Genomic DNA, 115,343 nt, shown 5'->3' on the forward strand with positions numbered 1-115,343 from the left:
CCCCAAAAAAACCAGTAAAACAATAAACCCTATCTCAATGAACCAAACAAAACAACTATCCCGTTTTGCGGGTGCAAACATAACACCCTTTTTTGGATAAACCACAACAAATAAATGTTTTTTTCAATTAAAAAATAAAAAGCGCTGATTTTTAAAAAGATAGAAAACTAAGATACTAATTTTTTTCAAAAAAAGAATGCTACTTTAAAAAAAGTAATAAAATTATTATTGCTTTTCTCTAATTTGTGGTTTAGACCACTTATAGTTTAAATCGTAGTAACTAAAATCTAATGCGGTTTCTTGTTCTTCAAGTATATTAGCCTGAAAACTGCGTTGTAAAATATCTTCGATCCAGTAATCTTCTTCAATATTTACCGGATCATATTCTTCTTTGAGTGAAATACTAAACAAACTTGCTGTACTATTATACCAGAAAGCACGCCAGCCACTGCGGTACTCTTTAATCAACTCGTACATTGTAATTCCAGTTTGGCGATGAATAAGCTTAACCAGTATTTGACCTTCTGTTCTGGTCATTTTTTTTAGCTCTGCTGTAAACTCATCTTCCATATAGCGCTGCAGCATGCGGATGTACCTCCTTTTCTTTCGCTTAGAATCAATCTGTTTTAGTCGATTATTGAGCTCGGTTAGCCGCTCTGAGGCCATCTTAGCATAGGGATATACCTTTCTAGTCTTTCGTCTAAGGATAAGGTACTTTCTCCTTTCTAGTTTATTATCAAATCGTAACCTTTTAAAAATAACAACCTCTTCTAATCCTATAGCATCTATGGGGATAGTGTCTCCTTCTATAATATAATACTGCACATATCGATCAACATCGACAGCGGTAGTATCTTCTTGTTGTGCATTCAACAAAAGGATATTACAACATAATATACCAAACCACCACAATTTTATATTCATGTACTTCTCCTTACGACTGTTGTAAATTTAAACAAATGTATTTCTATTTAAACGATAACAAAAAACTATATTCCAAAACTATTCCAAATTTAATAATTAAGTGTTGCAAAGTATAAAATCAGCCTTAATATTATTATTTTCGCAATAAAACAACCCAAAAAAATGTCAAAAAAAGATATACTTACTAAAAAATCCATTTCATTCTTAGAAAAATATCTGAACAATCCTTCTCCGACAGGTTATGAATGGGAAGGTCAAAAACTATGGATGAATTACCTGAAGCCCTACGTGGATGAGTTTATCACCGATACTTATGGTACTGCTGTTGGGGTTATCAATCCTGAAGCAAAATATAAAGTCGTTATTGAAGGACACGCGGACGAAATTTCTTGGTATGTAAATTATATCACAGATGATGGGTTAATCTATGTGATCCGTAATGGAGGAAGTGATCATCAAATTGCTGCTTCTAAACGCGTAAATATACATACTAGAAAAGGTATCGTACAAGGGGTATTTGGATGGCCGGCTATACACACCAGAGACAAATCCAATGAAACACCTCCTAAACTAGATAATATCTGCATTGATGTTGGCTGTAAGTCGAAAAAGGAAGTTTTAAAACTCGGTGTACATGTAGGCTGTGTGATCACATACCCTGATGAATTTTTTATTTTAAATAAAAACAAATTTGTATCCAGAGCTATAGATAACAGAATTGGTGGGTTTATGATTGCTGAAGTTGCTCGGTTGCTAAAAGAAAATAAAAAAGAATTACCTTTTGGTTTATATATTACAAATTCAGTACAAGAAGAAATCGGTTTGCGAGGTGCGGAGATGATCACCCACACGATTAAACCTAATGTTGCTATTGTTACCGATGTATGCCACGATACCACCACCCCAATGATCGAAAAGAAAACTGAAGGGGAAACTAAAATTGGAGATGGCCCCGTTATTTCATACGCTCCAGCGGTACAGAACAGATTGCGCGAATTGTTGATCGATACTGCTGAAAAAAATAAGATTCCTTTTCAACGTATGGCAGCAAGTAGGATGACTGGAACCGACACCGACGCTTTTGCTTACAGTAATGGCGGAGTTGCCTCTGCACTAATATCATTGCCGCTTCGCTATATGCACACCACTGTAGAGATGGTTCATAAAAATGATGTGGAAAATGTGATTAAATTGATTTACGAAAGTCTTTTAACAATAAAGGAAGGAGAGTCCTTTAGTTATTTTGAATAACATCAACCAACCCTGCTTAATGGCAGGGTTTTTTATACTACTTATGGCAGATGAATTTATTGACATACTAAACAAAGATGGAACGCCAACGCAAACAACAGCCTTAAAGTCTGAAGCACACAAACTGGGTCTCTTTCATAAGAGCGTTCATCTATGGATTGCAACCCCCAAGAAAGAACTGATTATCCAAAAAAGAGCAGCCAATAAAGACACCTTCCCCGATCTCTGGGATGTTTCTGTAGCAGGTCATATTGGAGCCGGTGAAGAAGCACAGCAAGCCCTAATCCGAGAAACTAAAGAAGAGATCGGTATTGTGGTCACCAAAGAGTCACTTCGCTTTATAGGTGTTAGATGTTCTCAAAAGAAACCTACCCTATCTATTATTGATAATGAATACCAATACCTGTATATAGCTTTACTAAATTTAGAAGTCGAGAATTGCAAACTTCAAAGAGAAGAAGTAGCCGAACTGAAAGCTATATCTATCCCTTCTTTTGAACAAAAAATAACTAAAGGAAATCTTACCGAATTTGTACCACACGGAAAGGACTATTACACGTTAATTTTGGCTCATATTAACGCTCTTTTTGGGAGCTAAGTTAAAATTATACTAAACGCAAACTTCTGTTATCGCATCCAAAAAATCTGTTGTAATTTATAACTTTTAAGATACTATATACGTATTTTATAATCGAGTATTGTTTCAAAAAATCAAAATAAAGAATGAACTATTTAAATTTTAATGAGGAGAAAACAACTGAAACCGTAAAACAGTTAAATAACCTCTTAGCAGATTATCATTTATACTATCAAAAATTACGCAATTTTCACTGGAACATCTTAGGGCAAAACTTTTTTGATCTTCACAATCAATTTGAGTTGATGTATGATGATGCAAGAATGAAGATTGATGAGATCGCCGAACGTATCCTAACACTACGATACCAACCGGTGAGTAACTACTCTGAGTATTTGAAAAATTCTAACCTTACAGAATCAAAATCGAACATTACCGATAAGGAAATGGTCACTCAGCTGCTCGAGGATCACGGAAAAATTCTAAAGCAGATGACCAAAGTTGTCCAAGCAGCAGATGAAGCCGGTGATGAAGGTACTATAGACTTAGTGGGCGCATACATAAGAGAGCTTGAAAAAACGAGTTGGATGCTAGATGCCTGGCGAATGAAGACAGGAGATTCCTTAAAGTCTAGCAAATAAATGTTTAAAACGCTGTACTTTTATAGCTTAGCCTTATTATTAAGCATCTCTGTGCAATGCCAAAGCACCGTGGATACTCCACTCCAAAAGATAAATATATTATCTAAACTATTAAAAGAAGCTTCCGGAATTACTTATAATCCTGAAGCTTCTGCTTTGTATGTAATTAATGACTCTGGTAATGATGCAGAAATTTTTCAGCTCGACTTAAAAGGAAATATTATTCAGGTTATTGATTTACCCAGTATTGAAAATGTAGACTGGGAAGATTTAACCTATGACAACAATGGAAATATTTATATAGGAGATTTTGGTAATAATGATAATGACCGCAGGGATCTAGCTATTTATAAAATAAAATTAATCAATACTAAAGCTCAAATACTAAGTAAAATATCCTTTGCCTTAGAGGATCAAAAAGCGTTTCCGCCAAAAAAGAAAAATCGAAATTTTGATATTGAAGCCTTTGTTTACCACAACCATCATTTTTATTTATTTTCTAAAAACAGGTCTTCCAATTTTAATGGTACGAGCAAGGTCTATGAACTACGAGATGATAAACCTCAGCAAAAAGCTAAGCTTATTGCTACTTTAGATATCTGTAAAGACGAAAAGGATTGTTTTGTTACAAGTGCAGCCCTAAATCACAAGGGTAACCAACTAGTGTTATTGACCTACAACAAGATTTTTGTAGCTGATCAATTTAGTGCAGATTTTTCAGCGCTTCAATTAAAGAAAATAAAGTTAGAGCACTACTCCCAGAAAGAGGGTATTTGTTTTATAAACGACTCTACTTTATATATTGTTGCCGAAGGCAGAGGTAATAGTCAAGCTTCGATATATGAATTTAAATTAACTGATTGACATAACTATAAATTAAATCCAAAGCCAAAAGAAAATCTAAAACCATCATCACTATAAAATAAGCCTGCTTGACCTGCAATAGCATCTACTGCATTTATCCAAAAACCACCACCGTAGTTGTCGTGCCAAATTTCTGAATCTTCATTATCAAACCATACACGTCCAATATCATATCCCCCAAAAATCCCGAGCTGTAATGGCAGGAGTCCTGTTTTAAATTTACCAAAACTGTACCTTAAATCATTAGTGAAAGCTAATGCTCTATCTCCTGTAAAGCGCTCCGTTCTGTAACCTCTTAAACCGTTGTTACCCCCCAAGTGAGGTGCTTGATAAAACTCAAAACCATCACCTATGATAACTCCTCCCAGTATTTCATTTTTTAAAACCAGCTTTCTACTTCGTGTTAATGCATTAAAAAATTCGATCTTTGGATTTATATATACAAAAGTATTACTGGTATTTTCAACATTCATTTTTACACCCGTATTTAAAGCAAACCCCATACCTTTGCTGGGGTTCACCAAATTGTCATAACTGCCATAGTTATAGGAGACATCAATAAACGTAAACTTTTTTCGATCAAAAAACTCTGGATCTGAAGTTCCCAAACCAGATGCAGCAGTTATAAATCTATCTGCAGAATTTTCTACCTCAACACTTTCAAAACCTGTTTTCATCTCTACTTCTGCCCCATAATATCCCATTTTTTTTACCCCGATAGCAAATGAGATGATACCCGTTTTTGTTCTATTGTAATCAAAACCTAAATCATCATCTGGATTTTCAGTTGTATTACCAAAACCAAAAAAGTTCTGAGCAAAATTTTCGCTCGTATACAAGCCATTGATCAACAAATTCCAATTTCCAATCATATTCGTAAATTCTCCTTGATACGATAAGTCATACCCATTTGTCGCCAAGTAATAGGCTGCCTTAAGGGTATGCTTGTTATGAAATGGTTCTTTGTAAAATCCGCTTTTGGTATAAGTGTCGGTTACATTTATATTTAATCCGTCGTCGGGATTGAATCCTACTAACGGGGTTATGGTATTGGTGTAGTCGATGTATTTTCCTGGGTCATATAAGTTTTGATTGTAATTATCGGATAGTTGAACATATGCACCGCTTTTTTTCTTAATCGTATTTGGTTTAGTTTTGTGATCATAAACTTTAATTTTTCTACCATTTTCTATGGTATAAACATCATTATTTTGGCCACCAATTATTCTTATTTTAATAGGCTTCCTCCCTTTTCCTTTGACCACAAATTGATCATCATCGTCTAATCCATAAATCCAAATTTCATTGGTTAGCGATGTCTTAATTTCTTTACTAAAAAATTGCTTCTTTACCTCTCCTTTTATAATTCGAGATACCTTAATTTCTGTCATCTTATCCTTTCGAATAATTTCAAAATAGTCATCCTTATCGGTACCGGTGATGACGACATGTCTTGCTAAATAGTCGTGATATTTAGAGGCTATTTTTGTCAGTTGATTTCTTCTTAATTTTAGATTTTTCTTAATTCGCTGCGCTATAGAATCCTGTATTTCTTCAGGAAAATAATTAAATGCCTCATCAATTTTACGATCAGTGAGGTTCGATTTTATATAATTCGCCTCAGCGATCCATTGTGTCTCAGAGGCCTCTGAAACCAAAGCTCGGTCTAATTTAATACCTGATTCATTTATCCAGCGCACATTAGTTAGCTCTTCATCGTACACTTCAAACTTTCTCGTTTGAGGAAGAATTAGTTTTACGAAATTAGTTAAAGCTCCATCGTAGTTACAAAAGGCCTGATCCCTATCTCTGGGTATCGGTCTGTAAACTCTTTTTCCATTGCTATCAAATCTTGCCCATCGCCATTGATCGGTATGTCTGTCCCAGTCACCAATCAGCATATCAAATAACCGAGCTCTGATATAAGCACTTTGATCCATTTGGTACTTTTCATCCTTTCGTAATTTATTAAGCATATCATCGGTGCTTTCGATATCATCTGGTTCACCAAAAGATGGCACATCAATAAACTCTTTACCCGGTCGCTCTTCTAACACATACAGCTCATCTCCATAGGATTCATTATAATTTTCTAATCTAGGGTGTTTTGGAATGTAGTATAATGTGGGGTTCGTATGATATACACCAATAGCCTCTGCCAAAGGACCTACAATAAATGTTGCATACGGATGACTTGCGGTATAGAAATCGGCTAATAATTCTTCTGTAAAAGTATCGTCAAAATTATCATCAAGGTAGGTGTTTACAAAGGCGCCTTTCTGTAAAAATTGAGTTGCGCTTTTGCGTACTGCTCTTAAGCTATATCGCCTTCCTAACGTATCTAACAGTCGTAAAGATCTGGTTTGCTGACCTCCTCCACTCCTATCCACAGTGAGCCCGCCCATCAAAGTGTCTAAAGTAACGACAGGTACTTTTAATTTTGTACCATAAATATACCGATAATGGTCACCCCAGATAAACCGAAATGCTTTAGATCTTATCACCTCTTCTTTTTGATATACAGAAGCTTTTTTAAAAGCCGGGAACTTCTTTGAAAATAAAGTGGTATCCAAGGGTTTAAAACGATCATAAATCGGAGCAGTGTAAAGTGGAGTGACAACCCTTTCTTTTGTTCCATAAAATGAAACCTGAGATCCTCCATTCTTTTGTATATCAACTACAGAAAAACCTATACCGGAATGGGCAAATTTCCCTGTTTTACCAAGTGTTGTAGCAGTTGCTGTAGCTCCTGACCCCGCAATGATTTGATGTAAACCGTTGTCTACTATATACTGTAAGGAATTTTCGTGTGCTGATACAATAATTACTTTTTCTGTATCCCGTACCATAACACTCAAGCGATCCATAAAATCATTATAGCGTTTATTTAAGATATCTTGAGATGAAATACCTCCCTGGGATTTTATTTCGGTAATGAAAGTACCTAAAATTGGTAAGGGTATCTTTTTACCTAACGGAAACAAATGACTTCTTAGACTATATTTACCACCATAGGGACCGTTGGAATATACAGGGTGATGCATCGCTAAAATAATGGTTTTATCTTTATTTTTCTTTAGCTCATTTTGCAGCTCCGTTAAGAACTTATCCCTAGTTTTAATTTCGCATTCATCATTAATAGTTGGGTTTTTGTCCCAGTTGGCGATATACCATTGACTGTCCACTATCAGCAAATGAACGTCATCATCAATATCATAGCTTTTAAGCGGGCAACCATCTTTTGGTAAAAAAGCCTTTTTATCGTCTAAGAATTTTTTGACAAACTTCTCTTCTCTTTTAACCCCTTTTACTCCAGTTTTTCTCCAATCACGATCGCCTGGAATAACTATCATTTTTCCCTTAAACCCTTTTAAGAAATTTAATTGTTGCTTTAATTGATCTTCCTTGGCTGTTCGATTACCTTCATCCTTTGAAGGCATACCACCAGGATATAAATTATCTCCAAGCACAAGTAAATAATCCTTTGTAGTAGCTGTACTATCAAAATAAGCCTGCATTGCGGACAATGTCTTTTGAGCATTATCCCTATCATAGCCCAAATTGCCAACCAGATAAAATTTACTATGTGTTGATTTGTGATTAGAGTTCTTCTCTATAATGGGCTTTTCTTCAGCATATTTTGTGGTATAGGTAGCACAAGCAGTAAACAAAAGAAAAATAAATATTAAAAATATCTTGATATTAACAACCTTCTTATATATCATTAATTTTTTTTAATTACTTTGGAAAAAGAAATTTAGCACTTGTATGTCCGAATTGGTAGAAAAAACTGAAAATTTTGTAGAAGATCTTTTTCAAAATGAACTTCCAAAAACCTGTATTTATCATAACCACGCTCATACAAGAAGGGTGTTTAAAAGTACAAAAGAAATTGCTGATAATGTAAGTATTTCTGATGAAGATAAAGAGCTCTTATTACTCACGGCATTATTACACGACACTGGGTATACGAAAAGCTTTGAAAATCACGAGGAATACAGTGTTAATATTGCGAAAGAGTTTTTAAAAAGTAATCATGTTGCGCCAAATAAAATTCAAGAAGTTTCGCGATTGATTATGGCAACAAAAATGACTCATACCCCGCAAGATCTATTAGAACAGATCATAAGAGATGCTGATGCTTCTCATTTTGCCAAGGAATATTACAATGAAACTAGCGAGTTACTCCGAGAAGAGTTTAAAATACACGGGATCAATGATTTCGATTCATCTGGTTGGTTAAAATCCAATATTGAATTATTCCAAAATCACCACTCCTACTATACTGATTATGCTAAAACAAAATGGAAGCCTAAAAAGGAAGAGAACTTAGCCAAAATGTTACAAGAACAGAAAAGACAAAAAAAGGCAGAAAAAGTAAAAAAGGCGGAATTAAAGAAATTATTAAAGGAAGAAAGCCCTGAAAAAGGAGTTCAAACAGCATTTCGGGTAACACTTCGAAACCACCTTAAATTAAGTGATATTGCAGATACCAAAGCGAACATCCTTTTATCGGTTAATGCAATTATTATTTCGCTAGCTTTATCGAACTTAATCCCTAAGCTAGATAACCCTTCAAACACCTACTTGATATATCCCACACTAATCTTTCTGGTTTTTAGCATCGCCTCTATGATATTATCTGTATTGGCAACTCGGCCAAATGTGACCAGTGGAGAGTTTACACGAAAAGAAATTGAAGAAAAAAAAGTAAATCTCTTATTTTTTGGAAATTTTCATAAGATGCCTTTAGATGAATACCGATGGGCTATGAATGAATTAATGAAGGACAAAGAATACATTTATGATACTATGATTAAGGACTTATACTTTTTGGGCAAAGTATTGCACCGAAAATATAAAATCTTAAGAATAACCTATACGGTATTTATTATTGGAATTACTGTTTCTGTACTTTCCTTTATCATAGCATTTAATACACTTCAATAAAATCCGATTCTTACTTATTGCTCCAATTCTTTCATCAGATCGTCGTAGGTATAGAGCGTTTGGTCATCTTCATTTTTATGGTAAAGTATATTTACTCGTAGTGCTTTAAGCCCTGTGATTCCTTGAAGATCTTCTAACTCTACAATCTCTATCTCTTCTTCTAAATAATTTTTGGATTGCAAAAACTTAATGTATTTAAGGTACTCTCTTTCATCTGAGCTTTGAGAATATACGATAACCATTTTACCTTTTTCAGTAACACGTTCCTGAGTACCTTTGATGAAAGCTTTATCCACTCTCTTTTTTACAACCTCATATCGAGCGTTATAGGTCCCATCCACATCAAAGCGTTTTTCATCCATTCTAAATCGTACAGATAAAGAACTATGAAACACCAATATCATTGAAGCTACATCCAACGCTACCGGAAGCTCTTTTTTCTTCTGATAATACTCATTCTCCATTTCGCACATTACCTGTAACTGCCACAACCTTAGATTTTGAAGATATACTTTATTAAAGCTTTTCTTTTTAGTAATAGATTCACCTATATACAAATTATGTTCAACGCCATCGGATTTAAAGCGCTCAAAATAATGGGGATACATGGCTTGTGCTTCTATTTGTTTTTTATCCAATATACCCGCCAGGTGCTTATTAATAATAGTAACCGAGTCATCAAAGGCTTTTCTATGTTTATAGACTGATTTGATATCCTGATCTAGCATTTCATTATATGCAGAGATATAATTTTTAAGCTCCTTATGCTTTTTTGCCAAATGCTTAAATATCGGGTTTATTTCTTTTTTTATGTACGCTAATATTTTTGACTCACTATTGACCTGTAAGCCTTGGTTGATCAAGGTGTCAATATATTCGTGCACCTGAAACCTAATTTGATCGTATATAGGTAAAGTTTCAATTTCTAAAATTTTGGCAAGTACCTTATCTACGGCTTTAAGCTGTACCATAAGGTCTTTGAGAACGGCTTCATTACGGGTTTGGGAAGAAGACTTTACATCAATCTGACCGTATAAAGGATAAACATCTTCAAAAACAATTTCTCTAAAAGCTAAGGAATTTCCATTATGATTTGCCTTTAAAAAACGTTTTGCTTCTTGCTTGAATTTCCAATAAACGCTAGGATGAATGGAAGTACATTCTTGCTGGATGATTAAATCTAATTGATTATCCATTTTAGCTTTATCCTGCGCCACCTTATCTACCAGATATGGCATTAAATCCTGAAGCTTATTAGCGTTAATACTATTAAGTTCGTATTTGTTTGGGGACACCAATTCTATTATCCCTAAAAATTGACCATTATCTATAATCGGAGCTATAATTGCACTATTTATCCCTTGGTCTAACAAATTTTGATACATCGCTTCATCAGGTGTAGACTTTTGAAATTTCTCTACATCTGAAATGGCAAAATAAGTTCCTTTCTCGAACAGAAAATGATTTGTTCCTTTACACAATGCGTGCTTACAACTATCCGCATCTTTTTCGTTTAAAATATAACTATGAAACTCCTCGGTGGGTACCACTTCAAAAGCTTTATCTTCTTCTATATAGCTTGCATACCCTATTTTGAGCTGCGGGAGGTTGAAAATTGCTCTAAATATTTTCTCGAATTCCTCTATAAAATGTGAATCTCCCTTTTCATATTTCAATAGATTGGTTTTGAACTCTGAAATAGAAAAATCAGCAGTAACGTCAAAGAGATTAGCAATAACAATTCCTTTGAAGGTATAGCTCTTGGGCGGGAACTTCTCTTTCCATAGCTCTATATTGTCAAAATTATCTAATAATTCCGCTACATCGCTATCATTAATATCGGGTGCCTGATCAGTTTTATTTATATCAATAAAATCACCATTATACAAAATACGATAGTGTCTTATAATACCATTGGTGTCTGGAATGTCATAAAAAAATGGTCTTCTAAAATCTATATCATAACCGTAATATCGACTTAATATGATACTACAACCCATGATGTAATAATTATCTTCATCTAGGTTTTTGATATTAGGTTCAAAATCTTCACCTGCAGCTTTAATAATTTTATGATATCGATCTGAAGCTTTCAGCACAAAATTATTAAAAGGTATAGAAGCTATTTTTATTTCATTCTCCTGTAAAATTTGAGCAAAAGAATCTTCTAGAATGAGGTCAATCTGTGGTTTTAAGTGCGCAACTTCTTCCGTTTTAATTCCTTGAACCAATTGAGGATATTGCTCAGCAATAGCCATAATTTTCCTAGACCTTTCTTTTAAAAGTTCATTAGTACTATCTGAATACTTTTTATATTTTTCAAAAAATTTAGAAAAGCTAATCCAGATATCTAGTGGAAAATCTTGTTCGTTTATCATCATAACCCCTTATATAGTCTTAAAGTTAGCAAAAATACCCCAAAAACAAGGGGCTCCAGGTTATATTAACAATTAATTACAATCCTGCCCCCTATTTATTTTAGTGATCTATTATGCATGATCTAACCAAATATCAGACCACTTTACGAAATGAGTCACCTTTTTATAGTAATTGTTACCCAAATGCTTCAATTTATTTTTGCTTTACACGTGTTTAACATTATGAAAAGTTAATTTTTACGCTATTTTATATACATTACTTATTTTAGTCGCTAAAAATAATTTTACATGACACGATTTATTATTACACTATTTACTTTAACCTTATTTGTTAGTTGCCAAAAAGAAAAAAAAGGCTACTTCATAACAGCTGACACCAATGGTTTTGAAGATGGAACAATGGTGTATGTCAATGCAATGAGTCAATCCAACCGTCCATTTGTTATAGATTCAGTAACCATAAATGATGGTAAATTTGAACTAGCACTACCAACCCCTGAAACCAATGATTTTAATTACCTTACTTTCCAAAATACAGGAGGTAACGTACTCTATATAGCAGAAAACAATCCCATTCGCATGGAGATCTTTAAGGACAGTTTACGTTCTTCAGTCGTAAAAGGAGGAGAAGATAATCAAGTATTTTTTGAATACTTAGCAAAATTAAAAGCTTTTGCCAATGAAAAAGTTGCAACCAATAATGAAATTCATATTGCTACCAAATTGAAAGAATTTGATAAGGTCAAACAACTCCGTTTAACTATAAATGACATCAACCAAAAAGAATTAGATTACCGCAAGGAACTTGCAGAAAAATATCCTAATTCTTTAGTTTCAGTTATGGCACTAACTGATCTTATCCGACTAAATGCTATCAAAGCAAACGAAGCACAACAACTATATACATCCATCAGTGCTCCACTAAAAAACACTCGATTAGGCAAACAATTAGATCGCTTAGTAACCAATGCTATCACTTTGTCTAAGCAAAAGAAAATTGACGTAGGTGATAAAGCCGAAGATTTTAGCGCACCAACCCCAACAGGAAATGAATTGTCGCTTACTGAAGCTATGGGTAAAGTAACTATCATCGATTTTTGGGCTTCTTGGTGCAAGCCTTGTCGCATGGAGAATCCTAACGTAGTGAATGTTTACAATAAATACCACGACAAAGGATTAAATATTATTGGAGTATCTTTAGATAAAAAGAAAGAGTCTTGGATCAAAGCAATCCAAGATGATAACCTTCAATGGAACCACGTATCAAACCTACAGTTTTGGCAAGAACCTATAGCAAAAGCATATGGTGTGCGTTCCATCCCTGCGACATTTATTGTTAATGAAGAGGGTAAAGTAATTGCCAAAAACTTAAGAGGTCCTGCCCTAGAAGAGAAGATTGCTGAATTACTAGGGGCAGATATGATGTAACAAAAATTTACAATGATATATAAAAGATCGGCCTTAGCCGATCTTTTTTTTATGAGGTAAAACGTATTTTACAACTTTCCGATGCGTTGTAAAACAAATAAAATAATGATAGGAATTGCCAATAAACCTACCATAAGTGTATTTTGTTCAAATAATGCGGGCGCAAAAAGTAAGGTAACTAAATACCCTCCTACGGCTCCACCAAAATGCGCATCGTGACCAATATTACCAACCCTACTTCGCATTCCATATATAGAATATAATAAATATAAAATACCAAAAATATAGGCTGGTATAGGAATTGGTAAAATCAGTAAAGCAAGCTTCATTTGAGGTTGAAATAAAATAGCGGAAAACAATACTCCTGATACCGCTCCACTTGCTCCTACCGCGCTATAATGATACTCATCTTTATGAAAATACAGGGAAAATAAATTTCCGATCAGCAAGCTTGCAAAATAAATAACTAAGAATTTTAAGGAGCCTGTATAGGTCACCACCACTGGAGCAAAAAAATAAAGCGTAAACATATTGAAAAACAAATGCATAAAATCTACGTGTAGAAATCCAGAAGTTACCATCCTTAGCTGTTCTCCTCTTCGAATACCACCAACATTAAACTTATAGCGTTCAAAGAAACCAAAATCGTTAAATCCTTTTAACGAAACCAAAACATTAGCTCCGATGATAAAAAGTACTACTAAATTGATATTCATACCGTCATTTTTGCCCAAATATACTATATATTTTAAGCTCATTAAACCGTTTTACAACTCACTTTATATCATTATTATATTAAGGTCATAACTACTGGATCAAAAAACCTATCTTTGACAGCTTAAATCAAAAATTTAATGCAACTAGCAGTATACTGTTTGGTCTATCCTTTTTTATGGATAATCTCTAAACTTCCCTGGCGTATCTTCTATACCTTATCCACTGGTGTTTATATAATTACCTATTACCTTATTGGGTACCGTAAAAAAACGGTAACTACTAATTTAAAATTAGCCTTTCCCAACAAGACTGATAGAGAGCTAAAAAAAATTCGCAAAGCTGCTTACAAGCATATGTGCGATATGTTTTTAGAAATGATACGATCATTATCCATAAGTAAAAATGAAATGATCAATCGGTTTCGTGTTACCAACATAGAAAAGATACAGGAACTCGAAGCAAAAGGCGACAGTATTATAGTAATGATGGGACATTACAATAGTTATGAGTGGACTAATGCTATTGACTTAATAAGTGATTTTAAATGTGTAGGTATTTACAAACCCATTAAGAATAAGTATTTTGATAGGTTAGCTCACAGGATCAGAGGTAGATTTGATGCTCGATTGATACCTAGCGCTAAAGTTTTTAGAGAGATGACTAAAGACCAAAGAAAAGAAAATCCTGAGCTTAGTTTATACGGCCTGATTTCAGACCAATCTCCTAAACTCAATCACGGTATGTTTTGGACTAGCTTTATGGGGATTACTGTTCCTACTTTTATGGGTGGAGAAGTACTTTCAAAACGATTGGGCCTCAGTATATTTTATCTCCATGTACAAAAAGTGAAACGGGGTTATTATGAGGCTACTTTGATCCCTATTTCTGAAGACCCAAAATCTGAAGAGGATTACACGATTACAAAAACATTTACAAAACTTCTTGAAACACAAATAAAACAAAAACCTGAAAATTACCTATGGACACATAAACGATGGAAACATCGCAATGCTGAGCCACCTAAAAATGCAGTTATAGCATAATATCACACTATAATTTATCCCTTTTCTAGTTTTATGAGACAACGAATAATTTTATATTTGAAGGCTTAATTTAAAACAATGCAATTAGTACTATATCGATTGGTGTATCCAGTATTATGGATAATATCTAAACTCCCCTGGAAGCTGTTTTATGGGTTCTCTACCTTTGTATTCTTTTGGGTATATCATGTATTTGGTTACCGTAAAAAAACGGTTACTGAAAATTTAAGACTTGTTTTTCCCGAGAAAACAGACGCTGAGATAAAACGTATCCGTAAAAAGTTTTACCAACATATGTGTGATATGTTTTTAGAGATGATTAAATCTATGGATATCTCTAATGAAGAAATGAAAAACCGGTTTAAGGTAAAAAACATAGAGTTACTTCACGAACTGGAGCAAAAAAATGAAAATATCATTATCCTTATGGCACATTACGGTAGTTATGAATGGTCAAATGTAGTCGACATTCAAACCAATTTTCAGGCTGTAGGCATTTATAAAAAAATAGGAAATGAATATTTTGATCGCCTAGTCAGACGCATACGTGCTCGCTTTGGTTCCCGTGTGGTTACTACAAAAAATGCCACGAAGGAGATAACCCTTGACCAGCAAAAAGATGGGCTATACATGTATGGGCTCGTATCTGATCAAACACCAAAACTACATAAAGCTAAATACTGGACTGATTTTATGGGTATCAAAGTACCTACTTTTGTTGGTGGGGTGGTTTTAGCAAAACGTTTAGATCTTAATGTATATTACCTAAAAGTGGAAAAGGTGAAAAGAGGATTTTATGAAGCTACCTTTGTGCCGCTTTGCGAAAACCCAGCAGCCCGAGAAGAAGGTGATTTTTCGATAACAAAGCAATACCTTCGCATTTTAGAAAGCCAGATTACTGCCAATCCTGAATATTATTTATGGACACATAAACGCTGGAAACATCGTAATGCCAACATTCCTCAAGATGCCACAGTAGATTAAAAAACCAGCCCAAAAGATTGAACTGGCTTATTATCATTACATACCGAATTTAAAAACTTATATTCCAGCAATTTCCTTGAGGGTCGCTATCGTTTGTTCCGCTAGTTGATCGGCTTCATTCTGACTTTTTGCCTCAGTGTATATCCTAATAATAGGTTCCGTATTACTTTTTCTAAGATGTACCCACGATGCTTCAAAATCTACTTTTACACCATCAATTATATTGACCTCTTCATTTTTATGTTTGTTATGAAAACCTTCCAATATTTGATCCACATCCAAATCTGGTGTAAGCTGAATTTTATTTTTGCTCATATAATAAGATGGATAAGTCGCTCTCAACTCACTTACCTTCATGTTTTTCTCTGCTAAATGGGTCAAAAATAATGCTATTCCTACTAAGGAATCTCTTCCATAATGCAATTGAGGATAAATGATTCCCCCATTACCCTCCCCTCCAATAATTGCATCGGTTTCTTTCATCTTTTCAACTACATTAACTTCGCCAACGGCACTCGCCTGATAACTCCCCTTATGATGGTTTGTGACATCACGCAGCGCTCTGCTCGAAGAAAGGTTAGAAACCGTATTCCCTCCTTTTTTTGATAAAACATAATCCGCACAAGCCACCAAGGTATATTCTTCTCCAAACATTTCCCCATCTTCAGAGATAAACGCTAATCGATCCACATCCGGATCAACAGTTATTCCCAAATCCGCTTTTTCCTGAACTACCAGGGCTGATAAATCTGTTAAGTGTTCTTTCAAAGGCTCAGGATTATGCGGAAAATGTCCATTAGGTTCACAATACAATTCTACAACTTCAACCCCTAAAGCCCTAAGTAATGCTGGTACCGCAATACCGCCTGTAGAATTTACTGCATCTACCACTACTTTAAATTTAGCCTGTTGTATAATATCTTTATCCACCAAAGGAAGCTTTAATACTTCGGCAATATGGATATCAATATAGCCATCATTACGAAAGATTGCTCCAAGATCATCTACTTCTGAAAATGTATATTCATCTCTTTCTGCGATATCTAGTATCTTTTTACCATCTTCAGCATTTAAAAATTCTCCTTTATTATTGAGCAATTTTAGCGCATTCCATTGTTTAGGATTATGACTTGCTGTGAGAATGATTCCTCCATCTGCATGTTCTAAAGGTACTGCTACCTCTACGGTCGGTGTGGTCGATAAACCTAAGTCTATCACCTTAATACCTAAACCGACCAAACTATTCATCACCAACTCCTGAACCATTTTTCCTGAGATTCGAGCATCTCTACCTACCACTACAATAGGTTTTTCCTTTTTTGATTCTTTTTTTAACCAACTCCCATAGGCAGATGCAAATTTAACCGCGTCCACTGGGGTAAGATTCTCTCCTACTTTACCGCCTATGGTCCCTCTTATTCCTGAAATTGATTTTATTAAGGTCATTTATTATCGATTAAGTGTATAAATAAAACACAAAGTTACAAGTCTACACCAAGACAGACAGCATATAAGTTCAAAAGTTTCCTTAAAACCAATACTAACTTTTGTAAAAGTTGTAAATTGCCTCAATGAATTTCTTAGCCCATATCTATTTATCTGGTGATGATGATCACTTAAAAATAGGAAATTTTATCGCTGATTCTGTAAAAGGAAAAAAATACGAGACTTACCCAAAAAACATCCAAAAAGGCATTCTATTACATCGAAAAATCGATCGATTCACTGACACTCATTTTATTGTTAGAGAGAGTGTAGCGAGGCTATTTCCGAAATATGGACATTACAGCAGGGTAATAATTGATATTATCTACGACCATTTTTTAGCGGCGGATTGGAACAACTATAGTTCTGTTCCATTAGAACAATATGTAGCTGAATTTTACACCTTGTTGCAAGATAATTATTCCGTACTACCTAAGCGTATACAAAATTTTCTACCATATATGATCGCGGATAATTGGTTATTGAGCTATGCCACGATCCCTGGTATTGGTAAGATCCTTTACCAAATGAATCAGAGAACTAAAAATCGTTCTAAGATGAATTTGGCGGTTAACGAACTAGAAACTTATTACTCCGATTTTAATAACGAATTCGTATCTTTTTTTAAAGAATTACAAACGTACACACAACATGAAATTAAAAAACTCTAATCCATCTTTTAATTTTTATTCCTTCAGCATACTTATTTCTTTATTGCTATTTTTTTCCTGTAAAGAAAAAACCAACAGTTCGGAAGCTCCCCACCCTATCAGAGGGCTAATTACAGAAAAAGCTATGGTTGTTTCTGCCAGAAAAGAAGCCTCTGAGATTGGTACAGCCATATTAAAACAAGGAGGAAACGCTTTTGACGCTATGGTTGCGACAGAAATGGCTTTAGCAGTAACCTACCCCTATGCGGGTAATTTAGGTGGTGGTGGTTTTATGGTATACCGCCTATCGGATGGAGAACTAGGAGCACTTGACTATCGAGAAAAAGCGCCATTAGCTGCCTCAAAGAATATGTTCTTAGACGAAGAAGGAAATCCTATTCCCGAAAAAAGTCAAGTAGGCCCCTTAGCTGTGGGAGTCCCTGGCTCCATTGCCGGGATTTTTGAAGCTCATAAAAAATTTGGAACCCTTCCCATTACAGAATTATTAAAACCTGTAATAGCCTTAGCTAATAAAGGTTATGTAGTTACTAAAAAACAAGAAAAAAGACTTCAACGTTTTACGGATATTTTTATTGAAACGAATCAAGATACTATTCTTTATGCAAAATCGTATCAACAAGGTGACACTATTAAAAATAAAGCACTTGCAAATACCTTACAGCGAATAGCAGATCACGGCAGAGATGAATTTTATAAAGGAGCTACAGCTGATTCTTTGGTAGCATTTATACAGCGTCATAATGGCATTATTACTAAAGAAGATTTAGCGAAATATGAAGCAAAATGGAGAAAACCTGTAGTTTTTGACTACAAAGGACTTAAAGTGATCTCTATGTCCCCCCCTTCGAGTGGTGGCGTTTGCCTGGCACAAATTATGAAAATGATAGAACCTTACGAATTGTCAGCCTTTGGTCACAACAATTTAAAAACGATACAAGTGATCACCGAAGCAGAGCGAAGAGCCTATGCGGATAGAGGTTATTATTTGGGAGATCCTGATTTTGTACAAATACCGATCGATACGCTGATCAGTGAAGACTACCTTGATGAGCGAATGGATGGTTTTACTTTTCAAAAAGCGACAAAATCATCGGATTTAAATTATGGAAGTGTTCCGGGCTACGAAAGTTCTGAAACTACACACTATTCTATTGTAGATCAGTTTGGGAATGCCATATCTGTTACCACAACACTTAATGGAGCTTATGGTTCTAAACTTTATGTTGATTCCTTAGGATTTTTTCTTAATAATGAAATGGATGATTTTAGTGTAAAACCAGGAACTCCAAATATGTTTGGTTTAATTGGAGCTGAAGCCAATGCTATTGCTCCAGAAAAACGAATGCTTAGCTCAATGACACCAACGATTGTAGAAAAAGATGGTAAATTATGGATGTCGGTAGGTACACCTGGTGGATCTACAATCATCACTTCTGTATTACAAACCATTCTTAATGTATATGAATTTGATATGACCATGCAAGAAGCAGTCAACGCCCCAAGATTCCATCATCAATGGCTGCCCGATGAGATTGTTTTTGAACCCAATAGTTTTAGCCCTAAACTATTAGATAGTTTACGAAGTAAAGGCTACACCACGGATGAAAAAGAATCAACCGTCATAGGTAAAGTGGATGCTATACTGGTGTTGCCTGATGGTACCTTAGAAGGTGGTGCTGATCGACGGGGTGATGATACTGCTGTTGGATTTTAATAGGGTCAATTAAAAAATAGGAAAGGACGGCAAAAGCCGTCCTTTCCTATTTTTATATTAGTAACGTTAAATTACTTTACTTCTTCGAAGTCTACGTCTTCAACATCACTTGCTGAGGAGTCATCACTACTACCACCCTGTGGCTGTCCGTTACCGGCATCAGGTCCTGGTTGTCCTCCTTGTGCCTCTGCCTGAGCTTTATACATCTCTTCGCTAGCAGCTTTCCAAGCTTCATTTATCTTATCAAGTGCTGGCTGGATCTGATCAATTTCCTTGGTTTCATATGCTTTCTTAAGCTCCTCTAAAGCATCTTCGATTGGTTTTTTCTTATCATCAGATAATTTTTCACCAAATTCTTTCAATTGCTTTTCGGTTTGGAAAATCATTCCATCAGCCTCATTCAGCTTATCCGCTTTTTCTTTGGCTTGTTTGTCAGCTTCTGCATTGGCTTCAGCTTCTTTCTTCATTTTTTCGATCTCCTCTTCAGTAAGACCTGATGAAGCTTCAATTCTGATGTCTTGAGACTTACCAGTAGCCTTATCCGTTGCAGAAACCTTAATGATACCATTAGCATCAATATCAAAAGTTACCTCAATTTGTGGTACTCCACGCTGTGCTGGTGGTATTCCATCTAAATGGAATCTACCAATGGTTTTATTATCCGCCGCCATAGGACGCTCTCCTTGTAGTACGTGTATCTCCACAGAAGGCTGATTATCCGCAGCAGTAGAGAATACCTGAGACTTCTTCGTTGGGATCGTAGTATTAGCTTCAATTAGCTTAGTCATTACGTTACCCATAGTTTCAATACCAAGAGATAGTGGAGTTACATCTAATAGTAATACATCCTTAACATCTCCCGTTAATACTCCACCTTGAATTGCAGCACCAATAGCTACCACCTCATCTGGATTTACTCCTTTACTTGGCGCTTTTCCAAAATATTCTTTCACTGCATTTTGTACTGCTGGAATACGTGTAGATCCACCTACCAAGATAATCTCATCGATATCACTTGTTGATAATCCAGCACTTTTCAATGCGCTCTTACAAGGCTCAATAGTTTTCTTTACTAAATCGTCAATTAATTGATCAAATTTTGACCTAGTCAATGTTCTCACTAAGTGTTTTGGTCCACTAGGTGTAGCAGTAACATAAGGTAAATTGATCTCTGTCTGAGCTGAAGATGATAATTCTATCTTCGCCTTTTCAGCAGCTTCCTTCAAACGCTGAAGAGCCATAGGATCCTTACGCAGGTCCATATCCTCATCTGCTTTAAACTCTTCTGCTAACCAATCAATTATCTTTTGGTCTACATCATCACCACCTAAGTGAGTATCTCCATCCGTAGATAGTACTTCAAATACACCGTCCCCTAATTCAAGGATAGACACATCGTGTGTACCACCACCAAAGTCAAAAACAACAATTTTTTGATCCGTACCTTTTTTATCTAATCCATAAGCTAGTGCCGCAGCAGTAGGCTCATTTATTATTCTTTCTACTTTAAGACCTGCAATCTCTCCCGCTTCTTTGGTTGCCTGACGCTGAGAATCATTAAAATACGCAGGCACTGTAATTACCGCTCTCGATACATCCTGTCCTAAATAATCCTCTGCTGTTTTCTTCATTTTTTGAAGAATCATAGCAGACAATTCTTGAGGCGTGTATAAACGACCATCTACATCTACTCTTGGAGTATCATTATCTCCTTTAACCACATTGTAAGCAGCTCGCTCCGCTTCCTTTGCAGATTCAGAAAATTTATTACCCATAAAACGCTTGATCGAAGATATCGTTTTGGTTGGGTTAGTTACCGCCTGACGCTTTGCAGGGTCTCCAACTTTTATTTCGCCTCCTTCAACAAATGCGATTACAGAAGGCGTAGTTCTTTTTCCTTCAGCATTAGGAATTACCACTGGTTCGTTACCTTCCATAACAGAAACACATGAGTTGGTTGTTCCTAAGTCTATTCCTATTATTTTACTCATAGTATTTTTATTATAATTTTTAAGTGTTGTTCAAAATAATTTCACTTTCCTAAGGTCAATCATTATGCCAGTCAAATTTATATGACAGGATGTCATTATTTTAAAATTTAAATACTACTACAAATGCCAACAAAATATCTCACTAAGAATATTGCAAAAAAACACTTCAAATTTTATCAAAAACCTATATTTGACGCATAATTCTAAGAGTTGATTTCGATATGGAATGTATCAGTATTTTTGACATGTTAAAGATTGGAGTAGGCCCTTCAAGTTCACACACATTAGGCCCTTGGAGAGCTGCCAGACGATGGATCGCTGAATTAAAGCAGAAAGGCAATTTTAATGAAGTCACTGCAATTAAAGTAGATTTATATGGGTCGCTTTCATTGACTGGTGTTGGCCATGCGACTGACACTGCAGTACTTATGGGACTTTGCGGTTTTGATCCTCAAACCGTCGAAATTGCACGTATTCCTGAAGAGGTAAAAAATATTACTGAAACTAAAATACTAAACCTTAATCAAGAGAAGGCCATTTCATTTGACCCAAAAGTTGAGATTGTTTTCAATAAAAAATTCAAACCATTTCATCCTAATGCCATAACGTTTAGAGCCGTCTTAGCGAATGGTAAAAAAAGTTTTTCTTCCTTCTATTCCATTGGTGGTGGATTTGTTGTAAAAGAAGAGCGAAAGAGAAAGCAAAAAAAGATTGCTGAGTTTCAGCAATTTCCTTTTCCAGTTCAAAAAGCAACTGATTTACTGGCGTATTGTAATACACATCAAAAAAAGGTCTCTGATATTGTATTACAAAATGAATTGTCCCTGAGAACTCTACCAGAAATTGATGAAAGAATACAAGAAATATGGAATGTCATGCTTGACTCTATGTATACAGGGTGTCATACAGAAGGGGTGCTTCCTGGTGGATTAAATGTAAGACGCAGAGCCTTTGACTCTCATAAAAAATTAATTAAAGACCATCAATACGATAATCCAGAGCAATGGATTGAAGCCATTCGCAATACAGAAGTGAAATTTAGAGAAATCCTAAAATGGGTGTCTTGTTTTGCATTAGCGGTGAATGAAGTGAATGCCTCTTTAGGAAGAGTGGTTACTGCTCCTACGAATGGCAGTGCTGGTGTGATCCCTGCCGTAATGATGTATTATATGGTCATTGAAAATCACGATGCTAATTTTGAAGATATCAAACAATTTATGCTAGTGGCCGGAGAAATTGGCAGTCTTTTCAAAAAAGGAGCAACGATCTCGGCCGCGATGGGTGGATGCCAGGCTGAGATCGGCGTATCTTCTGCGATGGCCGCAGGAGCTCTCACCGAACTTATGGGGGGTACACCTGAGCAAGTAATGATGGCCAGCGAAATAGCTATGGAACATCATCTAGGTCTTACTTGTGATCCTATAGCTGGACTGGTACAAATTCCTTGTATTGAGCGAAATGCTATGGGTGCCATAAAAGCTATCAATGCTTGTGAAATGGCACTAGATGGAGATGCTACATTAGCTAAAGTTCCGCTAGACAAAGTCATCGAAACCATGTGGGAAACGGCAAAAGATATGAACACCAAGTATAAAGAAACGAGTGAAGGTGGGCTTGCGGTTAAGGTCAGTTTAAGTGATTGCTAGTTTGCATATAAAACTAAAAACTCAAATAACTTAACATCGCTAACCTTTATTGCATCCTTCTTTTTTACGAGTATCTGCTATCGCTATTATTCGCCAATTAGTTCCGTCATTAAATAATTGAAACACATTTACCCCACAATGGCTAAAATTATCATTGACCGAAAATTCGTAAGGTGTCCAAGCAGTAGCAATTATTGAATCTGCATTAATAGTAAAGGAGAGTAATTTTTCATTCCAGTGCTGACCTTCCGGTTTGGCACCTATTGAATTTAAGAATCCTTGAAAAGGTGTTTTAAATACTTTTCTTCCTCCATTTTTGTCCGAATAAATAGTTTGAAGCACTAAATTTTCTCCAATAACCTCTTTAATAGCAACAGTGTCACCTTTATGAAAAGCATTAAAGAATGACAAAATAGTTTGTTTTACCTCATCTTGATATGAGTTTAAATCACTTACCGATAAATCTTCCTGTGCGTGAACATCAAGAAACAATAGTAAACTAAGCAAAAATAGAAATCTCATGAAATTTTTTAAATTTATTGAATATAAGTCTTATGTTTATATTTTTAATACTAGTTCAATAGTAATCTTCCCAAAATATTAAAAAGTTTTGAACTATAAACTGAAAAGTTTTAAAATATTTAAATGTGCTAAACATCATAGTTAATTAGTAAATAAAAGATAATGGGTAGATTTTATCATTATAAACTGGACTATTGCGAAATTTTTGTTTTAGAAAATGTACTCGTAAAACAAATAGAAGAAGGTGAAATAATTTCCGCTGACCACGTTGATGAATTGATACGTATAATCGACAAGCATTTTAAAGATAAGCCCGTTGTATATTTATCCAATAGAACTTTTTCGTATAGTGTAGATCCTTTAGTATATAAGGAAGCATCAAAAATCAAGCAACTTATTGGTATAGGTATTATCGTTAGTGAAGAACAGAACGTCAACACTGCCCATTTTGAGGGTAAATTTTATGATAGAGACTTTAATGTCTTTAGAAATTTTGATGATGCTATGATCTGGTCCAATTCCTTGCTCCAAAAAAATAGATAAACCAATCGAAGATCTCTGAGATGGGTAACTCATCATTTGAATGACTAGGGTAATAACTATCCTATTTCTAATAAGACTTGTTGTGATGATATCTCGAATTGATTACTTTTACAACCACATAAAAACTACAACACCATGTCAACCGCTAAAAAAGATTACAAAAGAGTAACGGTAAAATCTCTCATAGATATGAAAGCAAATGGAGAAAAGATCTCTATGCTTACTGGATATGATTACACCATGGCCAAGATTATCGATGGCGCCGGTGTCGATGTGATTTTAGTTGGAGACAGTGCCTCAAACGTAATGGCGGGACATGAGACAACGCTACCTATTACGTTAGATCAAATGATTTATCATGCCTCATCCGTAATTAGAGCAATTGACAGGGCCTTAGTTGTTGTAGATCTTCCTTTTGGGAGTTATCAAAGTGATCCTAAAGAGGCTTTGCGTAGTGCTATCAGAATAATGAAAGAGTCCGGTGCGCATGCAGTAAAAATGGAGGGCGGAAAAGAAATAAAAGAGTCTATTAAAAGAATTCTACACGCTGGCATACCTGTAATGGGACATCTTGGTCTAACGCCACAATCCATCTATAAATTCGGGACTTATACCGTAAGAGCCAGAGAGGAAGCAGAAGCTGCCAAGCTCAAAGAAGACGCCAAAATGCTTGAAAAAATAGGCTGTTTCGCCTTAGTACTAGAAAAAGTTCCCGCAGATCTAGCCAAAGAAGTTGCTGAAAGCTTAACCATACCTGTAATTGGTATAGGAGCTGGTAACGGTGTTGACGGACAAGTTTTAGTTACTCACGACATGCTAGGAATGACGCACGAATTCAATCCTCGATTTTTGAGACGCTATTTGGATTTACACACGGAAATGACTACTGCATTTCAAGAGTATGTCAAAGATGTAAAGGCACTTAGGTTTCCAAGTGAAGACGAACAGTATTAAGCGTAATACTAACTTAAATTCTTTGCTTTCACCTAAATTCTTATAGCTTTTCATGTCAAAAACTTTATCTCATAAAGATAATTTACAGGTACTATATGAAGACAACCACATCATTGTAGTCAATAAACGACCTGGTGATATTGTACAGGGTGACAAAACAGGTGATAAACCCCTTAGTGAAGTTGTCAAAGAATATATCGCTGAAAAATATAACAAAACGGGGAATGTATACTTAGGTGTTGTGCATCGTCTAGATCGTCCTACCAGTGGTATTGTTTTATTTGCTCGTACTAGTAAAGCACTACCACGGTTAAACAAGTTATTTGCGGCCAAAGAAGCTCAAAAAAAATATTGGGCAATAGTTAAACAGGTACCACCAAAGCAAAACGATGAGCTAACACATTGGTTAAAACGTAACCCAAAACAAAATAAATCTTACGCGCATAACAAAGAAGTCGAAGGTAGCAAAAAAGCAAAATTGGCGTATACTTTGCTCAAACAATTGACTAATTATTACCTTTTAGAAATTGATTTATTTACGGGGCGACATCATCAAATACGATCACAATTGTCAGCCATCGGTTCTGTGATCAAAGGAGACCTAAAATACGGTGCGGATCGAAGTAATAAAGATGGAAGCATTCATCTACACGCAAGAGTCCTGCAATTCATTCATCCCGTTAAAAAAACAGAAATTACAATCACAGCTCCACCGCCCGATGATCCGATTTGGAATGACTGCATTTAATTAAGTGTTACTTATACGTTCTGACACTTTCAATTACCACTGCTGTTAAAATTAAAGCCCCTCCGATAATAGTAGATAAAGAGGGAATTTCGTTTAAAAAAACAACGCCAATTAAGATCCCATAAATAGGCTGTACACTGCCTAAAATACTTGCGGTGGTAATAGAAAACTTTTTAAAACTTAAAACATATAAGGTATGTCCTATCGCTGTAGTGAGTAATGCCAAGGTAACCACAGGTAACCATTGACCGGAAATTCCTGAGCTATCCAAAACAAAAAGCAACGGAAGTAAACCAATAGAGATAACCACTAATTGATACCACATTAATGTAGAACCGTGATAGCTCTTAACCTTAGTTTTTGTGATCAAATTTCGAATCGCATAGCACAATGCTGAAAAAACTCCAAAACATACTGCTTTGGTGTACGAATTATCCAAATCAAAATCAGGCACTAAAAAGTAAATCCCCAACAAAACTAACAGCGCTAGTAACAAATGCATTTTTTGAAATCTGGTTTTTAAAATCAAGGGTTCTAAAAAAGCAGTCAGAATGGGATAGGTAAATATGGACAGCATACCAATAGCGACATTGGATAATTTTAAGGCATAGAAATAAGTAATCCAATGTGCTCCCATAAGAATCCCACTCAATACTATTCCTGTTCTATCCTTTGGAGCAATGCTAATTGAGATGTTCTTCCACCTACAATAGGCATACAAAAAAAACGCTGCAAATAACGCTCTAAAACCTATTATCACAGGGACCGGCATGTCTATATATCTTCCTAATGCTCCTGATGTACTAATGAAAAACATCGCTAGATTTATTTCTAGCAAATTGGTAAAGTGCGTTTTTTGTTGCATTTATGTTATCTAATCGATTGTTTTGCTTTTTCTTTGATAATATCTGAAACAGGTCTGCCCTGAATGTTACTTTCAAGCCAAGATAGAATATCTAAATATAAAAAGGCACGTTTTTCATAGGGATGATTTTCATACTTTTTCAAAGTCGAATGTAATTTTCTAAATTCATCCTTGATTTGTTGTGGATAGATATCTCCCAAATTTCGTAAGAATTTTATCATTTCTTTTTGAACTTCGTGCAAATCATCCATTTTGATCAAAAATCGATAGGTTTCTTTGAGTTGTGTTTCTAAATGATAATCCCGTCCTGATTCATAATGTGCTACCAAAGACAGCACCCGAGAAAAACACATTAAATCTTCGCGCATTTGCAGCGATTTATTCTCTATAATCTTTTTGAGATATTCAATACATTTTTTGTGGTTACCCATCCCAAAATACAAACAACCTATTTTATAATAAAACACCATGATGTGGTGATCATCCAACTTATTACTATAGTTAGCAATACCATCTTCAATTTCGCTTACCAGATACTCACCTTCGGCAAAGGTTCCTTCTAAAAAGTGACTATTGAGTTTATTATTATACAAAAACTGAAAAGATAGCACCTCAATGTTATCATCCTTTGGAAAATCTTTGTCTTGGATTACTTTTTCAAAATTTAGTAATGTTTGTTGCAATTGACTTTGATCTTTGATAAGGTATAAAGACTCCATCAAATAATGATACCCCCTTAAAAAAAACACCGGGTTTAACGAAATCATTTGTGGGTATTCATAAAAAAGATCTACCCATTTTTTAGAGTATTTGTAACAGGATAAAAAATCCTGAATCATAAAACTATACCACAAATGCGCATTATACAACCACAACTTTTCTCTAAACCCAAGTAGATTCCAGTCATATTTGGGTAGTTTGCTATGAAAATAATTCGAAATAATATTGTGCTCTTTGTCGTTCCTCACATATCCACTTTTGAGCATTAAACCATAAAGCTGTAGCGACAGATTTGATAAACGGCTGGTAAGCACGTTTTTCATACTTAGCATTTTCGCTTCTTCTGTTAGCTCATCCGCTCTGGTGTTAATACTTCTGGTAATGTATTGTGTTTCTATAATCTTTTCGAGCTCTACTATTTCATAAGCACTATTATTCTCTTCATTTTCAATAGCAATAGATTTAGCTTTATCTAAGATTTTTAAACTCTGCTTATACAAACCTTTATGGTATAAAATTGAAGCAAAATCTAATTGCTCTCGTATTTGCGAACGAATATTTTGATGTACCGGACTCAGCCTAAGACTAATCAAAATTTGTTTGTATAAATGGGCCTTCAAGTTGGATAATTGCTGCTTGGTGACGATTCCTTTTTTGACGATCAACTCTTCGTCTATCTTATCACTTTTATCTAAATGATTAAATAGCGCTAAAAACTTAGAATCTGTATTGACCCCTAATCTTCCTACATAAACTTTAAACTGTCTCTTTTCAGATTTAGAAAGAGATTTCACCAAAATAAACAACGGATCTTTTTGGTCACTAGTCATTGTAAGAGAATTGTTTTTAACTTGTTGATTTAAAGATATTTAAATTTAAAAAAAGAAAGTTTAGCATTGTAAACCAAAGCAGATAAACCCGTTTTTCTCATAGCCAAAATATAAATTCGTAGGAGAATTAGGAAACAACTAAGAGAGAAACTTCAAAAATTGAAGACTCTTCAAAAAAACTAACTCAAAAACTAGAAATTCGTATGAGTAAAGACAAAGTTCAAATTTTTGATACCACACTAAGAGATGGAGAACAAGTTCCAGGATGTAAATTAAATACTGAGCAAAAACTAGTGATTGCCAGGCAACTCGACTACTTAGGCGTGGATATCATTGAAGCCGGTTTTCCTGTCTCAAGTCCAGGGGACTTTACTTCTGTAGAAGCAATTTCTAAAGTCGTCAAAAATGCAACTGTTTGTGGATTAACACGAGCTGTGGAAAATGATATACGTGTAGCGGCAGATGCGCTTAAATATGCTAAAAGACCAAGAATACACACAGGTATAGGTACCTCAGACTCTCATATCAAATATAAGTTCAATTCTACAAGAGAAAAAGTGATCGAGCGTGGGATTGCCGCCGTCAAATTAGCCAAATCCTTTGTGGAAGATGTAGAGTTTTATGCCGAAGATGCCGGAAGAACAGAAAACGAATACCTGGCACGCGTATGCGAAGCGATGATCAAAGCAGGTGCTACTGTTCTTAATATTCCGGATACTACCGGTTATTGTTTACCTGAAGAATACGGTGAAAAAATAAAATACTTGAAAGAAAATGTGAAAGGTATTGATAAGGTTATTATTTCTTGCCACTGCCATAATGATTTAGGGTTAGCCACTGCCAATTCCATTGCAGGAGCAATAAATGGAGCAAGACAGATAGAATGTACAATCAATGGTATAGGAGAGCGCGCAGGTAATACTTCATTAGAAGAAGTAGTTATGATCTTAAGACAACATCCTTATCTTAATCTCAATACTGATATCAACACCCGTCTATTATATGAAACGAGTTTGATGGTATCAGAAAAAATGGGTATGGTGGTGCAGCCTAATAAAGCTATTGTAGGCGCTAATGCTTTTGCCCACAGCTCAGGGATACACCAGGATGGAGTAATCAAAAATCGCGAAACCTATGAAATCATCGATCCTGAAGAAGTTGGAGTTACCGAATCTGCTATTGTACTTACCGCCAGAAGCGGTAGAGCAGCACTAGCCTACAGAGCTAAAAAAGTGGGTTATGAATTAACCAAGCTTCAGTTGGATGCAGTCTATCAAGAATTTTTAAAGTTTGCGGATCGCAAAAAAGAAGTGGTTGATGAAGATATCCACCATATTATGAAAAATGTAGATGTAGCTGTTGCTATCGCAGTATAAATTTATAAAAAAAGTAAAGGCGAGTCTGATGAAATACTTCAGGCTCGTTCTGGTATAAAAAATGAACATGAAAAAAACATTATTTGATAAAGTATGGGATGCCCACGTCGTTAAAGAAATAGAAGATGGTCCCCAAATACTATATATCGATAAACATTTAATACACGAGGTCACAAGCCCTCAAGCTTTTAGTGAGTTAGAGCGACGTAATATTCCGATCTTTAGACCGGATCAAATCGTGGCTACGGCAGATCATAATACCCCAACCATGGATCAACATCTGCCAATTAAAGATGTACTATCAAGAAACCAGCTAGAGCAACTGACAAAAAATTGCGAAAAATATGGTATTACGCTGTATGGATTAGGACACGAATACAATGGAATTGTCCACGTTATGGCACCTGAGCTTGGTATTACTCAACCCGGAATGACAATGGTATGTGGGGACAGCCACACCTCTACGCACGGAGCCTTCGGCTCCATTGCTTTTGGAATCGGCACCAGTCAGGTGGCACAAGTATTTGCAAGTCAATGCTTACTGCTACAAAAACCAAAAAGTCTAAGGGTTAATGTTAACGGTAAACTTAAACCAGGTGTTTTGCCAAAAGATGTGATATTATACATCATTGCACAGCTTGGCACCAATGCAGGAACCGGGTACTTTTGTGAGTATGCCGGCAATGTATTTGAAGAAATGTCTATGGAAGGACGAATGACCGTATGCAATATGAGCATTGAAATGGGTGCTCGCGGTGGCATGATTGCTCCGGATGAGACCACATTTGAGTATGTAAGAGGTCGCGAATTTGCTCCTAAAGGTGAAGAGCTTACGCAAAAGATTGCGTATTGGAAAACCTTACCAACCGATGAAGGTGCTGTATTTGACAAAGAATATCATTTTGATGCTGCGGATATTGAGCCTATGATTACCTATGGCACCAACCCAGGGATGGGCATTAAAATATCCGCCTCCATACCAAACTCAACCAGTGCTTCTTTTGAAAAGTCATTGAAATATATGAATTTCAAAAAAGGACAATCGCTGGTTAATCAGCCAATTAACTACGTATTTATCGGAAGCTGTACCAATAGCAGGATCGAAGATTTTAGAATTGCAGCCAGTTATATTAAAGGAAAGCAAAAAGCAGAAAATGTAACGGCCTGGTTCGTTCCTGGCTCACAACAAGTTGCCAAACAGATTGAACAAGAAGGGTTAAGGGAAGTATTTGAGTCCGCAGGATTTCAGCTGCGCCAACCTGGATGCTCTGCCTGCCTGGCGATGAATGATGATAAAATTCCAGAAGGCGAATATTGCGTCTCCACCTCGAATAGAAATTTTGAAGGAAGACAGGGACAAGGAGCAAGAACCATACTAGCCAGTCCCCTAGTTGCGGCAGCTACAGCTGTCGAGGGAAAGATTATTGATATTACTAAACATTTAAATTAATATATGGATAAGTTCGTAAAGCTTACCGATACCGCTATACCGTTACCTATAGAAAATGTAGATACGGATCAAATTATACCCGCACGTTTTTTAAAAGCGACTAGTAGAGAAGGGTTTGGAGAAAATCTTTTTAGAGATTGGCGATATACTAAAGCGGGTAGCCCTAATGAAGACTTTGTACTGAACAACCCTACCTACACGGGCCAAATTTTGGTTGCCGGAGATAATTTTGGTTGTGGATCCAGCAGAGAACACGCGGCATGGGCCTTACACGATTATGGGTTTAAAGTAGTGGTTTCGAGTTTTTTTGCAGATATTTTCAAAGGTAATGCCTTAAATAATGGGGTGCTTCCTGTACAGGTTAGTGCTAACTTCTTAACTGAGTTATTATACACCATTGAGCAAGATCCTAAAACCGAAATCGAAGTCGATTTAGAACATCAAAAAATCACCATAAAAAATACAGGTAGCAGTGAGGATTTTGAAATCAATAGCTACAAAAAAACATGTTTGATTAATGGTTATGATGACATCGACTTTTTATTCAGTAATACAAAAGAAATTGAGCAGTTTGAAAAGAATGCAAAACTGTCAGCAGTAAATAATTAAAATCTATATACGCTAATGAAATTAGATATAGCTGTATTATCAGGTGATGGTATAGGACCTGAGGTAACCGCTCAGGCGATCAAGGCCTTAGAAGCCATAGGACATGCTTTTGACCACACCTTTATTTTTAAAGAAGCTTTGGTAGGTGCCACTGCAATTGACAAAACCGGAGATCCATTACCTGAAGAAACACTTCAACTATGTGTGGATACCGATGCGGTACTGTTTGGGGCCATTGGAGACCCTAAATATGATAATGATCCCTCTGCGCCAGTTCGCCCGGAACAAGGCTTATTAAAATTACGAAAAGAATTAGGGCTCTATGCCAACATTAGACCCGTTAAAGCTTATCCTACCCAATTGGATAAATCACCGCTTAAACGTGAGATAATTGAGGGTACCGATATTTCTATCTATAGAGAATTGACCGGAGGAATCTATTTTGGTAAAAAACATCTTAGTGAAGATGGTGAGTTGGCATCAGATCTTTGCGAATACTCTAGAGCTGAAATTGAGCGAATCGCACATCAAGCATTTAAAGCTGCCGAAAAAAGAAGAAACAAATTAACCCTGGTCGATAAAGCGAATGTACTCGAATCATCCAGATTGTGGCGTAAGGTCGTCAAAGAAATTGCCTACGAATATCCTGAGGTTGCTTTAGATTTTCTATTTGTAGATAATGCGGCCATGCAAATGATTTTAAATCCAAGCCAATTTGATGTTATACTCACAGAGAATATGTTTGGTGATATCATCTCTGACGAAGCCAGTGTAATTGGTGGGTCTATTGGATTACTAGCCTCTGCTTCTGTTGGAGACACCTGTTGTATGTTTGAGCCGATACATGGTTCCTACCCCCAGGCAACAGGTAAAGGAATCGCCAATCCGATTGCGGCTATCTTATCGGCATCCATGCTACTTGAGCATTTTGATTTATTGGAAGAAGCGAATCTAATTAACAGTGCAGTAGAAAAAGCCTTAGAACTGAATGTAACCACACCAGATATCAATACTATTAATCCATTAACTACAGAAAAAGTTGGAGATTTTATAGCGGACTATATTTTAAACCCCAAGGATACCAATTTAAATTTTGAAAACATCCATATTGGACAGTCAACAATAATTTAGTCGATTCTATTTTGTTTATAGTAAAAAGCAATCAAGATGCAAGACTTGATTGCTTTTTTATTTGAATCAAAACCTATCTAATCTATTAGGTCTTAAGACTCTTAAACAAATCAAAGATTAAACCCCTATAAACAAACGTGAGCTAGAACAACTCTTTTAGCAATATCAACTATGGTTTCATCTATTCCTCAAACCACCTAATTTTTATTTTAGTTAAAACTGATTTGTGGCATTGTATTCCGGTGGTAGTAGTTAATTTCTACAAAATTGAAGCTTTAGCGTATGAAGTAGATTTTAATAATAAAGTAACTTTTTACAAGGCTTTTTCAAAATGCACCAATACTACCCCTTCCAAATTCCGGAAGCTCAATTAAAAGAGTTAATAATAATAATTTTTAATGCTTACCATTATTCACCGGACCGAGACTAAGGGAATAAAACGATTTATGTTGTAATTAAAATTACATATCCAATGAAACAATTATTTACAACTCATAAATCGAATCTAAGCATTTTTATCAATTCGCTATGCCTACCAATCCATCTCGGTGCTATAGCCGCTAGTGCTTAATAGTATAACACAAATCATCCCTCAGTTTTTCTTCGTAAGCTATTAATTGCTATACGTCCCCATTACGCTCGAAATTAAACCATCATTACTAATTTGCTTTACCAATATTTAATACAGTTTCAATATGAAAAATTTTTACTGCACTTCGCTACTTACCATTTTTTTAATAAATACGCTACACGCTCAAACTTTTGAGTGGGCGATTGCTATGGGTGCTGAATCCAATGATTATGGAAACGCAATAACAACTGATGCTCAAGACAATGTATATACTACAGGTTACTTTAATAATATCGTAGACTTTAACCCCGGGTCGGGTACCGTTGCACTGGCTAGTAATGGGGCTAGCGATATTTTTATACAAAAATTAGACGCTGAAGGCAATTTTTTATGGGCAGAAAGCATTGGCAATACTGGTATTGATAGTGGTGAATCCGTAGTTACTGATGCTGATGGAAATGTTTATATTACAGGTAGTTTTTCGAATACAGTAGATTTTAATCCAGGGTCAGGAGTATTCAATCTTAGCTCAAATGGTAGTTCCGATATTTTTATTCTAAAACTAGATACGAACGGTAATTTTCTATGGGCTAAAAGTATAGGCGGTTCTAGTCCAGATTTAGGAACTTCTATAGCTATTTCAAACAATGCTTTATACTTAACTGGATCTTTTAGCAATACTGTTGATTTCGATTCTGGCACATCATCTTTCGCGTTAAGCTCCCAAGGTGCTTCCGATATCTTTGTTTTAAAGCTTGATTTAAACGGAGAGTTTATTTGGGCTAAATCTGTGGGCGGTAGTGCTTCAGACTATGGCAAGGCCTTAACCATCGATACAAATGATCATATCTATATTACAGGTGTTTTTAGTGAAATAGTTGACTTTGATCCAAATGCAGCTATGTATAATCTGTCTTCTGTAGGAGGCAGTGAAGATGTTTTTATTCTTAAACTAAACTCCGATGGTAACCTTGTCTGGGCCAAAGCTATAGGAAGCGGCGGTGATGATATCGGTAATGCCATAAAAACAGATAGTAATAACAATGTTTATACGGTTGGTATTTTCGAAGAAACCATTGACTTGGATCCCAATACTGGAGTTGAAAACCATACTGCTGTTGGATTGGAGGATGTTTTTTTACAAAAATTAGATGTTAATGGTAACTTTTTATGGGCTACGCAGATTGGTAGTAACTGGTTTGACGAAGGAAATTCCTTATTTATCGATTCTGATGACAATGTCTATACTACAGGAGGTTTTAGGGATCCAGCAGATTTCGACCCGGGCCCAAATGAGCATATCTTAACACCATCAGGTGGTGCTGATATGTTTATTCAAAAATTAGATGCTAACGGTAACTTAGTTTGGGTATCACAAACAAGCGGGGGCACTCAAGAGTATGGTTTTGCCATTACTGGAAATAGTAATGGTACTATACTTACTACCGGTATTTTCTCAGGAAACGTGGATTTTGATCCTGGTGATGATGTATTTAACCTTAGTGGTACAGAGGGAGGCTTATTTGATACTTTTATCCTAAAACTGAATAACAATTCACTAACTACGGACGAGTTTACGAAATATAACTTTACGATGTATCCAAACCCAGCAAAACATCGCGTAACATTAGGTTTACAACATACAGTACCTAACGGAACCATCACGATTTATAATTCTGGGGGGCAACAAGTACGTCAATTTACAACTAACGGAGATCATAATGCATCTATAAATTTAGAGAATTTAACCACCGGCCTCTATGTACTCCGTCTAACAACAGCATCTCATAGTATTAGTAAAGTATTGATTATCGAATAGCTCAACCACCTGCGATTGAATATGCTTTTTAATCTGCAAAACTTACAATACACCAATCCTAGCTAAGGAATAACGCATCAAAATCAAGAAAAGAAAAATGACTACCATAAAACAACTACTTATTTTAAGTGCATTTATTTTAGTAAGTATAAAAACATTTGGACAACAACAGTTGAATGTATTTGATAAAAACGGCAAAACACCTTTATTAAATGCAATAACAACGATTGATGTGCCTTCAATAAAAAAATTAATAAAAAATGGTGCCGATGTAAACCTTAAAGAACAGAGCGGTTTACAAGGAACACCACTTATGTATGCTACGAGTACCGGAAATTTAGCGCTGTGTAAACTTTTATTCAAAAGCGGCGCAGATATCAACCTGACTGATACCAATAAGGACTCGGCGTTAAATTGGGCAACGTATTACGGCCACGTCCAAATAATGAATTATCTAATTTCAAAAGGAGCAGATTACACTGCTAAAAGTAAACACGGTACAGCATTGGATGTAGCGTTGAGGCTCTGGCATAATGATTCAGTCATAGAAGTTTTTAGACCTTATTATACATCTAAGAAGCATATCAAGGGAGAAAGAAAGCTTATTGAATACGTGTCACAGCGTCAGTTCGATAAGATCATAAATAAATGGAATACAACTATATCATTTGATTTAAAAGATAATCTTGGTATACCCCTATTACAATATGCTGTGCAGTCTAATCATAAAAAACTGACTCAATTTTTAATAACTAATGGCGCTACAATAGATATTTTAAATCCAGTTGGACAAACTCCATTGGCTTGGGCCGCCAGAAAGGGGCATTTAGAAATGGTTGAACTTCTTTTAGAAGCAGGAGCAGATCCAAATAAAACAGATTCAACATTTCAACTGACCCCGCTAATCGCTGCTGCTATTAAAGGTGATACAGAAATAGGAAAGCTATTGCTACAAAACAATGCAAACCTGGCACATAGAGATGTCATTAATAATGCAACCGCACTACACTGGGCTGTTTCTGAAAAGAATACTGAGTTTGCCAAAATGCTAGTTCATCAAGGAGCAGATTATCATAACAAGGCATTACAGGATGATACTTATTCTGCATATGATTTAGCGCAATATTATAAAAACAACGATTTACTGTCCTTTTTTAATTCGTTAGATAATGAAAAAAAACAGTCTGATTTGATAGGCTCTTGGAAAGTTAAAGAAATACATTATTTGTACCCGGATACTATCTATCGTCAAACTGATTTAGAATATGGAAGGTTTCTCCTAACAAAAAATAAGTATTCCATTGTGTACAATCCTACTCTAAGTGAGCGTATTCCTTTTAAAAATTTATCAAATCCAGAAGATGCTGAAATCAAAAAAGCTTTTCTGAGCATTGTCTTTAACAGTGGTAGTTATAACATAGTTAAAGATATTCTGCGTACCACTGCGGATATTGCTAAAGTACCAGGATTTGAAGGTGGACAGCAATCGTATACAATTAAACTAGAGGATGCAAATCGATTACAGTTAGTTCTGTTTGATGAAACTTATCCCAATGGTAAAAAACCAGAGTGGTTAGGTAAGATAAAAGTTAGGTTTGTTTTTACTAAAGAAAAATAGTGACTATTAACTTTTTTATGTGATATTCATAGGTTAAAACAAATCTCAGACATATAAGCCGCGCATCTATTTAAATTCAATTTTATGACATCGTTTATTTCTAAATTAGTAAGCACTTATCTGGCCAATTATATTTTAAACCCCAAGGATACCAATTTAAATTTTGAAAACATCCATATTGGACAGTCAACAATAATTTAGTCGATTCTATTTTGTTTATTGTAAAAAGCAATCAAGATGCAAGACTTGATTGCTTTTTTTTGACGCATAAAAAAGGTGTATAGCAATTGCTACACACCTTTTATTACTCTTGTCTTACCTTTATTAGTAAGTAAAATAGTAAAGATCTAATGCTTTATTATTTCCTTTTTAACCAAAAGTCTTCATTCATACCTTCGATAAGCTTCATTGGATCCGAATTTTCAGATCGTACCTGTTCAGCGATAGGCACAACTTTTTTATCCTTTACTTCAAATTCAAACACTCTCGGTGTTGCTTCGTGATCAAATGTTATTTCTAACTTATATTGACCATCTTCAATATTTTCATAGTTTATGTAGTCAGATCCATTCTTAGATTCTAGTAATCTTAAAGATGTTTTTTCTAACTTATAAGTACCTCTACTTACGTAAATAGATCTTGGCTCCTTGCTCTTTGCTATTACATTTCCTGATTTATATAACTTATAAGAATACTTACTGTCAAGATCTGTTTTTTTAGGGTTCGCTGGATTTGGATTAAATTCTAAATGTCTGGTAAATGCACCTAAAATCAAGTTCTCTCCTTTTTCAAATTTTAAATAGGCATAATCTTCCCAAGGACCTTCAACATACCATAGGGTACTTAAATCCGCATAAGCATCTGAATTTTTTTTGCTTTTAACCTCAAAATCAAAAGTATAATACTGTTTTTGACCTGCATAAAAATCAATTCTGTATGTACCAGTTCCATGTTCGTCTACCTGGATACGATCTTGAGAGTCCGCTTTGATGAATAACTTTTTGTTTCCACCACTTCTTTGAGAATCCTCGTATATAAATTCTTTAATTAGTTCGCCATCCTTATACACTTTGGTTTTAATATGCTTATCCGAAATGAAGCTAGCTTGACTTCCATCTTTTTTATTATTAGGTACAAATACAGCTTTGTAATAATTAACGTCAAGTGATCCTTTGTCCGAAAGTTCAGTGTTGCTTAACAACGATCTAAAGGTTACCGCGGCAGACATATCAAACTCTGACCAGTCCATTTCGACCTCTGCTTTGGCAGAAGTATTGTTTGATCCTGAATCCGAAGTTGAATTGTCATTAGCTTCCTTTCCTTGAAGTTTAGATTTAGCTTTTTTAGCTAATTTACCAAACTGTGCGTGACCAGATTCAACTCCTCCTAAAAGGATTAGACCAGCCATAGCAATTTTTAATAGGTTAGTGATTTTCATTTTTGTTATTAGATTAAGATTAAGTATGCTATGAAGCCCTCTGACTTCATAGTATGAAGTTGTGCAATCCCCAACTGGGTTATATAATTACCTTTTAGTTACAATCTGGTGGACAGCAGGATCCTGAGTCATACGGATTATCAGCTCTTTTAGTATCGATAGTTACCTCTCCATCCGCATTCAATGGCAAAAAGACCGGTGTCATTTTATCTTTTTCATTTATCCCCCATGATAAACTGATATAGTCTGAAGACGTATGTGATGCCATGTACTTTACCACAGAAGCGGGGTAGCTGAAATGATACAGCCGTTGTCCATCATAAGAAGTAAGTTCTTCTAATTTATTGACGTCTTTTTGTTCCCAAGCCATTACATATTGGTAAGCCGTTGCCGGTTGGATGGCGTGTTGTGCTACTTTGGTATCGGTGATCGCTGCTTTGTTGATCTGCTGCATTTCACATTTCTTCAGGCCTTGTGTAATGAATCGTTCTTCTGGGTATATGGTAATTTTCTCCATTATTTCACCAGTTGTCGTAACTCCGGCAAAAGTTACCACTAGTTCATTATCTAAAACCCCAGGTATGAACCGTACGCTTTCCACCTCTTGATCTCCTGCCAAAATCAGCAATTGTTTAGGTGTAATCGCATAGCTATTGTTTTTAGTACCAAATAATTCAGCAAGATCAGCTTCCTGCCAGTTTTTGGCTAATTCTTCTTGAGCTGGGAAAGACGCAGTGGCTTCTGTTGATTCCTCCTTTTGACAAGAGGCAAATAAAAGCCCTATCACAAACAGATTAATTAATCCTGTCTTTAATTTCATGGTTTTAAAAATTGAGTTAGTTCCTCGGTAAATGTAGCTAATGAATTTATGCCGACAAAAAATAATTTACTTGTAAATTTAAGCGTAGTTGTTAACAAACTCAATATCATAAAACTATAAGAGTCTTTTCCATAAAACCGTATTAATTATTTGAAATGTAGTATTTTAATGCAACACATCAATTAATTAGTAGGATTTTTTACACATAAATGCTAAAACCTTCCTGATTTTTAACCAAACAACTGTCTTTACCAACTGATTATCGATTACTTTTCATATTTCCTTAACAATTAACTCGAATAGTTGTGGTTTTACCTTTCCTCGTTTATTTTTGCACCTTTCTTAATCGGCCCCAAAACGATGAAAAATCACATCACAATACTTTTTCATAAACACATATATCAAAGTACACTGATATGCTTAATAAAAGTATATAACACATTACATATGTTAAAATTAAAAATATAAGGTAACATATTTTGATGTCATGACACATTATAATAAAACCACCTATATAAAATTGAATAAGCAGCTTGTATGAAATTATTTTTGACTGCCCTCAGCGTTTTTATTATTGATCTTGTCTATCGATGGATGACTATTAAATATACTACAGCAAGATTAAAGAAAATCAACTCTGATTTTATCTTAACTCACCTTTTTTTGTATCAAATTCTAATTTTCAAATGAAATGAAAAAACTTTTCTTTTTTGCCGGTATTTTATTGTGTTGCATCAATGCCATAGCACAAGACCATTATAAAATGAAATACTCCTTAGGGCAATCTTCCTACGGTAAATGGTATAAACTTATGAATATAGATCTTAACGGTAATGGACAGTACAATTCAATTAACATTACAGTTAACTTTCATTACGTAAACACTTTTATAAAATATAATGCTACAGCTGTTCTTCGATTAAGAGAAAATTCAACTGGTGATTGGCAACATAATGCTGAGGGGATTAATAAAAAAGTTTTAAAATTAAAAGAAGTCGCAAATAATATCTATGAGCTATGGGGTTTTTCTGCTGGTAATTATGGCCATTTGTCATTTACCTCTACGGTTACCAAAGAAGCTCCTTTTATTATGACTATTCCCAGTACACCGATCGTATCCTCAAATATTGACGCACTTGTCGATGTACCAATTCTAGGAGATTGGTACTTTTCATCCGGAAAAATAGAAGTACAAAAAGAAGGAACTTTTGCGGGAAAATGGAATCCTAATGAAAGCTATTTTACACTATCTAACCCTAATGGATCCAGTATTATGATGGATACCAACGAAATCTATAGTAGTGGAGCTTTACATATTGGATCTAAATCTGGAGAAATTGTAAGATTTAGAGCTATTACTGAAACATCCACAAGTGACAAAATGGTGATAAAAAATGATGGCAAGGTGGGTATTGGAACTATGTCTCCCGACTCCGAACTTACCGTAAAAGGCAACATCCACGCAGAGGAGATAAAAATAGACCTCTCCGTCCCCGCACCGGATTATGTATTTACCAAAGAATACGACTTGCTCTCTATCGAAGAAGTACAACAGCATATTGCTAATAAAGGACATCTGCCTAACATCCCCTCTGCTAAAGAAATGGAAGCTAATGGCGTTGAGCTTGGTGTAATGAACATGAAACTCCTAGAAAAAATTGAAGAACTGACCCTATACACGATTGAACAAGAAAAACGTATTAAGTCACTCGAAGAAAAATTAGAGAAAATTTTAAGCGCTAAATAACGATGCTATGAAGTATTTAATCACAGTTTTATTGATTCTAACCAGTATTGACATTGTAGCGCAACAGCAATATAATGAAGATGAACCAACAGCTAATATGGCTGGGGGCATCTACTATCAAATAGGTCCAGGAAGTAATAATACATTGAATTGGCAATATCCCTATGGTACTAAATTAACAGTAAGTGGATCTGCCTGTTGCAGGAATTTTGAATTAATCTCAACTGCCTATCCCCATGGTGATCTAAAATTTAGACAATGGGATGCAAGTGATAGTCAGTGGACTGGATGGAGATCTATTTTGATGGAGGACGAAAATGGTTTTGTTGGTTTAGGTATAACTACCCCACAATCTATATTCCATATCCAAAAAGGAGTTTCTGGTGGTAATCCTCACGGATATTCTGATCTTACTGTTGAAGATAATGAAAATGGAATGATCTCAATTTTAACACCAAACAATAAATTTGGATATTTTGGATTCGCTGATCAAGATGACGACTATGTTGCCGGAATGCAATACAATCACAGCTCTGATAAGCTAACATTTCGCGTAAACAATCACAATAGCGATGTAGTTATAGACAGTAATGGTAATGTAGGTATAGGAACCAACTCTCCTGACACTAAACTTACCGTAAAAGGAAACATCCACGCAGAAGAGGTAAAAATCGACCTATCCGTACCCGGACCAGATTATGTGTTTACCAAAGACTACGACTTGCTTTCTATCGAGGAAGTAAAACAGCATATTGCTGATAAAGGACATCTGCCTAACATACCCTCTGCTATAGAAATGGAAGCTAATGGTGTGGAACTGGGTGTAATGAATATGAAACTTTTAGAAAAGATTGAGGAGTTAACCTTGTATACCATTGCACAAGAAGAAAAACTTAATGAACTAGACACTTTAAAAGAACAAAATAAGACACTTCAAAAAGAACTCCGGGATCAAAAAATTAAACTAGCTAAACTAGAAGAAAAACTAAACCTGCTTTTAAAAGACTAAATAACCATGAAAAACTTTTATCTACTAATACTTACGATTGCAACTATCCAACTAGGATTTAGCCAACAACCTACCTATAATGTAACTGCTGGTAACGGTAACGGGTTACGGTTTTGGAGTAGCGATAGCTACAAGATCCATATGGGCAACACTGCTGACTATAAATACGGTCCTGTAACGGATTACAGTATCAAAATGAACATGAATGGTAGTGTTGGACGCGGATGGGTGTGGGGTATCCACGGTGTTACTCCGGTCGCTGCGTTAAGTAACGAAGGGGATTTTCAGATTGCTAGAAATTTTAGAGCACTCGGTAATATCACTATGGATGGCAATAACGTGAGCCTTCCTTTAAATGCAACCAATAATGACCCTAATAATTATGTGAACAACTATGACTTTAGGATTAGAAAATCTAACAATAGTTTCTATATAGGACTGTCTAATGAATTTAATGTTAGAAAGGTATATCTGCAATCAGGACATGTCGCAAGCGAATGGGCCAGTGGAACTGGAACAATCTCCTTAAATCCATTTGGAGGAAATGTGGGTATAGGCACTACGGATCCTAAGGTAAAATTACACGTCAATGGTAGCATTAGGGGTAATGCAGCTGGGGAAGCACTACGTGTACAGACACCAACTGGGTATTTAGACCTTGGTGCTCAAAATTCCAGCTGGGCACATATTTATACAGACCGCCCTAAAATTATTTTTAATAAGGACGTTCATACTGCTACTAATGCCTTTTCTTCCTACAATGATGACTTAGTTCTTAAAACAAAGGGAACAGAACGACTAAGAGTTGATGATGAAACTGGTAATGTTGGTATAGGAAATCAGGCTCCAATCGCCAAATTACATATTACAGGAGATCTTTTTATGAACCAAGGAGAAGGTTTTCGACTTTTTGGAGATTCAAGCTATTTTGGCCAATGGAAGGATGGTATTGTTTTCGAAATGCAAGATGCAAATGCTAGCAATGGCTCAACTGATGGTGGATTTGTATTTAGAGGCTTCACACCAACTGATAATATATCTACAGATTGGATGGTCATAAAGTCTGGTGGACTGGTTGGCATCGGCACCACCTCCCCTGACGCTAAACTAACGGTTAAAGGTAACATCCACGCCGAAGAAGTGAAAATTGATCTCTCCGTACCGGCACCAGATTATGTGTTTACAAAAGACTACGACTTATTGACCATTGAAGAAGTACAACAGCATATTGCAGCAAAAGGGCACTTACCTAACGTGCCTTCTGCAAAGGAAATGGAAGCTGAGGGCGTGGAGCTTGGTGTAATGAATATGAAACTTCTAGAAAAAATTGAGGAGTTAACCTTGTATACCATTGCACAAGAAGAAAAATTAAAAAATCAAGAACAAATTAATCAAGAACTTCAACAGAAAAATGAAGCATTGGAAGAACGTTTGGAAAGAATTGAGTCAATTATTACTCAGAATAAACAATAATAATACTGAACATTAAAATAAAATGAAAAGATTAATTTATTTCTGCTTTGTAGTTATTATATCAAGCACTAATTTGATTTATGGACAGATTAATGAAAATAATAGACCAGGTATAATGCCATCAAGTCCGACAGCATTTGAATTTTTAAAATATGGCGAAGTCCCGGTTAGTAAATATACTGGAGTTCCTAATATAAATATTCCTATTTATACGATTAAAGCAAAGGGAATGGATTTTCCTATTAATTTAAGTTATCACTCAAACGGATTTAGAGTAGATGAAGAAGCCGGATGGACTGGTCTTGGATGGACATTGAATACCGGTGGCAATATTGTACAAATCATAAATGGATACGACGACTTTGGGCCCTATAAAAACAGACAGTTTATAGATATTGATGAAATAGCTGATGTCGTTTCCGACGGCTCCGCTCCTGGAGGGATTTTAGACTCGTGTAATGGAACTTATATTGGTATAGATGATTATTATTTTAATTTACCCGGTAACTCAAGACGCTGTGGTCGACCAGAGGGGTCTTCAAGTGTAGTTCCACCAGGGATATTTGGAGCTGAACAATTAGATTTTGAACCGGATGTATTCAAATTCAATGCATTAGGATATTCCGGTACTTTTGTCTTAGACTGGGAAACAGAAACCTTTAAATGTTTAACAGATCCAAGAATAAAAATTACAAAATCTCAAAACTCGCATTCTGAAATAACTATAATACTACCGGAAGGACATCATTTAGTTTTTTCTGTAAAAGAAGAAACTACAATGTTAAAAGGTGACATACCTTACATTTCAGAGTACTATCAAGATTTATATACAATTAGAACAAGCCGAGTATATAAACTAGATCATATTTTTACCAGTCATAATGATCATCTGGAGTTTTTCTATACAATTACAGAAACAGTCAAAAACTATGTTAACAGAACAGATGTCACTATATCATATGAAAACTCTGGATCAGGCAGTGGTAATCTTGGTGCAGCAGGACTAGCTGCATCATCAGGTGGATCCGCAATAGTAACTGAGCAACCATTTTCATATTTAAATAAAATAAAATTTAATGGAGGTGTAATTCTTTTCAATTCTTCCGAACGATTAGATTTAGCCAGAAGTAGAAAGCTAGATAATATTACAATAAAAGAAAATGAGACAAGCAATAAAATCTTTAAAAAGTTTGACTTTCATTTTAGTTATTTTATTGGCCACACTAATGGAAATTACGATGATAACAATTACGACTATATAGCTCCTAACTTAACGAAACCATTACAAGAAAGAACCCATAGACTAAAATTAGATTCATTAACGGATTCTACAAAGCCCTCATATAGCTTTACATATAATACTGAGCCATTACCACAAAAAACATCATATGCTAAAGATTATTGGGGATATTATAATGGTAAACTCAATAACTCTTCTCTTTTTGTCGATTTAAGCAGATTCAATTATGCAATTACTACCAGTAACGGCAATAATAGAAGTGCAGTTGAATCCTATTGTAAGTCTGGGATATTAGAGCGTATAAAGTATCCTACTGGAGGTTATACTCAATTTGATTATGAATTAAATTCATTTAATAATTATTATGTTCCTAACGCTGATGACGACCCCATATTTAAAGAAGTACTTATACAAGTTGGAACACCAAACGGTAATCCAAATACGCGATCCCAAATGGCAGAAATTTTTGAAACTACCCCATCTTTAGAGGGTAATTATTTGTTGAGTACCAGAGGCTGTACCAATCTTGGAAATTATGAAGCCTATGCGGACACTTATATTAGAATTGATTATTATGATGATGCTATTACTGAAGAAGTAGCCAACGATCCTTACGGTTATATGCACGCACTTAGCGGTAAAGAGCAATATATTGTTGACACTGAATATATACAAATGACGGCTACTGACCCAGAAGAGGTGCTAAATAACTCTTTTTCTTACTCATTAAAAAAAGCGGGAGTCGTCAAATTTACTGCTGTAGGAGGTTGTGGCACCTATAATGGAACTACCAATAGTAGTGGTGCTTGGATGACTTTGCAAGGTAATATAGTTGTTAATGCAACTGAAGAACCTGATTCCAATTCCTATGGAGCAGGTTTAAGGATTAAAAACATCAAACACTTTAATTTTGACAATCAATTACTGAGTCAAAAAACATATAGCTATAAAGATGGTAAATTAATGACTCCCCTTAGATTTTATAATAAATCCTATATCTCCGCTTATGATTACCCTTCGTATGACGAGAGTGGTAATTTTATTGGAGCTTATAGAGCTATTGGATTTAGAAAAAAAGAAACGACCTCAAGTTTTGTCATTCCCTCTACCAATGCATCAGGAAATTTTGTAGGTTATAATGAAGTTTCAGAATCTTTTGTTTCAAATAATGATGAAAACAAGTTTAATGGTAAAATAACAGGGAGATATGAAAACCATATTGATGATGGCATTTTTCCTTTGGAATTAAATAATGTTATAGATAATAATGATTGGTACTCGAACGGTCATTTCACAGAGCTTAACCTACCTACAAGAGAAAAAAATGATATTAAAAATGGATCATTATTAGAAGAGTTAATTTTTGATAAAAATAACATTCTGAAGAAAAAGACAATCAATACTTACACTAGTGAATTGAATAACTTCTGTGTAAATGGGGTTAAAGTAGGTCCTGTTATTGAGAGAGCTAATTGTGGTGCTTGGCAACATACCAATCCAACATATACTCAAAAATATCTCCTTGGTGTTTACCCGATAAGAGGTATTTATACCAAACTAGTAAACACTACTAATATAAATTATTTTGACAATAATGAAATAACTTCTTCTGAACAATTCATTTACGATTCTAATCTTCAACTCAAAGAAAAAAGAAGTACAACTTCTGAAGGCAATGAAATCATCGAGTACTTTAAATATCCGATGTCCTCAAATTCAAATTACTTTACAAATCTTTTGGAATACAAAGTAGAAAATAATAATCAAACAGTTCAGGATGTTGATTACACCTATTCACCTATAACCTCTGTTGGACTGCATCATACTGCGTATCTATTAGGCTCCGAGACTGATCAAATTCAAGATATTGCAACTTTTTATAATTATGACAATCAAGGAAGTATTAAAAGTACATATCAGAGAAATAACGCTTTAAAAACATATTATATATGGGATTATTATAACAAATATCCTGTTGCTAAAGTAGAAACCGTACAGACTACAGGAATCCCAACTGCTATAGAAAACGATATTATTAATGCTTCTATCGATATGGAGTCGCAAGCGTTACAAAATGCTTTTACCGATTTAAGACAGGCGATGCCTAATGCTATGATCACCACCTATACTTATGAGAATCTAGTAGGTGTCAAATCAATCACCGATACTCGTGGCAATACCACCACGTATCACTATGATGAACATAATAGATTAGAGTTTGTTAAAGATAAAGATGGCAAGCTGATATCTGAAAACAAGTACAACTACAAAAACTAATGAAGATGATCAAGTATTTATCCACATACATCACCGCTACATTATTTTTTGTAGCCCTAACGATTACAGCACAGACACCAACCACAATCACCAAAGAAGGAGATTATACAGTTAGCGGATCGGAGTATTTAGTCGCTACGCAGAGTATCACCTTAAAGCCTAATACCTGGATTCAATCCGGTAGCACGTTTACCGCTAGTGTACAACCTGATATCTATACACCGGTAACCTTAAGTACTGATGAAAATTACGTCTTTTCCAGATTGTATCAAAGAGCCATGGGATCACCATCTGGGATTCAATATGAAAGTGACGTTATTGAAAACGTTACCTATATTGATGGTTTAGGTCGTGCAAAACAACAGATAGCCATAAAAACGACTCCAGATAAAAAAGACATCATTACATACGTAGCATATGATGAATATGGAAGACAAGCAAAGGAATATTTACCTTATGCAGATCCTAATGGCAATGGCTCGTACAGAACAGGTGTACAGCAAGCTACGCTAAATTATTATAATCAACCTAAGTATCAAAACACCCTCAATCCATATTCTGAAAAACAATTTGAACCCTCTCCGCTAAACCGCGTATCTAAGCAAGCGGCTCCAGGTAATGACTGGGCTCTAGGGAGTGGTCATGAGATGAAATTTGAATACCACACTAATGTAAGCAGTTATGAGGTAAGAAAATACAAGGTTGATCTTACCTTAACCAATAATGCCTTTTATACACCTGTATTGGTACTCGATAGTTATTATCCGGTAGGATCGCTTAACAAAACAATCACTAAAAATGAAAATTATAGTGGAACTGGTAGTAACAACACTACTGTATCGTATACCGATAAGCAAGGAAAAACAGTATTAAAGCGCATCTATGCTGATGATTTAACCTACGACACCTATTATGTGTATGATGATTTTGGTAATCTTGCCTATGTATTGCCTCCTAAAGCTGAGGCACAAACCGATATGCCTACAGCGACAGAAATAGCGGAATTAGGTTATCAGTACCAATATGATAAAAAGAAACGTCTGGTCAAAAAAAGATTGCCAGGAAAAGGATGGGAAGTTATCGTATATGACAAGCTTAATAGACCCGTATTAACACAAGATGCGAATCAAAAACCGTTAAGACAATGGAGTTTTACTAAATATGACTTATATAATCGCGTGGCCTATACTGGGTTGTATACCCATTCTACGGATATTGATCAGTCTGCTATGCAATCTTATTTTATAAATCAAAATACCGTTGATCCCTATAATGTTAATAACGTTAATGCCACAAAAACTTATGAAAACAGAGTCAGCTCAAGTAGTATAAACGAAGGTACGTATTACACTAATAATAATTTCCCTACCAACAATATAGAAATACTTACTCTCAATTATTATGATGATTATGAAATTGGTGATCTGGTAGTATTTAATCCGGCCAATGGCGCAGGCACCTGGGAGGGTATGACCCCCGTAGCTAATGTTAAAGGGTTACCTACCGTATCTCGTGTAAAGGTGTTAGATACCAACGACTGGGTAACTACAGCTACGTACTATGACGATAAAGGTAGAGCCTGGGAAACACACGTTGTTAACGAATATCTGGGTACAGAGGATTGGGTATTGAATAAACTTGATTTTGCGGGTAAAGTGCTTAAAACACAAAGTATGCATAGTAAGGATGGTCAAACCCTAACTACCGTAGACACCTATGAGTATGATCATATGGGGAGATTAATTAACCAGGAGCAAACTATCGCAGATAAAAAAGAAACCATCGTACAAAACAGCTATGACGAACTGGGTCAACTACAAGCGAAAACCGTAGGTGGTGGACTACAAACCGTGGACTATACCTACAACATTAGAGGATGGCTCACTGGTATTAACGATATCAATAATATAGGAGATGATCTGTTTACATTTAAAATTAACTATAATAGTACCGAAACATCTAATCTATCCACACCACTGTATAATGGTAATATTAGCGAAACGATTTGGAAGACTAAAAACGATGAAGTGGCTAGAGCCTACCGATATAACTATGATGATCTAAATAGACTGACTGATGCCTATTTCTCTTTAAAAAGCGGTACAGCTACTACCTTTAGTAACATCCCAGCTATTTTTAATGTATCAGGTATAAGTTATGATAAAAATGGTAACATATTATCGTTAGCCAGATCTCAAAACGGATATCAAACGCTAATGGATGATTTAGTCTATGCGTACGATGAAGGTAACAAACTATTAAAAGTTACAGAAAATGCTACGACAAGCATCAAAGATGAAGGCTTTAAAGATGGCATCAATACCGGAGACGATTTTATCTATGACACTAATGGTAATATGGTAACCGATAACAATAAGGGAATCAGTAGTATCAGTTATAATCATTTAAACTTGCCTAGTATTGTTAACATTAATAGTACAGCGCATACCGGAAATATTACCTATATTTATGACGCCACCGGAGCTAAGTTAAGGAAAATTGCAACGGAGGGAAGTTCTGTAACAACAACGGATTATGCTGGTAATTATGTTTATAAAGGTAACTACAATCTGGCATTACCCCTAGGGTCTAACAATAGTGATGAAACGGTACTGCAGTTCTTTAACCACCCAGAAGGGTATATAGAACCAGATGGTTCAGGAGGATTTGAGTATATCTATCAATATAAAGACCATTTAGGAAACATCAGACTATCCTATGCCGATGATAATAAAGATGGGAGTATTGATAGTGCTACGGAAATCCGCCAGGAGAAAAACTACTATCCGTTTGGGCTAACTCATAAAGGGTACAACGGTACAATAAGAGGTAGAAAGCACTTATACGGGTTTACAGGTAAAGAAGATCAAGATGAGTTAGGTTTAGGCTGGATAGATATTACAGCACGTAACTATAACCCTGAATTGGGTAGATGGATGAATGTTGACCCTTTAGCCGACGACCCTGAACAGATCGATAAGTCACCGTATGCCTTTAGTTGGAACAATCCTATCCGGTATGTAGATCCTACCGGATTAAAGCCAATGGATAATTACGGTATTAATAGCAATGGTGATATTACCTTACTTGAAAAAACCGATGATAACTTTGACCAGTTGTTTGCAGTCAATGACAATAACGAGGTAAATCAAAGTGCTGGTTCTGTCAAAGTAGGCAAAGAAGCTGACGGGAGCAGTATTCTTTCTCAGTTAGAAACTAGTAATACCAAGGTAGAAGAATACAATGACTACGGTACTATTAGAGAGCGTAACGTTAACATAGCAGTTACTGATGAATCCAATAAGAATGATGTATTCAATGTCTTTAAGTTTGCAGCAGACAATACTAATGTGGAGTTTAGTGTTGGAAAAATAAGTTATGATGGATTAGGTACAAATTATCAAATAGGAACTTTTCACGATAGGAACTTGTCGCCAGGTGTTAGAAACTCAAGTATAGGAAATGTGTTAGGTTTACTTCATTCACATCCTAATCAACCAACTGCTCAGGATAGGCGTGAAAGCATAGACGGAGATACAGGAGTTTCTACAAGATTCTTAACTAAATATGGAAGCAATAAGCCATACTTAATATATTTTCCTAGTACTCAAAGCACAACTAGGCTTCATTTACCAAGAGAAGACTTTTTGAGAGGTAAAATTGTTCGTCGTAGCAATTCATCTTTAAAATTTTAGTTATGAGAATACAATTAGTGACTTTTATCGTTTTCAGTTTATTATTAAGCTGTAATGATACTAAGCAAGTATCAAAAGATCCAAACAGTGATGTAAATATTGATCCTTCATTAGTAAAAGTACTAGATGATTATATTAAAGAACATCCAATAAAAGTTAAGTATGGAGAAAAACTAAATGAATTTTACAAAGAGGGGTTTTCACATCCTTCTTATCATATATACTTTGATAAGAAAGAGAAAGACACTCTTTTTACAATAACTATATTTCCACAGCTACATACATTTGAATTGGAAGAACGTAAAGGAAATATTGAAGGCGAATCATATATTTTTAAATTATATCCTAAAGGGTTTTTTACATATAAAAAGACTAATCCAATTATAGTTTTTGATGAGAAATCAATAGCAAATAAGTTTTATAATAGAGAAGTATTACATTCTATATCAGACACTTTAATTACAACAAGTATTGAAAATGTTAGAAATTACAAGCCATATTCTTGGATATATAAGATCAAGAATGGAAAAATAGCTGATCGAATTAAATAACTCAGGTGCATAATTTATAACAAAGCCTTGCAGCGATGCAGGGCTTTGTTATTTTACAAAGGCTTGTTTAGTTTTAAAGTTTTGGATGTAGGTGTCAACCAGCTCTGCGAAGTTTGTAACTCCAGCTGCGCGAAGTTTGCTCTTCGAACGTCACCTGCTAGCGCTCGACTCCTGTCGGGTGCCGTATATGAGTAAGGGATTAATAAAGATAAACCAGTTACATTAAGTTGTAGCTGGTTTTTTATGCGATGGATTTTAGTTTTACGCTTTTTATTGACCCGTTCATCGAAGTGTGCACTACGAATGTCACCTGCTAGCGCTCGACTCCTGTCGGGTGCCGTAAATAAGTAAGGTATTAATAAAGATAAGAACCAGTTACATTAGATTGTAGCTGATTTCTTTTACCCCTTAGTCCTATTTAAACCTTAAATCCCAGGTAAAAGCAACATCGACAATCCAAAGATAATTACCAGGATCAAAAATAATTTCTTGATGCACCACCCCTGCTCTAACGCCCCAGGCATTTTTGTTATTTTTTGACGTAAAAAAGTAACCCAAATTGAACTTCTGTGATCGCAAACTGATCACTTCATCATCACTACCGTCAGCCACAAAGCGGTTATTTTCTGGTGAAAAGCCTATCCCGGTTTCGACCAAAAAGTAATTATCTGCATTTCGGCCATACTTTCGATATGCTATCTCCCCAGATATACTGGCACCTGCTTCATCTGGAGTTACGTAGCTTCGCAAAGAGAAATAACTGTTACCCGCATATTTTCCTACAGATCCGGTATAGATCATTGTGGTCTCATCAAATTGCAAAGCTCTAAAGCCTGCAGAAGCTTCAAAACTTTTAGGTAAAGAGGTATAGACCTCAGCTCCATATCTGATATCCGGAAAAAGCGAGGAGTTGGACACCCCAAAGTTCAAATAGGCATACACCCCTTCTACAATCCGGGGATAGAGATCAACCTCGGCCTGTAACCCATTGGTGTTAAATCGCCTGTTGAAATTTAACCTACCGTGTATACTACCATATTTGGTTTGTCGGGAATATTTTAAAAAATGATATTGCATAGGATCAAATACATCCGAGTATACTTCTACCGCGGATCGTATCCCTATAACATTATGTCTAAGGTTGGATAGTAAACTTTTCTTATAGGTCTGCCCTTTCTCATAATCCGGATTATTTTTCAGTAACTCTTCAAGCGTACGTAAAGCATCTTCAGGATTTTTGGTAGCCTCCTGAGCACTCGCTTTTTGATATAAAATCACTGGGCTTTTTGGGAAATGAGTCAAGGCCTCATTCGCCATTTTTAAAGCTGCAAACGGCTTTTCTGCGTACAACTCATTTTTAATAGCCGCCTCCCAGGTCGTTTCCCTTTTGGCATCTTTTTTAAGCACATAAGCAAACTCTTTTCGGGCATCATCATAGGCACCATCCCAAGAATAGGTGCTTGCTAAAAATGACCGTATATCGTGATAGTCCGGATATTTTGTCAAAATCAATCGTAACGTATCTTGAGCTTGAGCACGCTTATCATTAAAGGCTAATTCTCTGGCAATACCAAAGGCCTCATCTGGATCTCCATTGAATTGTTTATCCTGACCAGTAACCGTTATACTGAGCAATATTAGGATGAAAAAGCTATATTTTTTTATGACAAGCATATTATCGTAAGGTATTTTTAAAGGATTGATATTCCATATTTTCAGGTTCTTTTTTGAGTAAACTATCCATAAGTATTGTGGTTCTAAGCGTATCCTTGAGTCTGCTATACGCTTTAGCCATTTTAAATCCTATCTTAGGGTTGACTCTATTATTTTTTAACGCAGTTCTATAAACGGCTTCTGATTTTTGTTCTTGAGCGGACCACCAATACACATCTAATAACGCCAGGTAACCATCATCATAAAAAGGAGCTCTTTTTACCAGATTTACCAACTCCGTTTCGGCCTTTTCATAGTCTCCATCCCAGGCCAGCATTCGCGCTTTTAAAGCTCTGGCATCATAATGATTGGGCAAGGTGTTTAAAATGTAATCGCAAAGTAGCCTGGCTTCCTTTACTTCTTTATTAAAAGCTTTTTTTTGTGCAATGACAAAGGCTTGATCAAACGTCAATCCTTCTGTTAAACTATGGATTTCAGTCCATTGCTGTTCCAAAAAATCGATACTTGGTTCAGCATAGAAATTTAATGAATCTGGGTACACCCTATCTTTTTGAGTTACATAAGCATTTTTCTGTTTAAAGTCCTTCAGCAGTTCACTGATTGTACTAGCGATAGCCTCATCTTTAATTTTATACGTTCCAAAATCCTTTTTAATTTTATATAACTCCCCATCTGAATATAGGAAGTCCTGATACAGATAGTCGTTGACACTGCCTTTGTATCGCATTAAAGGTATGTTATGAACATTTCTAAAATTACGAGCGGTATCCAACCCTTTACCCATCCACGCTACTTGATTTAGCGCACTAAATTGATAATTGTTCATCAGCATCGAAAGTAAACTAGGCGTTACATCCCAATGCGAAGAAACGGATTTAAACATTTGTGGTGCTTTTAACATCGGACTGTAAATATAAAGCGGCACGTGAAAACGGCACAACTTATCTTTTTGAGCTACCGGTATCAATCGATGATCCCCGGTAATCACAAAAATGGTATTCTCAAAATCCGGCCGTTTTTGATACGCCTTCATAAAATCCTGAATTGAAGAATCGGTATAATATAAGGTGGTATAGATATCTTTGTAGTTACGCAAATCCTCTTCGGAAAATTTAAAGTTGGATTGAGCACTAACCAAACTATCTACTTTTTGCTCAAATTGCTCTTTTTGCGGAAAAGCAAAAGGTTCGTGATTGGATAATGTCATGATGATATCGAGTCGAGGCTTGCTACCCGTATCCAAAGAGGCAAGTGTTTTTCTGAAAATCTCAGCATCCGGGTAACCCCAGGAAAAACCTTCGGTATTATTGGCAGTCTTAGTGTATCCTGGTCCGAATCGTTCTTCGTCAATAATACGATCCACATTGTGATATTCTAAAAATCTAATTTTTTTGTCAAAGCTGGTTTTATCTCCCGCATAGTATGATGTGGTATATCCATTTGCTTTTAAGACACTAAGCAATGAAATATGTGAGGGTATTTTAGGCACTTCTAAAAAACCTACCTCGCCATAAGGTAAAGAACCCAACAAGGATGGTAACACACCAAAAGTACGACCGGTATTACTAACAAAATTTTCCCAATATAAAGACTTATTCTTCAGGCTATCTAAATACGGAGTAAATCCACCATGGGTGTGATTACCGGTAAATTCCGTACCTAAACCTTCAACGATCAGCATTACGATATTTGGCTTTTCTGTTTTAAGCTCAAAAAAAGGAGAAAGCACATCTTTCTTTTTATCATACTTCCGTAAAAAAGGATATTCATCCTTATACTGTGCATAGTTGTTGTGCTGCCAGCGTTCTGATTTAAATTTTAGGATATCATTCGCTAAAAACACCAACTTATTCTGATAGCTATCTTCTGACACCTCTCCTATGGTTAGTTTTAGGCTTCCAAATAAAACAATCAAAACAAAGTTAAGCCCCGTTAAGAGCTTACCGCCTGCATATTTTTTAGTTAAAAAATAGGTTACCAACCACAATGCAGGAAAAGCAATAAAGGGTAAAAAATACAGTAACGAAAACGTTTCCGAGGCCGCTACGGTACTATAGATATCATCCATAGAATACCCCAAAAGATCTGCACCTAAATTGATTAAAGTCGTTAGGCTATATTTAACCAACGCAAACTGTATGCATACCACAATTAGTAAAATGACCTTAATCACTGTAAACGCATACTTTTTAATAAAAGCATTGGCTATAAAATATATCGGAAATAGTAGGATTCCTATCAGCACACTTGCTACTACATCATTGGTAAATTTATATAGTAATGTTGCTAAAGTAGCGTTTGTTGTAGCTTTGGACATCAAGACTTCAAAACTACTAATGATACAAAATACCACAGTAAGAGAAAATATGCCACAGACATATTGATATATGGATTTGCTATCTAATGTAAACTTCATAAGTATTGGTTAATCTTTTGTATGGTCTTAGCTGGTGGCTAAACCCTTTCTAATCATTGTTCCCCACTTCTTTTTCTTATTGAAATAATAGTCATAATTCCCTTTAATCGCCGCATATAAAACAAAGGGGTGCAGTATGATAGGCTCTAAAGCACTTAACAAAATCAGCTTAAAACCGGTTCCTTTCTTCTTATACTGATTAAATGTCAACTCTTCTGAAAGAATGGCAAGTATGGAGAAAAGCATAGAGAACAAATACGACAAGGTGATAAAAGCTAAGACATACTCCCATCGAACTTCTCTTAAAATTACCAAGATGGTAAAATAAATGATTCCTACCGTTTCGATTATGGGCGCTAATCGTTCGAATATCAACCAGTACGGATAGCTTAAGAGTCCAAAAAAGCCGTAGTTTCTATTGAATCCAATTTTTCGATGTTTTTTTAAGGTTTCTATGGTTCCTCTCGTCCAACGGTTACGCTGAGAAATAAACACCTTATAACTATCCGGAGCTTCTGTCCAGCAAAGTGGATCGGGAATGTACGAGACACGATATTTCTCATTTTTCTCTTCCATATGTCTTCGCATGCGCACTATAATCTCCATATCTTCACCTACGGTATTGGTATCATATCCGCCTACTTCGATCGCAATATCTTTATCTAATATCCCGAATGCACCAGAAATAACCAACAATCCATTTAATCGGCTCCAGGCCATACGTCCTAATAAAAAAGCCCGTAAATACTCCAAGATCTGAGAACGAACTAAAAAGCTTTTAGGTAATTTGATATCGATCAACTCGCCATCTCTAATAGTACAAGAATTGGCAATACGAATCACTCCCCCTGCAGCAATGGTTTTTGAAGAGGCATTTTGAAGAAAAGGTTTTATTAATTTTTGGAGTGCATCCTGCAGTAATAGGCAATCTACGTCGATACAGGCAACATACTTAGACTTGCTTATATTTAGCCCCATATTTAAGGCATCGGCCTTACCTCCATTTTCTTTATCGACCACCATCAACTTCTCAAAAGCAGGATTTTTGGACTTAAATACTCCTGCCCGGATCGGTTGTGTTTTTATTTTTTCATTAATGATAAAATTAACTTTCTCTAAATCATATGCAGCGATCAATTTTTCGAGACTATCATCACTACTGCCATCATTAACAATAATAACAGTATAATTGGCATAGTGGTTAGAAAGTAGCGAACGCACATTTTCTACAATATTTAGGCTTTCATTATATGCGGGAGCAATTATGGTGATTGGGGGAGCCATAGTGGAAGAAAGAATGTGCTTATAATTTACAAAGCTTCTCTTTTTCATGTACAGCAAAGTTTCTTTAGCTGAAATAAAAGAAAGTACTACGTACGACAAAATAGCCATAACAGCATATCCAAAGAAGATATAATGCAAAATTTTTAAAATAATATTTAGACTACTGGTATCCATTTCTTAAATACTTTTTACAAATTCTAATATCTTGGGATTACTATCCTCGTATACCTCCGTACTCAATCCCATAAACTTATCCTTGTTCAGTGATTTTAAAATCTTAACCGCTAATAACTGTACTTCAAAGTTTTTATGGAATAGATGTTTTTCCACAAAAGGTTCATCATCTGGCATCACTAATTTTTCTAATAGTTTAAAGAAACTGATTTGCTCCTCAATGCTCAGGCTTTCAAAATTAGCTTTAAGGACTTCCTTAGCTTCAATACCATATAAGCTAGTTAATACCTGAATTGATTTAAGACGGATATCTTTAGTAGGATGCGTTAATAGCTCCATCAAGGTATCTTTAACCTCAAATTGATTATAAATCTGGGCTAACTTTAAGGCAAACCGAACCACTGAGTCATTCGTGGATTGTAACCAGGGCGTGATATCGCAAATCTGTTGATCGTCGAATTGGTTTAAGATTTCTAACAATTGAATTTGCACCCATTCGGATAAAGGTTCCTGATATTCATCTAAGAAATGTAACCCATCAAACTTAAATAAGGTAACAAAATACAATTGCGTCTCGGTTCGAACTTCAGGCCTTGGATGATGGATAAATTTGGCTACCTCATCTTTAGCTTCACACACGTTAAATCGAGAAAGCTCACTAATACTTTTAGCTACAACATGCCATTTTTTAGAATGTAGTCGATCTATAGCACTGTCAATTAACCCTGTTTTAAAGTAAAAAGTTTTTATGGCTTCAGTCATTTCTCCGGTAATCTGATTCATCAGATTAAAAAGAATGGAAACAATGATTTTTCTTCTGTGTTTTAGATGCACTACGTTTTTAAACTCTTCGATACAGCGCTGCTGCTCTGCTGTTAATAGCGAGCTAACTCCCCCGCCATACAAGTAGTTGATAAGCTTGCCTTCGTATCTTTTTTTATAGGTAACCTTTTCTTTATGTCTAATTCTTAATGATTTTCTTAAAATTTGCAATGCAATAATCAAAAATATAATGGCTACAATAAGCAATGCACTGATAGCCCAAGCTAGCTGAATAATTAAAGGCAGCTGGCTGTATTCATCTATTAGTTTTGTTAAGTAGGTCATAAAGATTGAGGGGAATTAAAGAGTCAATACTATGGGGCAGTACTGGCTTAATCCAACAATTTATTTACCCGTATCATTAGCTCATTAGGGCTAAAAGGCTTACTCATAAAATCATTAGCTCCAAGGTTAAATGCTTTGAGTACCATTTCTTCCTGTCCAGCAGCAGAGAATACGATTATCGGAGTGTCTTTGTTTAATTTAAATCGAACATGGCTGATCACCTCTAACCCATTAACAAAGGGCATCATTATGTCGGTAATAATCATATTAGGTTCGTGCTCCTGGATAAACTCAAGGGCCTGTTTACCATCTGGGGCGATGAATAGCTCGTGTCCTTCTTTCTCTAATCTAAATTTTAACAACATAGATAGTGTAGAGTTATCTTCTGCAACAACTATTTTCTTTTTTTGCATGAATTTATTTAGGTTAAGTTATGTACTCAGTTTTAGTTCCGATACCAATATATAAAATATATATCGATAAAAAGCACATTTATTAGATTAAATGCAAAAAATATTTTGAAGATTTAGTAAAGTATGGCTAAAAAAAGGCACTGGTTGATTAAAACCAGGGTAATTATAAGAGCATTAGGAAAAGAAAAACTAACTGGTAAGATGCTCGAAAAATCATTAAAACAAGGATTTTTGGGGATATTTAATCAATAATCCATATATAAATTACGTTAAAAACCTATTTATTTACAAAAATGTAAAACTTAACATTTGTGGAACAATAATTATCCCTAATAATATTAGAAAAGAAAATTAAACGAGTACAGTTAAATTATTTTATAAGAATTTTCTTACATATAAGAATAGAAAATATTGGATTCTTTATTCGATATGAATTTAACTTTTCTCTACTATGATCCTCTTCACGCACCTACTATTTATAGAATGTATTATAGTTCTGAAAGCATACAAGATTGCATCATATAAGATCTAAGTACAGTAATCATTTAGTTGCGCAACTATTACCCTATTTAGTCCTTTATTTTGTACTTTATAGCTATGAAATCATTTGTTTTATTATTGTTTATTCCCCTAATGAGCTATACACAACTCTTAGATAAGCACCAATGGAAAGATCGGCTACTTTTAGTTATAGCAGATTCTTATGAAAGTACGACGCTCCAACAACAAATAACTTCATTCAAGGACTCTCAAAATGCGCTCAAAGAGCGAAAATTGGTAGTCTACCAAATTACGCCATCTGATTTTAAAAAAGGATTACTCCATACTAAACGGATAAAAGGTAATCCCTTATATCAACAATACAACAACGAGCAAAGTGAGTTTAAACTCATCTTAATCGGATTGGATGGAGACGTCAAGGCAACCTACTTTAACCCTACACCACCCAAAACTATTTATAACCTCATCGATCAAATGCCGATGCGGCGACAGGAGCTTAAACGTAAGAACTGAGTAGAGTCTGTTGAAATACGTGGTTTTACCGTAAGGCTATGCAATAAATTATACCTACCTTCTCCACATACTTTTAAAACTTAAACTATGTTACAACAAATTTCAAATTTAGTAGGGGTAAAAAAACTCAGCAGAGCTGAAAAATTGACTGTTCAAGGCGGTAAAAAGCAATGCAGAATATGGAACACTGGTCCTTGTACGGATTATGGAGTACATTGTGCGGAAGAAGAATGCAGAATGTATCCTGGTCCTAACTAGAAACAATTAAAAAGAGGCTGATGATCAGCCTCTTTTTTCTATTAGTTCAACACCGTAAAAACTAGTAAACTACAGCTAATACACATCTCAACTTTGCAAGATGCGACTGTTATGCATCAAAAATTAAGAATTACTTACCTATAAGAATTACTTACCTAAATAAGCAACAACATTGTCTTCAATCCGCTGCTCGATATTAGTTACCTCTGCTTTTTCAAACTTGGATCCTGTAATGTTTTCATACAATTCTATGTAGCGTTCGGATACGGAAGCAATATACGTATCTGTCATTTCAGGGATTTGCTGTCCTTCTTTACCCTGAAATCCATTACTGATTAACCACTGGCGTACAAATTCTTTAGAAAGTTGTTTTTGTGCTTCTCCTTTCTCTTGTCGTTCTTCATAACCCTCTGCGTAAAAATAACGCGATGAATCTGGTGTATGAATCTCATCAATCAATACAATTTTACCCTCTTTGGTTTTCCCAAATTCATATTTCGTATCGACCAAAATCAAACCTCGTTTCGCTGCAATCTCCGTTCCTCTTTGAAATAACTTACGAGTATAGTCTTCCAAAATTAAATAGTCTTCTTCAGACACGATACCTTGCGCTAAGATGTCTTCTCTGGCAATGTCTTCATCATGTGTTCCTTTATCTGCCTTAGTAGATGGTGTAATTATGGGTTGCGGAAATTTATCATTTTCCTGCATACCCTCTGGCATAGGTACACCGCACAGCATTCTTTTCCCTGCTTTATACTCACGTGCCGCGTGGCCAGACAAATATCCCCGGATGACCATTTCTACTTTAAACGGCTCGCATAAATGACCTACTGCAACATTCGGGTCTGGTGTAGCCACTAACCAGTTGGGCACCAAATCTTCTGTGGCTTTCATCATTTGGGTAGCAATCTGATTCAGGATTTGCCCTTTATATGGGATTCCTCTCGGCATCACCACATCAAAGGCTGATAATCGATCCGTAGCGATCATCACTAATTGCTCATCATTGATATTGTATACTTCTCTTACCTTTCCTTTGTATAATGATTGTTGTCCCGGAAAGTTATAATTGGTATCTGTGATTGTGTTCATTGTAGTTTTTTAGTCTTTGAGTATCTGAGTCACTGAGCAAAATTATACTTTTTTTGATTTTAAATGCCTTTTAAATGAAGTAATCATTTTAGATAATTCTGTAATATCCGATCTGTTCTTTTCATTTTGCTGTTCCGTAATAAACCCTCTTAATCTTGCCTTGGTACTGCAAACCACACATTCATGAGCACTATCCCAAGCTCTTTGAAGGTAACGATTAAATTGAGCTTCTGTACTTGCAGAACCCTCTGCTATATTTAGTGCGATTGAATCTGCTGCTCTTATAAATTGCGTAGCCAAACGGTACTGTTCTTCCCTAGGAAAATGTTGTATCTGCTCATTCACCGATTCACCAAAGGCTATAGCCTTGTTATAGATAAGTAAATCTTCAAATTTAAAATAGAACTTTGTTTTCAAAACTGATTTAAATTTAACCTACCTGGCACGATTTGAACGCTCACACACTCATACACTCACAAACTCACGAGCTCCAACTATCCATTCCTATTCTCAATCTCGGCATAGGCAGCGATGACCTTTTTCACCAGACTATGACGGATTACGTCTTGCTCATCAAGATGAATGATTCCTATTCCCTTAACGTCTCTTAGCACTAATAAAGCTTCTTTAAGCCCCGAAGTTACACGTCTAGGCAGGTCGATTTGACCAGGATCTCCGGTAATGATAAACTTAGCGTTTCTACCCATACGGGTTAAGAACATCTTCATCTGTGCGTGCGTGGTGTTCTGAGCTTCATCAAGTATCACGAAGGCGTTATCCAGGGTTCGCCCGCGCATAAATGCCATAGGTGCAATTTGGATCACTCCTTTTTCGATAAGACTTGCTAATTTTTCGTGTGGGATCATATCGCGCAGCGCATCGTATAGCGGTTGCATATATGGATCAAGCTTTTCTTTGAGGTCCCCAGGTAAAAACCCAAGATTCTCCCCCGCCTCTACAGCAGGTCGTGTTAAGATGATACGCTTAACTTGCTTATCCTTTAGTGCTTGCACAGCCAAGGCAATACCGGTATAGGTTTTACCGGTACCTGCAGGTCCGATCGCAAACACCATATCGTTTTTATAACTCGATTCAACCAATCTACGTTGGTTAGCCGTTTGGGCTTTCACCAATTTACCGCCAACACCGTGTACCAATACCTCACCACTCTGCGCAGAGGTTTCGTAGTCTGATTTATTATTGCTGGTCAATACCCGTTCGATTACATTTTCATCAATAGTGTTGTATTTACCAAAATGGTCGAGTAACATATTAAATCGGGTGTCAAATTCTTCGAGCATTTCTTCCTCGCCATAGACCTTGATTTTACTACCACGCGCGACAATCTTTAACTTCGGAAAGTATTTTTTAAGCAGTTGGATATTATTGTTTTCCAGTCCAAAAAACTCTCTGGGATTTACCTCTGCCAATTCAATTATAAGTTCGTTCAAAAGCTATACAAGTTTTAGTATGAATTCTTTTTAGGATTATTTAAGTTTGTTGCGGTACTGAAATGTATTCAGTCCGGCAACATAGATAGCTTACACCACCACAATTACTGTGTTTTTTATCAAAGCATACTTTATAAAAATCGCAGTACACCAGTAGTGATAAGCAGTACTCTATACTAAGAACAAATTTACATATTTTTAAAGGCTTACAGTCAAAAGATATTAACAATTATTTATATGCCAATCATCACTTTAACCACTGATTTCGGAGTCAAAGATCACTTTGTGGCGGCGGTTAAAGGAGCTATTTATAGCGAATTGCCACAAGCTACAATTGTTGATATCTCGCACGAGATCTCGCCTTTTCATATTACAGAAGCCGCCTACATCATACAAAACGCTTACAAGAGCTTCCCCAAAGGAAGCATCCATATCATCGGGATCGATAGCGAACTCACACCCGAAAATAAGCACATTGCTGTAAAGCTGGATGAGCACTATTTTATCTGTGCCAATAATGGCCTGATCTCTATGATCGCCTCCGCTTTTAAACCCGAAAAAATCGTAGAAATCAACATACACGATAAGATCAATACCAATTTTCCGGTACTGGATGTGTTTGTTGCCGTAGCTTGCCATATCGCCCGTGGCGGAACGCTAGAGGTGGTAGGCAAGGTAATCGAAGCGGTGAAAATGATCAAAGGCATCACCCCTATTGTCAATGTAGGTGACAAACAAATTGTGGGCAATGTGGTCTATATTGATAACTACGGTAACCTGATCACCAACATAACCCGCAAGCAGTTTGAAGAAGTGGGTAAAGGCAGACAGTTTACCATCAAAGCCCGCAGTGCGGTATTTAAAAACATCTATGATCGCTATAGCGATGCCATCAATTTTACGGTAGAAAAAAGTAAGCGCGAAGAAGATGGTAAAAAACTAGCCATCTTTAACTCCTCGGGCTATCTGGAACTGGCTATTTATAAAAGCAATCCCAAAACCGTAGGTGGAGCTGCCAGCCTCTTTGGACTCAGCTATAGAGATACGGTGAGTATTACGTTTGAGTAGTTAGCAGGTGAGTTTTTGAGTCAGTGAGTGTGGGAGTTTTTGAGTATAGGAGTACCTAAGTTCAAATTTTAGGAAGTTTTTAGAATCTCAGAACTTTTATGTGAATTCATAATAAGTAAACTCTCAATTATCAAATTAAATTCTTTGTCATTCGAAACTTTTAGCGTTATTCATTTCTTTTGCTTGTCCAAAAGAAACGAACCAAAAAAAAGGACACTTTTTCATAGGAATTTTTTAGCTTTCGCTAAAAACCATCTTGCAAACTCCGCGGTGCATAGCACCTGAATCTCGGAGCTTTGCCACGATTATTCTTGTGAAAAAGAAGAACTGGTTTTAGCCTTAATAAAATAATTTAAAAGTTTATGGCGTTCCTCTAAAACCGTGGGTTTTAGCGGCGGGCTCTGACTACAATTCCATTGCTGCCGTGCAGCATCCGGGATTTTCGCGTCGATCCCTAACGCGAAATAGTTTCGATAACCAACTCGCATTAGCGTATCTTTATATACGCTTTCCTATTTCGTTTGTATTCGGTTTTAATTTCTAACAAACAACCATTTAACCGCGTGGTAAAAACCAAGCCCCACATACCCTAAAAGTCCTGCTTTTTTCTTCTCTTTTAAGCGGATGGTGATGGTAGAAAACTCCGATAAATGATTGATCCTTTTCATTTTTCCTTTTAACAGGTCTATCGTTTCATTTAACCGTTCGAGCTCTTTTTCAACTTTCACTGCGGATTCCACGTCTTCGGCTTTGGCCAATAATTGTAGATACCGCTCCCGGGACTTCTCTGCATTTTCAAGTCGTATTTGATAATCCAGATATTGTTCGGTCACATCCTTACCCACTAGTGTTTTACGTTGCACTTTGCCGAGCTCAGCAATCTCCTCTAAGGCCTCTTGTAAACGGTCACTTTTAACGCGTATGATCGTTCTGTAGGTTCCTATTTCATTGACATAGCCTTCATAGCGTTCCGCAATTTTAGCGATGTGTACATTAGCAGTATCTGGCACTTTAACTTTTAAGGTAAGAAATGCAGAAAACAAGACCTTCTTGATATTTTTTTCGGCATCGTAATAATTGGCAGCATCACTAGTTGGGGATACCTCAGCATCAGCCTGTGCAGTGTTAAATTCATTACCGTAGTTCGCTGTGCTTTTTCTGTAGGATGAACAACTAAGCAGGGTTGCACTGCATAACACAATCCATACAAATACTTTTACTTTCTTCATTTTTTAATGGTTTTTAGTACGCTTTCTATATTCGGAATACCCGCGATTACAACACCTATACCAAAAATCAGTCCATAATTAATTGTGTTCCCATATAATTTTGTAAAGCCATCAGCATAAGCGGAAGATTCTACTCTTCTTCTTTCAGAAGCTTAACGGAGAATGACGACTAGTACCCTAGGCTAGCTATACTACTGTACTTATAATGATATGATTTGATTTTGTGTAATTGTAGGCATAAACCGTTTAGTAATACTTACTTCCGTTTAAAAATTCGTGGGTCGCCGTCAAATGCTGGTTCATTTGTTAATCGAGTATGCTTCTTTGTCGCTAGATCATAGGCATAGATTTCCCAGTTTCCATCTTTGTTTGTTCCATACCATATGGTGTTACCATCCTTAGAAAATCTTGCAATAAGTTCCATTCCTGGACTTTTAGTGATATTTATAATATTACCCGTACTTAACTCTTGTAATAGAATATCCTGATTTCCTTCTTCGAACTGGTCCGAACTATACACCAACCGTTGACCGTCTGCAGATAATTCGCCTCTTTCATTGTTCGCAGGAGTATCGGTTAATTGTGTGCTATTTTTGGTTTTTACATCGTATAAAAACACATCATTAGAACCCAAATGATTGCTTGTATACGCTATGTTATGACCATCAGCACTCCAACTGGGATACCGCGCTTGTCCTGCTATGTCTTTTGTAATATTTTCTATTTGTTTGGTATCAGGATCATATATAAATATATCATTCTTGCAAGAATAGAGCTGTAGTTGATTTAATGGCGAATACAGTATGTTTTTATCATCCAGAATGCAATTTGTTGGATGCGGTAGCTCCGTTTCTTGAAGCGTATTTATATTGATTTGTATTCTTTTAATACCTGTTTCATTTTGTCTTAAAAAACTAATCTCTTTTTCATTCATCCAGGTAGGACCCCATTCTTCATCCTCGGTTTGTGTCAGTGCTAATTGATTTTCTCCATTGAGATCCATCATAAATATGTCCGAATTCCCATTACGGCTTGAAGAAAAAATAATTTTTTCAGAACTGTTTTGGCAGCTCATTATGAGCAAGCTGAGACTAAGTAATGCTATTAGTTTATTCATATTATATATTGAATTCAAGACAAACAGTATTAAAATATGCTGTTTTAAAATATAAAGTGTAATTCTATTCTTACCACCATATAAATAAAATAGCAATTGCGATTTTCTCTACTATTAATAATTTTTCACTTAAAGCCTTTTATTTCTAGTTATCAAATGTGATAGTACCAAAAAAGCGAAAGCCACACCAAAGCCTAAAACACCAATATTGATTCCAAAAATGGTCTTTTCGCTACCATCTAAATACTGCATCGAACCACCGTACCCCTCTTTTAAAAAGAAGGCTATTAGAAAACCTCCCATAATAAATGCACTTAATAGAGCACTTATGGTGGTTTCTCCTTTAAACCAAACTAACCATAGACAAAATATACCGATACTTGTGTTTGTTAGTAACTGCCATACTTCGTGTATCCTAACGTGTGGTGTCCAATCTGGATTCCAAATATGTGTATCATTGATTTCTAAAATAGGGACTGCAATCGCGTACAGCAATACGCTAAATGTTATGGCAATTTTCTTTAACATACGTATTAATCTTAGAGCGCACCAGGCGATATAAGCCTGATATATTAGCTTTGTTGTAAAACAATGTAATAAATATTAATCATATAGCCTACTTAGGCTTCTGTAGGCTTAGTATTATGTACATTGGGCAGAACATTCATTCCGTAAAGATTATTTCTTCTGTGTCATAATTCACCCTATACTGCAGTTCTAATTTTTGCTCTTCCTCCAAATGGTTCAGATCAAAGCTGTATAGGAAAAATTCATAGCTTACTAAGCTCAATTTTTTCAATTCTGTATACGGTTGCCTTCCGCTTTTTCGCCATTTATCCAACAACTTTTTTACTTTAGGATGCGCGTCGGCAATGTCTACAGCTTTTTGTATTCGTTGCACTTCTTGTCCCATATCCATTTCGAACTGATTTTTGGAGTCAACGTACCCGTTAAGATCTAGATATTTCCATATCCTTTGGTTATGGAGTGTTACCGTATCCATTAATTCATCAGACACTACATCTCCTGCAACACCTTTAATACTAAAAGGCCATTTTTGTGCTACAATTCGCTCTGCATGTTGACGCACAAAGTTACCGGTACTAAAAACCGTCCAAATCTCAAGGGTATCATTATCTACTGCTGTTTGCGATACTGTCAACTGCGCAAATAATAAGGAAACGAGGAGCGTCAATTTCTTCATTCGAGATTGGGTTATTATTTGTACTAGCAGTTGCGCTATGTACTTACTTCTGGTTAAGATTATACCACCGCAATTACACCCTTAGTATACGTAGACTCACTCCATTTTTTCATAAGCTACGCTAGCTTTTGCGATGCCGTTTGGATTAGGATCTAAATATAATTCGTGATCTTTTAAAAGCTTTACTTTCTTTACCTCTCCTTTGGCAATTGCAATTTCTTTTATAATCTTATCATCTTGTTGCACTCGGATTGAAAATTCTCTTTTTCCGGTATTCGTTACTACACTGTAGCACTCCTTTCCAAAATAAGGATTGATGGTGGCGTCTTGACCAGGCCCTTTACCGGTCATGATCATACTCTGAGAGGGTTCAAGAACAAAGTCAGTTTGCGCTTTTGCATCAAGATGTATGAAAAGTATTAATAAAAAAACGATGATTATTTTTTTCATTTTTATGTATGTTGTGATTAGTTATCCGATAATTGGGCTGTACTATTCCGCCACTAGTCTAAGATAGTAAATTAGTAAAGACTTTCCGAGAAAAGGGTTAGAAGCAATTAGCTATAATTACAAACTTTGATGAGTAGGTAACTATTACTTCATCGCAATGACATTTTACTAGAATGGAATAGTAGTTATTCTTTCAATCTTATCAGTATCATTATTGATAATCCAAACAACCGCATATGCACCTGCACCATCGCTATTCAATGAAGATATGTAAAGAAGATTATCATTACCATTATAACATACACTCATATCGTTCACATTTGATTCATAAAGGTGTTTCAAGTAATCTTCATTGGTTAACATATACTTTTTATTTTGAAAATCAATGGTAATATTTTTGTATTCAAATCTGGGTAAATTACCATCTGTATCATAGGAATTTTTGGTATCAATCTCAACCCTTTCAAACTTTTTGCGCTCTACAAAAATTTTAATTCTATCTGTAAACAGCAACAACTTGTTTTCGTTTATTTTTTTTCGATTAAAATTGTCTTTTTCATTAATATCAAGTATTCTGGATTTATGTATATATCCACTCCTGTCCTTGTTTTTGATACTCCAAACCTCATACCAATTTCCTAACTGATCATTAATCCAAACCAGGTGGTTATTATGAAATGTGTCGATAACTTTTGAGATTTTAAAATCATATGTATCCCTTACATTGACAAAACCATCAGTATCCTTAACAAAGCCTTGTGAATAAATGGCTATGGGTACTATTAGGAAGAAAAATGTTGAAACTCTCATAGGTAATAGTTGTTAATAACTTTAATTGATTTCGACGTCTCCAAAACTTTACGGAAAACGTTATCACATAGCAATACGAATCAACCTTAGTACCCTAGGCTAGCTAAACCAAGGAAAAGTAATGATAGGATTATAAAAAAAGAAAAACCGATAACCGAGATGTAAAACTGGTAGTTTTTTGACTCCTTATTTTTTATGCTCAATATCGTAAACACGATCCCAGCAATTAAAATCAAAATGGATACAACCGTTGCAATGCTCATATTCCGTATAAATCGCTCAAAGTTGTGCAATGCGCTATTAAAATTGATTGCTAAATAAAAAGTGACACAATTTAATAGTACTAGATATACTATGAACCTAAAGGACCACTTTTTATAATTGGTTGGGTTGGTTGTTGTGATTTCCACCTGCTTGTTTTTAAATTATTAAGATTACTTGTGTGCGTTATGTTTATGTAAGCATCGAAATTAAAAAATTAAAATCAAATTGAAAATATGTTTAGATGTAGTTATCGCAGTTGACATCACAAAAGCATCGAAGTTACAAACTTCGATGAGCCAGTGTTCACCTTTTATCTTCTAAGGTATTAAACTGCACCCAAAGCCACATTGCAAATAACCCAAAAATACAAGCCAAAATACTTTCTTTCCATTTGTCAAATTTATCCAAAGGCATAGACCAAATAAATAGTACATAATAGACATAGAAAGAAATGAAGGCTATTAAACACACAACATTCATCAAGATAGTGTCTAGTGATACTAGTAAAAAGGCAACATACATCAAATGTAAGATGGTAAAGACAAATAGTACCTTTCGCAGCCTCTTGATATCTGATTGTATTTCCTTTTCGGATTTATTCATTGTTTGTAATTAAGCGTTGCATTCTTATGGGCACAAGTACTTTTTATACTTATGTAAATCTTCATTTAGCATAGCTACCACACCCCTGCTGGTCCTGGTGGCACCAGAAACTCCATCAACAATTTGCGTGGCTGTATTATTTAAATACCTGTCTTGTAAAAGCGTATAGGATTGTTTTGTTAAGTCAACTGTGGTGCCTATAAATTGATTAGCAAAGGAAGGTTTTACAATGTTTGCCCCTAGGTCTTTTGTTTCACTTTTATGGTCAAAAGCAATCTTTTCTACCTTCATCGAAGTCTTATCCAGAAGAACCAATCCCCAAATCCTATCCCAAAGCCCTTTTCCATAAACTGGTAGAATTACCTTAGAGGTATTCTTGATTTCAAAAATTGCATATTGACTTGGATTCTCATTCTTGGTGTTAGCAACATAGCTATCCAGGGCTTCTTGAATTGTTATCGAACGTATTTTGCCAGAAATATCGATTACTTTTGCGGTGATTAGCGTATTTATCTTAGTTGCGCTAGGCTTCTTTGAAGCGTCGACCATAGTTACGATATATTTTGCCGCCATTCTTCGCTCTTGCTCTTTCTCTTTTTCCGCTATTTTCAAGTTGGACTTGCAACAAATGATCACGGCTATGATGCCTACTATGAATAATCCTTTTTTCATTGTTTATTTAGCTCTGTATGTTTAATGCGCTCAGTAAAGAAAAGGTTGGGCTATATCCAATCTTCGGATACCAATTAAGGCGAGGCATTGTTATTTCAATTTAGGTATTAATTTGCCGTTAGTAAAAAAGTGCAAAACTAATAATTTTATGGTAAGCATCGAAGTTACAAACTTCGATGAGCAGGGGCAACATACATCAAATGTAAGATGGTAAAGACAAATAGTACCTTTCGCAGTCTCTTGATATCTGATTGTATTTTATTTAAACGATCAGTAGCTGCAATGTTCTCGATAAGTTTTAAATTCTCTTAAAATAAGTATGGCAATAATGACATACTTCAACAACCAAACTGGTGTCTCTATTGCAAAATTTTTCAATGCGTACTGGTCTTGTAAACTGTCGTAGTACGTGTTTTTAAGTTCTAAATATTGAGTGGTTTGATATAAACTGGTAACAAAAGGCTGTGCAAAACCCAGCACTTGCGTAATAATATAAGCAAACACAGATGCCATAAAAAGACGTTGCGTAATTTTAGGTTTGTTAACGTCTATAGTTTTTAGTCTCTTAATTATAACTATAAAAATAAATAGTACAACAATTAATGAGACATATTGCGAAAGCCCATAGCTATACAATGGTTTCATTTCTGAATATAAAAGAGACTCTTCAAGAATTAGTGAAACCAAAAAAGAAATACCTTGAAGCGTTAAACAAAGGAAAACACCAATTCCTATCCATCCTAATAGTTTATCATTGCTCATAACATTGTTTTATTACGTGCTTAAGTTTATTCACTTATCTTCTTTCCTTGCCTATTATTTTCCGCATTTTTTATTTCTGAAAACTTTTTAGTTATGGTCGTACCATTCGTACCCTCAATTTTAAGATGTAAAAGAAGTCCGTTAGGCTCACGAGTTATTTCAAAAATATATTCGTGTTCATCTGGTACACCGTCCCTAAAATCATTAGGTATAAAATGACGAACTTTTACATAATACTTGTCAGCATAGGTCACTAAAAAGTCATTTTCTCCACAAATGGTATTAAAGGCTCTTTTTTGACTGTCTGCAAAGATAATTTTATCTAATCCACTACTCACCAATTTTTTGTCTGATGCTTCACTACCAGAATAAAAACCATATTGAATTTTTACCAAATCAAGGTCTAAACTATCATTAACAATTACATTAATGGAATTATCTACGGAGTTACAAGAGATTAAAATTGTTAATATAAATAGAATTACTAAATTGATTTTATGCATGTTACTAATTGATTATTGCTTCAATTATAAGTTGAAAATTATAATTTTTCGATAAAATAAAGTTTTTAGTAATATCAAAGGAGCTTATGGGCGTATATCCTTTTAAAAACAAGAGCGCTAACTCAGAAAATTTAAGATTCTATTTAATCGAATAGGATAAAAATTAATCATTCTCTGCATTACAGCATCGAAGTTACAAACTTCGATGAGCATTTATCAAAGTTCCGTTTTAGACCCTAAGATACGCTTTGCTGCAATTTTTGCTTCCTTGACATATTTACTGTTTTGGTCTGCAATATTTTGTAATTCAGATTCTGATTTTGACTGAAATTTTAGCTCATACCCTTTAATTCGCTTTTCCATTGCTAACTTTTCATTTGCCAACTCAGTATCCGTTATTTCCTTGTTAGGAAACAATTCATTTAGTTTTCCTTTACTACAAACAAAAAACAGAATTAGTAACCCCAAAAATACTGGATTAAAAGTAATGAAGCTTGTGCCAAACCCTATACTATATACTACACTTACATGGCTTAATTCAATTATATTCATCAATCCAAGTAATAATGTCAGAATAAATATATAGATGTAAATTCTTTTTGCTTTAAAATAAAGAACTGTAGAAATTAGTATTAATCCTAACCCTAAGAAAAACTTATAATCCAAAACATAATCCGTAAAAAGAGTATCTCCAATAGAAAAGATCAGCAGCACTAAACAAATGAATAAGGGAATGAAATCTTTCTGTATCATCGACGTTAATTCTTTTTTAATGAGGTCAATATAATAGAACACCTTAAGATACTGAGCTATAAAAATAAAATAATTTCGAAACTTCTATATTTCCTGACTCTTAGCATTATTTATTTCATTACTTCTTTTAACCATTCTTCAAAAGCCGATTTATCTTGTAATTGAACTTCTGAATAATCAAGGTTATCTAGATCTAAAACAATTAGAGGATACTCTTTTTTACTAATTCCTCGTATAGTTTCTAGTGTTTTGTTCCAAGATGTATTTGTCCAAGGTTTGTCTCCACCAAAATCCCATTTAGGAAGTGTTACTGATTTAGAGTTATTAGTTGTTTTTATTCGATATCCTTTTAAATACATTCAAAATTAATTTATCGGTATAGCTTTGATCTAATGCTAATTGAATGTTTAAAATTAAACCAAGATTATACTCTAGATCAGTTCCCCATTGTTTCGTAATTATCGATAACAAATCAATTTAATTCTTTCTTCGTTGATATCAAGAGCAAATTCTCCAACGCTTTCTATTATTTCTTGAATCTTTATTAAGTTTTGTTCTAACAATGGCTCAGTACTCACGCGTTTAGGAAAAATCAGATATTCAATTTCTTTAAAAGTTAGCCAACCTCCTAATGAATTATGACCCTCAAATCCGTTTTGCCAATAATCAAAACCATATGTTATATCTTCTTCCAAATAAAGTTCGCCTATCTGTTCATTTTGTACTTTCTTGAATTTAATTTTTTCGATCCAATTTAAATTATCCACAAGGCTGTCTACCAACCGAACCCATTTTGAGTTTGACATAAGATGTTCCGAGAAACGAACTATTGATTTTTCAATTTCTCGATCAATTTGCTCATCATATCTTTTTGCTTTTTTTGTTCTCATTTTAGTTGTAAGTGACTTATTTAAATACTTTCCAAAAGTAACCATTTTGGTGTTTTATAAAATATGAGCTCCTAACAATGAACTATTTACTTCAAAAGATATAACATTTCACGTAGATAAGCTTAACGCAATAAAAATACTGTCAATCACTTTGCATCGAAGTTACAAACTTGGATGAGCAGGTTATTTTAATTGTCCTTGATTAAATTTGTCATTATACGTCTTAATTTTTCCATTGATTTTAACTTTAGAGAAGTCAAAGTTGTCCAATTGACTTTTTGACACCAATATATTACCACCAACTCTTTTAAGTGATGATATGTTATGACATGTAGTCTTTCTTAAATTTAAATTTCCTCCAACCTCCTCTAAAGACTCCAAAGTTGCATGTGTATTTTTTAAATTTAAATCACCGTGAACAATTTTTAATGGTTTGATAGATTCTAAATTTTCTTGATAAACATGATTAGAAAACCACAAATCTCCACCAACTTCGGTTAAATTCCCAAAGTCATTCATCTTACCATCAATGCCTATAGTTCCGTTTATTTTTTCTATTTGTCCAAATGTTTTAATGAAATTTTCTTGAATAAACCCATTATAACCATTATACTTTTCTCTGACAATCAAGTCTCCATTAATAAATTTCGTTGCGAGTACTAAAAAATAATTCCTAATTCCTCTCTCAATCTGTAATAAAAATGGTTTTTGGTTTAATTCAGCTAGTTCGAAGAGCGTTTTAAATTCATCCACAATATAACCTGTGGTATCTTTTAGCCAATTAATAGCAACTTCTTCTTGGGCTTTTTATCTAGTTTGAATTTATTTGGAAAATCGGGTGCTTTTACGTTAGGATGATTATGGGTAGAAATAATTAATTCCCCTTTGTTTATGATTCTATCTGTAGTTTCATCAGATTCAATTTTCAGTCTATTTAAAATGTCATCTTCCTGAATTCTTATTGAGAAGCTAGCTAACTTTTTAAATGGAATACCTTTCTGGTCAATATAATTGTAAATTTTGGACATTCCGATTATTTTCTTTTCAGCTTGAACACAACGTTTAATATATGTGTCGTAGTAGGGCAAATTGTTACCAAGCCATCGACTTTCCTCCGCATTGATTGCTAACTTATCCATTTCGCAAGCATTGCGCCTTACCAAAAATATAACAACCATTGGATTTATTACTTAGCTGTTATGACATCATATATCGTGTTGGCAGCAGTTATTTATGTTTTGAGATAAGATAGTTTACGAATGCAGAACAAGCGATTAACATAAATCTGGCTTCTTCTAATTCTGGAGCTATCTGATCAGTCAAAAGTCCGTGTCTAATTCCTCCACTATCCGAAGTGTAACCATATATAGCACTAAAACCGGATTTTAAACTTTTAGGTAACGGGTGTTTTTGGTCAATTATTTTTAAAGCTTGCCCAAGAGTTGTTTTATCATTTCCGATTATAATTTTACTTAAAGACTCTACTGCTGATATTGATTCCTTAATTGAATTTCGATAATCAGGATTACGTTTATCCGTTATAAGCTTTAAAGAACTTTCAAGATGTAGCTTTACAGTCCGATATTTCATACTCGAATTTAATGCCTTTTCGATCTCTTCTATTTCCTTTGAAGAGTCTATTTCAAGTAAAGTTAATCCAACAAACCTGAAAGCAGATAATTCACGTTCAAGATATGGATTACAAACTGCTACGAATGGATCCTTAAATTCCTCCGCACAAAATTCTAAATATTCATAAATCTCATACTATTTGGCATCAAAAAACCATTTTCTTACATAATTATATGCATCTTCTGGATAAATTTTACCGTCATAGATTTGTAAGTTGTCAATTGGTATTTTGAAAAAATCTCTCCAGAGATGACGAAAAAAATTTGCTAATGCAGATGGACCATTTCCATATCCATTATTATGATTTGATAGTCTTCCAAAAGTTTCATCACAAATAATAGACCATAGAGTATTTCTGAGATCATCGGGCATTTGATCTTTTTCTAATTTTGTTCTGGGTTTGAACAATCCAAGTCTTTCAGAAAACTTCATTTGTATTGATTGTTTTTATTGCTGCCAACGTAAGAATAAACACACCGGTATAGTTATTCCCTCGTTTCATAGTATAAAAGTACATGAATTCATAAATCCTTAAGCACTTATCCTATTTACCTTTCAACAATAATCAGCTTTTTTTTCAACAAAGTGTTGGGTAAGGATATGTCGTCGATACTTGCTACGGGTTACGGAACAACTATAGCCATCAAAAAAGCTTAAACGTAACTTTAGAGTTTATTATCCAAAATACTCTTTTCGTAGGCATTGTGGATCAAGATGATAAGCAACCCAAAAGCCACTGCAGCAACAATCAATATAGTGCTGGTTAAGCCGCTGGTGCCAAAGGACATCCGGATCAGTATGGTAGAGATCACAAAACCAGAGTTCCTGATAATTTTATGGAAGAGATTGGTGTAAAAAAAGGAAATCAATAGCAGCACCACATCGACCAAAATCAAAATGGTAAAAAACTGATCAAAAAACAGGTTGTTGATGCCTTCAAACGGAGTGACCCCATCGTAATTGGAGAGCTCCACCGCCCATTCAACGAGCGTATAACATCCAATACCTACAAACAACGGCAATAATACGATAGCAATTACCTTTTTCTTTTCAATAAAGCGGTCAATGATGGGTTGGATCTCCTGCCGATCGATGTATTTGATTTTTACCTGTTTTTCGAATATAAAAATCAGGTAAAACAGTAATAACGAGGCGATAATATCATAGGTAAACTGCAAGTCGCCCTTGATCTCAAACCAATTCGAAGACAGCTCTAAGTCCGATAAATCTTTGAATATTTTACGAATAATAATTAGCGTAATGATTTCATACTGTTTGCTGATGTAGATGGAAAACGATTTGGGCAAATAATAAATCAACAAATACACCTCATAGATCAGGATAAAAGAAAAGGGCGTATACACTGCAGAGATAGGGTTGGTTAGCAACTGTGAGGTAGGTGACAGTGTCATCACCTCAAAGCGCACCAGATAGATCACCACCAAATGCACAAAGAAACTCAGCAAGGCTACATAAAGTATCGCCTTCTCTGCTTTTTCCTTGGTCTCCTCAGAGAGTAGGTATCGATATACTTTGTTGACAAGCCTATTTTTTTGCTGCATAGCTTTGTGTGATCACTAATTGGTTTTATCCGTTTTTGGCGTATTTGCCGTGTACCTGGTGTTTACAGATCGCTACGGAAAGATACTAAAAAGTACAGCCAACACGGTAGACTTTCTCCATCCATTACACACTTTTATACATCTTACAAAAAGCATTGCCCAGCGTATCACTTTTGGTAAAAACCACTTGGTTTATTTTAAAAGAATGTAATCTATGCATAGTTGAAATTGCTCTGGCTTTTTATTCCCGATCAAAAAGCGGAGCTCTTCAATTGTAGGATGCGCAAATTTGGGCATATTCAGTTTTCTACCTCTATACGTAGGATACATTTCGCTAAGTGGTATTTCAATATCTTGCCACTCCCCCGTAGTTTCAAACGGATACACATAGGATTGATAATCACTGGCATCGGCTTTAACCCTAAATTGATACGTGGTCTTGGCTCCCTTAACCCGTAATACCACTTTGGTGTATTGACTTACATTTACAGCATCAAAACGATAGCGTAGCGAAGAAAACCCTCCATTATTGGCTAAGGAAATCTTACCTTCAAAAACACCGTGACCTTCATCATTCAATCTAAAATTACCAGAAGATCGACCGCCCATTACCACATCGTCCACAATCTGCCATTGGTCTACCGTTGCGTTTTTGCTAAAGTCAAATAACATTTGGGTCTGTGCCGGATGCGAATTACTGCTCATCATAACAATTACTACTAAAAATATCATCATATTGCTTTCACTAGTCAACTAAGATAGCACTTCACTAGCGAAGCCGGGTGCTCATCTGCAACTATTTTGTGCTCAACTGTGCTCCCATATTCCTAAAACTCTATAGCAATTTTGTAGCTTTGTGCCGATAAAAAAAATCGTGTAATGATCACCAGAATTGTAAAAATGGGCTTTGAGCCAGCTAAAGTAGACGCTTTCTTAGCGGAATTCAATGCTAAAAAAGCAATGATCCGTAATTTTGAAGGCTGTCATCATTTAGAATTATTAAGGGATGTACAACATCCCAATCAATTTTTTACCTATAGTTACTGGGAATCGGAAGCACACCTCAATAACTATCGCAACTCTGCGTTATTTAAAGAGGTCTGGGCGAATACTAAGATTAAATTCAATCAAAAACCAGAAGCCTGGAGCGTTCAGTCGTTATATAATGTAGAGAAATCGTAATTTTAGGTTTTCAACATAGATCACAACATAAACATACACACCTCATAAGCACATTACACTATGCTGGCTATTATTAAAAAAGAATTCAACAGCTTCTTTTCTTCTGCAATTGGATACCTCGTCATTGCCATATTTTTACTCATCAATGGTTTGTTTTTATGGGTGTTTAAAGGGCAATTCAATATTTTTGATAGTGGATTTGCAGACCTGTTGCCTTTCTTTCAATTAGCACCCTGGTTGCTGCTATTTCTCATACCAGCCATTACGATGCGCAGTATTGCAGAAGAGCGAAAGCAGGGTACCTTGGAATTATTAGTAACCAAACCATTGACCAAAACAAAGTTAGTGCTTGGTAAATATTTCGGTAGCCTGGTGTTAATTCTTATGGCCTTATTACCCTCATTACTCTATGTGTTGACGATAGCACAGTTAGGTGATCCTGTAGCCAATTTTGATGTAGGGAGTACCCTAGGATCTTATATCTCATTATTCCTGCTCTGCGGTGCTTTTACGGCTATGGGTATTTTTGCATCTTCGTGTAGCGCTAATCAAATCGTTGCCTTTTTATCCGCTACCTTTTTGTGCTTTTTGTTCTATTTTGGTTTTAGCGGTTTATCTAATTTTTCGGTTTTTGGCAGCGCAGACTACTACATCCAACAAATCGGAATGCAAGTGCATTACGAAAAAATAAACCAGGGGGTATTAGACAGTAGAGCTATCTTTTATTTTATAGGGTTTACGGTTTTTTTTATTGCCATCTCGGTTACGCTACTACAGCAATTACCCTTGAAAAAAACACTGAGGCGGATTGGAGTTAATCTTATTGCTTTATTGGTGTTTAATGGTATTATCTCCTACAGTTATTTCAGAATCGATCTTACCGAAGACCAGCGCTTTACCTTATCCGAAGCCACGACTACACTGGTGAAAGATGTACATGGAACCATTGCTATCGACGTATTGCTCAAAGGTGATTTTCCGGCTGAGTTTAGGAAATTACAATACGAAACTCAGCAACTCTTAGAAGAGTTTAATGCGCTCAATCCAAAGATTCAATTTGTATTTACCAATCCTATTGAGGAGGAAGAATTTAGGAGCGAAACCATTGCAGAGCTGCAACGCTTTGGGTTGACTCCAATGGAGGTTACGGTCAAAGAAAGCGGTAAAACCGAAATTGAAACGGTAGTCCCCTGGGCGATTATGAATTATCAAAATCAAAGCGTTAAAATACCGCTGATCAAAAATACCATCGGGGCGACCACCGAAGAACGGGTAACCAATTCCATACAGCAATTGGAATTTACGTTTGCCGATGCCTTAAAAAAATTATTACAACCCAGAAAACACAAAATAGCAGTGCTCAAAGGGAATGGTCAATTGCCAGATATCAAGATTGCAGATTTTATCAAAACGCTACAAGACTACTACCTACTAGGCGCGTTTACCCTTGATTCTGTGGCTACCAATCCAGAAAAAACGGTAGCAGACTTAAAAAAATACGACCTGATTATCAATGCCAAACCTACAGAAGCCTTTTCTGAAAAAGAAAAATTTGTGCTGGATCAGTTTATTATGAACGGAGGTAAATCCCTTTGGCTGGTGGAATCCGTGGCGATGGATATTGACAGCCTACTCAACCCCGAAGGAGTGAATGTAGCGGTTTATCGCGATTTGAATCTGGATGATCAATTGTTTTCGTATGGGGTTCGGGTGAACCCTGTTTTGATCAACGACTTGCAATCTACCCCTTTGGTATTGGCCAGCGGCCAGGGCAATAATACACAGTTTACCCCCTATCGATGGTTTTACACCCCCTTAGCTCGCAGCTATGGTGAGCACCCGATTGTAAAAAATATCGAGTCCGTAAAATTTGATTTTGCCAATCAGATCGATACCTTACCCAATAGCATTGACAAAACTATTTTGTTGACCAGTTCTGATCAAACCCGATTGGAAGGGGTTCCACGACCATTGAATATTGAAATGATCAGGGAGAAACCTGATTTTGGCACCTATACCGCCGGTCCACAACCTTTAGCTGTTTTGCTCGAAGGCAATTTTACATCTGCCTATGCCAATCGAATTAAACCTTTAACTACAGTTGATTTTACAACCACTAGTGCTCCTACAAAAATGGTTGTTGTAGCTGATGGGGATGTTATAAAAAACACCGTACGCCGAGGACAACCGCTACCTTTGGGATTGGATCCCTATCTCAACCTTACCTACGGTAACAAAGAATTTTTGTTAAATACGGTAAACTACCTGCTCGATGATACCGGCTTAATTGAGGTACGCGGCAAAGACGTTCAGATTCCGTTTTTGAATGTAGAAAAAGTAGTGGCACAGCGCACCAGCTGGCAATTCATTAACACTCTAGTTCCTATACTGGTCTTAATCGGTTTTGGTGTACTCTTTACCTGGATACGACGCAAAAGATATCAGCGATAACCTAGGTTTCATCCGCTTATCAAACGCTAGCTATGCATTGTAGTCGATAGTATTTAGGAAATTCAGCAGAATCGACATATAGCCTGTAATAGTCAATAACTAATGGGTGTTTGTTAATAACTAACGTTTTTAACATACTACAATCCACTGATAATACAATTATATTTGCGGTACCATAGCCTAAAAATCAAGGGTTGTTGCACTACTGCAGTTCGTTTGTTTTTTGTAGTGTAAAACAGCCTGGTATTGGTTTTGGTTTTTATTTATTAATTCTAAAATTAGATAACGAGTGAAATTTATAGTATCCAGTTCCTATTTATTGAAACAACTTCAGGTATTAGGCGGTGTGATCAACAGCAGTAACACCCTTCCTATTTTGGATAACTTTTTATTCGAATTAGATAATAACACCCTTACCGTTTCCGGTTCGGATTTAGAGACTACGATGTCTGCGAAGTTAGAAGTAGAATCTTCTGACACTGGTGTCGTTGCTGTGCCTGCACGTTTGTTGTTAGACACCTTAAAAACGTTCCCAGAGCAACCGCTGACCTTTGTGGTAGGCGATAATAATACGGTAGAAATTAGTTCTAATCACGGTAAATATGCGTTAGCCTATGCCGATGGAGAAGAATTCCCTAAAGCGGTAGAGTTAGAAGATCCTAGCTCCACAACCATCTTAGGAGATATTTTAGCAACAGCGATCAGCAAAACGATATTTGCTACCGGTAATGATGATTTACGACCGGTGATGAGTGGTGTATTCTTCCAATTTTCAACCGAAGGATTGACCTTTGTAGCGACAGATGCGCATAAATTGGTAAAGTACTCCAGAGCAGATTTAAAAGCGTCACAAACGGCAGAGTTTATTATGCCTAAAAAGCCTTTAAATCTTTTAAAAGGGATCTTAGCAGGAAGCGATACGGATGTGGCTATCGAATACAACGAATCGAATGCTAAATTTTCATTTGATAATATCGAATTGATTTGTCGATTAATCGACGGAAAATATCCTAATTACGAAGCAGTTATCCCAAAGGAAAATCCAAACAAATTAATCATTGCCAGAAATCAATTCTTGAATTCGGTAAAACGGGTATCTATATTTTCTAACAAGACAACACATCAGATACGTCTCAAAATTGCAGGTGCAGAGTTAAACGTATCCGCAGAGGATATTGACTACTCTAACAAAGCAGAAGAACGATTGACCTGTGATTATCAAGGTGATGATATGCAGATCGGTTTTAACTCTAGATTCCTTAGTGAAATGCTAAGCAACCTGAATGCGGACGATGTGCAGTTAGAAATGTCATTACCTAACCGCGCAGGAATTTTAACTCCGGTAGACGGACTCGATGAAGGCGAAAATGTAACCATGCTGGTAATGCCGGTGATGTTGAATAACTAAAAACATACCAACACGATAGTATAAAAAATTCCGATCCTAAACCGATCGGATTTTTTATTTCCACGTATTGAATAACTCTTAAGAATGCCGTATCTTTTATCTTACAAATTATATACTCAAAAAAGCGGGATATAAGCTTTTATTGCTGGCAATGAATTATCCTACCTACAATTAATTACCTATCTTGCTAAGGGACAAACTATAAACCACTAAGATTATGGATAAAGCCTTACAAACCATGATTGATAACATGCCTGAGAAAACAGGTAAATCATTAGCGCAATGGAAACACATTCTAAATGAAAAGTCATTTGCCAAACACGGTGAAGCAGTCAAGTTTCTGAAAGAATCACACGGAGTTACCCACGGTTTTGCCAACACCATCGTTGCTTTATCCAAAGAAGCTACAGACACTCCCGATGATTTAGTTGCAAACCAATATAAAGGAAAAGAAGACTTGCTTCCTATTTACGAAAAACTACTAAGCCTAGTGAAAGCATTAGGTACCGATGTAACCATTACACCAAAAAAAACCAGTGTTAGTATTATTAGAACCAAACAGTTTACACTTATCAAACCTGCCACGAAAACCAGAATTGACCTTGGCCTAAAATTACCCGGTAAACCCACCACAGATCGATTACTAGATTCTGGTCCATTTGGAACCATGTGTACTCATAGGGTGCAACTAAAAGCTGTTGATCAGGTAGATCAAGAGTTGATCGACTGGATTAAAGAAGCTTATGAAATGGCAAAATAACTAGCATACAAAACTCTTGAAAAAATTAGCCAGTTACATCATACCCTTTACCAAAACCATAAGCTCTAAGATTAGTGGAACACTAGAGATTACGTGGATAAACGGCAAAAAAGTATTAGATAGCCAAAATGCCAATTATTCTTATGGATCTTTACAACGTGTACTGGAATATGGCATATCTAAGATCTATTTTGATAGCAAGTCCGATATCTTAGTTTTAGGTTTAGGCGCTGGAAGTGTCCTACATTCCTTACGAAAAAAATTTAAGCATCAAGGCAGCATTACGGCAGTAGAATTAGATCCTGTAGCTATAGATTTGGCGAAGCACGAATTTGAAGTCGATAGCCTCGACAACATAACTATCATCGAATCCGATGCATTCGATTATGTGGCTCATTCCAAAAACACCTATCATTTTATAATCGTTGACCTTTTTATTGACGACCAGGTACCCGAATCCTTTTACAGTCAGGAATTTTGGGATCATATCATTTCCATCCTGAAGCCCAAAGGAACAGTGTTATTTAATGCCGGCATCCAACTTAAAAATCATCAAAAACTAGAACAGCTGATCGCGCTGTATACAGATACTATGGTTTTCAATATCCATAACGAGGTGCTAGGCACCAATACCTTAGTAATCGGAAGAAAGCAATAAGCCATATTATTTGTACATTTACGAGTCGATCACTATTGCAAAATACACTATGACCGCCAGAGCATTACTAGACACCCATCTGCGTATTAAACCGTATATCCACAACACGCCGGTGCTTACCTCAACGCTATTAAATGAAATAGCAGAAACGGAGCTATATTTTAAGTGCGAAAACTTTCAAAAAATGGGAGCATTCAAAATGCGTGGTGCGACCAATGCGATCTTGCAATTAACTGATGCACAAAAAGAAAAAGGTGTTGTAACGCATTCTTCGGGTAACTTTGCGCAAGCATTATCGCTAGCGGCAAAACAACTGGGCGTAAAAGCCTACATCGTTATGCCGAGTACTGCTCCCCAAGTCAAAAAAGATGGCGTAAAAACTTATGGAGGCGAAATTATTGAATGTCCACCTACGCAGCAGGATCGTGAAGCCACAGCACTGGCCATCCAAAAAGAAAAGGGAGCTACCTTTTTGCATCCTTACAATATGAAGAACGTTATTTTAGGCCAAGGAACTGCAGCTATGGAATTATTAGAAGATCATCCTAATTTAGATTATATTTTTGCTCCAGTAGGTGGTGGCGGACTGATTGCAGGTACGGCCCTAGCCGCTTCACATTTTAGTAAGGGTTGTGAAGTAGTCGGTACTGAACCTTTTGAAGTAGACGACGCGTATCGAGCATTACAATCCGGTAAACTAGAAACCAACCCCACCACTAATACGATTGCTGATGGTTTAAAAATGGCACTGGGCGATCAAACCTTCCCTATCATTCAACAACACGTATCCAAAATTATACGTGTTACCGAAGCTGAAATAATAGAAGCGATGCGATTGATCTGGGAGCGTATGAAAATTATCATAGAGCCCTCTTGCGCTGTTCCTTTTGCTGGGCTGTTAAAAGAAAAGTCAACCTACGCCAACAAAAAAATCGGAATTATTTTAACCGGTGGCAACGTAGACTTAACGAATCTTCCTTTTTGAATTTGATTTTAGGCGTATTTAGCAAAAACGTACATAATCCTACCAAACCAACTAATCGCTTTCGCATAAACTAATTATCTTTTGTAAAAAAGATAAAATTATGTTGAAACCAAGAAAGAAAGTACCTAATTTAACCTTAGATTTAATCAATGATACGCATTGGAAACTGCTAGACCAAACACCTGATAAATATACCCTCCTTATATTTTATAGAGGCTTACATTGTCCGATTTGCAAATCTTATTTAGAAGATTTAAAATCCAAACTAGATGAATTTATCGATAGAGGTATCAATGTAATTGCCATTAGTGGTGACAGTGAGGAACGGGCCAAAAAAACAGGCGAAAAATGGAATATAGATGCGATACCCGTTGGATATAACCTTAGTATGGATACCGCAAAAGAATGGGGATTATATATCTCTGCTGGGATCAGTGACAAAGAACCTGATGAATTCTCTGAACCAGGGCTATTTTTAGTTGAACCCGATGGAAAGCTATATTTTTCTGCAGTGCAAACCATGCCTTTTGCTCGCCCTAATTTTGAAGACGTATTAAAAGCTGTTGATTTCATTGAAAAAGAGGACTATCCAGCCCGAGGTGAGCAATAAACACTATACCTCGCAACAACAACAAAGCTTCAGTGTCCACTGAAGCTTTGTTGTTTATAAACGTATCTATTTTTTTAAAAACCGATACCGATTCCACCTTGTACCATAACTCCTTCATTAGATCCAAAAACACCTATATTGGCAGCAAAGGTTTCCGCGCCACTTAGCCATACTCCGCCTCCAAAAGAGGTATGCCAAATGTTCGAATCCTCACCATCTACCCATACTCTACCATAGTCAAAGCCTCCATAAGTACCTAGTGTAACCGGAAAAACAGAGGTAACAAATCGTTTTATTCTAAACTTAAGATCAGAGCTTTGATAGAAGTAGGTATCGCCAGAAAAACGATCATTTCGATATCCTCGTAACCCATTATTACCACCAATCGTTGGCGCGTGATAAAAAAAGTAATTATCACCTATATTAGTTTTGATCTCCGCAGTACTACTAAGCACCAAATCCCCAGAAGGGATAATTTTATGCCCGGCACCCAGTGCAAAACTCAGATAACCAAAATTATTTTCTGAATTATCAATATTTTGCTTAAACCCACCTTGTAGCTCAAACGATAATGATTTAGTCGGGAAATCAAGGGCATTTTGAGTATCAAATGAAATACCTGTTTCGAGACCAACATAGGCATTTCGATCAAAAACTAATGCATCTACATTGGTGGTGGTAAAAAAGCGTTCATTGTTTTGCTGCACATCAAACGATTCATAAAGTCCTTTTAAGAATAAGGATCGATAACTGATTTTGGCGCTTACAGCTGTTTGCTGCATTTGTGCACGGTTGAAGTCTTCACCTAACTGCTCATCATCATTCTCAGATTCATTACCTAAACCAAAGAAATTATCCGTAAATCCATCTGAGGTAACTCTTCCTTCTAAGGTCAAATTCCAATTCGGGAAAATATTAGCGAAAATACCTTCATATAAAAATTCAACGGTTTGAAATTGAAAATAATAATTACCCGTCAATTGATGCTTTTGTATAAAGTCTCCCCCATCACTATGCAAACCTTTTTTAACAAAGGTGTTGGACAAGCCTGCAAAAACACCGTCATCGTTTCGGGTTCCTAAGGTAGGCATTAGCGTATTGTAGTCTTTTTGAAAATAGCGCCAATGCAGGGTATTGCTTTCATATAGATTGGTTAATCTGGCAGAAGGCTTTTTCTCTTCAAAACTGGATTTTTCGAACTTCCAGTCAAAAACGGTTACTTTTCGTTTGTTCTGTATCTGATACACATCGTCTCCGTAACCCCCGATAATTTTTAAACGACTATGTCCTTTGACTTCCCCTTTTACACTAAAGATATCATCATCATTTAAACCGTATACCAATACTTGTTTAGTTACCTTTCCATCAATAATACGTTCGTAAAAGATTTCATTTTTTTCGTCACTCAAATTTCGTCGTACCACAATCCTGGTTTCTTGATTAGGTAAACGTTCTATCTCAAAAATATCGTCCTTGTGTGTTCCGTAAACCACCACTTGATTATTGAGATAAGTCGCATATTTTTTGGCATATTCATCTAAGTCTTCGAGCCGTTTTTTTAGATTGTTTTTAATCTCATTCGTAATGGAATCGTTTTTGATTTCATTAGGAAGGGAGGAAAAAGCGTTCTCTATAGCGTCTGCTTCCAAGTGTTGCTGGATAAATTTCGCTTCTTCAATCCAGGTTTGAACGCCAAATTTATTGGCTATAGTGATATCTAAATCATAACCTTCTCTATTGAACCACTTTAAGTTTTTAATCGTATCGTCATAACTTTGCCAACCTCTTGTCATGGGCGAAAACATTTTTATCAAAGGAAAAGCAATACCATCGAATTTAGAGAAGGTATTATCTCGGTCTCTCGGCACAGGAATGAAAATAGTCTCATCTTCATCTTCCACCTCGTACTCTACCCATCTCCATTGATCTTGGTGTCGATCCCAATCACCAATTAACATATCAAAAACTCTCGATCGGATATAGGTTTTTTGATCCACCTTATACGACTCATCTTCCTTAATCTTCTCTAACATATCGGTGGTGCTTTCAAAATCTGGTATTTCACCTTCTTTTTCGGGATCTGCCCTGCGATATCCAGAATATTTCTTTTGTTCCTCACTAGGTCGTTGCTCAATGAAGTATAGAGCATCACCATAAGCTTCATTATAGACTCCTAATGCTTTTTGTTTAGGAATATAATACAATTGGGTATTAGAATGATTGACATCTACCTGAGCAGCAAGACCATCGATAACCATTTGCATATACGGATGTGCCGTTGTAAAAAAGTCTGAAACTAACTCTTCGGTCACTGTGTCTTCATAATCTGAAGTGTCATACGCCACCCCTTTTACTTTAAAGGTCAAAAACTTCAACGCTTCTTTTTTCAAAGAACGCATGGCATACTGTTTATTATTTTTATCGACTAAACGCAAGGAGTTAGATTGGTGCCCTCCTCCTTCTTGAATTATTCGTAAACCACCATACAGTGTATCCAATATAGCCACTGGAGCGGTTACTTTCTTTCCGAATAAGGAACGATAGCGATCTCCCCAAATAAATTTATAAAAACCCGATTTATTAAGTGCGGATTGCTCTTTAACAATAGCTGCTTCAACAGTTTTAGGATAGTCTTTTTGAATAAAATCACCACTAGGTTTTTCCACAAAAGCCTCCTGATCATTGAAATAATAGGAGTTTTCATCGGTCGTTACAAATTCGACAGCTGATGACCCATCGGTATAGTAGCGCAAAATTGCAAACCCCTGCTGCCCATAGGCAAACTTACCGGTATAATCTAATGATCCACCGGGTGCATTGATAAATCCATTAGCCAAGTCTGCTGGTGCTGTTGCGGCTATAGAACCACTAATGACCTGATTTAACCCTTTACTTTTGAGGTATTGTAAACTTGCTTCGTGTGCGGAAACTACGGTAACTCGTTTGGATTTTTGTGCCAATGCACTTACCAAAATTCGAAGGTAACGGTATCTTGGAAAATCCAATTGGTTTCTGGATAAATTGGCTAAATCATAGGCTTCAGTGATTGCTGTTCCTAATATCGGAACTGGTAATAAATGATTCTTTAATGTATTTGACCCCGCATATGTACCATTACTAAAAACGGGATGATGCATCGCTATGATCAAGTTTTTGCCTTGGGCATCATTGATATATCCTTCTAACTCTTCAATAAACCTTTTTTTGGTGGTTATATTGGTACATTTTTGATTGATATTATGAATTCTGTCCCAATTCGAAACGAACCAATAACTATTTACAATAATAAGGTCAAGTTGCTCATCAATCACTCGATACTCCAATGGACATCCATTTTTCTCCTCAAACTCTAGATTTTTGAGACCTTTATCATCTACATAATCTTCATATTCCTCTAGCTTTTCAACATCTAAATACTTCCATTCATTTACGCCTGACATGAAATAGGTATAGCCTTCGAATTCTTTTGCCAGCCCCAATTGTTCGTCTAATAGTTTGTTATCATGCTCCTCCTGATTTTTCTTAGGCGAAATATTATCTCCCAGAAAAAGTAATAGACTATTATTATCAGCTGCGCTTAAGCTTTCTTTTAATTTAGTAGTGATGTTCGCCTGGCTAGCTTTATCCTTGGTATTCCCGTAGCCCCCAACGAGATAAACCGTTTGTGTTACTGTTTTGTTGGACTGGAGTGATTGCATGCTCTCGGTACCATCCGTTTGTACCTGATAGGTAGCGCACGCACTACCTAAACATAAAACGCCAATTAGTATCCAAAAATTAAACCTCAGACCTCTTTTTATAGTATTCATATAGCTGAAAGTGGTATATTTTCAATGATTATTATCAAACCATTAAATACGAAATAATTGCTTCAGCCTGTTAGCTCAAATCATTTTTTTGTTAGTCGGAATACAACAAAAAATCCTGCCAATATTGACAGGATTATAGTTCTACTGAATGATGCGTAGATTTATATTCTCGGCAAATCACCTTCACCTTTTAAGGGTAAATTAGAACTCCCCATAAGGTATTCGTCTACATAATAAGCTGCCTGCCTCCCTTCTGAGATTGCCCATACGATTAAAGACTGACCTCTGCGGGAGTCTCCTGCTGCAAATACACCTTTTACATTGGTTGCATAATTATTTTCTGAAGCTTTCATATTGGTACGCTCATCCAATTGGATGCCTAATTGTTCTGCTAATACTGGTTCTGATCCGGTAAATCCAAGTGCTAATAATGCCAGTTCGCAATCCCATTGTTTTTCTGTTCCTGGAACTTCTTTGAGTGTAAACTTGCCATTTTCTTTTACCCACTCCACTTCTGTAGTAATCAAGCCCTTCAGGTTACCGTCTTTATCGCCTACAAATTCTTTGGTAGAAATACTCCAGTGTCTATCCACACCTTCCTGGTGCGAAGAACTGGTTCGCAATCGCATTGGCCAATAGGGCCACGGTTGATTTTCGGGTCGCTCCGTAGATGCTTTTCCCATAATCTCAAAGTTAGTCACGGATTTTGCTTTTTGTCGGATAGAAGTACCGATGCAGTCGGATCCTGTATCTCCACCTCCAATAACAATTACATTTTTATCCGATGCTAAGATTTCCTCATCAAACTCCGTACAACCATCTACACGTCGATTATTTTGTGGTAGAAAATCCATAGCTTGTACTACACCTTTAAGGTCTGATCCCTTGATAGGCAATTTTCTCCTTACGGTAGCTCCTGTGCATAAGACCACTGCATCAAAATCAGCTTTTAATTTTTCTGCTGCGATATCCTTACCTATACTTGTATTGGTTGTAAACACAATGCCTTCTTCCTCCATTACGGCAAGGCGTCGATCAATTACGTGCTTTTCCATTTTAAAATCAGGAATTCCATATCGCAATAGCCCGCCTGGTTTTTCATCTCGTTCAAAAACAGTAACCAGGTGTCCTGCTCTATTTAATTGTTGTGCAGCTGCGAGCCCTGCAGGCCCAGAACCGATCACGGCAACCGTTTTGCCTGTTCTCTCTTTAGGAGGGTTCGGTTGAATCCAACCATTTTCAAAAGCACGCTCCGCTATATTTTTTTCAATATTTTCAATAGTTACCGGATCTTCATTGATTCCTAACACACAAGCCTCTTCGCAAGGTGCAGGACATAACCGACCCGTAAACTCCGGAAAGTTATTTGTGGCGTGTAATATTTCTGAAGCTTTTTGCCATTTCCCCTTATAAACTGCATCATTAAAATCAGGTATCAAATTACCTAGCGGACATCCACTATGACAAAATGGAATACCGCAATCCATACATCGCGCGCCTTGGTTTTTTAGCTTTTCTTCCGATAAAGGAACGGTAAATTCTTTGTATTCTTTAATCCTATCTTCGACAGGTGCATACGGTTCAGTTTCTCTTTCATATTCTAAAAATCCTGTTATTTTTCCCATCGTACTTCGTTTATGCTTTTGCTAATTTATCTTCTTCTAATCGCTTTAATGCCTGTTTATATTCCTCAGGGAATATTTTAATGAACTTGGGCAATTCGTTTTCCCAGTTTTCGAGAATTCGTTGTGCCAAAGGACTTAACGTAGCGTTATAGTGATTTTCAATCAATCCTTTCAACTCATCAATATCCAGTTGCTCTACCATAGGCTCCAGATTTAGAGATTCTTTGTTACAGTGTGCTTCAAAAGTATTTTTATCATCATAGATGTAGGCAATACCGCCAGACATCCCTGCCCCGAAATTTCTACCTACTTGACCTAATATTACAGCAACTCCCCCAGTCATATACTCGCATCCGTGATCTCCTATCCCTTCTACAACTGCTTTTGCGCCCGAATTACGAACACAGAATCGTTCTCCTGCTTTACCATTTATATAGACCTCTCCATCTGTAGCGCCATATAAAGTTACGTTACCGGTGATGATGTTATCCTCTGGAATAATAGTAGCTTCTTCAGGGATTTTGATTATCAATCGCGCACCCGACAGTCCTTTCCCTAAATAATCATTGGTATTTCCATTGACTACCATGGTTAACCCCTTGGTGGCAAATGCCCCAAAACTTTGACCTGCAGAACCGGTAAAGTTCAATTTAAGCGTATTATCCGGTAAGCCTTGTGCGCCATAGATTTTGGAAATTTCATTACTCAAAATCGCTCCGACTGCCCGATCTGTATTATGAATATCAAAATGAAGTGTGGTTTTTTCTTTTCTAAACAATGCAGGATGCGCTTGTTCAATGATATCAAAATCCATGGCTTTTGAAAGCCCGTGGTCTTGTGCTTCGGTGTGATAAATAGATACCGTATCCGGAGCTTCCATTTGATGGAGTATTGGACTTAAGTCCAGTCCTTGCGCTTTATAATGATTCAGCACCTTATGGTGATCCAATTTGTTAACCTGTCCAATCATTTCATTGAGCGTTCTAAAGCCAAGCTTTGCCATAATTTCTCTCAATTCCTGAGCCACGAAATACATATAGTTGACCACATGTTCAGGTTTGCCTTCAAACTTCTTACGTAGTTCAGGGTTTTGAGTAGCAATACCTACGGGACATGTATTTAAGTGGCATACCCGCATCATAATACATCCTGAAGCGACTAATGGAGCCGTAGCAAAACCAAATTCTTCAGCACCCAATAAGCAAGCGATAGCAACATCTCTACCTGTTTTGAGCTGACCATCACATTCGAGCACTACTCTACCTCTTAAATCATTACCCACCAGGGTTTGTTGTGCTTCTGCGATGCCTAACTCCCAGGGTAATCCTGCGTGTTTCAATGAGGTCAGCGGAGAAGCTCCGGTACCGCCATCAAAACCAGAAATGAGTATAACATCTGCCTTTGCCTTTGCGACACCTGCAGCTACTGTACCTACCCCCACTTCAGATACTAATTTTACATTAATTCTTGCCTGTCGGTTTGCTGATTTGAGATCATAAATTAATTGCGAAAGATCTTCAATAGAATAAATATCGTGATGTGGTGGTGGTGAAATCAGCCCTACGTATGGTGTAGAGTTTCGTGTTTTGGCAATTTCAGGATTTACCTTGGGTCCCGGTAGTTGCCCACCCTCGCCAGGTTTAGCTCCTTGTGCCATTTTGATTTGTATCTCACTAGCATTGGTTAGGTAATTGGAGGAAACTCCAAATCTACCCGAAGCAACTTGTTTTATGGCGCTATTTTTCCAATCGCCATTTACGTTTTTATAGAAGCGTTCTGGGTTTTCGCCACCTTCACCCGAATTACTTTTACCCCCAATCCGATTCATGGCGATGGCTAAATTTTCGTGTGCTTCCTGACTTATGGAACCATACGACATTGCACCCGTTTTAAAACGCTTTACAATTTCTGTCCAGGGTTCTACCTCATCAATAGGAATAGGATCGTAATTTGAAAATTCTAATAATCCTCGGATCGTCATTAAATCTTTGGACTGTTGATTTATTAAATCTGCGTATTCTTTATAGGTTTTTGGATCATTGGTCCGTACAGATTGCTGTAATTTTGCAACGGTTAAGGGGTTAAACTGGTGTTTTTCACCATTTCTACGCCATCTATACTGTCCACCTATTTCTAGATCTAAACTGGTTTCTACGCCCCGTTCTTTATACGCACGTTCGTGTCGTTTTTCAATTTCTTTTTCGATTTCTTGTAACCCAATACCCTGGATTCTGGATACGGTATTGGGGAAATAATGATCAACGGTTTTGGTGTTGATCCCAATACATTCAAATAACTGTGATCCGCGATACGAGTTCAAGGTAGAAATCCCTATCTTATTCATCACCTTTAAAACCCCCTTACCTACTGCTTTGTTGTAATTGTATATCGCTTCTTCGGCCGTAAGTTTTGTAATCGTATTTTCTTGAATCTGTTCAGCTATAATTTCATTAACCATATACGGATTAATAGCACTAGCACCGTAACCAAACAACAACGCAAAATGATGCACTTCTCGGGGCTCCGCAGACTCAACAATTATACTTATTTGAGATCGTTTACCTAGTTTCTGTAAACCGCTGTTGACATATGAGCACGCTAATAATGCTGGTATTGGCGCTCTATGTTTACTGACATTCCTATCTGATAGAATAATGATATTCGAACCTTTGTCTACAGCTGCAGAGACATCTTTTAATAATTTTTCTAAGGCATCTTCTAAACCATTGAGCCCTCGATTGATATTGTACAATATTGGGACTGAAGTAGCTTTGAAGCCCTTTTCGTTAAAGGTTTTGATTTTATCCAAATCTTCCTTAGAGATCACCGGATTCTGAATCTTCAACTTGTTACATTGCAGTTCGTTGATATCAAAAATATTGTGGTCTTTACCTAGTGTTAGACTGATGTCACAAATCAACTCTTCGCGTATCCCGTCTAATGGTGGATTGGTTACCTGAGCAAACAACTGTTTGAAGTAATTATAGATCAACTGTGGACGCTCAGACAGCACTGCAATAGGAGTATCGGATCCCATCGAACCAATAGGTTCTTTTCCTAACTGCGCCATAGGTGCGATAATGATATCAATATCCTCTTGGGTATATCCAAAAATCTCTTTGCGCTTAGTAACTGTTTCTTCCCCCAAAAATAAAGGGCAATCGTTATAAGGAATATCCTTGAGGTGCACCATATTCGTATCCAACCATTTTCTATATGGATATTTGGATGCAATTCTTTCTTTTATTTCTTCATCATTTACAATTCTTCCTTCTTTCATATTCACCAAAAACATTTTACCCGGCTCAAGGCGACCGTGGTATTCAATATTTTTAGGATGAATATCTACTACCCCAGTTTCTGAAGACATGATGACGTAACCGTCTTTAGTGACCGAATATCTAGAAGGTCGCAAACCATTTCTATCCAAGACTGCTCCTATATATTTACCGTCTGTAAAGGGAATAGACGCTGGGCCATCCCAAGGTTCCATTAGACAGGCATTAAACTCATAAAAAGCGCGTTTGGCTTCGGACATTTCAGGATTCTTTTCCCAGGCTTCGGGTACCATCATCATCATTACCTCTGGGAGGGATCTACCGGTCATTAATAGTAACTCAACGACCATATCCATAGAGGCAGAGTCCGACTTACCAGGCAGGACAATAGGAATGATCTTTTTGATATCCTCGCCAAATAATTCACTTTGCATTAACTCTTCTCTAGAAGTTACTCTACTTACATTGCCCCTAAGCGTATTAATTTCGCCATTATGACACATATATCTAAAAGGTTGCGCTAAATCCCAGGTCGGAAACGTATTGGTAGAAAAACGTTGGTGCACTAGCGCCAAACGCGTAACTACCCTAGGATCCAATAAATCCTGGTAATATAATTTAATATCCTCTGGCATCAACAACCCTTTAAAAATTAAGGTTTTGGTTGACAAACTTGGGACATAGAAATACTTATTTTCTGAAAGTTTAGATTTATAAATGGTATGTTCTGCTACTTTGCGCGCTGTGAAGAGCTTCAAGTTAAAATCAAATAAACTCTGAGCTTGCTCCTGCTTACCAACAAATACTTGTTTTATAAAGGGTTCTGTGCTGGCTGCTATTTCTCCCAGATGGATAGGATCTACAGGTACATCGCGCCAACCTAATAAGGAAAGTCCCTGTGCTTTAATCGCTTCTTCGAATACGGAAATGCAATAGGTTCTTTGGTTTTCTTTTCGCGGTAAAAAAACATTGCTCACTGCATATTCACCCTGCTCGGGCAGTTCAAAATCACATTCTGCTGTAAAAAAATCGTGTGGGATATCAATAAGAATTCCTGCACCATCACCTGTTTTACCATCAGCACTTACAGCTCCTCTATGCTCTAATTTTTCAAGAATCTCTAAAGCCTTATGAATGATATCGTTAGACTTTTTACCTTCTAAACTACATATAAATCCGGCACCACAAGCATCATGCTCAAATTCTGGCAGGTACATTCCTTGTTTCTTCATACTATTTATGCGTCTATTTTATATTTCAGAATCTTGAATTTAGTGATTGGTTCTTTGTTGCGAAAGAAAACCAGCGTTTAAGTTTCCATTTTTCTGAGGCTGCTAAAAAATGGTGTGTCTAAATATAAATATCACAAAATATGATCTTCTAATTACGAATTTCGTAATGCAAAATTTATACTTCTAAAAATACGCAAAATATTGTTTTTCAATTAATTAAATAACTACAAGGTTTTCGATAGCCGTAAAGTGTTTATAACGTACATTTCTTAATTATAAACCATATAAAATGAGAACCCCTAATTTTTTAGGGGGTGATTATTTCATATTGATAAAAATTAACCCTTTACCCTATAAAATTTGGTTATACCAATCAAATTAACATATTTTTGAAATGCATTTAACACTAATTTTAATTTTTAGGCTTTATGAAGAAAATAGAAGCAATTATAAGAAGGTCAAAGTATAGAGCTGTTAAAGAAGCTTTACACGATAAAGGCGTTATGTTCTTTTCTTACTGGGATGTTACCGGTGTAGGACACGAAAAGAAGGGGGCTGTATACCGAGGTATATCCTATAGCACCAGTGATATTCAACGCAGATTTTTATCCATTGTGGTCAACGATGACTTTGTGGAAGCTACCATAGCGGCAATCTTGGAAGCAGCAAAAACTGGAGAAGTGGGAGATGGAAAAATATTTGTTTCTGATGTTTCTGAAGCCTATCGCATCCGAACTGGGGCCAAAGGAGGCGAAACCTTAAAATAAGCCTTCCTAATTAATCAACTAAACACCAAATTAAAACACTTTTTTATGAGCAACATACAACAACAAGAAGAAATTAAAAAAGCAGTAGACGCGGCTGTTGAAGGAATCAATGCAGATCTCGGCATTCTATGGATTCTGGTTGCTGCGATTCTTGTATTTTTTATGCAAGCGGGCTTTACGCTGGTTGAAACGGGTTTTACCCGATCTAAGAACGCCGGAAATATTGTAATGAAAAATTTTATGGACCTTAGTATTGGTTCTTTAATGTTTTGGGTAATCGGCTATTCGATAATGTACGGGGGTGACACTATATTGGGCGGTTTTATGAGAGATCCTTTTGATCTAGCCTTTTTTAGTCAAGATGATTGGCATAACTTATTTTTCCAAACTGTTTTTTGCGCCACTGCAGCAACCATTGTATCTGGAGCGGTAGCCGGTCGTACCAAATTTTCTACCTACCTGATCTTTTCGGCAGTACTAACCACAATTATCTACCCTATTTCAGGAAGCTGGCTATGGCCGTTTGATGATAAAGCCTGGTTAAATAATCTTGGTTTTATCGATTTTGCTGGTTCTACCATTGTGCACGCAGTTGGTGGATTCGCCGGACTTGTAGCCGCTGCTTTAATTGGTCCACGACTTGGTAAATATAAAAATGGTCAGGTCAATGTAATCCCTGGGCATAATTTAGTATTAGGTGCTATTGGTGTTTTTATATTATGGCTAGGATGGTTTGGCTTTAATGGCGGTTCACAATTGGCCTTTGGCGGAAGTGATTCTGTAGCTGTTGGTAGTGTAATCATCAACACCAACTTAGCGGCAGCCTTAGGTGCTATTACTGCCTTGTTTTTCACTTGGGCGAAATATAAGAAACCAGATATTTCCATGACCCTTAACGGATGTTTAGCTGGACTAGTTGGAATCACTGCTGGATGTGGTAATGTTAATGCTGTTGGTGCTGCTGCGATCGGAGTCATCTCTGGTTTAGTAGTTGTGTTATCCATAGAATTTATAGATAAAAAATTAAAGATTGACGATCCTGTAGGAGCCATATCTGTACACGGAGTTTGTGGATTTTTAGGCACTGTATTGGTAGGAGTATTTGCCATCCCTGGAGATGATTTTGCTGGGGGTTTGCTCTATGGAGGAGGATTTAAACAACTTGGAGTTCAAGCTTTAGGTTCGGTTTCTATGATTGGATGGGCAGTATTGGCTAGTTTTATAGTATTATTTATTTTAAAGAAAACCATTGGACTTCGAGTTTCTGAGAAAGAGGAAGTAGAAGGATTAGATATCCACGAACATGGGTTAAGTGCTTTTGGAGAAGATAACGATTAATTACACTTGCTGTAATTCTTCTTTTTAAATAGGTAAAAAGGCTATTACGCATCACGTAATAGCCTTTTTTATATGGAATTGGTATACTCTTTATTTAATTATGGAAAGCGATAAGGGATAATACGGTTGCTCTCCTTGATTGGCTTTTACAGCATTTACTATTGGAAAAACGATACACATTACTCCTATAGCGATTAAACCTAAAATACCTAATCCGAAAAGAAGCATTAACGGAATACAAATGATCGCATAAATGAACATGCTAATCTGAAAATTCATAATCGATTTACCATGCCCGTCCATCGCTAAAACCTTATCTCTTTGGGTTAACCATAAAATCAACGGCACTATAAATCCACCAAAACCTGTTACCACATCTAATAACTGTGTTAAATGAGTAACCACTAATAATGATCTGTCTTGTCTCATGTTTCTATTTTTTTTGATTGATGATAGTTTGTGCTAATAATATTAGCATATATACTTATGAGACGCGAAAACTTCAAATTTGTTACAGGGTTAGATTCAGTTTCTAATCAATTATTTGTTTAATTCCGCTTCAATAGTACTTATCAATTCCTCCTGACGAAATCCTGTTTTGGCATATACAATTTTCTTATCACTATCTAATACAAAAAAAGTAGGGGCGCCAACTACTCCCCAAGTTTTTGCCACTCCTTGACCCCTATAGATTGTGGGGATGGTCATATTATATTTTTCTACGTAATCCTTTAGTTTCTGTTTGTCTTTATGTGGCGTAATAAATTCAATACCATAAACGCCTAACCCTTGATCTGCATAGGTATCTCTAATTTTTTCGATTTCAGGATAAGCCTTCATACAGGGACCGCAACCACGGAACCAAAACTCCAACAGAATTACTTTATCTTCTAATAACCCTAGGTTGGTAAACGAACCCTCTAAATTAGGCAGATTAAAGCCTGGAGCAGTTTTATTAACCCAACCTCTCATAGTAGATTCCTGTTGCCCATAAAATTCGCGCTCAGAGATCATAAAATAGTCACCCTCTAAGCGATCCATTGTCCATATTTCTTCAGCTTGCTTGGTATCAAATTTTATGTCTTCAATTCTAGAAACAATCACCTGATTACCTTCAGAATTAGAGGTTCTCACCATAACTGGAAGCATGGTTTTTTTATTAATAAAAAGTTCATAGGTACATACATAGTCCTTATGAATAGTTGCAGGCTCTAACTTAAAATACGCTATATACTGATTTGGCAACCTAAATTCAAACTTATAAGCTGCTTGTTGATCAATAAGCGTATCCTTTCTTGGCGTCCTTTGTATGGTTTCATCATTAAGGATTTTTGGAAGCATTATTTTAGTTTCTAATAAAGATCCGCCTATATAAATAGAGCCACCTAAATGATGTAACCTAGGTTTATTCTCATATATTACCCTCTTATCTTTTTCAATAATCCTAAAAATACTTTTACCATTATATACATGTTGCCACTCATCTGCATATGCCACATATTTTGCACCTACCAGTTGATCATCACTAGTAAAATCAAAATAGCAGGTAGCCTCATAATGCCCGTCTCCTTCTTTCATACTGGGATAAAAATCAACAATAGATTTATACTCAACAGTGGTTAAATCATTCAATTTTTGAACGGTTTCTTGCAGTATTTTCGCATCTTCTTTTTGAGCTTGAGATATGAACGTAAGGAAAAAGAATACTAAGGTTATTTGTTTCATAGATTTGGTTTTTATGTTTGAAAAGATACTAATAATTAAATAAAGTTATCCAATTCTCAATAATTCCAGCCTACCAAACCTTAGCATAAAAAAAAGCATTCTGAGTAAACAGAATGCTTTTCAATAAAATAACTACTAATTTAAGTTCTATAGGTTGGTTGTTTGGTAAGTTGGTTAGTTGACGATTAGTTTTTGCGTTCCTAATTCTACATCAGGTCCTGTAAATTTAATAAGATATATTCCCGGATTCAATCCAAAAGCTGAAGAGGAGACTGCATTATTACCTTTTTGCAAAGACAATACTCTGACTCGTTTACCCAACACATTATAAATCGTACCTTGAATATCCTTATTATAATTGGATACTTGTATGGTAAAGGCACCTCTGGTGGGGTTTGGGGCAATTTTTACCTGAATCGCACTAAATTCATCTTCGGTACCCATAATAGGCGTTTTGCTTTCGAGATCCGCAATAGCATTTTCTGCAGATAATAAGGCTCCACAAGTACCTTCGTATATCTTAACATTAGAGAACGTAGAGGTATTACCAGAACCGCTATCATTATCATTGATAAATACCAAGCGATCCATAGTACCGGTGTAGAAATTACCAACCGCTATTGTATATTTTTTCGTTCCTCCGGCATAATCATCATAATTACGAATACCATAACTTTGGGTACCGTGCACCTTAAACACTCTTGAGGAGCTCAAGGAATTATCATTTTCAAAAGCGATTCCGTGGATTTCTCCTTGCGATGTGCTGCTAAAATCAAATTCAATAACCGTATTTGGTGTAACCGTATAATTCAACGGTATAAACTTCCATGTATTATTAGCCATAGAAATTGCTGCACCCCCACTACCTATACTATAATTACCAGCGGCATCCTGATTAGCAAACGAATTGATAGAAAAATCATTAAAATCAAGACTATCACATACTGGGGGTGGTGGCGGAGTATTATCTCCATCCGAAATGGTCACCTCATCTATCGCAATATCACTTTGCCAACCTCCTGATCCGCTACCGGTAGTGACTCTAAAACGCAACTGCACGCTGGATACTCCTGCATAGGACGTAAGTGGAATCGCGGCAGCATTCCAGCTATTACCTTGATCTCCTGATCTGCTAAAAACAGTAGCCCAGTCACCCGTATTATTGGTTCTAGCCTCTACCACCAATTCATTGATCGCACTACCATACATGTGATATTTAAAGCTTACTGAAGGTTCAGTGACACCACTAAAATCTAAACATGGTGAATTCAATATGGCCGATTTATCCGGATAGCCAGATCCATTACCAGAAGCTTCTACATATACATAATAGTTCCCCGCTGCAGCGGAAGAAGGCCCTGTATTACTCGATGGTGTACCGTTAGCATCTATGGTCCAGTTGATATCATCGATAGTCGACTGCGTCCACGCGCCGAGGGTGTTTTCAAAGCTTTCGCTTAACGGGAAGGAAGAAACATTACCCACACAGTCTTCTGTTGGCGGTGGTGGCGGTGTACCATATCCCATTGCGATCCAAAAATCGGAAATCGTGGCACGTTCACCAGAATTGCTTCCAGATCCGTTGGTCGAACATCCCCCATAAGCGTGCACACCAACTGCCTTACCTGTAGCCGTATCAATAATCGGACTCCCCGAGTTTCCTCCTTCAGTATCGGTTACATAACGCACAAAGGTGTCCGTATAAGAAGCGGTGGGACCTGTATGTGTTTGTTGCGTTTGATTATCGATACCAGAGTCCACACCATAACCTGTAATCGTAATATCACTACCTGGATCATCTTGGGTTACTTCGAATGCCTTGCCTTGTGCTTGAAAGGCGGTTAACCCAGTCTGTGAGTTCGGACCGGCCTCAAAGACTGCCCAGTCATTAGCTTGTGAAGGAATACTCGGATAAGGAGATACGTAACTATCTATAGGATATTGATCTTCGGGACCAGGATGTATAATGGATCGGTCCGGGTTTGATTTTGGGACATTAAATTCTAATACCTGAGCTCTACTCCCTACACAATGCCCTGCCGTAACATATTTGCCTGTAGAAATGATCCAACCTGTACAACCTACAGGTACGATTCTACCGATAGCATCATCAGCAGAATCCACGCGATTATCTACCGACCCACATTGTGATTTACTGGTAGGATCGGGATCCCCTACGCCCAATTCTTTAATTGAAGCCCGTATATTGGTTTCTCCTGCAGCTACCGTCAATGTAATTGTAATTTGATCTCCATTAAAATATGCACTGGTATTTTTCCAGGTTTTTATGCTTTCTGCGGTAAGCGTCTGTGAAGCTCCGTCAAGAGTGGATGTAATGGTTAAGGTACTTTCTTTTCCTAAGTTTACATCTTTAAAAAACAATCGCAACCAGGTTGCTCCCTGTTGCGAAATCGTTTCGGTAACGACTTGATTGGTACTTTTGGCTGTTGCCGTTGCTTTTAGCTGTACATCAAAAGGAACGTAGTGTCGTTTTAATTCATTAGTTTGCCCCTTAGTCAACAGTGGTATGCTCAACAAAACTACTAAAACCAATAGTTTTCGCTGAAGCGTCATTGTTGTTCTAAGAATACGAGTTGAGTTTGTGTAATTGGTATTCATAAGAATAAGATAAATAGTTAATGGTTTGACATTTATTTAGTTTTTGGTTGTTCACTATCACATCCTTGCAACAGGATGGTTATATTCCAAATGTCATTTCCAATATTCTTATTCCTATAGTAAGGAAAGTTTACTTTTGCAGCGTTTTTTGTCGTAGGTTGCGCTGCGGTTTTTGTTTTATTAGATCTTAAATATAAGTAAGTTACTGGTAATCACAAAAACTTTAGTGTATAACATTTTAGATGATTTCTTTAATATGTATTTTTGCCTTTTATAGTTTTTATGATTTCACAAGATACTATAGTGGCTTTAGCCACTCCTCCAGGATCAGGAGCCATTGCCGTAATACGGGTCTCCGGAACTGAAGCTATGGCTATCTGTAGCCCTCTTTTTAGATCCATAAGTGGTAAAAAATTGGAACAGCAAAAGACGCATACCATTCACTTAGGTCATATCGTGGATGAAGAACGGGTATTGGATGAAGTTTTGGTATCACTATTTAAAAATACTAACTCGTATACGGGTGAACCCACCGTAGAAATATCGTGCCACGGTTCTACCTATATACAACAAGAAATTATTCAACTTTTACTTCGTAAAGGCTGTAGAGCGGCTGATCCTGGCGAATTTACTTTACGTGCCTTTTTAAATGGTAAACTCGATTTGTCTCAGGCCGAAGCGGTAGCCGATCTTATTGCTTCGGACTCGCAAGCGTCGCATCAAGTAGCGATGCAACAAATGCGAGGTGGCTTTTCTAATGAAATCAAAAAACTACGCGATGAGCTCCTCAATTTTGCATCCCTTATTGAATTAGAACTCGATTTTGCAGAAGAAGATGTAGAATTCGCCGACCGAAAACAATTCAGGGAACTGGTGGATCGCATCACCCACGTGTTGAAGCGACTTATTGATTCTTTTGCCGTCGGCAATGTGATTAAAAATGGAATTCCTGTCGCTATTGTTGGAGAACCTAATGTCGGTAAGTCCACCCTACTCAACCTACTCCTCAATGAAGAGCGCGCTATTGTTTCTGAAATTGCAGGTACAACAAGAGATACGGTAGAAGATGAAATTAGTATTGGCGGGGTTAATTTTCGATTTATAGACACCGCGGGAATACGCGACACTGAAGATGTAGTAGAAAGTATTGGGATCAAAAAAACATTTGAAAAAATAGAACAAGCTCAGGTAGTCGTATACCTTATCGACAGTGCTGTACAAACTGAAGCTACATTGGCAAAATTGAAGATAGAGATCGAAAAGGTAAAAAATAAATACCCTCAAAAACCCTTGATCGTGGTAGCGAATAAAGTGGACAAACTTGACCCTGAAGCCATTGCTATCATCACTGAGCAAGTTCCGAATATCCATTTACTATCCGCAAAAACTGGATTAGGTGTCGAAGAACTTCAAAATAAATTTTTAGAATTTGTCAATACCGGAGCCTTGCGCAATGATGAAACCATCGTAACTAACTCCAGACATTATGATGCCTTACTGAAGGCTCTTGAAGAAATCCAAAAAGTACAATACGGTTTGGACCAGGAATTATCTGGAGATCTTATGGCCATTGATATTCGGCAGGCGCTGTTTCATCTGGGAGAAATCACTGGCGAGATCACTACTGATGACTTGCTAGGGAATATCTTTGCGAATTTTTGTATCGGGAAATAAATTTGAATTATATACAAACAAAACACCCCTCAATATCTTGAGGGGTATTTAGTTTAAGTCTGTTTTTTTTCTTATAAATTATACTTCAATATAAAGTCTAAGGAGCCATCCGTATCCGCTCTAGTAAATTCTGAAGTTATAAAATCATAAGATAATCCAATTGTCATTGGTTCAAAAATCTTAACCAAACCATAGGTGGTCACCATACGATCAAATCTATGATTTACACCAAAAGTGAATCGATCATACATATCAAGCGAAGCACCAATATCAAAAGTATTCTCAAAATCCTCAAGTAAACGAGCAAAAGCTCTTGGACTCAAAATAAAATTATCACTTAATGTGAAATGGTATCCTGCTCCAACGTAAAAATTAATTCCGTCGGGCTCCGTACTATTTTCAATATTTTCTTTTAAGAATTGTGGCGTTGAAATGGAAATATAATATTTAGGGTTAACCAAATAAGCTCCTACCCCTCCGACCAAAGTAACCTCATTTATATTTTCAAAAGATACAGGATCCGGATCGGTAGTTTGAAGTTGTGAGTAATTAATATTTAAAATATTAACACCCGCTTTCAATCCTAAAAAAAGATTTGTAGCACCACTAATCTTCAATTTATATGAAAAATCTGAGGTAATAACCGTCCGATTAGTAATTGCAAACTCGTTGTTAAATATGCTAATGCCTAAACCAATCTTTTCTCCTATCCCTTGTGAATACGATGCACTAATATATCTTGGAGCATCAGGGAGACCTAACCATTGACGTCTGTAAGCTAAAGTAACCCCTTTTCCTTCTTCTGTACCTGCATAAGCAGGGTTTAAAAGGTTCATATTATAGTTGTATAATGAAAAGTCAGGATCTTGTTGTGCTTTAACGTAAACAGTACTTAACAGGAATACCGCTATACATATTAATTTTATATTCTTAATCATAATCTTTATTATCTTAAAATCATTAGGTAACCTTTTCTAGCGTTCTTATTTGGAATCTCTATAACGTAATAATATGCGCCATCAGGAAGATTAGCTCCACCACTTCCAGTACCAGACCAGGTATTATCGTAGTTCTCTTGCTCAAAAACTACGGTTCCATATCTGTTAAAAATGGTAACCTTATTATTAGCAACATTATTAATTCCAGGAATAATCCAAGCATCATTAACTCCATCTCCATTAGGAGTATATGCGGTTGGTACAGTAATTTCAACCTGCTCACAAGCGTCTCCTACCCCATCATTGTTCTCATCTGCCTGATCTCTGTTTGCAGTATCTCTACAATTGTCGCAAAGATCTCCTATACCGTCTCCATCGGCATCAGCCTGATCCGCGTTTGCTGTAGAAGGACAATTATCACTATTATCACCGATACCATCACCATCTGTATCCTCCCACTCACTAGCATCAAAAGGAAAAGCATCACAAACAAATCCATCACCATCTAAATCATCAGGATCATATTCTACACCCGGTGGACAATCAGAAGCCCCCGTTATAGTTATCGTTATTTGTTGTTCTGTACCATCGCCACTTACTATTGTAATTACATCCTGTAGGCTTTCACCTGGATCTAATTCATTTACTGTAGTATTTGAATTATCCAAAGTATAACTCCAACTACCTGATGCATTTATAGAAAATGTCCCGTAACTCGCACCACTTACAGGAGTAGTATTGATGGTTGGGTTATCCTGATCATCTAAATCAGAGATCGAAAGCTGTCCTGTAATTGGTGTTGTAGAATTTTCTACAACCTCACCAACAATATCCCCATTAAACACATTTGGATTGTCGTTAATACGATTTATAGTGATTGTTACCTGAGCTTGCGTAGAAGAATTGGGCCCGTCTGAAGCAGTAACTCCAACATTTAGACTTGTAAGATCAACACCCACATCTGAATTAATAGCAGCAACACCTGCAGATGTTAATGTTACATTTCCGTTATCATCGATAACAAAATAGCCATCCGCATTGCCAGAAGAAATATCATAACTTAATAAATCCTGATCATCTAAATCTGAAGCCATAAACGTAGCTACTATTTCACCCACACTTATAGCTTCTTCTGTTATCGCAGACCCTGCTGCAGTATCAATGGAAGGTGGATTATCACTTACACGATTAATCGTTACTGTTACCTGAGCTTCTGATGAAGAATCGGTACCGTCAAATGCAATAGCACCTATGACTAAACTTAAAAGGTCAACTCCTACATCTGAATTTATTGCTGAAACACCTGTTGATGTTAAGGTTACATTACCATTATTATCGATAGTAAAATAGCTATCTTCATTTCCTGTAGTGATGCTAAATGTAATTGTATCTGAAGCATCTGGGTCATTTGCAGAAAATATCCCTACTACATCTCCAACGCTTAATGATTCTTCAACGATGGTAAGACCTAATTCTGGCAGTATTGTTGGTGGTGTATTGCCGTCGGTAGTACCATTAATATTGACTGTTATCTGTCGTTGAGTACCATCATCACTTTCTATAGTAATTACATCTTCCAAGGTATCACCATCATTAAGAGCATCTACTGAAGCATTAGTATCATCTAAGTCATAGCTCCAATTGCCTAATGGATCAATGCTAAAAGTTCCATATGTCGCGTTTACAACAGGTGTTGTACTAAAATTATCCTCACCAGTATCTGGATCTGTTATGGTTAATGCCTCATTAATAACAGCTCCTGAATCTTCAGTTACTGTTCCACTAGACACTCCTCCTATTACGGCTGCATCATTTGCTCCAGTTATATTTATTGTAATCTGCTGTTGGGTATCATCTGTAGATGCCACGGTTATTACATCTTGAAGAGATGCTCCTAATGGTAGCGCATTAACCGTTGAGTTGGTATCATCTAAATCGTAAGACCAATTTCCTGAAGCATCGATGCTAAAAGTTCCATACACCGCATTTATAACAGGTGTTGTATTAAAATTATCCTCACCAGTATCTGGATCTGTTATGGTTAATGCATCATTAATAACAGCTCCTGAATCTTCAGTTGTTGCTCCACTAGTCACTCCTGCAATTAGGGCTGCATCATTTGCTCCAGTTATATTTATTGTAATCTGTTGTTGAGTGCCATCAGTAGAGGCTACGGTTATTACATCTTGTAGCGGTGCTCCTTCTGATAAAGCATTAACTGTTGAGTTAGTATCATCTAAATCGTAAGACCAATTTCCTGTAGCATCTATAATAAAAGTTCCATATAAAGCGTTTATTACAGGTGTCGTATTAAAATTATCCTCACCAGTATCTGGGTCTGATATAGTTAATGCTTCATTAATAACAGCTCCTGTATCTTCAGTTACTGCTCCACTAGTTACTCCTCCTATTGTAGCAGGTGTATTAACCGCATTTACTGTAATTGTAAAGGTTTGATTGGCAGAAGTATCTATTCCTCCATTAGCAGTCCCGCCATTGTCTGATAAATTCAAAGTAACTGTAGCTACTCCGTCAGCAGAAGGTGTATAGGTCAAAATTCCTGAAGCATCAACTGCTGGTTGTACACTAAAAATCGCATTATTATCATTACTCACATTGAATGTTAACGTTTGAGAATTCTCATTAGAAGGTCCTGCACTAATCGCAGTGGCCCAACCATTTACTGTTTGTGCTCCAGCATTTTCATCTACGAACTGATCAGCTCCTATTGTAAAAGAAGGAGCATCGTTAACTGCAATGATATCAAACATCACTGTTGCAGTGTTAGAATCCACTGTCCCGTCATTAGAAGTAATCGCTATTGACCCGGCATTGTTTCCATTAAAATCTGAAATTGGAGAAAATATTGCCGCATCCAAAGCAAAATTGATATCGGTCAACGATCCCTGTGCAGTAAAATTAGAACTCCCGTTACCGCCACCTCCAAAAGTTATACCTGTTGTTCCCAAGGTGACTGCCCCACCGGTTACAAGAATGGTTACGGTTTGTGTATCTCCCGGATCAACGTCTGATACTTGTATGTTATCTGCTAGTGTGGTGTTAACATCTTCTAATACTGAAGGTGGTGAAGGTGCTGTTACAACCGGTGCACTGTTCCCTCCTCCCCCTGAAACAATATCAAATTGAAAGGTATCAAAGGTCCCGAAGTAATCTGTATCCGTAATAATTCGCACTTCATCCACATCGCCAAAAACACTATTAGGAAAATCAGATGGAGAATATGCATTGACATTTCCTGCGAGTAATGTTAGCGTCACAGATCCTGTAGAAGCTCCATCTTTGAAACCTTCTACATTCACATTTAAATCTGCACCAAAAGAAAACTCAGCGGCATCAAAGCCCTGAAAATCAAATTCTGTTCCATCATTTGATGTAATTGATACTCCACGCCAAGCGGTTGAAATCGGGTCGGTTGTTATCGATAGACCTTCCTCGAATCCAGGGATACCCGAGGTATTGTAAAATAAATCAGCGTTTGTTGCTATGCCTGAAGCATTGATCGCAATGATATCGATTTGAACGCCGGTAATATCTGTAGAGCCTCCTTCACCATCAATAGCTACTGGACCCAGATTTGTATTATCAGCAGTATCAAAATTTATTGTCTCAGGGCCTGTTATCTGACTATAACTCAGCGTAAGACCTGACAAAAAAGTTAATAACACTAATACTAGAGAATAATTTTTTACCATATTTATAAAATTACATTGTAGATTTGGTTTAATAACAAACAAAGAAACAAAAAATCATCGTTAAAATACAACAACAATCCATATAAAACTTTTTTGATTACAAAAATACTTAATTAAGTAAGTGTTAACTTACAAATTATACCGTAATCTAAAGGTGAGAAATCGCGGCTGAATAAAAGTTTGTGTTAAGGACACAAAAAGATTGGTAGCACTGTTATTGACTCTAGCATCGATGTCTAAAATGTTAGTGGCTTTGATTTCGTACTCCCATTTAGCATCACGATCTTTTTTGTAGGACAACGAAGCATTCCAAGTTTGAAAAGAATCGGCCTCCCCTCCTTCTCTTCTCTGTTCTGTATAGGTATAATCCGTAATAAAGGTGAAGGATTTAAAAATATAGGCGTCAAAATCAATGGAGGGTGCGTGAGTATAAAAGGTGGTCTCGTTGGATCCCTGATTGTTATTAGCGATGGCATAATTATATCGAACGCTTATATTAGGAGCGGTCTTAAAATTAGTACGTAACCCTGGAGTATAACTTTGTGTAAAACCTTCGTTTACTGATCTTCGCCCTTGTATGAACTGGTTTATCTTGGTATAGGATAAATTGGTGTTCAATGTCGCTCTGATTTTACCAAATGTACGTTGTACCCTACCGAAAGCGGACACACTTTCGTCCGCAAAAGCGGAGTTAAAAAAAGTACTGGTCCGTATTACATTTTCAAAATTGGTAAGCCCTCGTATTTGATCTATGTTTTTGACGTAAGCTACTCTTGCAAATACATTGGTATAATTGAACAGGTTAAAACTAGAATAAAAAAGACTTACGTTATGCGATAGTGCATTTTGCAACTCAGGTTCCCCGAACTGTATATTATTAAAGTTATTGATGACCAATCCCTGAGCCAAGCGAGTTACATCCGTAAATTGATTGCGCATATCATATCTAAACGTTAGGCTTTCATTTTTCTTAAACTGAATACGGGTTTCAAAATCAGGTAATACTCGAAAAAAATTGTCTTTAAATTCCTGCCCAAACTGCATGTTTTTATTTCCATATGCGTGTATGGAAGCTCCGGGGGTTATGATAAATATTCCGGCTTTAAACCGGTAATGTATACCAGCATACAAGTCGCTAAAATTGTATTCGGTATCATTGACTGCCAAACCATCATTAATTATTGGTGTCGGGTCAAATTGATTATTAGCGTCTAAAAATTGAAAGAGTCTTGAATCAAAGCGTTGCTGACTCAAAATAGTACCAAATGTAAGATTCAAATTACTTTTGGCATTGATAATATAAAAATAATCCAATTTAGCATCCAATTGATTCGATTTGATACGACGATCCTGACCTAAATTGTAGTTGTTCAAACTTTGATCTAAGCCTAAGGCTTCTGCAGTGGTATCATAGGGATCTTTATCATTAGGATCTGTTTCATTGTTATTGGTTGGATCATTCGCCAAAACAGCATTGTAAAATGGGTCTTCATCTTTCAACAAATGTTGTACTTCTAAGGCAAAAATATTATCCTCATCAAGGGTATAATAATAATTTAAACTTTGATTAATACTAAAAGGGGTTGCGTCCTCGGCCTCCAAAGAATTTCCGATTACTGAAGAAGTAAAATTTTGGTTTTGAATATCCTTTGAAACACGACCCAAAATATCATAATCGATTTGATTATTCACATTGGGTTTATAGGATGCACTTAATTTTAATAATCCCTGATCTGATCGTTCTTGCGTGCGTTGTTCTGTTGCTTCATCAGGTATGCCAAGATCCGCATCCGTATATTCCACAAAATTAGTCTGCCGAGATGTTAGACGATTGACATTAAAAATAGCAAAACCACTTAGATCTAAAGCCTTAGTCGGAGAATAACTAAAATTCGCTGCTCCCAATTGATTTTCAATTTCTACTGCATTGTTTTGGTTGGTAATAAAGTTTAGGCTATTGTCTCCTAAATTGATAGTGGTACCACTACTTCTACTAGGGGCTCTAAAGCCACCGCCAAAATTTCGTATATCTCTACGAGAAAGTGCAATTTCTCCTGTGTTATTAAAATCTCCTATAAAATTGATGGTATATTTAGGACTGTAGTAAAACAGTTTGGGTTGGGCCAGGTATAAGTTTTCATTTGGAGAGGCTCCTCCTCCTACGGTGACATTACCAAACCAAAAGTTTTCTTTGCCTTCTTTTAGTTTAATATTGAGTGCCACATTATCTTGATTATTAGTGACACTGCGCAATTGGCCAACCTCAGCATAATTACGAAGCACCTGGACTTTGTCTACTGCATTTGAAGGAATATTTTTGGTGGCTACCTTGGTATCTCCATCAAAAAAATCCTTTCCATTAACCATTAATTTATTCACCACTTTACCTTCGACCTCGACTTGTCCGTTTTCATTGATTTCTACTCCAGGTAAATTTTCAAGCACATCTTCTAACTTACGTTCCGTACCGGTATTAAAAGAGTCAGCGTTGTAAATTAAAGTATCCCCTTTAACCGTTACAGGCATTTCATAGGTCAATTCTACAGCGTCTAAGGTATTTTCTAATTCTAAGGTGATGTTTTTAGTAATATCGCTTTCTTTAACCGAAATGACTTCTTCATAGGGTTGCATCCCCACATAATTTGCGGTAAGCTTAAAGGTGGTATTTTTTTTCAGGTTTAAAACATATTTTCCATTTTGATCCGTTGCGGAATAGGCTTCAAGAATATTCGTTTCTTGATTAATAGCCACCACATTGGCTAATTCTAATGGATTGTTTAAACTGTCTTTGACGACCCCTTGTACTTTGATTTGTGCGAAAATACTATTGGAAATCAATAGTATCAAAATGGTAAGTATTCTCATTAATTAGCGTAGTGCATTTGTTTTTTATTCAACTATTTGGATTACCTACCTGGTCTTCGTCTTCCTCGATTTTCTCGCATTTCCTGCATTTTTGCAGTGATAATCTCCTTGTATTCTTCTTTAGTTACCTCTTTTCCACGTTTTGGAGCTTCGATTTCAATTTTTTCATCCGGATTCATCACAACCTTAAAGCATAGCATAGTGGTATTACCGACATTTACTTCCAAAATTAAACCTGGAAGACCATAATACTCGGATGGACCATTACTTACCGGAATCTGCAAAGTGTACCAAGCTGTAATCTCGGTCACAGGGACCTCATCTGGTGCTTCTTCGTTTGTAGCTGCTCTTAACTCACTCCAACTAAATTCATACCAGGACAACTGCTCTGAAGGAATAGTAGCAGTTGCTTTATAACAAGTATATCCTCCTATTTGTTTAGTTTCTGCCCCCATCGTCCATTGAATCGGAATGAGTGCATCTTGTACCAAAAACACCTTGCCATAAAACTCTTGGTTTTGGACTAGCGTCTTTGATTTTATGTTTTTATACTGTTCTCCAGGCGAAAAATTTTTACCCCAAGAATCAGTGGCTCCTGACAAAGCATCAACATCTAATTTTTCATCTTCTTTATAGACCGATTCCTCTTTATTAAAAGTTAAGATATAGGTTTTCTCTAATCGATTTTTGAGGCGAGCCATCACTTGCTTTTTTTGAGCTTCACTCAACCTGGCACCCCAGCGACCTAGCTCCATAGTTGATTTTGAATAGTAATATGCCTTTCCTTGAAAATCCTGAGCTTTGACACTCCAAGCGGTAAAAAATACTAAGATACCAATGCCAAAACTAACCCATTGTGTTTTCATTTGTGTAAATTTTTGTTTAACGAATATACATTAATACTCAACAAACAAATGTTTTTTATTAAAACATTAACGGTATAATAACTTTTGAAAATAAGCCCCATAAATTACTGAAAATAAAGAAACTAAAATTATTCATCATCCATTTTGATTAAGACTAGCTAGTATTAGACTCGTTGATGCCTAAAAGGTTTAACATAAAATATTGGAATATGGGGGTAGGGATATCCTAAAGTACTTCGTCATATAAATGTAATCCGCAATACAAATATTGATAATAGAACATTATGACTTATAAAATTACACCTTCCTTTTTCATTGGCTGTTTTCTCTTCGTGGTAACTAATACCAGCTTTGCTCAACTTAGTAACCGATCCTATATATTTGGACATAGCTTAGTCAATCACAGCGCTGATCAGACTACTCAAAATCGCAGTAATATCCCTGATTGGTTACATTTATTAGCAGAACAAGCGGGAAATGATTACGCTGTTGATGGGCAATTTAACTTTTTACCTTTTCAACAATTGCCACCTATTTATCATTGGAGTTTTATCGATGCCCAAAGGGCCAGAACAGATGAATCCAATACTGATTTTGGTAGTATCGATTACGATAATGTCATTGTGACTTTAGCCAATTTTATACAACCCTCCTCTGCACCTTCAGACAATGCGTTTTGCGACCAACAATATATCAATAACTGTAATGAAGACCCTAACGCCCTAAGCTCTGTTGAGGCAGTAGTAAGAATCTTAGATTTTGCACGACAAGAAGAACCTACTATTGATTTTTACATTTACGAAAACTGGCCCGAATTTTACGGCACCTTTCCTCCTACTTCAGATGAAGAAGAAGCCACTGAATTTGGAGCATTTTATGATTATACTCGAGGGGATTTTCATAATTGGTGGATTGATCTGCAGGACGAAGTTCTTGCAGCTAGACCAGATTCTAACGTTAAATTAATACCTGTAGGACCTATATTGGCAGATTTATTTTCGGACACCGGTATCCTAGCGGATATTCCTGCTGCCACTTTGTACGAAGATGCTGCCCCACACGGTTATCCGGTAGTGTATTTTTTAACCGCACTTATACATTATTCCGTATTATATGGAGAGCAACCACCAGCCGACTTTCAATTTCCTGATGAAAACTTAGCTGCGCCTATTCGGATTCCAGATTTGGTAAAAAACAACTACAATACTATTGTAAGTTATATATGGGACCGATTACAGGACTACACCTTTGCTAGCGGAGAAAGTAGAGTTTTTGTTAATGACCCCACCTTATCTGTTGATGAACTGAGCTTACAACAAGAAAAGATTTTATTATATCCAAATCCGGGTTCTGAGCGTTTTATGCTAAGGGTGCCACAAAATACAGCTTTTCCCATATCATTACATATCGTAAATACCTTAGGGCAATTAGTTGAAAATATTTCAATTACCGATCCTCAATTAACCGAATTTCGTTTTAATAAAAAGGGAACGTTTTTTGTTAATGTACAGGGAGAACAGTTTTCGGACACCATTAAAATGGTAGTGCAGTAAAACAAGCAACCTAGCTACATCATAGAAGCAATTTCATAAAGCTAACTGACGATAACTTTAATCCACTAAGGCTAGACAATAGCAGCAATGGAAAATAGGGATCTCTGGTTAGCTTTTTTACTATATTATATGATCCATACTTATAATGTGCATTCACTTTCCATCGTATACAATCTCTTAGCCTTGTAGTACTCTTTTTTTTAGGTAATACCGTTATATTTGCCCTATGGAACTTTTAATACCTTGTATTACTTTCCAATGCGTGTCGCTTATCTGGTTGCTTTGCACAGGTGATATTGTAATCCATGGTAAAAACAAATAACAATGAAAATTAATATAGTAAGCTTTTGGCTTATAATTTCTTGTATCACCCTAGCTAATGCGCAACAAAATCAACTTAAAATTAAGGTAGTTGCGGAGACTACCCAATCTCCTTTACCTGGAGCTTCTGTAGTTATTGAAAATACCAATCAAGGAGGTATGACAACTATGGATGGGTGGGTAACATTTGACCAATTAGCAACCAAAGAATATACCTTTGTCATATCATTTCTTGGATATCAAACAGTAGAAAAAATTATCCAAGTCAAAGGAAATCAAGAAGTAGTTATTTCCTTAAAACAGGATACAGATGCTTTAGAAACTATTGTTATACAAACCAACCGAAGTACACGAACTATCAAGAAAATTCCAACAAGAATTGAATTTATTGGTGGCGAAGAATTGATGGAGAAGAATATGATGAATTCCACCAATATCTCTATGGTACTTAGGGAAAGTACGGGTATTCAAATGCAACAAACCTCGTTGAGTAGCGGCAATTCTAATATTCGTATACAGGGACTGGATGGTAGATATACCCAATTACTGAGAGATGGTTTTCCGCTATATGGAGGATTCTCTAGTGGCTTAAGTATTATGCAAATACCTCCTTTAGATATCAAGCAATTTGAAATCATCAAAGGAAGCTCCTCTACACTTTATGGCGGTGGAGCCATTGCCGGACTTGTCAATCTGGTGTCCAAAACCCCAGAAGAAGATCCTGAATTAGATCTAATGTTTACCCAAACCCAGGCACTCGGAAGTACTGCAAATGTTTTTTATAGTGAACGAAACAACAAATTTGGTTGGACACTTTACGGATCTGGAAATTATCAAAAAGCCTATGATCCGGATGATGATAATTTTAGCAACTTACCCGAAACCACTTCGGTGAGTTTTAATCCGAAGCTTTTTTACTATCCCTCAGAAAAAACCACGTTTTGGATAGGCCTCAACGGAACCTATGATCAAAGAACGGGGGGTGATATGACTGCTATAGCGGATTCGAGTGCTGATTTATATACAGAAAAAAACACATCTAAAAGAGTTAGCTCTCAATTAGCCTTTACTACAAAAATTGATTCGTTGAAATCGGTAACTATTAAAAATAGCGTTTCCTATTTTGATAGAGCGCTGGAGCTACCTGACTTAAACTTTATCGGCACCCAATGGAATTCTTTCAGCGAAGTCAATTATAACAGCAATGGTAGAAACACAGACTGGGTACTAGGAGCAAACGTATACACCACCTCTTTTAACGAAGAGTCAACGTCTATTGAAAGAGATCAACAAGATATTACCTATGGAGCCTTTGTCAATTCAATTGCTGATTTATCCGAACAGTGGATTTTAGAAGCAGGTTTGAGAACAGATTATGCAGAGGACTGGGGATTATTTGCCCTACCTAGACTATCACTACTTTTTAAAAACGACAAAGGATTTTCGAGTAGAATTGGAGGAGGATTAGGATATAAAATACCTACCTTATTTACAGAAGCCGCAGAATCCATTTTTTACAGAAATGTGCTGCCGATTGATAAAAATATATTGGAAGCAGAGCAATCTTTTGGCGGCAATCTCGATTTCAATTATCAAACCATGCTTTTTGAAACCATTGGTCTCAGCTTCAATCAATTATTTTATGTAACGGCTATCAAAAATGCATTGCTTTTAAATAGTGTTGGTGACGATCAATTACAATTTGAAAATGCTATCGACAACATTGTAAGTAAAGGAGCAGAAACGAATATCAAGTTTAGTTATAAAGACTTTAGATGGTTTTTAAACTATGCCCTTATAGATACGCGACTGACCTATTTGCCCGGGAATCCTCAAAAACCGCTAACCGCAAGACATAATGCCGGTAGTGTTGTTATGTATGAATCCGAAAAATGGAGATTTGGATTTGAAACCTATTATATAGGCGAGCAGGTACTTTCCAACGGAAATGAAACTACAGATTATGTATTGATGGGATTATTAGGGGTTAGAAATTTTGATTGGGGAAGTATATATATGAATTTTGAAAACTTTACGGATCGTAGACAAACCCGCTTTACGCCTTTAGTACTTCCTCCAAGAGATAATCCTACCTTTACTGAAATTTATGCTCCTGCTGAAGGTTTTATCCTAAGTTTAGGAATCATTATCAAACCTTTTGGCAACGAGGGACATCACTAGTTTTAACTTATTAGAATGTATTAAGAGTTCAGTTTAGGCGCTAACCAAAGGTAACCCAACCCTATCATCGCTATGCCGAATAGCCATAGCAGATTGACAGGTCGCTTTTGGTTGGTTTGCTTTGTTTGGGCTGTAGCTTGATTAAAGTACCTACTATTTGCCTGGCGTGTCTGATAATGATCAAGTGTTTGCCAGTAGTGTGTATCTGATACATAAAAACTAAAGGTGGCTAGTGTATCTTTCGTAAAGTATAACTGCTGCCAGCCTGGTTCCTTAGGATAAAGAACACCCTTCCATTTTTCTTCAATGACCAGGTCGTTTCGTAAAGGAATATAATATCCCTTATCACTCCGTAGTTCTTGATTGTTTTTGGCATAGACCGTAAATTCAAAAGGTTCATCCGGGTATGCAAGTATTTTGCTGGTTTCAAAATCCGCAGCACTTTGTTTTCTTTTGGCTAAAGTGCTCAATATGGAAGACCATAACTCTTGATAAGCATCATCTTTACCAACCAATTGCAGCGTATAACTTGAAGCTATTAGAGAGGTACCCACCCTACCTTTTTGCCAGGCCTTAAAGGCAACAACTGGTTCATTGTTGATAGTGGTTATTATGGGGTAAATAGTATTTGTATTAGCAAAAACTTTTTTAAACTTTTCGACTTCAACCTTTTGAGTAGTGATAGCAAGCTCTGCTTTAGATGTACTGTGGTTTACCCACTTAAATCCGCCAAAATTATCACTACTATTCACCATATAATCATCAGGTTGTATGAATAGGCCTAATCCGTTTTGCGTTATTTGAGTTTTAATCAACTCTTGAGCAGTTTGACCTAAATTTAAAAAGGCTCGATAATCAGCAATAACAAGGTCTATATCCTCTAAAAAAGTAGGATCTTGATACGCTACAGGGACTTTGGGAGTATTAAGGAATTCATACTTAAATTTAGCCTTTGTAATTTTAGTTCTAAGTAAAACCTGATGTCCCTCTGCCGCCAAATAATTTTTTAAGTAACGTGTTTCAAAGGAAGGGGCACTATTAAGAATCAAGATTTTGAGTGCATTAGGTTCTTCCACCCTAAGGGGTAAAACATCAGTGTTTATTAAATTC

The 115,343-nt window shown here is 36.3% G+C and carries 91 protein-coding genes (1 of these 91 running past the window's edge); 41 read left to right on the forward strand and 50 right to left on the reverse strand.

All coding sequences use genetic code 11. From position 1 onward, the window contains the following. Positions 1-225: 225 nt before the first annotated feature. Entirely contained in the window at positions 226-924 is a 699-nt protein-coding gene (locus EV197_RS15980) for a DUF4294 domain-containing protein (RefSeq protein WP_130287811.1), read from the reverse strand. Positions 925-1,086: 162 nt separating this feature from the next. Here EV197_RS15980 and EV197_RS15985 point away from each other — a divergent pair, with 162 nt between their 5' ends. From EV197_RS15985 to EV197_RS16000, 4 genes are all read left to right on the forward strand, one after another. After that, entirely contained in the window at positions 1,087-2,175 is a 1,089-nt protein-coding gene (locus EV197_RS15985; RefSeq protein WP_130287812.1) for a M42 family metallopeptidase, read from the forward strand. A 19-nt stretch (positions 2,176-2,194) separates the two neighbouring features. Next, positions 2,195-2,773, forward strand: a complete 579-nt coding sequence (locus EV197_RS15990) for an NUDIX hydrolase (protein ID WP_242610758.1) — start codon at positions 2,195-2,197, stop codon at positions 2,771-2,773. A gap of 125 nt (positions 2,774-2,898) precedes the next feature. Continuing rightward, entirely contained in the window at positions 2,899-3,393 is a 495-nt protein-coding gene (locus tag EV197_RS15995; RefSeq protein ID WP_130287813.1) for a Dps family protein, read from the forward strand. Further along, the gene (locus EV197_RS16000; RefSeq protein ID WP_130287814.1) at positions 3,394-4,257 is read left to right on the forward strand and encodes an SdiA-regulated domain-containing protein; all 864 of its coding nucleotides are present in this window, start codon (positions 3,394-3,396) and stop codon (positions 4,255-4,257) included. A gap of 5 nt (positions 4,258-4,262) precedes the next feature. Here the strand turns inward: EV197_RS16000 and EV197_RS16005 are convergent, their stop codons facing one another. Then, positions 4,263-7,982: a metallophosphoesterase gene (locus EV197_RS16005; RefSeq protein WP_130287815.1), complete on the reverse strand. Its 3,720-nt coding sequence runs from the start codon at positions 7,980-7,982 to the stop codon at positions 4,263-4,265. A 43-nt stretch (positions 7,983-8,025) separates the two neighbouring features. Here EV197_RS16005 and EV197_RS16010 point away from each other — a divergent pair, with 43 nt between their 5' ends. Next, the gene (locus tag EV197_RS16010) at positions 8,026-9,207 is read left to right on the forward strand and encodes a Pycsar system effector family protein (protein WP_130287816.1); all 1,182 of its coding nucleotides are present in this window, start codon (positions 8,026-8,028) and stop codon (positions 9,205-9,207) included. Positions 9,208-9,221: 14 nt separating this feature from the next. Here EV197_RS16010 and EV197_RS16015 read toward each other — a convergent pair whose 3' ends face one another. Beyond that, on the reverse strand, positions 9,222-11,588 hold the full coding sequence (locus EV197_RS16015; protein ID WP_130287817.1) for a GAF domain-containing protein: 2,367 nt from the start codon (positions 11,586-11,588) through the stop codon (positions 9,222-9,224). Positions 11,589-11,873: 285 nt separating this feature from the next. Here EV197_RS16015 and EV197_RS16020 point away from each other — a divergent pair, with 285 nt between their 5' ends. Beyond that, complete coding sequence (locus tag EV197_RS16020; protein ID WP_130287818.1) at positions 11,874-13,013, forward strand: TlpA disulfide reductase family protein; 1,140 nt, start codon at positions 11,874-11,876, stop codon at positions 13,011-13,013. Positions 13,014-13,081: 68 nt separating this feature from the next. Here EV197_RS16020 and EV197_RS16025 read toward each other — a convergent pair whose 3' ends face one another. Further along, positions 13,082-13,729 (reverse strand): rhomboid family intramembrane serine protease, encoded by a 648-nt coding sequence (locus tag EV197_RS16025; protein WP_130287819.1) that lies wholly within the window; start codon positions 13,727-13,729, stop codon positions 13,082-13,084. Positions 13,730-13,867: 138 nt separating this feature from the next. Here EV197_RS16025 and EV197_RS16030 point away from each other — a divergent pair, with 138 nt between their 5' ends. Together EV197_RS16030 and EV197_RS16035 are read left to right on the forward strand one after the other, a co-directional pair. Further along, positions 13,868-14,773 (forward strand): lysophospholipid acyltransferase family protein, encoded by a 906-nt coding sequence (locus EV197_RS16030; RefSeq protein ID WP_130287820.1) that lies wholly within the window; start codon positions 13,868-13,870, stop codon positions 14,771-14,773. A 78-nt stretch (positions 14,774-14,851) separates the two neighbouring features. Continuing rightward, positions 14,852-15,757, forward strand: a complete 906-nt coding sequence (locus EV197_RS16035; protein WP_130287821.1) for a lysophospholipid acyltransferase family protein — start codon at positions 14,852-14,854, stop codon at positions 15,755-15,757. Positions 15,758-15,814: 57 nt separating this feature from the next. On the opposite strand, the gene glmM is transcribed toward EV197_RS16035, so the two are convergent. Then, complete coding sequence (gene glmM, locus EV197_RS16040) at positions 15,815-17,203, reverse strand: phosphoglucosamine mutase (protein ID WP_130287822.1); 1,389 nt, start codon at positions 17,201-17,203, stop codon at positions 15,815-15,817. 125 nt (positions 17,204-17,328) lie between these two features. Between glmM and EV197_RS16045 the strand changes: the two genes are divergently transcribed. Beyond that, on the forward strand, positions 17,329-17,913 hold the full coding sequence (locus tag EV197_RS16045) for an acyl carrier protein phosphodiesterase (RefSeq protein ID WP_130287823.1): 585 nt from the start codon (positions 17,329-17,331) through the stop codon (positions 17,911-17,913). After that, on the forward strand, positions 17,894-19,627 hold the full coding sequence (ggt, locus tag EV197_RS16050) for a gamma-glutamyltransferase (protein ID WP_130287824.1): 1,734 nt from the start codon (positions 17,894-17,896) through the stop codon (positions 19,625-19,627). Before EV197_RS16045 ends, ggt begins: the two co-directional genes overlap by 20 nt. 71 nt (positions 19,628-19,698) lie before the next feature. On the opposite strand, the gene dnaK is transcribed toward ggt, so the two are convergent. Further along, positions 19,699-21,618: a molecular chaperone DnaK gene (gene dnaK, locus EV197_RS16055; protein WP_130287825.1), complete on the reverse strand. Its 1,920-nt coding sequence runs from the start codon at positions 21,616-21,618 to the stop codon at positions 19,699-19,701. Between the two features lie 221 nt (positions 21,619-21,839). Between dnaK and EV197_RS16060 the strand changes: the two genes are divergently transcribed. After that, positions 21,840-23,264: an L-serine ammonia-lyase gene (locus tag EV197_RS16060; RefSeq protein ID WP_207224224.1), complete on the forward strand. Its 1,425-nt coding sequence runs from the start codon at positions 21,840-21,842 to the stop codon at positions 23,262-23,264. 39 nt (positions 23,265-23,303) lie between these two features. Here EV197_RS16060 and EV197_RS16065 read toward each other — a convergent pair whose 3' ends face one another. Further along, the gene (locus EV197_RS16065; protein WP_130287826.1) at positions 23,304-23,786 is read right to left on the reverse strand and encodes a nuclear transport factor 2 family protein; all 483 of its coding nucleotides are present in this window, start codon (positions 23,784-23,786) and stop codon (positions 23,304-23,306) included. A gap of 162 nt (positions 23,787-23,948) precedes the next feature. Between EV197_RS16065 and EV197_RS16070 the strand changes: the two genes are divergently transcribed. The 3 genes from EV197_RS16070 to EV197_RS16080 all read left to right on the forward strand — a co-directional run bounded on the left by EV197_RS16070 (position 23,949) and on the right by EV197_RS16080 (position 26,031). Beyond that, positions 23,949-24,329 carry a hypothetical protein gene (locus EV197_RS16070; protein ID WP_130287827.1) on the forward strand — a complete coding sequence of 127 codons (381 nt, stop codon included), beginning with the start codon at positions 23,949-23,951 and terminating at the stop codon, positions 24,327-24,329. A 135-nt stretch (positions 24,330-24,464) separates the two neighbouring features. After that, positions 24,465-25,283, forward strand: coding sequence for a 3-methyl-2-oxobutanoate hydroxymethyltransferase (panB, locus tag EV197_RS16075; RefSeq protein ID WP_130287828.1), 819 nt, complete (start codon positions 24,465-24,467; stop codon positions 25,281-25,283). A 52-nt stretch (positions 25,284-25,335) separates the two neighbouring features. Further along, the gene (locus tag EV197_RS16080; protein WP_130287829.1) at positions 25,336-26,031 is read left to right on the forward strand and encodes an RluA family pseudouridine synthase; all 696 of its coding nucleotides are present in this window, start codon (positions 25,336-25,338) and stop codon (positions 26,029-26,031) included. Between the two features lie 7 nt (positions 26,032-26,038). On the opposite strand, the gene EV197_RS16085 is transcribed toward EV197_RS16080, so the two are convergent. Both EV197_RS16085 and EV197_RS16090 read right to left on the reverse strand, forming a co-directional pair. Beyond that, complete coding sequence (locus tag EV197_RS16085; RefSeq protein ID WP_130287830.1) at positions 26,039-26,896, reverse strand: DMT family transporter; 858 nt, start codon at positions 26,894-26,896, stop codon at positions 26,039-26,041. Between the two features lie 5 nt (positions 26,897-26,901). Continuing rightward, entirely contained in the window at positions 26,902-28,446 is a 1,545-nt protein-coding gene (locus EV197_RS16090) for a hypothetical protein (protein ID WP_130287831.1), read from the reverse strand. A 203-nt stretch (positions 28,447-28,649) separates the two neighbouring features. On the opposite strand from EV197_RS16090, the gene EV197_RS16095 reads away from it, so the two are divergent. The 6 genes from EV197_RS16095 to EV197_RS16120 all read left to right on the forward strand — a co-directional run bounded on the left by EV197_RS16095 (position 28,650) and on the right by EV197_RS16120 (position 37,020). After that, on the forward strand, positions 28,650-29,822 hold the full coding sequence (locus tag EV197_RS16095) for a 2-isopropylmalate synthase (RefSeq protein WP_130287832.1): 1,173 nt from the start codon (positions 28,650-28,652) through the stop codon (positions 29,820-29,822). Positions 29,823-29,889: 67 nt separating this feature from the next. After that, the gene (gene leuC, locus EV197_RS16100) at positions 29,890-31,272 is read left to right on the forward strand and encodes a 3-isopropylmalate dehydratase large subunit (RefSeq protein ID WP_130287833.1); all 1,383 of its coding nucleotides are present in this window, start codon (positions 29,890-29,892) and stop codon (positions 31,270-31,272) included. 3 nt (positions 31,273-31,275) lie between these two features. Then, entirely contained in the window at positions 31,276-31,881 is a 606-nt protein-coding gene (gene leuD / locus EV197_RS16105) for a 3-isopropylmalate dehydratase small subunit (protein ID WP_130287834.1), read from the forward strand. 15 nt (positions 31,882-31,896) lie between these two features. After that, positions 31,897-33,012 (forward strand): 3-isopropylmalate dehydrogenase, encoded by a 1,116-nt coding sequence (leuB, locus tag EV197_RS16110; protein ID WP_130287835.1) that lies wholly within the window; start codon positions 31,897-31,899, stop codon positions 33,010-33,012. A 695-nt stretch (positions 33,013-33,707) separates the two neighbouring features. Then, positions 33,708-35,402: a T9SS type A sorting domain-containing protein gene (locus EV197_RS16115; protein WP_130287836.1), complete on the forward strand. Its 1,695-nt coding sequence runs from the start codon at positions 33,708-33,710 to the stop codon at positions 35,400-35,402. A 97-nt stretch (positions 35,403-35,499) separates the two neighbouring features. Further along, positions 35,500-37,020: an ankyrin repeat domain-containing protein gene (locus EV197_RS16120; protein ID WP_130287837.1), complete on the forward strand. Its 1,521-nt coding sequence runs from the start codon at positions 35,500-35,502 to the stop codon at positions 37,018-37,020. 358 nt (positions 37,021-37,378) lie between these two features. Here the strand turns inward: EV197_RS16120 and EV197_RS16125 are convergent, their stop codons facing one another. Together EV197_RS16125 and EV197_RS16130 are read right to left on the reverse strand one after the other, a co-directional pair. After that, on the reverse strand, positions 37,379-38,458 hold the full coding sequence (locus EV197_RS16125; protein WP_130287838.1) for a hypothetical protein: 1,080 nt from the start codon (positions 38,456-38,458) through the stop codon (positions 37,379-37,381). A gap of 94 nt (positions 38,459-38,552) precedes the next feature. After that, positions 38,553-39,278, reverse strand: a complete 726-nt coding sequence (locus EV197_RS16130; protein WP_130287839.1) for a hypothetical protein — start codon at positions 39,276-39,278, stop codon at positions 38,553-38,555. Positions 39,279-39,969: 691 nt separating this feature from the next. Between EV197_RS16130 and EV197_RS16135 the strand changes: the two genes are divergently transcribed. Genes EV197_RS16135 through EV197_RS16160 form a run of 6 tightly spaced genes read left to right on the forward strand, consistent with a single transcriptional unit; the run spans position 39,970 to position 51,270 of the window. Further along, positions 39,970-41,025 carry a tail fiber protein gene (locus EV197_RS16135; protein ID WP_130287840.1) on the forward strand — a complete coding sequence of 352 codons (1,056 nt, stop codon included), beginning with the start codon at positions 39,970-39,972 and terminating at the stop codon, positions 41,023-41,025. 7 nt (positions 41,026-41,032) lie between these two features. After that, entirely contained in the window at positions 41,033-42,034 is a 1,002-nt protein-coding gene (locus EV197_RS16140; RefSeq protein ID WP_130287841.1) for a tail fiber protein, read from the forward strand. Positions 42,035-42,040: 6 nt separating this feature from the next. Further along, complete coding sequence (locus tag EV197_RS16145) at positions 42,041-43,507, forward strand: tropomyosin (protein ID WP_130287842.1); 1,467 nt, start codon at positions 42,041-42,043, stop codon at positions 43,505-43,507. Positions 43,508-43,529: 22 nt separating this feature from the next. Next, complete coding sequence (locus EV197_RS16150) at positions 43,530-47,024, forward strand: RHS repeat domain-containing protein (RefSeq protein WP_130287843.1); 3,495 nt, start codon at positions 43,530-43,532, stop codon at positions 47,022-47,024. Positions 47,025-47,029: 5 nt separating this feature from the next. Further along, the gene (locus tag EV197_RS16155) at positions 47,030-50,719 is read left to right on the forward strand and encodes a DUF6443 domain-containing protein (protein ID WP_165389073.1); all 3,690 of its coding nucleotides are present in this window, start codon (positions 47,030-47,032) and stop codon (positions 50,717-50,719) included. 2 nt (positions 50,720-50,721) lie between these two features. After that, positions 50,722-51,270: a hypothetical protein gene (locus EV197_RS16160; RefSeq protein ID WP_130287845.1), complete on the forward strand. Its 549-nt coding sequence runs from the start codon at positions 50,722-50,724 to the stop codon at positions 51,268-51,270. A gap of 414 nt (positions 51,271-51,684) precedes the next feature. Here the strand turns inward: EV197_RS16160 and EV197_RS16165 are convergent, their stop codons facing one another. From EV197_RS16165 to EV197_RS16185, 5 genes are all read right to left on the reverse strand, one after another. Continuing rightward, positions 51,685-52,944, reverse strand: a complete 1,260-nt coding sequence (locus EV197_RS16165) for a YaiO family outer membrane beta-barrel protein (protein WP_130287846.1) — start codon at positions 52,942-52,944, stop codon at positions 51,685-51,687. Between the two features lies 1 nt (position 52,945). Then, entirely contained in the window at positions 52,946-55,360 is a 2,415-nt protein-coding gene (locus EV197_RS16170) for a sulfatase-like hydrolase/transferase (protein WP_130287847.1), read from the reverse strand. Positions 55,361-55,387: 27 nt separating this feature from the next. Next, positions 55,388-56,692: a glycosyltransferase family 2 protein gene (locus EV197_RS16175; RefSeq protein ID WP_242610759.1), complete on the reverse strand. Its 1,305-nt coding sequence runs from the start codon at positions 56,690-56,692 to the stop codon at positions 55,388-55,390. 129 nt (positions 56,693-56,821) lie between these two features. Next, complete coding sequence (locus EV197_RS16180; protein WP_130287849.1) at positions 56,822-57,925, reverse strand: hypothetical protein; 1,104 nt, start codon at positions 57,923-57,925, stop codon at positions 56,822-56,824. Positions 57,926-57,972: 47 nt separating this feature from the next. Continuing rightward, positions 57,973-58,338 (reverse strand): response regulator transcription factor, encoded by a 366-nt coding sequence (locus EV197_RS16185; RefSeq protein ID WP_130287850.1) that lies wholly within the window; start codon positions 58,336-58,338, stop codon positions 57,973-57,975. Between the two features lie 597 nt (positions 58,339-58,935). Here EV197_RS16185 and EV197_RS16190 point away from each other — a divergent pair. Next, on the forward strand, positions 58,936-59,352 hold the full coding sequence (locus EV197_RS16190) for a DUF4174 domain-containing protein (RefSeq protein WP_130287851.1): 417 nt from the start codon (positions 58,936-58,938) through the stop codon (positions 59,350-59,352). An 87-nt stretch (positions 59,353-59,439) separates the two neighbouring features. Further along, positions 59,440-59,610: a hypothetical protein gene (locus EV197_RS17130; RefSeq protein ID WP_165389074.1), complete on the forward strand. Its 171-nt coding sequence runs from the start codon at positions 59,440-59,442 to the stop codon at positions 59,608-59,610. 147 nt (positions 59,611-59,757) lie between these two features. On the opposite strand, the gene EV197_RS16195 is transcribed toward EV197_RS17130, so the two are convergent. The 3 genes from EV197_RS16195 to EV197_RS16205 all read right to left on the reverse strand — a co-directional run bounded on the left by EV197_RS16195 (position 59,758) and on the right by EV197_RS16205 (position 62,156). Then, positions 59,758-60,705: a phosphoribosylaminoimidazolesuccinocarboxamide synthase gene (locus EV197_RS16195; protein ID WP_130287852.1), complete on the reverse strand. Its 948-nt coding sequence runs from the start codon at positions 60,703-60,705 to the stop codon at positions 59,758-59,760. 42 nt (positions 60,706-60,747) lie between these two features. Beyond that, positions 60,748-61,122 carry a four helix bundle protein gene (locus tag EV197_RS16200; protein WP_130287853.1) on the reverse strand — a complete coding sequence of 125 codons (375 nt, stop codon included), beginning with the start codon at positions 61,120-61,122 and terminating at the stop codon, positions 60,748-60,750. Positions 61,123-61,199: 77 nt separating this feature from the next. Beyond that, positions 61,200-62,156, reverse strand: a complete 957-nt coding sequence (locus EV197_RS16205; RefSeq protein ID WP_130287854.1) for a PhoH family protein — start codon at positions 62,154-62,156, stop codon at positions 61,200-61,202. 237 nt (positions 62,157-62,393) lie between these two features. Between EV197_RS16205 and EV197_RS16210 the strand changes: the two genes are divergently transcribed. Beyond that, on the forward strand, positions 62,394-63,224 hold the full coding sequence (locus tag EV197_RS16210) for an SAM hydrolase/SAM-dependent halogenase family protein (protein ID WP_130287855.1): 831 nt from the start codon (positions 62,394-62,396) through the stop codon (positions 63,222-63,224). A 305-nt stretch (positions 63,225-63,529) separates the two neighbouring features. On the opposite strand, the gene EV197_RS16215 is transcribed toward EV197_RS16210, so the two are convergent. From EV197_RS16215 to EV197_RS16305, 20 genes are all read right to left on the reverse strand, one after another. Continuing rightward, entirely contained in the window at positions 63,530-63,712 is a 183-nt protein-coding gene (locus EV197_RS16215) for a hypothetical protein (RefSeq protein ID WP_130287856.1), read from the reverse strand. Positions 63,713-63,757: 45 nt separating this feature from the next. Beyond that, the gene (locus EV197_RS16220) at positions 63,758-64,453 is read right to left on the reverse strand and encodes a DUF4349 domain-containing protein (RefSeq protein ID WP_130287857.1); all 696 of its coding nucleotides are present in this window, start codon (positions 64,451-64,453) and stop codon (positions 63,758-63,760) included. A gap of 256 nt (positions 64,454-64,709) precedes the next feature. After that, positions 64,710-65,570: a TolB family protein gene (locus EV197_RS16225; RefSeq protein ID WP_130287858.1), complete on the reverse strand. Its 861-nt coding sequence runs from the start codon at positions 65,568-65,570 to the stop codon at positions 64,710-64,712. Positions 65,571-65,699: 129 nt separating this feature from the next. Beyond that, positions 65,700-66,098, reverse strand: coding sequence for a hypothetical protein (locus EV197_RS16230; protein WP_130287859.1), 399 nt, complete (start codon positions 66,096-66,098; stop codon positions 65,700-65,702). Positions 66,099-66,234: 136 nt separating this feature from the next. Then, the gene (locus tag EV197_RS16235; RefSeq protein WP_130287860.1) at positions 66,235-66,774 is read right to left on the reverse strand and encodes a hypothetical protein; all 540 of its coding nucleotides are present in this window, start codon (positions 66,772-66,774) and stop codon (positions 66,235-66,237) included. 96 nt (positions 66,775-66,870) lie between these two features. Continuing rightward, the gene (locus EV197_RS16240) at positions 66,871-67,224 is read right to left on the reverse strand and encodes a hypothetical protein (protein WP_130287861.1); all 354 of its coding nucleotides are present in this window, start codon (positions 67,222-67,224) and stop codon (positions 66,871-66,873) included. Between the two features lie 168 nt (positions 67,225-67,392). Then, on the reverse strand, positions 67,393-68,034 hold the full coding sequence (locus tag EV197_RS16245) for a hypothetical protein (RefSeq protein WP_130287862.1): 642 nt from the start codon (positions 68,032-68,034) through the stop codon (positions 67,393-67,395). Positions 68,035-68,601: 567 nt separating this feature from the next. Further along, a complete protein-coding gene (locus EV197_RS17150; RefSeq protein ID WP_207224225.1) occupies positions 68,602-68,901 on the reverse strand; it encodes a hypothetical protein in 300 nt (99 codons plus the stop codon). Positions 68,902-68,925: 24 nt separating this feature from the next. Further along, a complete protein-coding gene (locus EV197_RS16250) occupies positions 68,926-69,573 on the reverse strand; it encodes an FMN-binding protein (RefSeq protein ID WP_130287863.1) in 648 nt (215 codons plus the stop codon). A gap of 270 nt (positions 69,574-69,843) precedes the next feature. After that, on the reverse strand, positions 69,844-70,335 hold the full coding sequence (locus EV197_RS16255; RefSeq protein ID WP_130287864.1) for a hypothetical protein: 492 nt from the start codon (positions 70,333-70,335) through the stop codon (positions 69,844-69,846). 26 nt (positions 70,336-70,361) lie between these two features. After that, positions 70,362-70,838, reverse strand: a complete 477-nt coding sequence (locus EV197_RS16260) for a hypothetical protein (RefSeq protein WP_130287865.1) — start codon at positions 70,836-70,838, stop codon at positions 70,362-70,364. 216 nt (positions 70,839-71,054) lie between these two features. Continuing rightward, positions 71,055-71,591, reverse strand: coding sequence for a hypothetical protein (locus tag EV197_RS16265; protein ID WP_130287866.1), 537 nt, complete (start codon positions 71,589-71,591; stop codon positions 71,055-71,057). 110 nt (positions 71,592-71,701) lie between these two features. Beyond that, positions 71,702-71,950 (reverse strand): hypothetical protein, encoded by a 249-nt coding sequence (locus tag EV197_RS16270; RefSeq protein WP_130287867.1) that lies wholly within the window; start codon positions 71,948-71,950, stop codon positions 71,702-71,704. A 99-nt stretch (positions 71,951-72,049) separates the two neighbouring features. Beyond that, on the reverse strand, positions 72,050-72,526 hold the full coding sequence (locus tag EV197_RS16275; protein ID WP_130287868.1) for a hypothetical protein: 477 nt from the start codon (positions 72,524-72,526) through the stop codon (positions 72,050-72,052). 138 nt (positions 72,527-72,664) lie between these two features. Next, positions 72,665-73,234, reverse strand: a complete 570-nt coding sequence (locus EV197_RS16280; protein WP_130287869.1) for a hypothetical protein — start codon at positions 73,232-73,234, stop codon at positions 72,665-72,667. Positions 73,235-73,254: 20 nt separating this feature from the next. Continuing rightward, complete coding sequence (locus tag EV197_RS16285) at positions 73,255-73,620, reverse strand: hypothetical protein (RefSeq protein ID WP_130287870.1); 366 nt, start codon at positions 73,618-73,620, stop codon at positions 73,255-73,257. Positions 73,621-73,708: 88 nt separating this feature from the next. Further along, positions 73,709-74,071: a hypothetical protein gene (locus EV197_RS16290; protein WP_130287871.1), complete on the reverse strand. Its 363-nt coding sequence runs from the start codon at positions 74,069-74,071 to the stop codon at positions 73,709-73,711. Positions 74,072-74,248: 177 nt separating this feature from the next. Then, positions 74,249-74,545, reverse strand: a complete 297-nt coding sequence (locus EV197_RS17305) for an AbiJ-NTD4 domain-containing protein (protein WP_130287872.1) — start codon at positions 74,543-74,545, stop codon at positions 74,249-74,251. Between the two features lie 233 nt (positions 74,546-74,778). Further along, positions 74,779-75,675, reverse strand: coding sequence for a hypothetical protein (locus tag EV197_RS16300; RefSeq protein ID WP_130287873.1), 897 nt, complete (start codon positions 75,673-75,675; stop codon positions 74,779-74,781). Between the two features lie 192 nt (positions 75,676-75,867). Then, the gene (locus EV197_RS16305) at positions 75,868-76,410 is read right to left on the reverse strand and encodes a CIA30 family protein (protein WP_341273033.1); all 543 of its coding nucleotides are present in this window, start codon (positions 76,408-76,410) and stop codon (positions 75,868-75,870) included. Positions 76,411-76,554: 144 nt separating this feature from the next. On the opposite strand from EV197_RS16305, the gene EV197_RS16310 reads away from it, so the two are divergent. The 7 genes from EV197_RS16310 to EV197_RS16340 all read left to right on the forward strand — a co-directional run bounded on the left by EV197_RS16310 (position 76,555) and on the right by EV197_RS16340 (position 83,729). Next, on the forward strand, positions 76,555-76,857 hold the full coding sequence (locus tag EV197_RS16310; protein ID WP_130287874.1) for a putative quinol monooxygenase: 303 nt from the start codon (positions 76,555-76,557) through the stop codon (positions 76,855-76,857). 60 nt (positions 76,858-76,917) lie between these two features. Next, positions 76,918-79,308: a gliding motility-associated ABC transporter substrate-binding protein GldG gene (gene gldG / locus EV197_RS16315; RefSeq protein ID WP_130287875.1), complete on the forward strand. Its 2,391-nt coding sequence runs from the start codon at positions 76,918-76,920 to the stop codon at positions 79,306-79,308. Positions 79,309-79,597: 289 nt separating this feature from the next. Continuing rightward, complete coding sequence (dnaN, locus tag EV197_RS16320; RefSeq protein WP_130287876.1) at positions 79,598-80,716, forward strand: DNA polymerase III subunit beta; 1,119 nt, start codon at positions 79,598-79,600, stop codon at positions 80,714-80,716. Positions 80,717-80,933: 217 nt separating this feature from the next. After that, a complete protein-coding gene (locus tag EV197_RS16325; protein WP_130287877.1) occupies positions 80,934-81,476 on the forward strand; it encodes a DUF4287 domain-containing protein in 543 nt (180 codons plus the stop codon). Between the two features lie 16 nt (positions 81,477-81,492). Beyond that, entirely contained in the window at positions 81,493-82,134 is a 642-nt protein-coding gene (locus EV197_RS16330; RefSeq protein ID WP_130287878.1) for a spermidine synthase, read from the forward strand. 49 nt (positions 82,135-82,183) lie between these two features. Then, positions 82,184-83,119, forward strand: a complete 936-nt coding sequence (locus EV197_RS16335; protein WP_130287879.1) for a threonine/serine dehydratase family protein — start codon at positions 82,184-82,186, stop codon at positions 83,117-83,119. A gap of 100 nt (positions 83,120-83,219) precedes the next feature. Further along, positions 83,220-83,729: a peroxiredoxin-like family protein gene (locus tag EV197_RS16340; RefSeq protein WP_130287880.1), complete on the forward strand. Its 510-nt coding sequence runs from the start codon at positions 83,220-83,222 to the stop codon at positions 83,727-83,729. 74 nt (positions 83,730-83,803) lie between these two features. Here EV197_RS16340 and EV197_RS16345 read toward each other — a convergent pair whose 3' ends face one another. From EV197_RS16345 to gltB, 3 genes are all read right to left on the reverse strand, one after another. After that, a complete protein-coding gene (locus tag EV197_RS16345; RefSeq protein WP_130287881.1) occupies positions 83,804-87,538 on the reverse strand; it encodes a BamA/TamA family outer membrane protein in 3,735 nt (1,244 codons plus the stop codon). Between the two features lie 161 nt (positions 87,539-87,699). Next, positions 87,700-89,163, reverse strand: a complete 1,464-nt coding sequence (locus tag EV197_RS16350) for a glutamate synthase subunit beta (protein ID WP_130287882.1) — start codon at positions 89,161-89,163, stop codon at positions 87,700-87,702. Between the two features lie 10 nt (positions 89,164-89,173). Next, positions 89,174-93,673 carry a glutamate synthase large subunit gene (gene gltB, locus EV197_RS16355; protein ID WP_130287883.1) on the reverse strand — a complete coding sequence of 1,500 codons (4,500 nt, stop codon included), beginning with the start codon at positions 93,671-93,673 and terminating at the stop codon, positions 89,174-89,176. 428 nt (positions 93,674-94,101) lie between these two features. On the opposite strand from gltB, the gene EV197_RS16360 reads away from it, so the two are divergent. Together EV197_RS16360 and EV197_RS16365 are read left to right on the forward strand one after the other, a co-directional pair. Further along, positions 94,102-94,440 (forward strand): P-II family nitrogen regulator, encoded by a 339-nt coding sequence (locus EV197_RS16360; protein WP_130287884.1) that lies wholly within the window; start codon positions 94,102-94,104, stop codon positions 94,438-94,440. A 45-nt stretch (positions 94,441-94,485) separates the two neighbouring features. Continuing rightward, positions 94,486-95,778: an ammonium transporter gene (locus tag EV197_RS16365; protein ID WP_130287885.1), complete on the forward strand. Its 1,293-nt coding sequence runs from the start codon at positions 94,486-94,488 to the stop codon at positions 95,776-95,778. A 90-nt stretch (positions 95,779-95,868) separates the two neighbouring features. Here the strand turns inward: EV197_RS16365 and EV197_RS16370 are convergent, their stop codons facing one another. The 3 genes from EV197_RS16370 to EV197_RS16380 all read right to left on the reverse strand — a co-directional run bounded on the left by EV197_RS16370 (position 95,869) and on the right by EV197_RS16380 (position 100,122). Further along, the gene (locus tag EV197_RS16370) at positions 95,869-96,207 is read right to left on the reverse strand and encodes a DUF4870 domain-containing protein (protein WP_130287886.1); all 339 of its coding nucleotides are present in this window, start codon (positions 96,205-96,207) and stop codon (positions 95,869-95,871) included. Between the two features lie 111 nt (positions 96,208-96,318). Next, on the reverse strand, positions 96,319-97,503 hold the full coding sequence (locus tag EV197_RS16375; RefSeq protein ID WP_130287887.1) for a TlpA family protein disulfide reductase: 1,185 nt from the start codon (positions 97,501-97,503) through the stop codon (positions 96,319-96,321). Positions 97,504-97,677: 174 nt separating this feature from the next. Next, positions 97,678-100,122, reverse strand: a complete 2,445-nt coding sequence (locus tag EV197_RS16380; protein ID WP_130287888.1) for a trypsin-like peptidase domain-containing protein — start codon at positions 100,120-100,122, stop codon at positions 97,678-97,680. Positions 100,123-100,404: 282 nt separating this feature from the next. Between EV197_RS16380 and mnmE the strand changes: the two genes are divergently transcribed. Further along, positions 100,405-101,796: a tRNA uridine-5-carboxymethylaminomethyl(34) synthesis GTPase MnmE gene (mnmE, locus tag EV197_RS16385; protein ID WP_130287889.1), complete on the forward strand. Its 1,392-nt coding sequence runs from the start codon at positions 100,405-100,407 to the stop codon at positions 101,794-101,796. Positions 101,797-101,867: 71 nt separating this feature from the next. On the opposite strand, the gene EV197_RS16390 is transcribed toward mnmE, so the two are convergent. The 4 genes from EV197_RS16390 to EV197_RS16405 all read right to left on the reverse strand — a co-directional run bounded on the left by EV197_RS16390 (position 101,868) and on the right by EV197_RS16405 (position 110,178). Then, positions 101,868-102,734, reverse strand: a complete 867-nt coding sequence (locus EV197_RS16390) for a PorP/SprF family type IX secretion system membrane protein (RefSeq protein WP_130287890.1) — start codon at positions 102,732-102,734, stop codon at positions 101,868-101,870. 8 nt (positions 102,735-102,742) lie between these two features. Next, positions 102,743-106,447: a VCBS domain-containing protein gene (locus EV197_RS16395; protein WP_130287891.1), complete on the reverse strand. Its 3,705-nt coding sequence runs from the start codon at positions 106,445-106,447 to the stop codon at positions 102,743-102,745. 129 nt (positions 106,448-106,576) lie between these two features. Further along, positions 106,577-109,312, reverse strand: coding sequence for a carboxypeptidase regulatory-like domain-containing protein (locus EV197_RS16400; RefSeq protein WP_130287892.1), 2,736 nt, complete (start codon positions 109,310-109,312; stop codon positions 106,577-106,579). 41 nt (positions 109,313-109,353) lie between these two features. Continuing rightward, on the reverse strand, positions 109,354-110,178 hold the full coding sequence (locus EV197_RS16405; RefSeq protein WP_130287893.1) for a GLPGLI family protein: 825 nt from the start codon (positions 110,176-110,178) through the stop codon (positions 109,354-109,356). Between the two features lie 284 nt (positions 110,179-110,462). On the opposite strand from EV197_RS16405, the gene EV197_RS16410 reads away from it, so the two are divergent. Both EV197_RS16410 and EV197_RS16415 read left to right on the forward strand, forming a co-directional pair. Next, complete coding sequence (locus tag EV197_RS16410; RefSeq protein ID WP_130287894.1) at positions 110,463-111,731, forward strand: T9SS type A sorting domain-containing protein; 1,269 nt, start codon at positions 110,463-110,465, stop codon at positions 111,729-111,731. Between the two features lie 324 nt (positions 111,732-112,055). Further along, positions 112,056-114,233, forward strand: coding sequence for a TonB-dependent receptor (locus tag EV197_RS16415; RefSeq protein WP_130287895.1), 2,178 nt, complete (start codon positions 112,056-112,058; stop codon positions 114,231-114,233). Positions 114,234-114,253: 20 nt separating this feature from the next. On the opposite strand, the gene EV197_RS16420 is transcribed toward EV197_RS16415, so the two are convergent. Further along, positions 114,254-115,343: the 3' portion of a hypothetical protein gene (locus tag EV197_RS16420; RefSeq protein WP_130287896.1), read on the reverse strand. It continues 668 nt past the right edge of the window; only the last 1,090 of its 1,758 coding nucleotides appear in the window; the start codon falls outside the window, past its right edge — the gene reads right to left on this strand; its stop codon occupies positions 114,254-114,256.

Origin of the sequence: Aquimarina brevivitae (assembly GCF_004216895.1) — a bacterium.
GTDB classification, from domain to species: domain Bacteria; phylum Bacteroidota; class Bacteroidia; order Flavobacteriales; family Flavobacteriaceae; genus Aquimarina; species Aquimarina brevivitae.

Excerpts from the sequence above, each read along its gene's own strand:
- EV197_RS15980 (WP_130287811.1), bottom strand. The coding sequence starts at position 924 with ATGAATATAAAATTGTGGTGGTTTGGTATATTATGTTGTAATATCCTT.
- EV197_RS15985 (WP_130287812.1), top strand. The coding sequence starts at position 1,087 with ATGTCAAAAAAAGATATACTTACTAAAAAATCCATTTCATTCTTAGAA.
- EV197_RS15990 (WP_242610758.1), top strand. The coding sequence starts at position 2,195 with ATGGCAGGGTTTTTTATACTACTTATGGCAGATGAATTTATTGACATA.
- EV197_RS15995 (WP_130287813.1), top strand. The coding sequence starts at position 2,899 with ATGAACTATTTAAATTTTAATGAGGAGAAAACAACTGAAACCGTAAAA.
- EV197_RS16000 (WP_130287814.1), top strand. The coding sequence starts at position 3,394 with ATGTTTAAAACGCTGTACTTTTATAGCTTAGCCTTATTATTAAGCATC.
- EV197_RS16005 (WP_130287815.1), bottom strand. The coding sequence starts at position 7,982 with ATGATATATAAGAAGGTTGTTAATATCAAGATATTTTTAATATTTATT.
- EV197_RS16010 (WP_130287816.1), top strand. The coding sequence starts at position 8,026 with ATGTCCGAATTGGTAGAAAAAACTGAAAATTTTGTAGAAGATCTTTTT.
- EV197_RS16015 (WP_130287817.1), bottom strand. The coding sequence starts at position 11,588 with ATGATGATAAACGAACAAGATTTTCCACTAGATATCTGGATTAGCTTT.
- EV197_RS16020 (WP_130287818.1), top strand. The coding sequence starts at position 11,874 with ATGACACGATTTATTATTACACTATTTACTTTAACCTTATTTGTTAGT.
- EV197_RS16025 (WP_130287819.1), bottom strand. The coding sequence starts at position 13,729 with ATGAATATCAATTTAGTAGTACTTTTTATCATCGGAGCTAATGTTTTG.
- EV197_RS16030 (WP_130287820.1), top strand. The coding sequence starts at position 13,868 with ATGCAACTAGCAGTATACTGTTTGGTCTATCCTTTTTTATGGATAATC.
- EV197_RS16035 (WP_130287821.1), top strand. The coding sequence starts at position 14,852 with ATGCAATTAGTACTATATCGATTGGTGTATCCAGTATTATGGATAATA.
- glmM (WP_130287822.1), bottom strand. The coding sequence starts at position 17,203 with ATGACCTTAATAAAATCAATTTCAGGAATAAGAGGGACCATAGGCGGT.
- EV197_RS16045 (WP_130287823.1), top strand. The coding sequence starts at position 17,329 with ATGAATTTCTTAGCCCATATCTATTTATCTGGTGATGATGATCACTTA.
- ggt (WP_130287824.1), top strand. The coding sequence starts at position 17,894 with ATGAAATTAAAAAACTCTAATCCATCTTTTAATTTTTATTCCTTCAGC.
- dnaK (WP_130287825.1), bottom strand. The coding sequence starts at position 21,618 with ATGAGTAAAATAATAGGAATAGACTTAGGAACAACCAACTCATGTGTT.
- EV197_RS16060 (WP_207224224.1), top strand. The coding sequence starts at position 21,840 with ATGGAATGTATCAGTATTTTTGACATGTTAAAGATTGGAGTAGGCCCT.
- EV197_RS16065 (WP_130287826.1), bottom strand. The coding sequence starts at position 23,786 with ATGAGATTTCTATTTTTGCTTAGTTTACTATTGTTTCTTGATGTTCAC.
- EV197_RS16070 (WP_130287827.1), top strand. The coding sequence starts at position 23,949 with ATGGGTAGATTTTATCATTATAAACTGGACTATTGCGAAATTTTTGTT.
- panB (WP_130287828.1), top strand. The coding sequence starts at position 24,465 with ATGTCAACCGCTAAAAAAGATTACAAAAGAGTAACGGTAAAATCTCTC.
- EV197_RS16080 (WP_130287829.1), top strand. The coding sequence starts at position 25,336 with ATGTCAAAAACTTTATCTCATAAAGATAATTTACAGGTACTATATGAA.
- EV197_RS16085 (WP_130287830.1), bottom strand. The coding sequence starts at position 26,896 with ATGCAACAAAAAACGCACTTTACCAATTTGCTAGAAATAAATCTAGCG.
- EV197_RS16090 (WP_130287831.1), bottom strand. The coding sequence starts at position 28,446 with ATGACTAGTGACCAAAAAGATCCGTTGTTTATTTTGGTGAAATCTCTT.
- EV197_RS16095 (WP_130287832.1), top strand. The coding sequence starts at position 28,650 with ATGAGTAAAGACAAAGTTCAAATTTTTGATACCACACTAAGAGATGGA.
- leuC (WP_130287833.1), top strand. The coding sequence starts at position 29,890 with ATGAAAAAAACATTATTTGATAAAGTATGGGATGCCCACGTCGTTAAA.
- leuD (WP_130287834.1), top strand. The coding sequence starts at position 31,276 with ATGGATAAGTTCGTAAAGCTTACCGATACCGCTATACCGTTACCTATA.
- leuB (WP_130287835.1), top strand. The coding sequence starts at position 31,897 with ATGAAATTAGATATAGCTGTATTATCAGGTGATGGTATAGGACCTGAG.
- EV197_RS16115 (WP_130287836.1), top strand. The coding sequence starts at position 33,708 with ATGAAAAATTTTTACTGCACTTCGCTACTTACCATTTTTTTAATAAAT.
- EV197_RS16120 (WP_130287837.1), top strand. The coding sequence starts at position 35,500 with ATGACTACCATAAAACAACTACTTATTTTAAGTGCATTTATTTTAGTA.
- EV197_RS16125 (WP_130287838.1), bottom strand. The coding sequence starts at position 38,458 with ATGAAAATCACTAACCTATTAAAAATTGCTATGGCTGGTCTAATCCTT.
- EV197_RS16130 (WP_130287839.1), bottom strand. The coding sequence starts at position 39,278 with ATGAAATTAAAGACAGGATTAATTAATCTGTTTGTGATAGGGCTTTTA.
- EV197_RS16135 (WP_130287840.1), top strand. The coding sequence starts at position 39,970 with ATGAAAAAACTTTTCTTTTTTGCCGGTATTTTATTGTGTTGCATCAAT.
- EV197_RS16140 (WP_130287841.1), top strand. The coding sequence starts at position 41,033 with ATGAAGTATTTAATCACAGTTTTATTGATTCTAACCAGTATTGACATT.
- EV197_RS16145 (WP_130287842.1), top strand. The coding sequence starts at position 42,041 with ATGAAAAACTTTTATCTACTAATACTTACGATTGCAACTATCCAACTA.
- EV197_RS16150 (WP_130287843.1), top strand. The coding sequence starts at position 43,530 with ATGAAAAGATTAATTTATTTCTGCTTTGTAGTTATTATATCAAGCACT.
- EV197_RS16155 (WP_165389073.1), top strand. The coding sequence starts at position 47,030 with ATGATCAAGTATTTATCCACATACATCACCGCTACATTATTTTTTGTA.
- EV197_RS16160 (WP_130287845.1), top strand. The coding sequence starts at position 50,722 with ATGAGAATACAATTAGTGACTTTTATCGTTTTCAGTTTATTATTAAGC.
- EV197_RS16165 (WP_130287846.1), bottom strand. The coding sequence starts at position 52,944 with ATGCTTGTCATAAAAAAATATAGCTTTTTCATCCTAATATTGCTCAGT.
- EV197_RS16170 (WP_130287847.1), bottom strand. The coding sequence starts at position 55,360 with ATGAAGTTTACATTAGATAGCAAATCCATATATCAATATGTCTGTGGC.
- EV197_RS16175 (WP_242610759.1), bottom strand. The coding sequence starts at position 56,692 with ATGAAAAAGAGAAGCTTTGTAAATTATAAGCACATTCTTTCTTCCACT.
- EV197_RS16180 (WP_130287849.1), bottom strand. The coding sequence starts at position 57,925 with ATGACCTACTTAACAAAACTAATAGATGAATACAGCCAGCTGCCTTTA.
- EV197_RS16185 (WP_130287850.1), bottom strand. The coding sequence starts at position 58,338 with ATGCAAAAAAAGAAAATAGTTGTTGCAGAAGATAACTCTACACTATCT.
- EV197_RS16190 (WP_130287851.1), top strand. The coding sequence starts at position 58,936 with ATGAAATCATTTGTTTTATTATTGTTTATTCCCCTAATGAGCTATACA.
- EV197_RS17130 (WP_165389074.1), top strand. The coding sequence starts at position 59,440 with ATGTTACAACAAATTTCAAATTTAGTAGGGGTAAAAAAACTCAGCAGA.
- EV197_RS16195 (WP_130287852.1), bottom strand. The coding sequence starts at position 60,705 with ATGAACACAATCACAGATACCAATTATAACTTTCCGGGACAACAATCA.
- EV197_RS16210 (WP_130287855.1), top strand. The coding sequence starts at position 62,394 with ATGCCAATCATCACTTTAACCACTGATTTCGGAGTCAAAGATCACTTT.
- EV197_RS16215 (WP_130287856.1), bottom strand. The coding sequence starts at position 63,712 with ATGCGAGTTGGTTATCGAAACTATTTCGCGTTAGGGATCGACGCGAAA.
- EV197_RS16220 (WP_130287857.1), bottom strand. The coding sequence starts at position 64,453 with ATGAAGAAAGTAAAAGTATTTGTATGGATTGTGTTATGCAGTGCAACC.
- EV197_RS16225 (WP_130287858.1), bottom strand. The coding sequence starts at position 65,570 with ATGAATAAACTAATAGCATTACTTAGTCTCAGCTTGCTCATAATGAGC.
- EV197_RS16230 (WP_130287859.1), bottom strand. The coding sequence starts at position 66,098 with ATGTTAAAGAAAATTGCCATAACATTTAGCGTATTGCTGTACGCGATT.
- EV197_RS16235 (WP_130287860.1), bottom strand. The coding sequence starts at position 66,774 with ATGAAGAAATTGACGCTCCTCGTTTCCTTATTATTTGCGCAGTTGACA.
- EV197_RS16240 (WP_130287861.1), bottom strand. The coding sequence starts at position 67,224 with ATGAAAAAAATAATCATCGTTTTTTTATTAATACTTTTCATACATCTT.
- EV197_RS16245 (WP_130287862.1), bottom strand. The coding sequence starts at position 68,034 with ATGAGAGTTTCAACATTTTTCTTCCTAATAGTACCCATAGCCATTTAT.
- EV197_RS17150 (WP_207224225.1), bottom strand. The coding sequence starts at position 68,901 with ATGAATAAATCCGAAAAGGAAATACAATCAGATATCAAGAGGCTGCGA.
- EV197_RS16250 (WP_130287863.1), bottom strand. The coding sequence starts at position 69,573 with ATGAAAAAAGGATTATTCATAGTAGGCATCATAGCCGTGATCATTTGT.
- EV197_RS16255 (WP_130287864.1), bottom strand. The coding sequence starts at position 70,335 with ATGAGCAATGATAAACTATTAGGATGGATAGGAATTGGTGTTTTCCTT.
- EV197_RS16260 (WP_130287865.1), bottom strand. The coding sequence starts at position 70,838 with ATGCATAAAATCAATTTAGTAATTCTATTTATATTAACAATTTTAATC.
- EV197_RS16265 (WP_130287866.1), bottom strand. The coding sequence starts at position 71,591 with ATGATACAGAAAGATTTCATTCCCTTATTCATTTGTTTAGTGCTGCTG.
- EV197_RS16270 (WP_130287867.1), bottom strand. The coding sequence starts at position 71,950 with ATGTATTTAAAAGGATATCGAATAAAAACAACTAATAACTCTAAATCA.
- EV197_RS16275 (WP_130287868.1), bottom strand. The coding sequence starts at position 72,526 with ATGGTTACTTTTGGAAAGTATTTAAATAAGTCACTTACAACTAAAATG.
- EV197_RS16285 (WP_130287870.1), bottom strand. The coding sequence starts at position 73,620 with ATGGATAAGTTAGCAATCAATGCGGAGGAAAGTCGATGGCTTGGTAAC.
- EV197_RS16290 (WP_130287871.1), bottom strand. The coding sequence starts at position 74,071 with ATGAAATATCGGACTGTAAAGCTACATCTTGAAAGTTCTTTAAAGCTT.
- EV197_RS17305 (WP_130287872.1), bottom strand. The coding sequence starts at position 74,545 with ATGAAGTTTTCTGAAAGACTTGGATTGTTCAAACCCAGAACAAAATTA.
- EV197_RS16300 (WP_130287873.1), bottom strand. The coding sequence starts at position 75,675 with ATGCAGCAAAAAAATAGGCTTGTCAACAAAGTATATCGATACCTACTC.
- EV197_RS16305 (WP_341273033.1), bottom strand. The coding sequence starts at position 76,410 with ATGATGATATTTTTAGTAGTAATTGTTATGATGAGCAGTAATTCGCAT.
- EV197_RS16310 (WP_130287874.1), top strand. The coding sequence starts at position 76,555 with ATGATCACCAGAATTGTAAAAATGGGCTTTGAGCCAGCTAAAGTAGAC.
- gldG (WP_130287875.1), top strand. The coding sequence starts at position 76,918 with ATGCTGGCTATTATTAAAAAAGAATTCAACAGCTTCTTTTCTTCTGCA.
- EV197_RS16325 (WP_130287877.1), top strand. The coding sequence starts at position 80,934 with ATGGATAAAGCCTTACAAACCATGATTGATAACATGCCTGAGAAAACA.
- EV197_RS16335 (WP_130287879.1), top strand. The coding sequence starts at position 82,184 with ATGACCGCCAGAGCATTACTAGACACCCATCTGCGTATTAAACCGTAT.
- EV197_RS16340 (WP_130287880.1), top strand. The coding sequence starts at position 83,220 with ATGTTGAAACCAAGAAAGAAAGTACCTAATTTAACCTTAGATTTAATC.
- EV197_RS16345 (WP_130287881.1), bottom strand. The coding sequence starts at position 87,538 with ATGAATACTATAAAAAGAGGTCTGAGGTTTAATTTTTGGATACTAATT.
- EV197_RS16350 (WP_130287882.1), bottom strand. The coding sequence starts at position 89,163 with ATGGGAAAAATAACAGGATTTTTAGAATATGAAAGAGAAACTGAACCG.
- gltB (WP_130287883.1), bottom strand. The coding sequence starts at position 93,673 with ATGAAGAAACAAGGAATGTACCTGCCAGAATTTGAGCATGATGCTTGT.
- EV197_RS16360 (WP_130287884.1), top strand. The coding sequence starts at position 94,102 with ATGAAGAAAATAGAAGCAATTATAAGAAGGTCAAAGTATAGAGCTGTT.
- EV197_RS16365 (WP_130287885.1), top strand. The coding sequence starts at position 94,486 with ATGAGCAACATACAACAACAAGAAGAAATTAAAAAAGCAGTAGACGCG.
- EV197_RS16370 (WP_130287886.1), bottom strand. The coding sequence starts at position 96,207 with ATGAGACAAGACAGATCATTATTAGTGGTTACTCATTTAACACAGTTA.
- EV197_RS16375 (WP_130287887.1), bottom strand. The coding sequence starts at position 97,503 with ATGAAACAAATAACCTTAGTATTCTTTTTCCTTACGTTCATATCTCAA.
- EV197_RS16380 (WP_130287888.1), bottom strand. The coding sequence starts at position 100,122 with ATGAATACCAATTACACAAACTCAACTCGTATTCTTAGAACAACAATG.
- mnmE (WP_130287889.1), top strand. The coding sequence starts at position 100,405 with ATGATTTCACAAGATACTATAGTGGCTTTAGCCACTCCTCCAGGATCA.
- EV197_RS16390 (WP_130287890.1), bottom strand. The coding sequence starts at position 102,734 with ATGATTAAGAATATAAAATTAATATGTATAGCGGTATTCCTGTTAAGT.
- EV197_RS16395 (WP_130287891.1), bottom strand. The coding sequence starts at position 106,447 with ATGGTAAAAAATTATTCTCTAGTATTAGTGTTATTAACTTTTTTGTCA.
- EV197_RS16400 (WP_130287892.1), bottom strand. The coding sequence starts at position 109,312 with ATGAGAATACTTACCATTTTGATACTATTGATTTCCAATAGTATTTTC.
- EV197_RS16405 (WP_130287893.1), bottom strand. The coding sequence starts at position 110,178 with ATGAAAACACAATGGGTTAGTTTTGGCATTGGTATCTTAGTATTTTTT.
- EV197_RS16410 (WP_130287894.1), top strand. The coding sequence starts at position 110,463 with ATGACTTATAAAATTACACCTTCCTTTTTCATTGGCTGTTTTCTCTTC.
- EV197_RS16415 (WP_130287895.1), top strand. The coding sequence starts at position 112,056 with ATGAAAATTAATATAGTAAGCTTTTGGCTTATAATTTCTTGTATCACC.